General features: G+C 64.9%; 107 protein-coding genes, 1 tRNA gene, 1 other RNA gene, 4 pseudogenes and 1 riboswitch (2 of these 114 only partly in view). Of the genes and pseudogenes, 59 read left to right on the forward strand and 54 right to left on the reverse strand.

Annotated elements, in window-relative coordinates; translation table 11 throughout:
* From ABIB91_RS15435 to ABIB91_RS15445, 3 genes and pseudogenes are all read left to right on the forward strand, one after another.
* Positions 1–1,078 carry the 3' portion of a DNA recombination protein RmuC gene (locus ABIB91_RS15435; RefSeq protein ID WP_354162506.1) on the forward strand. It extends 122 nt beyond the left edge of the window, so the window shows 1,078 of its 1,200 coding nt (coding positions 123–1,200); its start codon lies beyond the left edge, outside the window; its stop codon occupies positions 1,076–1,078.
* Between the two features lie 88 nt (positions 1,079–1,166).
* A pseudogene (locus ABIB91_RS15440) lies at positions 1,167–1,463 on the forward strand (GIY-YIG nuclease family protein); the annotation flags it as partial.
* 118 nt (positions 1,464–1,581) lie between these two features.
* On the forward strand, positions 1,582–2,946 hold the full coding sequence (locus ABIB91_RS15445) for an AmpG family muropeptide MFS transporter (protein WP_354162503.1): 1,365 nt from the start codon (positions 1,582–1,584) through the stop codon (positions 2,944–2,946).
* A gap of 142 nt (positions 2,947–3,088) precedes the next feature.
* On the opposite strand, the gene ABIB91_RS15450 is transcribed toward ABIB91_RS15445, so the two are convergent.
* From ABIB91_RS15450 to ffs, 5 genes are all read right to left on the reverse strand, one after another.
* The gene (locus ABIB91_RS15450) at positions 3,089–3,526 is read right to left on the reverse strand and encodes a hypothetical protein (protein ID WP_354162500.1); all 438 of its coding nucleotides are present in this window, start codon (positions 3,524–3,526) and stop codon (positions 3,089–3,091) included.
* Between the two features lie 26 nt (positions 3,527–3,552).
* Positions 3,553–4,155: a recombination mediator RecR gene (gene recR, locus ABIB91_RS15455; RefSeq protein WP_007604678.1), complete on the reverse strand. Its 603-nt coding sequence runs from the start codon at positions 4,153–4,155 to the stop codon at positions 3,553–3,555.
* Position 4,156: 1 nt separating this feature from the next.
* Entirely contained in the window at positions 4,157–4,486 is a 330-nt protein-coding gene (locus tag ABIB91_RS15460; protein WP_007597704.1) for a YbaB/EbfC family nucleoid-associated protein, read from the reverse strand.
* Positions 4,487–4,510: 24 nt separating this feature from the next.
* Positions 4,511–6,328: a DNA polymerase III subunit gamma/tau gene (locus tag ABIB91_RS15465; RefSeq protein WP_354162495.1), complete on the reverse strand. Its 1,818-nt coding sequence runs from the start codon at positions 6,326–6,328 to the stop codon at positions 4,511–4,513.
* A gap of 94 nt (positions 6,329–6,422) precedes the next feature.
* Positions 6,423–6,519: signal recognition particle sRNA small type (gene ffs, locus ABIB91_RS15470), an RNA gene on the reverse strand.
* A 193-nt stretch (positions 6,520–6,712) separates the two neighbouring features.
* Here ffs and ABIB91_RS15475 point away from each other — a divergent pair.
* The 9 genes from ABIB91_RS15475 (at position 6,713) to ABIB91_RS15515 (ending at position 14,310) form a co-directional block, all read left to right on the forward strand.
* A complete protein-coding gene (locus ABIB91_RS15475) occupies positions 6,713–7,567 on the forward strand; it encodes a transporter substrate-binding domain-containing protein (RefSeq protein WP_354162492.1) in 855 nt (284 codons plus the stop codon).
* 223 nt (positions 7,568–7,790) lie between these two features.
* Entirely contained in the window at positions 7,791–8,453 is a 663-nt protein-coding gene (locus tag ABIB91_RS15480) for an amino acid ABC transporter permease (RefSeq protein WP_354126963.1), read from the forward strand.
* On the forward strand, positions 8,450–9,244 hold the full coding sequence (locus tag ABIB91_RS15485; protein ID WP_354162489.1) for an amino acid ABC transporter ATP-binding protein: 795 nt from the start codon (positions 8,450–8,452) through the stop codon (positions 9,242–9,244). Before ABIB91_RS15480 ends, ABIB91_RS15485 begins: the two co-directional genes overlap by 4 nt.
* Positions 9,244–9,999, forward strand: coding sequence for an SDR family NAD(P)-dependent oxidoreductase (locus ABIB91_RS15490; RefSeq protein WP_354162486.1), 756 nt, complete (start codon positions 9,244–9,246; stop codon positions 9,997–9,999). The genes ABIB91_RS15485 and ABIB91_RS15490 overlap by 1 nt, the downstream gene beginning before the upstream one ends.
* Positions 9,996–11,123, forward strand: a complete 1,128-nt coding sequence (locus ABIB91_RS15495) for a muconate cycloisomerase family protein (protein ID WP_354162483.1) — start codon at positions 9,996–9,998, stop codon at positions 11,121–11,123. Before ABIB91_RS15490 ends, ABIB91_RS15495 begins: the two co-directional genes overlap by 4 nt.
* Before the next feature lie 278 nt (positions 11,124–11,401).
* Positions 11,402–11,821, forward strand: a complete 420-nt coding sequence (locus tag ABIB91_RS15500; protein WP_007597711.1) for an HIT domain-containing protein — start codon at positions 11,402–11,404, stop codon at positions 11,819–11,821.
* Positions 11,822–11,832: 11 nt separating this feature from the next.
* Positions 11,833–12,771, forward strand: coding sequence for an NAD(+) diphosphatase (gene nudC, locus ABIB91_RS15505; RefSeq protein ID WP_354126966.1), 939 nt, complete (start codon positions 11,833–11,835; stop codon positions 12,769–12,771).
* Between the two features lie 8 nt (positions 12,772–12,779).
* Positions 12,780–13,733 (forward strand): sugar kinase, encoded by a 954-nt coding sequence (locus ABIB91_RS15510; RefSeq protein ID WP_354162479.1) that lies wholly within the window; start codon positions 12,780–12,782, stop codon positions 13,731–13,733.
* 67 nt (positions 13,734–13,800) lie between these two features.
* A complete protein-coding gene (locus tag ABIB91_RS15515; protein ID WP_007597714.1) occupies positions 13,801–14,310 on the forward strand; it encodes an Lrp/AsnC family transcriptional regulator in 510 nt (169 codons plus the stop codon).
* 145 nt (positions 14,311–14,455) lie between these two features.
* Here ABIB91_RS15515 and ABIB91_RS15520 read toward each other — a convergent pair whose 3' ends face one another.
* The 4 genes from ABIB91_RS15520 to ABIB91_RS15535 all read right to left on the reverse strand — a co-directional run bounded on the left by ABIB91_RS15520 (position 14,456) and on the right by ABIB91_RS15535 (position 20,849).
* Positions 14,456–15,955: a phosphomannomutase/phosphoglucomutase gene (locus tag ABIB91_RS15520; RefSeq protein ID WP_354162476.1), complete on the reverse strand. Its 1,500-nt coding sequence runs from the start codon at positions 15,953–15,955 to the stop codon at positions 14,456–14,458.
* 189 nt (positions 15,956–16,144) lie between these two features.
* On the reverse strand, positions 16,145–16,654 hold the full coding sequence (locus ABIB91_RS15525; RefSeq protein WP_354162473.1) for a TIGR02281 family clan AA aspartic protease: 510 nt from the start codon (positions 16,652–16,654) through the stop codon (positions 16,145–16,147).
* A 257-nt stretch (positions 16,655–16,911) separates the two neighbouring features.
* On the reverse strand, positions 16,912–19,389 hold the full coding sequence (gene hrpB, locus ABIB91_RS15530) for an ATP-dependent helicase HrpB (RefSeq protein WP_354162779.1): 2,478 nt from the start codon (positions 19,387–19,389) through the stop codon (positions 16,912–16,914).
* Between the two features lie 143 nt (positions 19,390–19,532).
* Positions 19,533–20,849 carry a UDP-glucose dehydrogenase family protein gene (locus tag ABIB91_RS15535; RefSeq protein WP_354162470.1) on the reverse strand — a complete coding sequence of 439 codons (1,317 nt, stop codon included), beginning with the start codon at positions 20,847–20,849 and terminating at the stop codon, positions 19,533–19,535.
* A gap of 193 nt (positions 20,850–21,042) precedes the next feature.
* Between ABIB91_RS15535 and ABIB91_RS15540 the strand changes: the two genes are divergently transcribed.
* From ABIB91_RS15540 to ABIB91_RS15555, 4 genes are all read left to right on the forward strand, one after another.
* Positions 21,043–22,110 carry an acyltransferase family protein gene (locus ABIB91_RS15540; RefSeq protein ID WP_354162467.1) on the forward strand — a complete coding sequence of 356 codons (1,068 nt, stop codon included), beginning with the start codon at positions 21,043–21,045 and terminating at the stop codon, positions 22,108–22,110.
* A gap of 209 nt (positions 22,111–22,319) precedes the next feature.
* On the forward strand, positions 22,320–25,400 hold the full coding sequence (polA, locus tag ABIB91_RS15545; protein WP_354162464.1) for a DNA polymerase I: 3,081 nt from the start codon (positions 22,320–22,322) through the stop codon (positions 25,398–25,400).
* A gap of 34 nt (positions 25,401–25,434) precedes the next feature.
* Positions 25,435–26,070, forward strand: a complete 636-nt coding sequence (locus ABIB91_RS15550; protein WP_007597727.1) for a LysE family translocator — start codon at positions 25,435–25,437, stop codon at positions 26,068–26,070.
* 80 nt (positions 26,071–26,150) lie between these two features.
* Positions 26,151–26,786 carry a LysE family translocator gene (locus ABIB91_RS15555; protein WP_007597728.1) on the forward strand — a complete coding sequence of 212 codons (636 nt, stop codon included), beginning with the start codon at positions 26,151–26,153 and terminating at the stop codon, positions 26,784–26,786.
* Positions 26,787–26,906: 120 nt separating this feature from the next.
* Here the strand turns inward: ABIB91_RS15555 and ABIB91_RS15560 are convergent, their stop codons facing one another.
* On the reverse strand, positions 26,907–27,533 hold the full coding sequence (locus ABIB91_RS15560; protein ID WP_354162776.1) for a glutathione S-transferase family protein: 627 nt from the start codon (positions 27,531–27,533) through the stop codon (positions 26,907–26,909).
* A gap of 198 nt (positions 27,534–27,731) precedes the next feature.
* Here ABIB91_RS15560 and pyrE point away from each other — a divergent pair, with 198 nt between their 5' ends.
* Together pyrE and ABIB91_RS15570 are read left to right on the forward strand one after the other, a co-directional pair.
* Positions 27,732–28,307, forward strand: a complete 576-nt coding sequence (gene pyrE, locus ABIB91_RS15565; protein WP_354162460.1) for an orotate phosphoribosyltransferase — start codon at positions 27,732–27,734, stop codon at positions 28,305–28,307.
* A 251-nt stretch (positions 28,308–28,558) separates the two neighbouring features.
* Entirely contained in the window at positions 28,559–29,335 is a 777-nt protein-coding gene (locus tag ABIB91_RS15570; protein ID WP_354162773.1) for a DUF2865 domain-containing protein, read from the forward strand.
* Positions 29,336–29,457: 122 nt separating this feature from the next.
* Here ABIB91_RS15570 and ABIB91_RS15575 read toward each other — a convergent pair whose 3' ends face one another.
* Complete coding sequence (locus ABIB91_RS15575) at positions 29,458–29,889, reverse strand: hypothetical protein (protein WP_007597734.1); 432 nt, start codon at positions 29,887–29,889, stop codon at positions 29,458–29,460.
* 188 nt (positions 29,890–30,077) lie between these two features.
* Between ABIB91_RS15575 and ABIB91_RS15580 the strand changes: the two are divergent.
* Positions 30,078–30,378, forward strand: a pseudogene (locus tag ABIB91_RS15580) (GIY-YIG nuclease family protein).
* A 50-nt stretch (positions 30,379–30,428) separates the two neighbouring features.
* Here the strand turns inward: ABIB91_RS15580 and ABIB91_RS15585 are convergent.
* Complete coding sequence (locus tag ABIB91_RS15585; protein ID WP_354162456.1) at positions 30,429–30,662, reverse strand: hypothetical protein; 234 nt, start codon at positions 30,660–30,662, stop codon at positions 30,429–30,431.
* Between the two features lie 230 nt (positions 30,663–30,892).
* Between ABIB91_RS15585 and ABIB91_RS15590 the strand changes: the two genes are divergently transcribed.
* A complete protein-coding gene (locus ABIB91_RS15590; RefSeq protein WP_007597739.1) occupies positions 30,893–33,409 on the forward strand; it encodes a glycogen/starch/alpha-glucan phosphorylase in 2,517 nt (838 codons plus the stop codon).
* A 94-nt stretch (positions 33,410–33,503) separates the two neighbouring features.
* On the forward strand, positions 33,504–34,319 hold the full coding sequence (locus ABIB91_RS15595; protein WP_354162453.1) for an acyl-CoA thioesterase: 816 nt from the start codon (positions 33,504–33,506) through the stop codon (positions 34,317–34,319).
* Between the two features lie 165 nt (positions 34,320–34,484).
* Here the strand turns inward: ABIB91_RS15595 and ABIB91_RS15600 are convergent, their stop codons facing one another.
* From ABIB91_RS15600 to ABIB91_RS15610, 3 genes are all read right to left on the reverse strand, one after another.
* Positions 34,485–36,101 carry a phosphoenolpyruvate carboxykinase gene (locus ABIB91_RS15600; RefSeq protein WP_007597743.1) on the reverse strand — a complete coding sequence of 539 codons (1,617 nt, stop codon included), beginning with the start codon at positions 36,099–36,101 and terminating at the stop codon, positions 34,485–34,487.
* A gap of 300 nt (positions 36,102–36,401) precedes the next feature.
* Complete coding sequence (locus ABIB91_RS15605; RefSeq protein WP_354162449.1) at positions 36,402–39,011, reverse strand: CHAT domain-containing protein; 2,610 nt, start codon at positions 39,009–39,011, stop codon at positions 36,402–36,404.
* Positions 39,012–39,074: 63 nt separating this feature from the next.
* Positions 39,075–39,824 (reverse strand): HugZ family pyridoxamine 5'-phosphate oxidase, encoded by a 750-nt coding sequence (locus ABIB91_RS15610; RefSeq protein WP_354162446.1) that lies wholly within the window; start codon positions 39,822–39,824, stop codon positions 39,075–39,077.
* A 242-nt stretch (positions 39,825–40,066) separates the two neighbouring features.
* Here ABIB91_RS15610 and ABIB91_RS15615 point away from each other — a divergent pair, with 242 nt between their 5' ends.
* The 5 genes from ABIB91_RS15615 (at position 40,067) to ABIB91_RS15635 (ending at position 44,060) form a co-directional block, all read left to right on the forward strand.
* Positions 40,067–40,768, forward strand: coding sequence for a response regulator transcription factor (locus ABIB91_RS15615; protein ID WP_007597749.1), 702 nt, complete (start codon positions 40,067–40,069; stop codon positions 40,766–40,768).
* 116 nt (positions 40,769–40,884) lie between these two features.
* On the forward strand, positions 40,885–42,690 hold the full coding sequence (locus ABIB91_RS15620; protein WP_219679159.1) for a sensor histidine kinase: 1,806 nt from the start codon (positions 40,885–40,887) through the stop codon (positions 42,688–42,690).
* Positions 42,687–43,211: an HPr kinase/phosphorylase gene (locus ABIB91_RS15625; RefSeq protein WP_354162441.1), complete on the forward strand. Its 525-nt coding sequence runs from the start codon at positions 42,687–42,689 to the stop codon at positions 43,209–43,211. Before ABIB91_RS15620 ends, ABIB91_RS15625 begins: the two co-directional genes overlap by 4 nt.
* A 133-nt stretch (positions 43,212–43,344) precedes the next feature.
* A complete protein-coding gene (locus tag ABIB91_RS15630) occupies positions 43,345–43,746 on the forward strand; it encodes a PTS sugar transporter subunit IIA (RefSeq protein ID WP_007597752.1) in 402 nt (133 codons plus the stop codon).
* Entirely contained in the window at positions 43,743–44,060 is a 318-nt protein-coding gene (locus ABIB91_RS15635; protein ID WP_007597753.1) for an HPr family phosphocarrier protein, read from the forward strand. Before ABIB91_RS15630 ends, ABIB91_RS15635 begins: the two co-directional genes overlap by 4 nt.
* Before the next feature lie 15 nt (positions 44,061–44,075).
* On the opposite strand, the gene ABIB91_RS15640 is transcribed toward ABIB91_RS15635, so the two are convergent.
* On the reverse strand, positions 44,076–45,701 hold the full coding sequence (locus ABIB91_RS15640) for a glycosyltransferase family 39 protein (RefSeq protein ID WP_354162770.1): 1,626 nt from the start codon (positions 45,699–45,701) through the stop codon (positions 44,076–44,078).
* Between the two features lie 126 nt (positions 45,702–45,827).
* Here ABIB91_RS15640 and lepA point away from each other — a divergent pair, with 126 nt between their 5' ends.
* Both lepA and ABIB91_RS15650 read left to right on the forward strand, forming a co-directional pair.
* Positions 45,828–47,639 (forward strand): translation elongation factor 4, encoded by a 1,812-nt coding sequence (gene lepA / locus ABIB91_RS15645; protein ID WP_354162435.1) that lies wholly within the window; start codon positions 45,828–45,830, stop codon positions 47,637–47,639.
* 217 nt (positions 47,640–47,856) lie between these two features.
* Positions 47,857–48,150 carry a hypothetical protein gene (locus tag ABIB91_RS15650; RefSeq protein WP_354253278.1) on the forward strand — a complete coding sequence of 98 codons (294 nt, stop codon included), beginning with the start codon at positions 47,857–47,859 and terminating at the stop codon, positions 48,148–48,150.
* Between the two features lie 209 nt (positions 48,151–48,359).
* Here the strand turns inward: ABIB91_RS15650 and ABIB91_RS15655 are convergent, their stop codons facing one another.
* Entirely contained in the window at positions 48,360–49,133 is a 774-nt protein-coding gene (locus tag ABIB91_RS15655; RefSeq protein ID WP_354162429.1) for an SDR family NAD(P)-dependent oxidoreductase, read from the reverse strand.
* Positions 49,134–49,298: 165 nt separating this feature from the next.
* Here ABIB91_RS15655 and ABIB91_RS15660 point away from each other — a divergent pair, with 165 nt between their 5' ends.
* Entirely contained in the window at positions 49,299–49,637 is a 339-nt protein-coding gene (locus tag ABIB91_RS15660; RefSeq protein ID WP_354162426.1) for a response regulator, read from the forward strand.
* Positions 49,638–49,657: 20 nt separating this feature from the next.
* On the opposite strand, the gene ABIB91_RS15665 is transcribed toward ABIB91_RS15660, so the two are convergent.
* Positions 49,658–49,867 carry a hypothetical protein gene (locus ABIB91_RS15665; protein WP_007597765.1) on the reverse strand — a complete coding sequence of 70 codons (210 nt, stop codon included), beginning with the start codon at positions 49,865–49,867 and terminating at the stop codon, positions 49,658–49,660.
* A 14-nt stretch (positions 49,868–49,881) separates the two neighbouring features.
* Positions 49,882–50,055 carry a hypothetical protein gene (locus ABIB91_RS15670; protein WP_007604975.1) on the reverse strand — a complete coding sequence of 58 codons (174 nt, stop codon included), beginning with the start codon at positions 50,053–50,055 and terminating at the stop codon, positions 49,882–49,884.
* Between the two features lie 194 nt (positions 50,056–50,249).
* On the opposite strand from ABIB91_RS15670, the gene ABIB91_RS15675 reads away from it, so the two are divergent.
* Entirely contained in the window at positions 50,250–50,516 is a 267-nt protein-coding gene (locus ABIB91_RS15675) for a hypothetical protein (RefSeq protein WP_354162422.1), read from the forward strand.
* 189 nt (positions 50,517–50,705) lie between these two features.
* Here the strand turns inward: ABIB91_RS15675 and ABIB91_RS15680 are convergent, their stop codons facing one another.
* Positions 50,706–52,106, reverse strand: a complete 1,401-nt coding sequence (locus ABIB91_RS15680) for a TAXI family TRAP transporter solute-binding subunit (protein ID WP_502916982.1) — start codon at positions 52,104–52,106, stop codon at positions 50,706–50,708.
* A gap of 257 nt (positions 52,107–52,363) precedes the next feature.
* On the opposite strand from ABIB91_RS15680, the gene ABIB91_RS15685 reads away from it, so the two are divergent.
* The 4 genes from ABIB91_RS15685 to ABIB91_RS15700 all read left to right on the forward strand — a co-directional run bounded on the left by ABIB91_RS15685 (position 52,364) and on the right by ABIB91_RS15700 (position 56,253).
* Positions 52,364–52,768: an amidase family protein gene (locus tag ABIB91_RS15685; RefSeq protein WP_354162419.1), complete on the forward strand. Its 405-nt coding sequence runs from the start codon at positions 52,364–52,366 to the stop codon at positions 52,766–52,768.
* Positions 52,765–53,988: an amidase family protein gene (locus ABIB91_RS15690; protein WP_354162416.1), complete on the forward strand. Its 1,224-nt coding sequence runs from the start codon at positions 52,765–52,767 to the stop codon at positions 53,986–53,988. The genes ABIB91_RS15685 and ABIB91_RS15690 overlap by 4 nt, the downstream gene beginning before the upstream one ends.
* A 159-nt stretch (positions 53,989–54,147) precedes the next feature.
* Complete coding sequence (locus tag ABIB91_RS15695; RefSeq protein WP_354162413.1) at positions 54,148–55,302, forward strand: acyl-CoA dehydrogenase family protein; 1,155 nt, start codon at positions 54,148–54,150, stop codon at positions 55,300–55,302.
* Positions 55,303–55,509: 207 nt separating this feature from the next.
* Complete coding sequence (locus ABIB91_RS15700; RefSeq protein WP_354162410.1) at positions 55,510–56,253, forward strand: hypothetical protein; 744 nt, start codon at positions 55,510–55,512, stop codon at positions 56,251–56,253.
* Positions 56,254–56,306: 53 nt separating this feature from the next.
* Here the strand turns inward: ABIB91_RS15700 and ABIB91_RS15705 are convergent, their stop codons facing one another.
* On the reverse strand, positions 56,307–58,469 hold the full coding sequence (locus tag ABIB91_RS15705) for a putative bifunctional diguanylate cyclase/phosphodiesterase (protein WP_354162407.1): 2,163 nt from the start codon (positions 58,467–58,469) through the stop codon (positions 56,307–56,309).
* A gap of 468 nt (positions 58,470–58,937) precedes the next feature.
* Here ABIB91_RS15705 and mepA point away from each other — a divergent pair, with 468 nt between their 5' ends.
* The 6 genes from mepA (at position 58,938) to modC (ending at position 63,113) form a co-directional block, all read left to right on the forward strand.
* On the forward strand, positions 58,938–59,882 hold the full coding sequence (gene mepA / locus ABIB91_RS15710) for a penicillin-insensitive murein endopeptidase (RefSeq protein WP_354162404.1): 945 nt from the start codon (positions 58,938–58,940) through the stop codon (positions 59,880–59,882).
* A gap of 178 nt (positions 59,883–60,060) precedes the next feature.
* On the forward strand, positions 60,061–60,270 hold the full coding sequence (locus tag ABIB91_RS15715) for a TOBE domain-containing protein (protein WP_007597777.1): 210 nt from the start codon (positions 60,061–60,063) through the stop codon (positions 60,268–60,270).
* 1 nt (position 60,271) lies between these two features.
* Entirely contained in the window at positions 60,272–60,775 is a 504-nt protein-coding gene (locus ABIB91_RS15720) for a hypothetical protein (protein ID WP_354162399.1), read from the forward strand.
* Between the two features lie 179 nt (positions 60,776–60,954).
* On the forward strand, positions 60,955–61,740 hold the full coding sequence (modA, locus tag ABIB91_RS15725; protein ID WP_354162396.1) for a molybdate ABC transporter substrate-binding protein: 786 nt from the start codon (positions 60,955–60,957) through the stop codon (positions 61,738–61,740).
* A 12-nt stretch (positions 61,741–61,752) separates the two neighbouring features.
* Positions 61,753–62,448: a molybdate ABC transporter permease subunit gene (modB, locus tag ABIB91_RS15730; protein WP_354162393.1), complete on the forward strand. Its 696-nt coding sequence runs from the start codon at positions 61,753–61,755 to the stop codon at positions 62,446–62,448.
* Positions 62,449–62,450: 2 nt separating this feature from the next.
* Positions 62,451–63,113 carry a molybdenum ABC transporter ATP-binding protein gene (gene modC / locus ABIB91_RS15735; protein ID WP_354162390.1) on the forward strand — a complete coding sequence of 221 codons (663 nt, stop codon included), beginning with the start codon at positions 62,451–62,453 and terminating at the stop codon, positions 63,111–63,113.
* A 92-nt stretch (positions 63,114–63,205) separates the two neighbouring features.
* Here the strand turns inward: modC and ABIB91_RS41710 are convergent, their stop codons facing one another.
* The 3 genes from ABIB91_RS41710 to ABIB91_RS15750 form a co-directional block, all read right to left on the reverse strand.
* Positions 63,206–63,490, reverse strand: a complete 285-nt coding sequence (locus ABIB91_RS41710; protein ID WP_502916979.1) for a hypothetical protein — start codon at positions 63,488–63,490, stop codon at positions 63,206–63,208.
* Complete coding sequence (locus ABIB91_RS15745; RefSeq protein ID WP_007597783.1) at positions 63,491–63,751, reverse strand: PepSY domain-containing protein; 261 nt, start codon at positions 63,749–63,751, stop codon at positions 63,491–63,493.
* A gap of 335 nt (positions 63,752–64,086) precedes the next feature.
* On the reverse strand, positions 64,087–65,880 hold the full coding sequence (locus ABIB91_RS15750) for a potassium/proton antiporter (protein WP_219679127.1): 1,794 nt from the start codon (positions 65,878–65,880) through the stop codon (positions 64,087–64,089).
* Between the two features lie 211 nt (positions 65,881–66,091).
* Here ABIB91_RS15750 and ABIB91_RS15755 point away from each other — a divergent pair, with 211 nt between their 5' ends.
* Positions 66,092–67,408, forward strand: coding sequence for a mechanosensitive ion channel family protein (locus ABIB91_RS15755; protein ID WP_219679179.1), 1,317 nt, complete (start codon positions 66,092–66,094; stop codon positions 67,406–67,408).
* A gap of 121 nt (positions 67,409–67,529) precedes the next feature.
* Positions 67,530–68,348 (forward strand): type I methionyl aminopeptidase, encoded by an 819-nt coding sequence (gene map / locus ABIB91_RS15760; RefSeq protein WP_354162385.1) that lies wholly within the window; start codon positions 67,530–67,532, stop codon positions 68,346–68,348.
* Between the two features lie 13 nt (positions 68,349–68,361).
* Here map and ABIB91_RS15765 read toward each other — a convergent pair whose 3' ends face one another.
* Positions 68,362–68,958: a bifunctional transcriptional activator/DNA repair enzyme AdaA gene (locus tag ABIB91_RS15765; RefSeq protein ID WP_354162382.1), complete on the reverse strand. Its 597-nt coding sequence runs from the start codon at positions 68,956–68,958 to the stop codon at positions 68,362–68,364.
* A gap of 132 nt (positions 68,959–69,090) precedes the next feature.
* Between ABIB91_RS15765 and ABIB91_RS15770 the strand changes: the two genes are divergently transcribed.
* Both ABIB91_RS15770 and radC read left to right on the forward strand, forming a co-directional pair.
* A complete protein-coding gene (locus ABIB91_RS15770; protein ID WP_354162379.1) occupies positions 69,091–70,032 on the forward strand; it encodes a DMT family transporter in 942 nt (313 codons plus the stop codon).
* 93 nt (positions 70,033–70,125) lie between these two features.
* On the forward strand, positions 70,126–70,842 hold the full coding sequence (gene radC, locus ABIB91_RS15775; RefSeq protein WP_354162376.1) for a RadC family protein: 717 nt from the start codon (positions 70,126–70,128) through the stop codon (positions 70,840–70,842).
* Here radC and ABIB91_RS15780 read toward each other — a convergent pair.
* The gene (locus ABIB91_RS15780) at positions 70,839–71,159 is read right to left on the reverse strand and encodes a YMGG-like glycine zipper-containing protein (RefSeq protein ID WP_007597793.1); all 321 of its coding nucleotides are present in this window, start codon (positions 71,157–71,159) and stop codon (positions 70,839–70,841) included. The two genes, radC and ABIB91_RS15780, sit on opposite strands and share 4 nt — an antisense overlap.
* Positions 71,160–71,321: 162 nt before the next feature.
* Positions 71,322–71,696, reverse strand: a complete 375-nt coding sequence (locus tag ABIB91_RS15785) for a hypothetical protein (protein ID WP_219679124.1) — start codon at positions 71,694–71,696, stop codon at positions 71,322–71,324.
* A gap of 251 nt (positions 71,697–71,947) precedes the next feature.
* Here ABIB91_RS15785 and ABIB91_RS15790 point away from each other — a divergent pair, with 251 nt between their 5' ends.
* Positions 71,948–73,336, forward strand: a complete 1,389-nt coding sequence (locus tag ABIB91_RS15790; RefSeq protein ID WP_007597795.1) for a peptidoglycan-binding protein — start codon at positions 71,948–71,950, stop codon at positions 73,334–73,336.
* Here ABIB91_RS15790 and ABIB91_RS15795 read toward each other — a convergent pair.
* From ABIB91_RS15795 to ABIB91_RS15825, 7 genes are all read right to left on the reverse strand, one after another.
* Positions 73,333–74,610, reverse strand: a complete 1,278-nt coding sequence (locus tag ABIB91_RS15795; protein ID WP_007597796.1) for an RNA polymerase sigma factor — start codon at positions 74,608–74,610, stop codon at positions 73,333–73,335. The genes ABIB91_RS15790 and ABIB91_RS15795 overlap by 4 nt on opposite strands.
* Before the next feature lie 31 nt (positions 74,611–74,641).
* Positions 74,642–75,049 carry a YciI family protein gene (locus tag ABIB91_RS15800; protein ID WP_007597797.1) on the reverse strand — a complete coding sequence of 136 codons (408 nt, stop codon included), beginning with the start codon at positions 75,047–75,049 and terminating at the stop codon, positions 74,642–74,644.
* 124 nt (positions 75,050–75,173) lie between these two features.
* A complete protein-coding gene (locus ABIB91_RS15805) occupies positions 75,174–75,866 on the reverse strand; it encodes an AprI/Inh family metalloprotease inhibitor (RefSeq protein ID WP_354162371.1) in 693 nt (230 codons plus the stop codon).
* The gene (locus ABIB91_RS15810) at positions 75,866–76,855 is read right to left on the reverse strand and encodes a 2-hydroxyacid dehydrogenase (protein ID WP_354162369.1); all 990 of its coding nucleotides are present in this window, start codon (positions 76,853–76,855) and stop codon (positions 75,866–75,868) included. The genes ABIB91_RS15805 and ABIB91_RS15810 overlap by 1 nt, the downstream gene beginning before the upstream one ends.
* A complete protein-coding gene (locus ABIB91_RS15815; RefSeq protein ID WP_354162366.1) occupies positions 76,855–77,673 on the reverse strand; it encodes an ABC transporter permease in 819 nt (272 codons plus the stop codon). The genes ABIB91_RS15810 and ABIB91_RS15815 overlap by 1 nt, the downstream gene beginning before the upstream one ends.
* On the reverse strand, positions 77,670–78,485 hold the full coding sequence (locus ABIB91_RS15820; protein ID WP_354162363.1) for an ABC transporter ATP-binding protein: 816 nt from the start codon (positions 78,483–78,485) through the stop codon (positions 77,670–77,672). Before ABIB91_RS15820 ends, ABIB91_RS15815 begins: the two co-directional genes overlap by 4 nt.
* A 10-nt stretch (positions 78,486–78,495) precedes the next feature.
* A complete protein-coding gene (locus tag ABIB91_RS15825; protein ID WP_027565862.1) occupies positions 78,496–79,518 on the reverse strand; it encodes an ABC transporter substrate-binding protein in 1,023 nt (340 codons plus the stop codon).
* A 138-nt stretch (positions 79,519–79,656) separates the two neighbouring features.
* On the opposite strand from ABIB91_RS15825, the gene ABIB91_RS15830 reads away from it, so the two are divergent.
* The 3 genes from ABIB91_RS15830 to ABIB91_RS15840 all read left to right on the forward strand — a co-directional run bounded on the left by ABIB91_RS15830 (position 79,657) and on the right by ABIB91_RS15840 (position 83,229).
* Positions 79,657–80,463, forward strand: a complete 807-nt coding sequence (locus tag ABIB91_RS15830) for a creatininase family protein (RefSeq protein ID WP_354162359.1) — start codon at positions 79,657–79,659, stop codon at positions 80,461–80,463.
* A gap of 139 nt (positions 80,464–80,602) precedes the next feature.
* Positions 80,603–80,866 carry a hypothetical protein gene (locus ABIB91_RS15835; RefSeq protein ID WP_354162356.1) on the forward strand — a complete coding sequence of 88 codons (264 nt, stop codon included), beginning with the start codon at positions 80,603–80,605 and terminating at the stop codon, positions 80,864–80,866.
* 398 nt (positions 80,867–81,264) lie between these two features.
* Positions 81,265–83,229, forward strand: coding sequence for a carbohydrate porin (locus ABIB91_RS15840; protein WP_354162762.1), 1,965 nt, complete (start codon positions 81,265–81,267; stop codon positions 83,227–83,229).
* Positions 83,230–83,236: 7 nt separating this feature from the next.
* Here ABIB91_RS15840 and ABIB91_RS15845 read toward each other — a convergent pair whose 3' ends face one another.
* Both ABIB91_RS15845 and ABIB91_RS15850 read right to left on the reverse strand, forming a co-directional pair.
* Entirely contained in the window at positions 83,237–83,968 is a 732-nt protein-coding gene (locus ABIB91_RS15845) for a sulfite exporter TauE/SafE family protein (protein WP_354162353.1), read from the reverse strand.
* Between the two features lie 117 nt (positions 83,969–84,085).
* Complete coding sequence (locus tag ABIB91_RS15850) at positions 84,086–86,161, reverse strand: methyl-accepting chemotaxis protein (RefSeq protein WP_354162350.1); 2,076 nt, start codon at positions 86,159–86,161, stop codon at positions 84,086–84,088.
* A 241-nt stretch (positions 86,162–86,402) separates the two neighbouring features.
* Here ABIB91_RS15850 and ABIB91_RS15855 point away from each other — a divergent pair, with 241 nt between their 5' ends.
* A complete protein-coding gene (locus ABIB91_RS15855) occupies positions 86,403–87,698 on the forward strand; it encodes a hemolysin family protein (protein ID WP_354162347.1) in 1,296 nt (431 codons plus the stop codon).
* Positions 87,699–87,772: 74 nt separating this feature from the next.
* Here ABIB91_RS15855 and ABIB91_RS15860 read toward each other — a convergent pair whose 3' ends face one another.
* From ABIB91_RS15860 to ABIB91_RS15870, 3 genes are all read right to left on the reverse strand, one after another.
* The gene (locus tag ABIB91_RS15860) at positions 87,773–88,015 is read right to left on the reverse strand and encodes a PilZ domain-containing protein (RefSeq protein WP_354162344.1); all 243 of its coding nucleotides are present in this window, start codon (positions 88,013–88,015) and stop codon (positions 87,773–87,775) included.
* Between the two features lie 99 nt (positions 88,016–88,114).
* Entirely contained in the window at positions 88,115–89,836 is a 1,722-nt protein-coding gene (locus ABIB91_RS15865; RefSeq protein WP_354162341.1) for an FMN-binding glutamate synthase family protein, read from the reverse strand.
* A 218-nt stretch (positions 89,837–90,054) separates the two neighbouring features.
* Complete coding sequence (locus ABIB91_RS15870) at positions 90,055–90,828, reverse strand: ferredoxin--NADP reductase (protein WP_007597827.1); 774 nt, start codon at positions 90,826–90,828, stop codon at positions 90,055–90,057.
* Between the two features lie 151 nt (positions 90,829–90,979).
* On the opposite strand from ABIB91_RS15870, the gene ABIB91_RS15875 reads away from it, so the two are divergent.
* Complete coding sequence (locus ABIB91_RS15875; RefSeq protein WP_354162338.1) at positions 90,980–91,222, forward strand: hypothetical protein; 243 nt, start codon at positions 90,980–90,982, stop codon at positions 91,220–91,222.
* Positions 91,223–91,227: 5 nt separating this feature from the next.
* A complete protein-coding gene (locus ABIB91_RS15880; protein WP_354162335.1) occupies positions 91,228–92,031 on the forward strand; it encodes an ATP-grasp domain-containing protein in 804 nt (267 codons plus the stop codon).
* 19 nt (positions 92,032–92,050) lie between these two features.
* Here the strand turns inward: ABIB91_RS15880 and ABIB91_RS15885 are convergent, their stop codons facing one another.
* The 8 genes and pseudogenes from ABIB91_RS15885 to ABIB91_RS15920 all read right to left on the reverse strand — a co-directional run bounded on the left by ABIB91_RS15885 (position 92,051) and on the right by ABIB91_RS15920 (position 100,156).
* Positions 92,051–92,899 (reverse strand): amidohydrolase family protein, encoded by an 849-nt coding sequence (locus tag ABIB91_RS15885; RefSeq protein ID WP_354162332.1) that lies wholly within the window; start codon positions 92,897–92,899, stop codon positions 92,051–92,053.
* Between the two features lie 99 nt (positions 92,900–92,998).
* A pseudogene (locus tag ABIB91_RS15890) lies at positions 92,999–93,253 on the reverse strand (aldo/keto reductase); the annotation flags it as partial.
* A gap of 103 nt (positions 93,254–93,356) precedes the next feature.
* The gene (locus ABIB91_RS15895; RefSeq protein WP_354162329.1) at positions 93,357–94,289 is read right to left on the reverse strand and encodes a sugar-binding protein; all 933 of its coding nucleotides are present in this window, start codon (positions 94,287–94,289) and stop codon (positions 93,357–93,359) included.
* Between the two features lie 94 nt (positions 94,290–94,383).
* Positions 94,384–95,466 carry an ABC transporter permease gene (locus ABIB91_RS15900; RefSeq protein WP_354162326.1) on the reverse strand — a complete coding sequence of 361 codons (1,083 nt, stop codon included), beginning with the start codon at positions 95,464–95,466 and terminating at the stop codon, positions 94,384–94,386.
* Positions 95,466–96,224: an ATP-binding cassette domain-containing protein gene (locus tag ABIB91_RS15905; protein ID WP_007597833.1), complete on the reverse strand. Its 759-nt coding sequence runs from the start codon at positions 96,222–96,224 to the stop codon at positions 95,466–95,468. The genes ABIB91_RS15900 and ABIB91_RS15905 overlap by 1 nt, the downstream gene beginning before the upstream one ends.
* 12 nt (positions 96,225–96,236) lie before the next feature.
* A complete protein-coding gene (gene xylA, locus ABIB91_RS15910) occupies positions 96,237–97,559 on the reverse strand; it encodes a xylose isomerase (protein ID WP_354162323.1) in 1,323 nt (440 codons plus the stop codon).
* Positions 97,560–99,014 carry a xylulokinase gene (gene xylB, locus ABIB91_RS15915; RefSeq protein WP_354162320.1) on the reverse strand — a complete coding sequence of 485 codons (1,455 nt, stop codon included), beginning with the start codon at positions 99,012–99,014 and terminating at the stop codon, positions 97,560–97,562.
* Positions 99,015–99,097: 83 nt separating this feature from the next.
* Positions 99,098–100,156: a LacI family DNA-binding transcriptional regulator gene (locus ABIB91_RS15920; protein ID WP_354162317.1), complete on the reverse strand. Its 1,059-nt coding sequence runs from the start codon at positions 100,154–100,156 to the stop codon at positions 99,098–99,100.
* Positions 100,157–100,268: 112 nt separating this feature from the next.
* On the opposite strand from ABIB91_RS15920, the gene ABIB91_RS15925 reads away from it, so the two are divergent.
* Positions 100,269–100,796, forward strand: coding sequence for a DUF1003 domain-containing protein (locus tag ABIB91_RS15925; RefSeq protein ID WP_354162314.1), 528 nt, complete (start codon positions 100,269–100,271; stop codon positions 100,794–100,796).
* A gap of 1 nt (position 100,797) precedes the next feature.
* Here the strand turns inward: ABIB91_RS15925 and ABIB91_RS15930 are convergent, their stop codons facing one another.
* A complete protein-coding gene (locus ABIB91_RS15930; protein ID WP_354162311.1) occupies positions 100,798–101,265 on the reverse strand; it encodes a GNAT family N-acetyltransferase in 468 nt (155 codons plus the stop codon).
* Between the two features lie 10 nt (positions 101,266–101,275).
* A complete protein-coding gene (locus tag ABIB91_RS15935; RefSeq protein ID WP_354162308.1) occupies positions 101,276–101,857 on the reverse strand; it encodes a helix-turn-helix domain-containing protein in 582 nt (193 codons plus the stop codon).
* 169 nt (positions 101,858–102,026) lie between these two features.
* Between ABIB91_RS15935 and ABIB91_RS15940 the strand changes: the two are divergent.
* Positions 102,027–103,018: pseudogene (locus tag ABIB91_RS15940) on the forward strand (alpha/beta fold hydrolase).
* Between the two features lie 4 nt (positions 103,019–103,022).
* Here the strand turns inward: ABIB91_RS15940 and ABIB91_RS15945 are convergent.
* A tRNA-Gly gene (locus tag ABIB91_RS15945) sits at positions 103,023–103,096 on the reverse strand.
* A 171-nt stretch (positions 103,097–103,267) separates the two neighbouring features.
* Between ABIB91_RS15945 and ABIB91_RS15950 the strand changes: the two genes are divergently transcribed.
* The 5 genes from ABIB91_RS15950 (at position 103,268) to ABIB91_RS15970 (ending at position 106,286) form a co-directional block, all read left to right on the forward strand.
* Complete coding sequence (locus ABIB91_RS15950; protein WP_354162305.1) at positions 103,268–103,846, forward strand: methylated-DNA--[protein]-cysteine S-methyltransferase; 579 nt, start codon at positions 103,268–103,270, stop codon at positions 103,844–103,846.
* 9 nt (positions 103,847–103,855) lie between these two features.
* Positions 103,856–104,695, forward strand: a complete 840-nt coding sequence (locus ABIB91_RS15955; protein ID WP_219679077.1) for a helix-turn-helix transcriptional regulator — start codon at positions 103,856–103,858, stop codon at positions 104,693–104,695.
* Positions 104,696–104,751: 56 nt separating this feature from the next.
* Positions 104,752–105,111: a VOC family protein gene (locus ABIB91_RS15960; protein ID WP_007597847.1), complete on the forward strand. Its 360-nt coding sequence runs from the start codon at positions 104,752–104,754 to the stop codon at positions 105,109–105,111.
* A gap of 190 nt (positions 105,112–105,301) precedes the next feature.
* Complete coding sequence (locus tag ABIB91_RS15965; RefSeq protein WP_354162301.1) at positions 105,302–105,703, forward strand: SRPBCC family protein; 402 nt, start codon at positions 105,302–105,304, stop codon at positions 105,701–105,703.
* Between the two features lie 100 nt (positions 105,704–105,803).
* Positions 105,804–106,286 carry a hypothetical protein gene (locus ABIB91_RS15970; RefSeq protein ID WP_354162298.1) on the forward strand — a complete coding sequence of 161 codons (483 nt, stop codon included), beginning with the start codon at positions 105,804–105,806 and terminating at the stop codon, positions 106,284–106,286.
* Here the strand turns inward: ABIB91_RS15970 and ABIB91_RS15975 are convergent.
* The 4 genes from ABIB91_RS15975 to ABIB91_RS15990 form a co-directional block, all read right to left on the reverse strand.
* Entirely contained in the window at positions 106,283–107,728 is a 1,446-nt protein-coding gene (locus ABIB91_RS15975) for an MATE family efflux transporter (protein ID WP_354162296.1), read from the reverse strand. The genes ABIB91_RS15970 and ABIB91_RS15975 overlap by 4 nt on opposite strands.
* Before the next feature lie 321 nt (positions 107,729–108,049).
* The gene (locus tag ABIB91_RS15980; RefSeq protein WP_354162294.1) at positions 108,050–109,102 is read right to left on the reverse strand and encodes a hypothetical protein; all 1,053 of its coding nucleotides are present in this window, start codon (positions 109,100–109,102) and stop codon (positions 108,050–108,052) included.
* Between the two features lie 118 nt (positions 109,103–109,220).
* Entirely contained in the window at positions 109,221–109,631 is a 411-nt protein-coding gene (locus ABIB91_RS15985) for a PAS domain-containing protein (RefSeq protein WP_354127010.1), read from the reverse strand.
* 177 nt (positions 109,632–109,808) lie between these two features.
* On the reverse strand, positions 109,809–110,945 hold the full coding sequence (locus tag ABIB91_RS15990; protein WP_155809444.1) for a 2'-deoxycytidine 5'-triphosphate deaminase: 1,137 nt from the start codon (positions 110,943–110,945) through the stop codon (positions 109,809–109,811).
* 80 nt (positions 110,946–111,025) lie between these two features.
* Positions 111,026–111,105, forward strand: a riboswitch (SAM riboswitch).
* A gap of 70 nt (positions 111,106–111,175) precedes the next feature.
* On the opposite strand from ABIB91_RS15990, the gene ABIB91_RS15995 reads away from it, so the two are divergent.
* On the forward strand, positions 111,176–111,645 hold the 5' portion of the coding sequence (locus tag ABIB91_RS15995; RefSeq protein ID WP_354162290.1) for an O-succinylhomoserine sulfhydrylase. The gene runs 727 nt beyond the window's last position; only the first 470 of its 1,197 coding nucleotides appear in the window; the start codon lies at positions 111,176–111,178; the stop codon falls past the right edge of the window.

The raw sequence follows: 111,645 nt of genomic DNA on the forward strand, positions 1-111,645 counted from the left end.
GCGGCGCGGGGCGGAACTTGCGATGGCCAACGCGATCCGCGCCGACGAACTCGAGGAGCGCATCAGCCAGATGCTGCATGCCCAGAGCGAGGCTTCGGGGCGGGTCGATGCCATGACCCAGACGCTGGCCGGTCGCCAGGCAGACATGGCACGCGCGGTCAACGAGCGGCTGGATTCGGTGACCCACCGCGTCGGCCAGTCCATGGAGAACACCACCCGCAACACCATGGAGAGCCTGCGCGCGCTGCACGAGCGGCTCGGCATCATCGACAGCGCGCACAAGAACCTCACCGACCTCACCACACAGGTGACGACCCTGCGCGACGTGCTCGCCAACAAGCAGTCGCGCGGCGCCTTCGGTCAGGCGCGGATGGAAGCGATCGTCCAGGACGGTCTGCCGAAGGGCGCCTACGAGTTCCAGTTCACGCTCTCGACCGGCAAGCGTCCGGACTGCGTCGTGTTCCTGCCCGACCAGCGGCCGCTCTGCATCGACGCGAAATTTCCGCTGGAAGCGATGACCGCGCTGCATGATGCGCGCACCGATGAGGAAAAGCGGATCGCCACGCAGCGGCTGCGCGGCGACGTGATGAAGCACGTCAGCGACATCGCCGAAAAATATCTCGTCGCCGGCGAGACCCAGGACATGGCGCTGATGTTCGTGCCGTCGGAATCGGTCTACGCCGAAATCCACGACGGTTTCGACGACGTAATCCAGAAGGCGTATCGCGCCCGCGTCGTGCTGGTGTCGCCTTCGTTGCTGATGCTGGCGATCCAGGTGATGCAGCAGATCATGAAGGACGCGCGCATGCGCGATGCCGCCGACCAGATCCAGACCGAGGTGATCAAGCTCGGCGACGATCTCGGCCGCCTGCGCGAGCGCGTGCTGAAATTGCAGAAACACTTTGCCGACGCCAACGAAGACGTCCGCCAGATCCTGATCTCCGCCGACAAGATCGAGAAGCGCGCGGGGCGGATCGAAGAGCTCGATTTCAGCAAGACCGATGCGCCCGAAGCCCCGCATCTCGTAGCGACCGGCGCTGCCGAACTGTTCCCGAGGAAGCTCCAGGCTGGGGAGTGATTCTACGCTGAGATGCGGTAACCTGCCGCCTCAATCTCGCTGTCGTCGCCCGGCTTGACCGGGCGATCCAGTATCCCAGAGGCGGCAGATGGGCGCTCGCTGCTACTACGTCTACATTCTCGCCAGCAAGATGGGTGGCACGCTTTATATTGGCGTAACGAACGATCTCATCCGCCGGGTGGCAGAGCACAAGTTGAAACTGATCGAGAGCTTCACGAAAGACTACGATGTCGTGAAGCTCGTTTACTTCGAGCAGTTCGACGACCCCGAGAATGCGATCGAACGGGAGAAGCGGCTGAAGAAGTGGAAGCGCGATTGGAAGATCGCGTTGATCGAGAAAGACAATCCGGATTGGAACGATCTCTATTCGGGGATTGCTGGCCCCCATAATGCCGGCCTCTGGAATACTGGGTCGCCCGGTCAAGCCGGGCGACGACACCTCCTCTTTGGCCGGCAGGAGCGACACCTCACTTGTGGCGGCCAGAATCTGCTAACACCCACCCATGACCGCACCCGACGCGACCTCCCCTGCCGGCCCCGACACGACCCCCACCTCCTGGCGTGATAGCCTTGCCGTTTACCTGCAACGGCGGGTGCTGATCGTGCTGTTCCTCGGCTTCTCGTCCGGGCTGCCGCTGGCGCTGTCGGGCTCGACGCTGCTGGTGTGGATGCGGGAATCCGGCGTCGATCTCAAGACCATCGGGCTGTTTGCGCTGGTCGGCACGCCCTACACGCTGAAATTCCTGTGGGCGCCGCTGGTCGATGCGATGCATGTGCCGCTGTTCACGCGCGCGTTCGGGCGGCGCCGCGGCTGGCTGCTGTTCTCGCAATTGCTGCTGATCGTCGCGATCCTGCTGCTGGCGCTGACCGATCCCGCGCGCTCGCCGTTCTATGTCGCGCTCGGCGCATTGCTGGTGGCGACGGCCTCGTCGACGCAGGACATCGTGGTCGATGCCTTCCGCGTCGAGAGCCTGCCGGAAAGCGAGCAGGCCGCCGGCATGGCGTCCTATGTCGCGGCCTATCGCATCGGCATGCTGGTCTCGACCGCCGGCGCGCTGTTCATTGTGTCGGGCTTCGAGAGCACCGGCATCACCCGCACGTCCGCCTGGATGTGGGGTTATGTGGTGATGGCGGCGATGGTGCTGATCGGGACGATCACGGCGCTGGTCGCGACCGAGCCCGAGCAATCGGTGCGGGCGGAAGCCGCGACGCAGACGCAGACCGCGTTCGCGCGCGTGCTGCACGCGGCGATCGGCGCCTTCTCGGAATTCCTGACGCGCAAGGACGCGCTTGCGGCACTCGCCTTCGTCGTGCTGTTCAAGTTCACCGACGCCTTCTCCGGCACGATGACCGCGCCGTTCGTGATCGACCTCGGCTTCTCCCGCAACGACTATGCGGCGATCGTGAAGGGTGTGGGCCTCGCTGCGACGCTGATCGGCGGCTTTGCCGGCGGCTTCGTCGCCCGGCGCTATTCGCTCGCGAGCAGCCTCTGGATCGGCGGCGTGGTGCAGGCGCTCGCGAACCTCTCCTTTTCCTGGCTGGCCTTCGTCGGCACCAGCCAATGGGCGCTCGCCTTCGCCATCACTTGTGAGAACTTCACCAGCGCCATCGGCACGGTGATCTTCGTCGCCTATCTTTCGGCGCTCTGCCAGAACCCGCTGCACACGGCGACGCAATATGCGCTGCTCACCGCGCTTGCCGCGGTGGGGCGGACCTATCTCTCGTCAGGCGCCGGCTTCGTGGCTGATACCACCGGCTGGCCGCTGTTCTTCGTGATCTGCATGCTGGTGGCGATCCCGAGCCTGGTGCTGCTGGCCTGGCTGCAGAAGCGCGGGCATTTTGATGCACTGGGGCCGGTGAGGGTTTAGCGCAACGACCGCTGTCATGCCCCGCGAAGGCGGGGCATCCAGTACGCCGAGATGGTTGTGATTGACCGAGAAGCTGCGGCGTACTGGATCGCCCGCCTACGCGGGCGATGACACCGGAATCCTGGAGAGAGGGAACCTCCCCCTACTGCTTCTTGATCAAACTCCACTTCGTGATCACGGCCTCGCTCATCTGGCCGGGATCGCTGGCGCAGGCGATCTCGTCGACCTTGACCGAGATCTCCTTGCCGGCGAACGTCTTCAGCTGCGCGGCCTGGGCGTCGCCGCTGGGAACGAGCTGGAAGGTTTCGGGTCCGGTCTCGAGATTGCACAGCCCGCTCGGCGGCGGCAGGCGGCGCGGCTCGGAGGTGATCTGGTAGGTCGCAACCCGCTTGCCGACGTTCTTGACGTCGCGCACTTTCATCGTGTTCAGCTCGCCCGAGAGCACCTCGCCGGCATTGATCGGCTTGCCGGGCTTCGACGGCGGCGGAGCCCCGTCATCCTGCTGCGCGGAGATGGCCGGCGTCGCCAGCATCGCGATCGTCGCGACCAAAGCCCATCGTTTGGCGAAAAGTTTCGTCATGTCGTCCGTTCCGTAAGTCTGGATGGCTAGAACAGGGTACGCTGCCGCATCGCGGCCGATAGCGTGCCTTCATCGAGATAATCAAGCTCGCCGCCGACCGGCACACCATGGGCAAGCCGGGTTACTTTTACGTTGGCGTCCTGAAGCAGGTCGGTGATGTAGTGCGCCGTGGTCTGGCCGTCGACCGTGGCATTCAGCGCCAGGATGACCTCATGCACCTGCGCCTCATGCGCGCGCGCGACCAGCGCCTCGATGGTGAGGTCCTGCGGACCGACGCCGTCGAGCGGCGACAATGTCGCGCCCAGCACGTGATAGCGCCCTTGAGTGGCATTGGCCCGCTCCAGCGCCCAGAGATCGGCAACGTCGGCGACGACGACGATGATCGAGGGATCGCGCCTCGGATCGGTGCAGACCGTGCAGGGACTTTGCGTGTCGATGTTGCCGCAGGTCTTGCAGACCTGGACCTTCTCGAGCGCGACCTGCATGGCCGAGGACAGCGGCATCATCAGCGCTTCGCGCTTCTTGATCAGATGCAGCGCGGCACGCCGCGCCGAGCGCGGGCCGAGGCCCGGCAGCCGCGCGAGAAGCTGGACCAGCCGCTCGATTTCAGGACCCGCAACAGCGCCCATCCTACTGGCCGAACAGCCCCGACAGCCCCGGCGGCAGGCCGAGCCCGCCGGTGAGCGACTGCATCTTCTCCTGCATAGCGGCTTCCGCCTTGCGGCGGGCCTCGCCGAACGCGGTGACGAGCAGATCCTCGAGCACTTCGCGCTCTTCCGCCTTCATCAGCGAAGGATCGATCTTGACGCCCTTGACGTCCATCTTCGCGGTCATGCGCACGGCGACGAGACCGCCGCCGGAGATGCCCTCGACCTCGACGTTGGCGAGCTGATCCTGCATCTCCTGCATCTTGGATTGCAGCTGCTGCGCCTGCTTCATCATGCCGAAAATATCGACCATCGGTGCTGTCCTTGAAAATCGGCTCTAGAGATCGTCGCCGTCGGAACCGTCGGGCGGATCGTCACTGCCATAGTCGGCGTTAATATCGGATTCCGGCGCCTCGGGGGCAAGCCTGCGTACCTCGACGACCTTCGCACCCGGAAAACGCGACAGCACCTCGCGCACGCGCGGATCGGCCTCGGCGGTGCGCGCATGTTCCTGCTTGGCCGCCTGGTTCACCGAGCGCAGCGTCGGCTGGCCCTGCTCGTTGGAGACGATCACGGTCCAGCGCCGCCCGGTCCAGAGCTCGAATTTGCGCGCGAGATCGGAAATCATGGTCTTGGAGGCGTTGGGCTCGAGCGCGACTTCCAGCCGGCCTTCCTCGAAACGGACGAGGCGCATGTCGCCTTCGAGCGCGCCCTTGGTCAGGAGGTCGCGCTTCTGCCCGGCCAGCGCAACGAGCTGGGTGAAGCTCGTGACGCGCAACACGGGCGCGGCAGCTTGCGGATCCGGCGCGGGCGTTGCCATCTGCGGACGGGCACCACCGCCGCCGAAGGAGGACGGCGACGATGTCGGAATGCGAACTGGAGCCGCGGACGCCACCGGCCCCGCCGGCGCGCTGCGCGTGGCACCGCCGCCGCTCACGACTGGCGAACCGCCGCCGTTCTGCTCCAGCATCTTGATCGCTTCGTCCGGCGTCGGCAGGTCGGCGACATAGGCGATGCGCACCAGCACCATCTCGGCGGCAGCCGCGGGCCGCGTCGCGGCCTGCACCTCGGTGATGCCCTTGAGCAGCATCTGCCACATCCGCGACAGCACGCGCATCGAGATCTTCGAGGCGAAATCCCGTGCGCGCACACGCTCGGTCTCGCCATAGGCGACGTTGTCGGCGGTCGCCGGCACGATCTTCACCCTGGTGACGAAATTGACGAATTCGGCGAGATCCGAGAGCACGACGATCGGATCGGCGCCGACGTCGTATTGGTCGCGGAACTCCCTGAACGCGGATGCGATGTCGCCACGCGCCAGAGAATCGAAAAGATCGATGACACGGGTGCGGTCGGCGAGCCCCAGCATCTGCCTGACGGCATCGGCCTTCACGGCGCCTGCCGCATGCGCGATCGCCTGATCGAGCAGCGAGAGCGAATCGCGCACCGAGCCTTCGGCAGCGCGCGCAATGATGCCGAGCGCTTCGGGCTCGATCTCGACATTTTCCTTGGCCGCGATGTTGGCGAGATGCTTCATCAGCACGTCGGCCTCGACGCGGCGCAGGTCAAAGCGCTGGCAGCGCGACAGCACGGTCACCGGAACCTTGCGGATCTCCGTCGTGGCGAACACGAATTTGGCGTGCTCCGGCGGTTCCTCCAGCGTCTTCAGGAAGGCGTTGAACGCCGCTGTCGACAGCATGTGGACTTCGTCGATGATGTAGACCTTGTAGCGGGCGCTGGCCGGCGCGTAGCGGACGCTGTCATTGATCTGACGAACGTCGTCGACGCCGGTATGCGAGGCCGCGTCCATCTCCAGCACGTCCATGTGCCGGCTTTCCATGATCGCCTGACAATGCACGCCGAGCGTCGGCATCTGGACCGTCGGGCCCTTCACCGAGCCATCCGGCATCTCGTAGTTGAGCGCACGGGCAAGGATGCGCGCGGTGGTGGTCTTGCCGACCCCGCGGACGCCGGTGAGAATCCAGGCCTGCGGAATGCGGCCGGTCTCGAACGCGTTGGAGACGGTGCGGACCACGGCCTCCTGGCCGATCAGATCGTCGAAGCTTGAAGGACGGTATTTCCGCGCCAGCACCCGGTAGGGCGTGCTGGCCTGGCCGGCGCTGTGAGGGTTGGGAGGGGCGCCAGCGTCGGTCATCGGTCGATCCGCAATGAAGTGTCTTTCGGCCGGCTTTGCGGAAAGGAGCGCGCTGGCGGCCCGAGCCGCCGGCGCAATTCGCTCGGAAAAACAGGTAGGAGACTGACGAGCGACCCGATCCGGACCTCGTTAGGGCTGCTTCCTTCCGGACCTGACCCGGTTGGCGAGTGGCTCGTCCACCGCCAATCTCCCGGTCCCTATTTGGGGCCAAAAGGACCGGAAAGCAAGCGGGTATCGGCTTGAACAGGCTGGGCTTCATGGTGGCTTGCCCAGCATCCGGGCAATTCCCGGTCTGCCTAGCCGATAGGCTGTGCTTTCACTGCCGGAGGCGCCTTGGTAAGAACGCTGCCGGAACTCCTCCCAACAGAAAAGCGATTGATCCCAATGGTTACACGTCGTGATGTTGCATCGATTGTCGGACTTGGCGCGATGGCTGCGGCGACCGCGGGCGCGCTGGCCACTCCGGCCCTCGCCCAGACGGCCGATACCAACGAATCGACCTTCGCCCGCATCCGCCGCACCAAGAAGATGCGGATCGGCGCGGTCGGCGGCGGCGCGCCGTATTACATGAAGGATCTTTCGACCGGCCAGTGGAAGGGATTTTACGTCGACATCGCCAAGGCGCTTGCCGAGGACATGGAGGCTGAGCTCGAGATCACCGAGACCACTTGGGGCAATTCGGTGCTCGACCTGCAGTCCAACAAGATCGACGTTTTCTTCGGCCTCAACCCGACCCCGAAGCGCGCGCTGGTGGTCGACTTCTCGGTGCCGGTCTTCAACAACGCCTTCGGCATCCTCTGCAAGAAGGACTTCAAGCCGAAGAGCTGGGCCGAGCTGAACTCGCCCGACGTCAAGATCGCGGTCGACCAGGGCTCCTCGCACGACCAGGTCGTCAGCCGCCTGACGCCGAAGGCGCAGATCTCGCGGCTGAAGACCGCCGACGACGCCACCGCCGCGCTTCAGACAGGCCGCGTCGACGCGCAATGCCTGATCACGATGCTGTCGCTGACGGTGCTGAAGAAGAACCCCTCGCTCGGCCAGTTCGTGCTGCCGACGCCGATCTTCGCCACCACGTCGAACGCCGGCTTCCGCCGCGAGACCGACAAGACCTGGCGCGACTACGTCAACACCTGGATCGACTTCAACAAGGGCCTCGGCTTCATCCGCAACGCGATCATCACCAATATGGAGCTGGTGGGCGTGACCGAGGCGGACATCCCGCCGGGCGTGTCGTTGTAAGGTATGCTGAATTTGGATCGGGCTGGATCCCCGAGCGCCTGTGCTCCCCCTCTCCCGCTTGCGGGAGAGGGTTGGGGAGAGGGTGTCTCCTCTAGGGAGACTCCCCAAGAGGATAGAGCCCTCACCCGTCGCTTCGCGCCGACCTCTCCCGCAAGCGGGAGAGGTGCACCGAGCATGCGGCTCGACTGTCTTCAATTCGCGCGCGACTGAGGTCCAAGATAATATGTATCAGTGGGATTTCGGCATCCTCTGGAGCTATCGCTGGCTCTTTCTCAACGGGCTCGGCGTCACCGTTGGCTTCACGTTGGTCATCGTTGTGCTCGGCCTCGTCTTCGGCCTGTTCGGCGCGTTCGGGACCCTGTCGCGCTTTCGCGCGGTGCGCCTTCTCGCGCTCACCTTCATCGAGGCGTTCCGCTGCACGCCGATCCTGGTGCAGCTGATCTGGTTCTATTACGCGCTGCCGATCCTGGCCGGCGTCGAGATGACGCCGATCACGGCCTCGGCGCTGGCGCTGTCGCTCTACGGCGGCTCGTTCTATTCGGAGATCATCCGCGGCGGCATCATCTCGATCGATCGCGGCCAGTCCGAAGCCGGCGCCGCGCTCGGCATGACGCCGGGCCAGAGCATGCGGCGCATCGTGCTGCCGCAGGCGATCAAGCGCATGATCCCGGCGCTGATGAACCAGTCGATCATCCAGTTCAAGAACACCTCGCTGGTCTCGGTGCTGGCGGTGCCGGACCTCGTCTATCAAAGTCAGGTCGCCGCACATGACAGCTATCGTCCGCTGGAAACCTACACCGCCGTCGCGGTCGCTTATGCGGCAATCCTGATTCCGCTGACCATCATGGTCCGGCGCGGCGAGAAGCGACTGGCGGTCGGCGAATGAGCGACACGCAAAAAATCGAGATCCGGGCCTTGCGCAAAAGCTTTGGCAGCAACGAGGTCCTGAAGAGCATCAGCCTCGACGTCACCAAGGGCGGCGTCGTCGGACTGATCGGGCCGTCAGGCTCGGGCAAATCGACGCTGCTCCGCTGCATCAATCTTCTGGTGACGCCCGACGGCGGCAGCGTCCGCGTTGGCGACACGCGCTTTTCGTTCGGCGAGGGCACGAAGCTCCCCGATGTGAAGACGCTGGCAAAATTCCGCGCCACCACCGGCATGGTGTTCCAGCATTTCAACCTGTTCCCGCACATGACGACGCTCCAGAACGTGATGGAGGGACCGGTCACGGTGCGGCGCATGGCAAAGGCGGACGCCGAGAAACTCGCACGCGCGCAACTCGTCAAGGTGGGTCTTGCCGAGAAGGCCGACCAATATCCGGCGACGCTGTCAGGCGGACAGAAGCAGCGTGTCGCGATCGCGCGCGCGCTGGCGATGGAGCCTGATGTGATGCTGTTCGACGAGGCGACCTCCGCGCTCGATCCCGAGCTTGTCGGCGAGGTCCTCGCCGTCATCCAGCAGCTGGCGTCCGAGGGCATGACCATGGTGATCGTGACGCACGAGATCGCGTTCGCCCGCGAGGTCGCCGACCGCCTCATCTTCATGCGCGACGGCGTCGTGGTCGAGGAAGGCCCGGCGCGGCAGGTGATCGACAATCCAAGAGAAGCTGCGACCCGCGCCTTCCTTAGCCATTTCCACCGCACCGGCGCATTGCCGCCGGCCACAACGGCATCGTGATGTCCGATATCAACCGCGTCTATCTCGTCACCGGCGCCGCCAGCGGCATCGGCCGCGCCACCGCAAGACTGCTCGCAACGCCCGGCACGGCGCTGCTGCTCCAAACGCGCTCGAACGCAGAGGGTCTCGACGTCACGGCCGCGGAAGCCGAAGCGCAAGGTGCGATCGTCGCAAAATGCCTCGGCGATCTCGCCGAGGAGGCCGCGGTCACCGACGCCCTCGCCGCTACGCAAAGCGCCTTCGGCCGGCTCGACGGATTGATCCTGGTCGGCGGCCATGCCCGCCGCGGCAGCGCCATCGGTACGCCGGCGGATCAGTTCCGCAAGGCGATGGATGAATCGGCGCTGGCGTTCACGCGGTTGGTGGACGCCGCGCTCCCGCTGCTGCGTGCGGGACGAGATGCGCGGATCGTGGCAGTGTCGTCGTTCGTGGCGCACGCGATCCGGCCGGAGTTCGCACCCTTTGCAGCGACGGCCGCGAGCCGCTCCGCGCTCGAAGCGCTGGTGCGCCTCACCGCAGTCGAGCTCGCCGGGGAGGGCATCACCGTCAACGCCGTCGCGCCGGGCCTGATCATCAAGGACAAGCCCAGCGAAAGCCGGCTGTCACCCGAGCAGATCGCGGCGACCGAAGCACTGATCCCGATGAATCGCCGCGGGCGGCCGGAGGAAGTGGCCGAGATCATCGCCTTTCTGGCCTCCCCAAAAGCATCCTACGTCACCGGCCAGGTCTGGCACGTCAATGGAGGCCTGACATGACCGAAGCGACCGTCGCACGTCTCAGGCTGTTCCTGATCGAGAGCCCGATCAAGATGGCGCGCCTCCAGGGCGTCGGCAACGTCAAGGGCACGGTGAAACGCGTGCTGCTCGAACTGACGTCGAGCGACGGCGTGATCGGCTGGGGCGAGGCGGCACCGTGGGAAGTGTTCACGGGAACGCCGGAAGCGGCCTTCGCCGCGCTCGACATCTATTTGCGGCCGATCGTGATGGGCAAGTCGGTGCGTCGCATCCGCGCGCTGATGGCCGAGCTCGATCGTGCCTTGGTCGGACATGCCGAAGCCAAGGTCGCGATCGAAATGGCGCTGCTCGACATCGTCGGCAAGTCCTCGGGACTTTCGGTCGCCGACCTGCTCGGCGGCCGCGTGCGGGATACGATCCCGCTGTCGTTCTCCATCGCCGATCCGGATTTCGCCGCCGATCTCGAACGCATGCGGAAGATGGTTCCGGACGGCAATTTCATCTACAAGGTCAAGACCGGCGTGAAGTCGCATCGCGAGGATCTCGATCATCTCGCGGCGATCCGGAAAGAATTCGGCGACAAGGTCGATCTTCGCGTCGATTACAACCAGGCCTTAGCGCCATTCGGCGCGATCAAGATCCTGCGCGACGTCGAGCAGTTTGCGCCGACCTTCATCGAGCAGCCGGTGCCGCGCAAATATCTCGACGTGATGGAGCAGCTGACCGCGGCGCTGGAGACGCCCGTGCTCGCCGACGAAAGCTGTTTCGACCGCCGCGACATGATGGAGGTGGTGCGCCGCGAGGCGGCTGATGCCGTCTCGATCAAGCTGATGAAGGCCGGCGGCCTGTTCGAGGCGCAGGCGATCATGGCGATCGCCGACATCGCCGGCCTGCCCGGCTATGGCGGCACACTGTGGGAGGGCGGCATCGGGCTCGCCGCGGGCACGCAGCTGATCGCGGCGACGCCGGGAATCTCGCTCGGTTGCGAATTCTACATGCCGCACCATGTACTGACCGAGGACGTGCTGGAAGAGCGCGTCGCCAATCGCGGCGGCCACGTCGTGGTGCCCGACGGCCCGGGCCTCGGCATCCGCGTCAGCGAAGCCTCGGTCCGCGCCAATGCGCGGGTGCTGGCGGAGGCGTAAAAGCACGCCCCCACCGTCGTCCTGGCGAAAGCCAGGACCCATTACCCCAAGGAGAAGTTTGTGGCACGAAGTCGGTAAACCCCGAATCTTCGCCAAGCCCAATCCTGTGGTAATGGGTCCTGGATCTGCGCTGCGCTTGTCCAGGACGACGATCGCGTATGCGGCCCCTGCGGAGCGCCATCCTTCCCCTATCGGAATCGCTGTCGTATGGTCGGAGCAAATATTCAGGGGTTCCGCCCCGCCATGCCCGATTCCTGTCGGGCCATCCGGAAATCTTCATGCCCGAACCCGCCTGGTCGCTGCACTCCCGCCTGAAAGAGGACACCATCGACATCGGCGATTTGCCGCTGTCCAAGGTATTGGTCATCAAGGACGCGCATTATCCCTGGCTGCTGCTGGTGCCGCGGCGCGCGGATACGGTCGAGATCATCGACCTCGACGAGGTGCAGCAGGCGCAATTGATGACCGAGATCTCCCGCGTCTCGCGCGCGCTGAAGGAGATCACCCAATGCGACAAGCTCAACATCGCGGCACTGGGCAACCTCGTGCCCCAGCTTCACGTCCACATCATCGCGCGCCGCACCAGTGACGCCGCCTGGCCGCGGCCGGTCTGGGGCGTGATGCAGCCCTTGGCGCACGACGCCACCGAGGTGCAGAGTTTCATCAGCGCGCTTCGCCGCAAGATCTGGTTGGGTTGAAAGAACAATAGATGTCAGCATTCGACTCGTTTCCGCTGGGGCAGCCGGCCTTCGTCACCAACATTCTCGACCGCGCCGCGCATCTGCGCCGCGACGACGAAAAGCTGTTCGCGATGGAGCAGAAGCCGACCTCGCGCGCCTATGTGGTCTACCGCGACTCGCTGCTGGTGAAGCGCGAAGGCGACAAGGTGCGCGCACTGCTCGGAATCGACGAGGCGCTGAAATGCGGCGCCAATCCCGGCACGATCTTCTTAGGCTTACGCGACGGCGCCGCGATGTTCGGCATGGGCCTCTCGCAGGCCGCGTCCGAGAAGCTGATCGGGCGCGAGGACTACGCGCTGAGCGAGCTGCGCGGCATGGCGATGCAGGGCGCGGTGCCGCCGCAGGAGCTGTCGGCGATCGCGATGGCGAAGTCGATGGTGAGCTGGCATCAGCGCCATGGTTATTGCGCCAATTGCGGCACGCGCAGCGCGATGAAGGAAGGCGGCTGGAAGCGGGAGTGCCCGAGCTGCAAGGCCGAGCATTTCCCGCGCACCGATCCCGTCGTGATCATGCACGTCGCCTCCGGCGAAAGGTGCCTGCTCGGCCGCCAGAAGCAGTTTCCGCCCGGCATGTATTCGTGCCTCGCCGGCTTCGTCGAGGCCGCCGAAACCATCGAGGACGCGGTACGCCGCGAGATCCTCGAAGAATCCGGAATCCGCTGCACCGACGTGCAGTATTACATGACCCAGCCCTGGCCCTATCCGTCGTCGCTCATGATCGGCTGCAGCGCGCGGGCCGTGAGCGAGGACATCGTCGTCGATCATTCCGAGCTGGAGGATGCGCGCTGGTTCACGCGCGAGGAGGCCGCCCTGATGCTGACGCGGACCCATCCCGACGGGCTCGCCGGTCCGCACCCGTTCGCCATCGCCCATCACTTGCTCGGCCGCTGGGTGCACGACAAGAGCTGAGACCGCCGATGGCGCACTCTGTGATCGCGCCGCGCATCCTCTGCATCGGCATTCCCGTGCGCGACCTGACCTTTCGTGTCGAGGCAGTGCCCGCGCGCGGCAGCAAGGCCAACGCCACGCACCTTGCGGAGATCTGCGGCGGCAATGCGCTCAATGCCGCGATCGCTATCGCGCGGCTTGGTGGCCGCGTCTCCTTCGCCGGCCCCATGGGCGATGCCGGGGAGACCTCGAGCCGCTTCATCCTCGACCGGATGGAAGCTGAAGGTATCGAGACCACACACATCGTCCGCATGCCGGGACTCGCGACGCCGGTGTCGGCGATCATGATAGAGCCCTCGGGCGAACGCACCCTCACCATCTACCGCGATCCTGCGTTGTCGACCGTGCAGCTGCCGGACGCGGACGCGCTGCTCGCCTATTGCCGGGCGGTTCTCGTCGAAAGCCGCTGCGCCGCGTTCGCGACTTCGCTCTGCACTGAGGCACGCCGGCGCGGCATTGCCGTCGTCGTCGGCGTCGACCGCGCGATGTCGTTGCTGGACGGCCTGCTCACGACCGCCTCGCATCTGCTGTTCGCCAGCGAACAGGTGCAGGAGACCGCCGGCATCTCCGATGACGGCGATGCGTTGAAGCGCCTGGCCGCGCTCACGCCCGCCTTCCTCGCCGCCACCCGCGGCCCGCGCGGCACGATCTGGCTGAACGAGAGCGGCGAACTAGAGCAGACGCCGGCGGTCCCGGTTCAGGCGGTCGATACGCTCGGCGCCGGCGACGTCTTCCATGGCGCTTTCACGCTTCGCCTCGCCGAAGGCGGCGGCGTGCGGGAGGCGCTGCAATTCGCCGCGGCTGCCGCGGCGCTGAAATGCACCCGCCACGGCGGCGGCCTGGCCGCTCCGCAACGTGTTGAAGTCGAAGAGTTTTTGAACATGCCGCGGGCGACGACGCTCGGACCGGCACCGAAATTATAGACTTGATATAGAAAGATTTTCTCTATATCAGGGAAATCGACCATTGAAATGAAACAAAGTTCTTCAAATGACCGATCTCGCTGTTCCGCTCCCCGAGACCAGCCGCCGCCTCGACGCCATTGACCGCAAGATTCTGATGGTGCTGCAGGACGATGCCTCCCTCTCCGTCGCCGAGATCGGCGACCGCGTCGGCCTGTCCTCGACCCCCTGCTGGAAGCGCATCCAGCGCCTGGAGGCCGACGGCGTGATCACCAAGCGGGTGGCGCTGGTCGACCAGAACAAGATCGGGCTCGGCATCTCCGTGTTCGTGTCGGTCGAGAGCTCCGACCATTCCGACGCCTGGCTCAAGAAGTTCGCCGACGCGGTCAGCGCCATGCCCGAGGTGATGGAGTTCTATCGCATGGCCGGCGACGTCGACTACATGCTGCGCGTGGTCGTCGCGGACATGCAGGCCTATGACGTGTTCTACAAGAAACTGATCAGCGCCGTGCCGCTGAAGAACGTCACCTCGCGCTTCGCGATGGAGAAGATCAAGTCGGTCACCGCGCTGCCGATCCCGGCTGTGGTGGCGGGTTAAGGCTCACCATGGAGAAGCTGTCATCGCACGGCTTGACCGGGCGATCCAGTATTCCAGAGACGACGATGGGGTACGGATAAGCCGCGGCGTACTGGATGCCCCGGTCAAGTCGGGGCATGACAGCAAGTGAGGCTAGCCTCGCACCTCAAATCTTCTGATTGTACTCGCCGACTTCGGGATGGGTGCGCAGCACGCTGTTCACCATCTCGAACATGTCGTGCATGCGCTGTTCGGAGACCGGGCTCTCGACCACGACGACGAGTTCGGGCTTGTTGGAGGAGGCACGCACCAGGCCCCAGCTGCCGTCCTCGACCGTGACGCGAACGCCGTTGACGGTGACGAGATCGCGGATCGACTGGCCGCCGATCTTGGCGCCCTTCGTCTGCAAGCCCTCGAAGTGCTTCACCACCTTGTCGATGACGCCGTACTTCACCTCGTCGCCGCAATGCGGCGACATCGTCGGCGACGACCAGGTCTTCGGCAGCGCGTTCTTGAGATCGGCCATCGACTTGCCGGGGGCACGATCGAGCATGTCGCAGATCGCGAGCGCCGAGACGAGACCGTCGTCATAGCCGCGTCCATAGGGCTTGTTGAAGAAGAAGTGGCCGGACTTCTCGAAGCCGGCGAGCGCACCCGTCTCATGGGTGCGGCGCTTCATGTAGGAATGGCCGGTCTTCCAATAGGTGGTTTTTGCACCCTGCTTCTGCAACACCGGATCGGTGATGAACAGGCCGGTCGACTTCACGTCGACGATGAACTGCGCGTCCTTGTGGATCGCGGACATGTCGCGCGCCAGCATCACGCCGACCTTGTCGGCAAAGATCTCCTCGCCGGTGTTGTCGACCACGCCGCAGCGATCGCCGTCGCCGTCGAAGCCGAGGCCCACATCGGCCTTGTGCTGCAGCACCGCGTCGCGGATCGCATGCAGCATCTCCATGTCTTCGGGGTTCGGATTGTATTTCGGGAAGGTGTGGTCGAGCTCGGTGTCGAGCGGGATCACCTCACAGCCGATCGCCTCCAGCACCTGCGGCGCGAACGCGCCGGCGGTGCCATTGCCGCAGGCCGCGACGACCTTGAGCTTGCGCTTGAGCTTCGGACGGCTGGTGAGATCGGCGATGTAGCGCGCCGGATAATTCTCATGGAATTGATAGGAGCCGCCAGCCTTGTTCTTGAACTCGGCACCGAGCACGATTTCCTTCAGCCGCGTCATCTCGTCGGGGCCGAAGGTCAGCGGGCGGTTGGCGCCCATCTTCACGCCGGTCCAGCCATTGTCGTTGTGCGAGGCCGTGACCATGGCGCAGCAGGGCACGTCGAGGTCGAACTGCGCGAAATAGGCCATCGGCGTCACCGCGAGCCCGATGTCGTGCACCTTGCAGCCTGCCGCCATCAGGCCGGAGATCAGCGCATATTTGATCGAGGCCGAATAGCCGCGGAAATCATGACCCGTGACGATCTCCTGGCTGACGCCGAGCTCCGCGATCAGCGCGCCCAGCCCCATGCCGAGCGCCTGGATTCCCATCAGGTTGATTTCCTTCTGGAACAGCCAGCGCGCGTCGTATTCGCGAAAGCCCGTGGCCTTCACCATCGGCTCGGATTCGAAGGCATAGGTGTTGGGCAGCAACACGGATTTCGGCTTGGGGAACATGGAGACGGTCTCGTGAAAAAGAGCCAGATTTGATGCAGCCTTAGCGAATGCCGGGCTGCAGCGGAAGGCGGGAATGGCAGCTTATGGATGATAATTGCGGCAGTTTGGTAACGGGAAAATCTAACCGCGAGAGCGGTCGGAATAGAGATTTTCTTGAAATATGCGGTCGCTGGAGCCTTTGGGAGACCCTTACTGCTCCAGCACCATCTGACCGTTGGCGTACTCAAAACGTTTGAGGCGGGAGAGGAAGGAGAGGCCGAGCAGGTTCTCGGACAGCGCCTCGTCGGGCAGCACCATGGCATCGACGTCGCGCACGATTAGGCCGCCGACATCGAGTATGGCGATGCGGGTGCGCGCGGCCTTGATGGTGCCGTTGGCGGTGGAGACGGTGGCGTTGTAATCGCCGCGCGAGGGACGCAGGCCGAAACGGGCGGCAGAGGTCTCGTTCAGCGCAACCACGGAGGCGCCGGTGTCCACCATGAAGCCGATGCGCTGGCCTTCGATCCGGCCTTCGGTCTGGAAGTGGCCGCGGCCGTCGCGGGGAATGTTGAGGCTGCGGCCGCCGGCCGGCGCGATGGACGCGACTGCTACCGTGCGCGGCACCGACGTCGCCGAGGCGGAGCTCATCCTGTCCGCCATCTGCGCCATGAAGGTGCCGAGGCCGATCATGATCGCCGCGAAGATCATTATGTTACGCATCACACCAGTTCCGAGCCGGAAGGCTCGATTTCACCACGCGGCAGGCCTGTCCGCGAGCGACGCTGCGGCCAGAGCTGTGCTATTTTGACGAAAAGGATGAGCGGACGGTTAATGCGCCGGTGTCGCAGATACGGCATATCCTCATCCTGAGGAGCCCGCGAAGCGGGCGTCTCGAAGGATGGCCGCGGGTGAAAGGCGGGCCTACATGGTTTGAGACGCGCGTTCCGCGCTCCTCATCATGAGGGTCTTCTTGCGCCTCACGTGCCGCGCGGCTTGACCCGCCGGGTCGGCAGCGCATTCGCCGGATCTTCCGGCCAGGGATGGCGCGGGTAGCGGCCGCGCAAATCGGAGCGCACGGCGCTGTAGCTGCCGCGCCAAAAACCAGGGAGATCGCGCGTCACCTGCACCGGGCGCTGCGCCGGCGACAGCAGCTCCAGCACCAGCGGCACCTTGCCGGCGGCGATCGAGGGATGGGTGTTGAGGCCGAACAATTCCTGCAGCCGCACCGCGATGGTCGGCCCCTGCTCGGCTTCATAGTCGATCGCGAGCACGCTGCCGGTCGGCGCCTCGAAATGCGTCGGCGCCTCGCGGTCGAGCCGCGCGCGCATCTCCCACGGCAACAATGTCATCAGCGCGTCGGAGAGTTCGCCGGCGGACATATCCTTCAGCGCGATCTTGTCGTAGAGCGCCGGCACCAGCCAATCGTCGCGCCGCGCGATCAATCCGTCGTCCGAGAGATCAGGCCAGCTGTCGCCCTCGGCCTTGCGCAAAAACATCACGCGATCGCGCCATTGTTTGGCTGCCTTCGACCAGGGCAGCCGGTCGAGGCCGGCGGCGATCAGCCCGTCCGCGAAGATGCGCGCAGTGTCCTCCGAGGGCGAGACGGCAAGCGTCGCCTCGGAGAGCGTGATCGCGTGCAGCGCGCGCTTGCGCCGCGCCCGCAACGCCATCGCACCGCGATCGAACGATATCTCCTCGGCGGATTCGATGTGCTCGGCGAAATGCCGTTCGATCTCGTCCTGCGAGATTTGCGCGGCGAGCAGAATGCGCCCGCTCGCCGCCGTGCCGGTCATCTCGCCGATCGCGATATAGGGTGCACGGGCGAGCGAGGAGGTTTGATCCACGGCAGCACCCCGGCCGTTGGCGAGCACGAAGCTGCCATTGCCGCGGTTGCGCGCAACGCGATCCGGGAAGGCGTAGGCGAGCATCAGGCCGGTCGAGAGGCCGTCTTCGCCGGTCGCCGCCTTCTCCGACGCCGCCACCTGCGAGGCCCAGCGCCGCGCGAGGTCGCGCGCGCTTGCAGCACGCGGGGAACGGTCGCGGCGGAACTGGTCGCGCCGGTGCTCGAGATCGACGCTGTCGCCGCCGAGCCCGCGTTCGGTGATGATGGCGGCGATCTCGGCGGCGGCCTCGCCCTCGCCGGCACGATGCGAATCCACGATCATGCGGGCGAGCCGCGGCGGCAGCGCCAGCGCCCGCAGGCTCTTGCCCTCCGCGGTGATGCGGCCATCGGCATCGAGCGCGTTGAGCTCGCAGAGCAGGCTTTTTGCTTCCTTCCAGGCCGGCTGCGGCGGCGGGTCGAGAAAAGATAACGCGGCGGGATCGGACACGCCCCATTGCGCGAGATCGAGTACCAGCGAGGACAGATCGGCGCTGAGTATCTCGGGCTGGGTGTAGGGCGCGAGCGAGGCCGTCTGAGGTTCGTCCCAGAGCCGGTAGCAGACACCGGGCTCGGTCCGGCCGGCGCGGCCGCGGCGCTGGTCAGCCGCCGCGCGCGAGACGCGCACGGTCTCGAGCCGGGTCAGGCCGATGTCGGGCTCGTAGCGCGGCACGCGGGCGAGACCGGAATCGACCACGATGCGCACGCCCTCGATGGTGAGCGAGGTCTCCGCGATCGAGGTCGCCAGCACCACCTTGCGCGTGCCCTTGGGCGCCGGCGAGATGGCACGATCCTGCACGGCGGCGTCGAGCGCACCGAACAGCGGCACGATCTCGATCGAAGCGTCCTGCACGCGCTCGGCGAGGAAATTCTGGGTGCGGCGGATTTCAGCGGCGCCCGGCAGGAACGCCAGCACCGAGCCGGCATCGGCGCGCAGCGCCGAGGCGATCGCATCCGCCATCTGCCGCTCCACCGGCACATCCGCCTTGCGGCCGAGATAGCGCGTCTCGACCGGAAAGGCGCGGCCCTCGCTTTCCACGACGGGCGCTTCGCCGAGCAATTTTGCGACGCGGGCGCCATCGAGCGTTGCCGACATCACGAGGATGCGAAAATCCTCGCGCAGGCCGGTTTGCGCATCGCGCGCCAGCGCGAGGCCCATGTCGGCATCGAGCGAACGCTCGTGGAATTCGTCGAACAGGACGGCGGCGATGCCCGACAGCTCGGGATCGTCGAGGATCTGGCGGGTAAAGATCCCCTCCGTCACCACCTCGATGCGGGTCGCGCGCGAGATCTTCGAGCCGAAGCGGACGCGATAGCCGACAGTCTCCCCAGCGCGCTCGCCGAGCGATTTGGCCATGCGGTCGGCGCTGGCGCGCGCCGCGATGCGCCGCGGCTCCAGCACGATGATCTTCTTGCCTTTGGCCCAGGGGGCATCGAGCAGCGCCAGGGGCACGCGCGTTGTCTTGCCGGCGCCCGGGGGCGCCACCAGCACGGCGGCATTATGCGCCTCCAGCGTGCGCGAGAGGTCGTCGAGCACGGCATCGATCGGGAGGGGCGTGTCGAAACTGCGGGGCAAATATCTCGCTTCCGTCATCACCCGCCTTGTGCGCACTTGCGCACTGGTGCGGGTGATCCAGTAAACTCGGATCCCGGCTATTACGAAGATCGCGGATTACTGGATACCCCGCCTTCGCGGGGTATGACAATCATATGTGGCTATCAGCCCTGCACCGGCGGTCGTCCAATGCTCTCATAGACGAAACCGGCCGCAGCCATCTCCTCGGGGCGGTAGATGTTGCGCAGATCGACGATGACGGGCTGGGCCATGGTCGCCTTCAGCCGGTCGAGGTCGAGCGCCCGGAACTGCACCCATTCGGTGACGATCACGATCGCATCGGCGCCTTCCGCGCAGGAATAGGCGTCCTCGCAATAGGTGATGCTGGGCAGCTCGCTCTTCGCCTGCTCCATGCCGACGGGATCGAAGGCCTTCACCTTCGCGCCCATGTCGATCAGGCCGGTCACCAGCGGGATCGACGGCGCATCGCGCATGTCGTCGGTGTCGGGCTTGAAGGTGAGGCCGAGCACGGCGATGGTCTTGCCGCGCAGCGAGCCGCCGAGCGCCTGGCTCACTTTTCGCGCCATCGCGCGCTTACGGTTCTCGTTGACCGCCAGCACGGACTCGACGATGCGAAGGCTCACGTCGTAGTCCTGCGCGATCTTGATCAGCGCCTTGGTGTCCTTCGGAAAGCACGAGCCGCCGAAGCCCGGACCGGCATGCAGGAATTTGGTGCCAATGCGGTTGTCCAGGCCAATGCCGCGCGCGACCTCCTGCACGTTGGCGCCGGCCTTTTCGGAGAGGTCGGCGATCTCGTTGATGAAGGTGATCTTGGTCGCGAGGAACGCGTTGGCGGCGTATTTGATCATCTCGGCGGTGCGGCGTTCCGTGAACATCAGCGGCGCCTGATTCAGCGACAGCGGACGGTAGATGTCGCTCATCACCTTGCGGCCGCGCTCGTCGGAGGTGCCGACGACGATGCGGTCGGGGAATTTGAAGTCGCGGATCGCCGCGCCCTCGCGCAGGAATTCGGGATTCGAGGCGACGACCACGTCGGCCTTGGGATTGGTCTCGCGGATGATGCGCTCGACCTCGTCGCCGGTGCCGACCGGGACGGTCGATTTGGTCACGACGACGGTGAAGCCGGACAGCGACTGCGCGATCTCTTTCGCGGCGGCATAAACGTAGGACAGATCGGCGTGGCCGTCACCGCGGCGCGACGGCGTGCCGACCGCGATGAAGACAGCATCGGCATCCGCGACCGGCTTGGACAAATCGGTGGTGAACTCCAGCCGCTTGGCCTTCACATTCGTCGCGACCAGTTCGTCAAGCCCGGGCTCGTAGATCGGGATCTCGCCGCGATGAAGGGCCGCGATCTTCTTCTCGTCCTTGTCGACGCAGATGACGTCGTGACCGAAATCCGCAAAGCAGGCCCCGGACACCAGTCCCACATAGCCCGTGCCGATCATAGCAATGCGCATGAAAAACCCTGTTTGGCTTGGTTAACAAAACCCCTATTCCAAGGCGGTTTAGCATTTTCCCGGGGTGAGGGAACAGCCCGCGTACAAAAAACGGCACAGCACTTGTACCGGTAAAGAAATCGTAAGCCGCAAGGCGGCAAACTGCCCCGCGTTCACGCAGATCCTGGCGGAACACGCCTCAAAAAGAGACACCATGGCACCATCAGGCACAATCGCCGCGAGCGGGGGACTCAAGGCCCCGGCTGCTGCGCGTGTCGATTGGGTCGATTACGCCAAAGGCATCTGCATCGTCATGGTCGTGATGATGCATTCGGTGCTCGGGGTCGAGCTTGCTGCCGGTGAGACCGGTTTCATGCATGTTTTGGTCGCCTTCGCAAAGCCGTTCCGGATGCCGGATTTCTTCCTGATTTCGGGCCTGTTCCTGCCACTGGTGATCGACCGGGACCGGCGAACCTATCTCGACCGCAAGGTGGTGCATTTCGCCTATTTCTATGTCGTCTGGGTGACAATCCAGTTCGGCTTCAAGGCCCCCGCATTCGCGGCGGAAACGAGCTGGCGCGACGCCGGCTTGCTGTATCTGGAATCCTTCGTCGAGCCGTTCGGCACGCTATGGTTCATCTACCTCCTGCCGATCTTCTTCGTCGTCACAAAACTGACACGGCGAGTCCCGTCGCCCGCGATCTGGCTCATCGCGGCCGCACTGGAGACGGCACGTGTCGCAACCGGCTGGACCGCGATCGACGAGTTCTGCGCGCGTTTCGTCTATTTCTATTCGGGCTATCTGTTCGCGCCCTTCGTGTTCGCGCTGTCGGACCGCGCGCGCAATTATCCCGCATGGGCGCTGGCAGCGCTCGCGACATGGGCGCTGGTCAATGCCGGCCTAGTTGCGCTCGGGGCCAGCGAATGGAAAATCGTATCGCTCGTGCTCGGCTTCGCCGGGGCCTGCGCCATCATCACGATGGGCACGCTGCTCGCGCGCGCGCAATGGCTGAATGTCTTCCGCTTCTGCGGCGAGCATTCGATCGTGATCTATCTCGCCTTCTTCCTGCCGATGGCGGCGACACGGATGCTGCTCTTGCGCACGGGCATCATTCCCGACATCGGTGCGGTGTCGCTGATCGTGACCATCGCCGGCGTGATCGGCTCGCTCGCAATCTGGCAGATCGCTCTGCGGCTTGGCGGCAATTTCCTGTTCGAGCGGCCCGATGCGTTCTGCATCGCGCCGAAGAAGACAGAGGCGCGATTGCAGGCGGCGGAGTGATGCTCTGTTGTCATCCCCGCGAAGGCGGGGATCCAGTATTCCAGAGGCAGCAGTCGTATACGGATAAGCCGCAGCGTACTCGATTCCCCGCCTTCGCGGGGAATGACAGCGGGGGATGCGGGAAATGACAGTGGGGATAGCGGCATCCGCAAGCCAAAAATCCACCTCCCGAGGCTGTCAAATCCCGCAAAAATTCATACATTGCGGCCATGCCCAAGAGCTCCCCAAAGACCACCGCCCAAGCTGACACCAAGGCTGCCGCGCCCAAGGCCGCCGAAACCAAGCCCACTGCAGCGACAGCTGCTGCCAAGCCCGTCGCCGCCAAGGCCGCCGGCAAGGGCGACCATGTTTTCCTGGTCGACGGTTCCGGCTACATCTTCCGCGCCTATCACGCGCTGCCGCCGATGAACCGCAAGTCCGACGGCTTGCAGGTCAATGCCGTGCTCGGCTTCTGCAACATGCTGTGGAAGCTGTTGCGCGAGATGCCCGAGGACAACCGGCCGACGCATCTGGCGATCATCTTCGACAAGTCGGAAATCACCTTCCGCAACAAGATCTATCCTGAGTACAAGGCGCACCGGGCGCCGGCGCCGGACGATCTGATCCCGCAATTTTCGCTGATCCGCGAAGCGGTACGCGCCTTCGACCTGCCTTGCCTTGAACAGGTCGGCTTCGAGGCCGACGATCTGATTGCGACCTATGTGCGGCAGGCCTGCGAGCGCGGTGCGAGCGCGACGATCGTGTCCTCCGACAAGGACCTGATGCAGCTCGTCACCGATTGCGTCACCATGTACGACACCATGAAGGACCGTCGCATCGGCATCCCCGAGGTGATCGAGAAGTTCGGCGTGCCGCCGGAGAAGGTGGTGGAAGTCCAGGCCCTGGCCGGCGATTCCACCGACAACGTTCCTGGCGTGCCAGGCATCGGCATCAAGACCGCGGCGCAGCTGATCGTCGAATATGGCGATCTCGAGCAGCTGCTGTTCCGCGCCACCGAAATCAAACAGCCGAAGCGGCGCGAGGCGCTGATCGCGAACGCCGAGAAGGCGCGCATCTCGCGGCAGCTCGTATTGCTCGACGACAAGGTCGACCTCGAAGTCCCGCTGGACGATCTCGCCGTCCACGAGCCCGATGCGCGCAAGCTGATCGCATTCCTGAAGGCGATGGAATTTTCCACGCTGACGCGCCGCGTCGCCGAGTTCTCGCAGATCGATCCGGCCAACGTCGATGCCGATCCAGGCTATTCCAGCGGCGCCAGCGTGTTCTCGCCGCTGCCGCCTTCGGACGTGGTGCCGACTCCGGGAACCGGCGCGCCGCCGCAAGCGCCAGTGGGCCAGCGCAACGCATCGGCGAGCAAGGAGGACAAGGCCGCGAGTCCGAAGGGCGCGCCGATTTCTCTCGCCGCCGCGCGCGAAGAGGCTTTGCGCAAGCTCCCGGTTGACCGCAGCAAGTACCCGGCGATCAAGAGCCTCGCGGAACTGAACGCCTTCATCGCGCGCATCCATGATGCCGGCCATGTCGCGGTCGAGATCCGGGCAAACTCGATCGACCCGATGCAGGCCGATCTCTGCGGCATCGCGCTGGCGCTGGCGCCGAACGAGGCCTGCTACGTGCCGCTGGCGCACAAGCAGTCCGGTGGCGGTGCCGGCCTGTTCGACGCGGGCCTTGCGCCCGATCAAGTCAAACACGCCGACGCCATCGAGGCGCTGCGGCCGGTGCTGGAATCGCCAGGCATTCTCAAGATCGGCTTCGACGTCAAATTCACCGCGGTGATGCTGGCGCAGCACGGCATCACGCTGCGCAACGCCGACGATGCGCAGCTGATCTCCTACGTGCTGGATGCCGGCCGCGGCTCGCACGCGCTGGAGCAGCTGTCCGAGCGCTGGTTCGGGCACGCCATGCTGAAGGAGAACGAGCTGCTCGGCAGCGGCAAGGGCAAGATCACGTTCGACCAGGTGCCGATCGACAAGGCCGCGGTGCTGTCGGCGGAAGGCGCCGACGTCACCTTGCGCGTCTGGCGCGTGCTGAAGCCGCGCCTCGTCGCCGAGCACATGACCACGGTCTACGAGACGCTGGAACGCCCGCTGGTCGCAGTGCTCGCACGCATGGAGCGGCGCGGCATCTCGATCGACCGCCAGGTGCTGTCGCGTCTCTCCGGCGACTTCGCCCAGACCGCGGCGCGCGTCGAGGCCGAGATCCAGCAGATCGCGGGCGAGCCCGTCAATGTCGGCAGCCCGAAGCAGATCGGCGACATCCTGTTCGGCAAGATGGGACTGTCCGGCGGCACCAAGACCAAGACCGGCGCATGGTCCACCACCGCGCAGGTGCTCGACGAGCTCGCCGAGCAGGGCCACGACCTCCCGAAGAAGATTCTGGAGTGGCGCCAGGTCTCGAAGCTGAAATCGACCTACACCGACGCGCTGCCGACCTACGTCAATCCCCAGACCCACCGCGTCCACACGACCTACGCGCTGGCTGCGACCACGACGGGCCGGCTGTCGTCGAACGAGCCGAACTTGCAGAACATTCCGGTACGTACTGAGGACGGCAGAAAAATCCGCCGCGCCTTCATCGCAACGCCAGGGCACAAGCTGGTCTCCGCCGACTATTCGCAGATCGAGCTGCGGCTGCTCGCCGAGATCGCCGACATTCCCGTGCTGCAGCAGGCGTTCCGCGACGGTCTCGACATTCACGCCATGACGGCATCGGAAATGTTCGGCGTGCCGATCCAGGGCATGCCGAGCGAAATCCGGCGCCGCGCCAAGGCGATCAATTTCGGCATCATCTACGGCATTTCGGCGTTCGGCCTCGCCAACCAGCTCGGCATCGCACGCGAAGAGGCCTCCGCCTACATCAAGAAATATTTCGAGCGCTTCCCCGGCATCCGCGCCTACATGGACGAGACGCGCGACTTCTGCCGGAGCCATGGCTACGTCACCACGCTGTTCGGACGAAAGATGTACTATCCCGACATCAAGGCTTCGAACGCCTCGGTGCGAGCCTTCAACGAGCGCGCCGCGATCAACGCCCGGCTCCAGGGCACCGCCGCCGACATCATCCGCCGTGCCATGACGCGGATGGAGGCTGCGCTGGCCGAGAAGAAGCTGTCGGCGCAGATGCTGCTCCAGGTGCATGACGAATTGATCTTCGAGGTGCCCGACGCGGAGGTCGAGGCCACGCTCCCCGTCGTGCAGCACGTGATGCAGGACGCGCCGTTCCCGGCCGTGCTGCTCTCGGTGCCGCTGCACGTCGATGCACGCGCGGCGAACAATTGGGACGAGGCGCACTGATCCGTCACCGTGATCGAGTCCAGAGGCGAACTGCGTGAGTGATCTCAGCCCGCTGCTCGCCTTCGCGCTGACGGCGCTCGTCATCGAGATCACGCCCGGTCCCAACATGACCTATCTCGCCGCGCTGTCGCTCTCGCGCGGCATGCGCACGGGCTTTGCCGCGGTGGCCGGCATCGCGCTCGGGCTGATGACTTATGGCGTGATCGCGGCCTTCGGCCTCGCCGCGGCGATCGACCATTCGCCGTGGCTTTATGGCCTGCTGCGATGGGGTGGCGTCGCCTATCTGCTGTGGCTTGCCTGGGACGCGTGGTCGGGCAAGGAGGACGCTTCGCCGGGCAGGACGGTCGGTGCCGACGCGCGGCCGTGGCCGGCGTTCCGGCGCGGCCTGATCACCAACCTGCTCAACCCGAAAGCCGCGATGTTCTACGTGGCGGTGTTGCCGGAGTTCGTGCGCGCCGATGCCGGCTCCGTGGTCCGGCAGACGCTGATGCTCAGCGTCATCTACGTGACAATCGCCACGCTGATCCATGCGGCGATCGTCGCGCTGGCGGGCTCGCTGCAATCGACCATCGACGTCGCGAACAACCGCAACGTGGTGCGGCGCTTGTTCGCCCTGGCACTGGTCGCGATAGCGGTCTGGTTCGCGTTCACCACCGGCCGGTCGGGTTGAATTGTCCTCCGTGCAATTGCGCGATGGCCCGACCGCGCCACCCATATTAGAACCGTGCCGTCTCCCGCACCGGTTCAGCCATGCCCCACACCTCCGCCCTGCTCGGCTTCGCCCTCGTCTGCCTCGGCCTCGTGCTCACGCCGGGGCCGAACATGATCTACCTGATCTCGCGTTCGATCACGCAAGGGCCGGCAGCGGGCATCGTTTCGCTCGGCGGCGTGGCGCTCGGCTTCGTGTTCTACATGCTGTGCGCGGCGTTCGGCATCACGGCGCTGCTGCTCGCCGTTCCCTTCGCCTACGACGCGCTGCGCTTTGCCGGCGCCGGTTATCTGTTGTGGCTGGCCTGGCAGGCGGTGAAGCCGGGCGGTCGCTCGCCGTTCCAGGTGAAGCAGCTTGCGATCGACAGCCCGCGCAAATTGTTCGCAATGGGGTTCGTCACCAATCTGCTCAACCCGAAGATCGCGATGCTTTATCTCGCGCTGCTGCCGCAGTTCATCGATCCCACCGCCGGCAGCGTGCTGGCGCAGTCGGTGGTGCTCGGCGCGATCCAGATCGCGATCAGTGTCAGCGTGAATGCGATGATCGCGCTCGCGGCCGGATCGATCGCGCTGTTTCTCGCAAGCCGGCCAAGCTGGATGCTGGTCCAGCGCTGGCTGATGGGCACGGTGCTGGCCGGGCTTGCGGTGCGGATGGCGGTGGAAGCGCGGAAGGTGTGAGGCGCAACGCTGTCATGCCCCGCGAAGGCGGGGCATCCAGTACGCCGCGGCCTCTCGGTAAATCACCACCGCCTCTGGAATACTGGATCGCCCGCCTTCGCGGGCGATGACACCGTCAGTTCAATCCAGCTTCGCCTCCATGCCCCGCTTCACCGCCGGGCGTGCCATCAGGGCCTCGTACCAGCGCTTCACGTGGGGGAAGTCGGCCAGGTCAACCTTGTGGCGAGGGTGACGCCAGGCCCAGCCCAGGATGGCAAAATCGGCAACCGAGAGCTCGCCGGCGACGAAATCGCGGGCCTCCAACCGGCGGTCGAGGACGCCGTAGAGCCGTCGCGTCTCCGCCATGTAGCGCTTGAGGCCGTAGGCGCGGTCCTGCTCGTTCTCGAGCGCGATGAAATGGTGCACCTGGCCCGGCATCGGCCCGAAACCGCCCATCTGCCACATCAGCCATTCATAGACGGGGATGCGGCCTGAAAGCGATTTCGGCAGGAATTTGCCGGTCTTCTCGCCGAGATAAAGCAGGATCGCGCCCGACTCGAAGATGCTGACGGGCTTGCCGTCCGGGCCATCAGGATCGAGGATCGCGGGGATCTTGTTGTTGGGCGAGAGCTTCAGGAACTCCGGCGCCATCTGTTCGCCCTTGCTGATATTCACCGGGATCACCCTGTAGGGCAGCCCCATCTCCTCCAGCGCGACCGAGATCTTGCGGCCATTCGGCGTATTCCAGGTGTGCAGCTCGATGGTCATTTTCGCGTGTCCTTGCCCAGCCTTCTTGCCGGTTTTCTTGCCCAAGATATCCGGCATCCACCTACTCCAGAAGGTTGCACCCCCACAACCGGCGGGCCGGGATGGCCGATCCCTGTTGACGGGGGAAGCCCCCTCTGGAATGTCGGGGCCGTCGCGGATAAATTCCGCCACTTCCAAAAATGCTCCCGAGGGCCCGCCGTGTCTAAATCAGCCTCCCGCGCCCGCCTGTTCGAGATCATCCGCCGGCGCTCCTTCGGCCGCGGCGAGGTGACGCTCGCGTCGGGCCGCAAGAGCGACTTCTACTTCAACCTCAAGCCGACCATGTTGGACCCGGAGGGCGCGACCCTGCTGGCCGAGCTGACCTATGAGGCGCTGAAGGACGACAATCTCGATTTCATCGGCGGGCTCGAGATGGGCGCGGTGCCGCTGGCTGGCGCGCTGGCGCAGATTTCCTGGATCAAGGGCCATCCGATCGCGGCGTTCTTCGTGCGCAAGAAGCCGAAGGAGCACGGCGCCAAGCTCGCGATCGAGGGGCTGCCCAGGGGCGAGACGCTGGAAGGCAAGCGCGTCGTGATAGTCGAGGATGTCACCACCACCGGCGGCTCGGCGATGAAGGCAGTGGAAGCGGTGCGCGAGACCGGCGCCGAGGTGGTGCTGGTGCTGACCATGGTCGACCGCGAGGAAGGCGCCGACGACACTTTTGGCGCGGCCGGGCTGCCATTCCGCTCGCTGTACAAGGCGTCGGAGTTCTTGATTGAAGGCTTGAGCGGCTAGACTTTCTCCGCCGTCGTACCCGGGCATCCACGTCTTTGCCGCACCAGAGATCGTGGATGGCCGGGACAAGCCCGGCCATGACGAGGTCCACCCCGTCCGGCGACACCGCTCCCCCCTCAACCGCTCATTTACCATCCCGCTCTATGGTGAATCATGTGCTGAGACCTGATGGTCCCGGCCGGTTGGGTAGCGTCGGGTGGAGTAAGCGCTTGCGTACAGTTATGTCCCATGCGCGCCGGCGGCGTCGCGCGATGCTCGCAGCCGCGACACTGGCAGCACCGCTGCTCGCGGCTCCGGCGCCGGTTTCGGCCGAAGGCCTGTTCGACTTCTTCTTCGGCGGAATGCAGCAGCAGCAGCGGCCGCAACGCGAGGTGCCGCAGCAGGCGAGCTCCTACGCCGACCCCTTCACCGGCCAGCAGAATGCCGCAGCCCCGCAATACGTGCCGCCGACACGTTCGGCCGCAGCCGGCGGCTCGGGACCGGCGTTCTGCGTGCGCAGCTGCGACGGCAAATATTTTCCGCTGATGCGCGGTCTCACGTCGCCCGCGCAGATGTGTCAGGCCTTCTGTCCTGCGAGCGCGACAAAGATCTATTTCGGCTCCTCGATCGACGGCGCCGCGTCGCAGACCGGCGAGCGCTACGCCGATAGCGAGAACGCGTTCGCCTATCGCAAGGCGCTGCGCGCCGACTGCACCTGCAACGGCCGCGAGCCGGTCGGACTTGCTCCGGTCGATCTGGCGCTGGATTCGTCGCTAAAACCCGGCGACGTGATCGCCACCAGCGACGGCCTCGTCGCCTATACCGGCATTCGCGTCGGCAACGACCAGGCCGCGGACTTCACGCCGGTCGCCTCCTATCCCGGTCTCACCGCGCAGGTCCGCGCACGGCTCGGCGAGATGAAGGTGGCGCCGGTGCGCGCCGACACGGTGGCGGCGGATGGCCCCGCCACGGAGATCGTGCGCGAGACGCTGCCCGACGTGACGGTGCCGAAAACGCAAAAGCCAGCGAAGCGGGCGGGGCTGGACTGAAATCCTCATGTTGAGGAGCGCGGAACGCGCGTCTCGAACCATGAAGGCCCGGCTGCTACGGCTCGGCCTTCATCCTTCGAGACGCTTGCTGCGCAAGCTCCTCAGGATGAGGGTTGAGACCGTCAACGTCCGATGATCACGCCGATCACGTTCGGCGCCGCCAGATATTTCTCCTCGATCGCCGCGCGCGCGGCGGCGCGGTTGTCTGCCGTGAGCAGGCCGCGCTTCTCGGCCAGGATCATCCAGCAAAACCCCCACCAGTCGGTGAGCATGCCCTGATCGTCGACGAGGTCATAACCCTGCTCGGCGGCGAAGATGCGCGCTTGCGCTTCGTCCAGCGTGTCGAGGAACAGATGGTCCTCGGCAGAAAACAGATCGTCGCTGACGTCGTCGATGGTGTAGCCCCAGATCGACTGGCACACCGCATTGAACTCGCGGTCGAACTGGTCGTCATCGACCGCGTAGCGCCGCGCCGCCTGATGCAGCCGCGACAGCGAGCGCGCGAAATCGGCGATCCTGGTGAGGGCAAACTGGTCGAAGGCAATGGTGGACATGTAGTCCTCGCGAAGTCTGGCGGACGCTAGATATTGTGTCGGCAACGCGCCGAATCACAATGATATATCAAAGACTTGCTAAAGTGTTCTTAATTTGTTCTGACGCTAGGCGCGATTGTTGGAGAGCGTCGTCCTGGCGAAAGCCAGGACCCATTACCCGGTCAGCGTTGCCCTTGCGAGCTGAGGCCATGAGCGCAAGCAGCTACTACGTCTACATCTTGGCGAGCCGCCACCACGGCACGATCTACCGGCGTGACCAATGACATCCGCGCGCGGCTTGAGCTACATCGTTCGGGTCGCGGCTCGAAGTTCGTGCACAAATACAAGATATTCGGCCTCGTTCATGTCGAAGCCTTCGCAACTCCGCAGGAGGCGATCGCGCGCGAGAAGCAGCTCAAATTCTGGAAGCGGGATTGGAAGATCAAACTGATCGAAGAAGAAAATCCCGATTGGAATGACCGGTCGGGCCTCATCTCACAGTCGGGGTAATGGGTCCTGGCTTTCGCCAGGACGACGCCAATTTTGTCGCGAGGCCCTCCTCAATTCGCCGCCGACATCAGCTTATCCCCACACGCGCTCGCATAAAACTTGCCGCCGCATTGGCGCTTGATGGCGGCGCAGCGGGCGGCGGGGGATGCGTTTTGCGGAAGCGTGACGGCGCAGCTCAGGCCGTCGGCGCTGCGGCCCATCTTGCCGGCGGCCAAGGCGGCGCTGGAGGCGGTGATGCAGACGACGAGGAAGGTGGCCGCGGCGATTTCGATCAGCCGTCTCATCACAGGTTTCATCAGAGAGTTCATGGGGCGTCTCCTCCACACTGATGGCTGAATTGGCCGCCATTCTAGCACCAAATCCACGTTTCCCCGTATGCGTCCGGGTTCCCAAATCGGCCCGTTCCTTGCATAATTTTACGCCAGCGCAGTGCACGGTCGCACCAGCAATGGTTCCGGTACAGAGGCAAGATGCGTAGGGTCAGTAGTGTTCTCGCGACCAGGAAGTGACGACTTTGCAAGATTCATCGTTCCAGCCCAATTTTCCCGCCGCCAACCAGCCCATCGACGAGCTCGCGCTGGCTGAGATCAAGGGCGCGATTCTGGCGAAGCTGCGCCTTGCCATCGGCAAGGATGCGGGCATGGCGACCAAGCACGACTGGTACCAGGCCGCCGCGCTGGCGCTGCGCGACCGCATCGTGCATCGCTGGCTCACGGCCGAGAAGCACAGCTACGATGCGGGACGCAAGCGCGTCTACTATCTCTCGCTCGAATTCCTGATCGGCCGCCTCTTCAGCGACGCGCTGAACAATATGGGGCTGCTGAAGATCTTCGAGGTCGCGCTCGGCGATCTCGGCGTCTCCTTGCCTGAGCTGCGCAAATGCGAGCCGGACGCGGCGCTCGGCAACGGCGGCCTGGGCCGTCTCGCCGCCTGCTTCATGGAAAGCATGGCGACGCTGTCGATCCCCGCGATCGGCTACGGCATCCGTTATGATTACGGCCTGTTCCGCCAGATCATCAATCAGGGCTGGCAGCAGGAATACCCGGACGAATGGCTCGGCTTCGGCAACCCCTGGGAATTGCAGCGGCCCGAAGTGATCTATGACATTCGCTTCGGCGGCGGTGTCGAGCACGTCGAAGACAAGGGCCGGGATCGCGCGATCTGGCATCCGTCCGAGACCGTGCAGGCGATGGCCTATGACACGCCGATCGTCGGCTGGCGCGGCCAGCACGTCAACGCGCTGCGGCTGTGGTCGGCACGTTCGCCCGATCCGTTGAAGCTCGACGCCTTCAACACCGGCGACTATGTCAGCGCCAGCGCCGAGCAGTCGCGCGCGGAAGCCATTTGTAAATTCCTCTATCCGAACGACGAGAGCCCGGCGGGCCGCGAGCTGCGCCTGCGCCAGGAATATTTCTTCGTCTCGGCTTCGCTGCAGGACCTGATCAAGCGGCATCTTGCGTCGGACGGCCAACTCCGCAGCCTGTCGAGCAAGGTCGCGGTGCAGCTCAACGACACCCATCCGAGCCTCGCCGTCACCGAGCTGATGCGGATCCTGATCGACGACCACAATTTCCGTTGGGACGAGGCCTGGAAGATCACGGTCGCCACGCTGTCCTACACCAACCACACGCTGCTGCCCGAAGCGCTGGAGACCTGGCCGGTCGAGCTGTTCGAACGGCTGTTGCCGCGGCATCTCGAGATCATCTACCGCATCAACGTGCAGCATCTCGCGCTCGCAGAGGCGCGCGCCCCCGGCGACATCGACTTCCGCGCCTCGGTCTCGCTGATCGACGAGAGGAGCGGGCGGCGCGTGCGCATGGGCCAGCTCGCCTTCGTCGGCTCGCACCGCATCAACGGCGTCTCGGCGATGCATTCGGACCTGATGCGAGAGACCGTGTTCCACGATCTCAACCATCTCTATCCCGGCCGCATCACCAACAAGACCAACGGCATCACCTTCCGCCGCTGGCTGATGTTGGCGAACCCGAAGCTGACCGATCTGTTGCGCGAGACCTGCGGCGATGCCGTGCTCGACGATCCGACGCAGCTCAGCCTGATCGAGGCCCGCGCCAGCGACGTCGAATTCCAGAAGAAGTTCCGCGCCGTCAAACATCACAACAAGACCGCGCTGGCGCGCCTGATCGGCGAGCGGCTCGGCATCAAGGTCGATCCGACCGCGCTGTTCGACGTGCAGATCAAGCGCATCCACGAATACAAGCGCCAGCTTCTCAACGTCATCGAGACCGTCGCGCTGTACCAGGCGATCAAGGACGATCCCAACGGCAATTGGGTGCCGCGGGTGAAGATCTTTGCGGGCAAGGCTGCGGCGAGCTACCGTTACGCCAAGCTGATCATCAAGCTGATCAACGACGTTGCGGAAGCCGTCAACAACGATCCCGCGATCGGCGGCAAGCTCAAGGTCGTCTTCCTGCCCGACTACAATGTCAGCCTTGCCGAGGTGATCATTCCCGCCGCCGACCTGTCCGAGCAGATCTCGACGGCCGGCATGGAAGCCTCCGGCACCGGCAACATGAAGCTGTCGCTGAACGGCGCCCTCACCATCGGCACGCTCGACGGCGCCAACATCGAGATCCGCGACCATGTCGGCGCGGAGAACATCGCGATCTTCGGCATGGAAGCCGGCGACGTCATGATCCGGCGCAAGCAGGGGCTGGACGCTTCCGACGTGATCCGCAATTCGCCAAAGCTCCAGCGCGCCATCAACGCGATCGGCGCCGGCGAGTTCTCGCCCGGCGATCCCGGCCGCTTCGAATCGATCGCGCACGCGCTGCGTTATCTCGACCATTACATGGTCAGCGCGGACTTCGATTCCTATTACGAGGCGCAGCGCAGCGTCGATGCGCGTTGGCAGGTGGCGCCGGCCTGGACCCGCGCCTCGATCCTCAACGTCGCGCGCATGGCATGGTTCTCCTCCGACCGCACCATCCGCGAATACGCCGAGGAGATCTGGAACGTGCCGGTGAATCCGACCACACCGCTGCTGCCGACCCTGCGCGACGTCGCGGGCTGATTTTCCGCTGCGTGAAATCGGTTACCCGCGAGATAATTGCACAAGCCGGCGGCGGGCGTGATATGACGTCCGTCATTGAACGCCGGATCAAACGATGCACGCCAAGCTCCCGCACCCTTTCGACGACGCCACCCGCGTCACCGCCGGTGACTCGAGCTGGCAGGGGCACACCAGCGACGACTATTGGGCCTTTGTCGGCCCGTTCGGCGGCATCACGGCTGCGACCATCCTGCGCGCGCTGATCGAGCATCCGGAACGTGCCGGCGATCCGCTGGCGCTCACCGTGAATTACTGTGCGCCGATCGCGAAGGGGCCGTTCGATCTGGACGTCCGGCTGGTGAAGGCCAACCGCTCCAGCCAGCACTGGAGCATCGAACTGTCGCAAGGCGGCGGCGAGGTCGCAACGCTCGCCACCGCGGTGTTCGCCGAGCGCCGGCCGTCGTGGGAGCACAGGGTGGCCGAATATCCGGATGCAAAGCCGTTCGAAGAGACGATGCCGTTCCCGAAGATCGCGGCGTCCTGGGCCAACCAGTATGAATTCCGCTTCGTCGAGGGCGAGATGCGGATCGGCCCGCCGCGGGCCGAGCTCGCCAGCACTTACTCAAAGCTCTGGATCAGTGATCGCGAGCCGCGCAAGCTCGACGTGCCGTCGCTGATGTCGATGTCGGACGCCTTCTTCGGCCGCATCTTCCACGCGCGGCGCGAGCTGGTGCCGTTCGGCACGGTGTCGCTGACGACGTATTTCCACACCGACAGCGAAGAGCTCGCGGCCGAGGACATCACGCGCGTGCTGGCGACCGCAGATTCAAAAATCATGCACAAGAGCTACGCCGACCAGAACGCCGAGCTGTGGTCGCCGAACGGAAGGCTGCTCGCGACGAGCACGCAGATCGCGTATTTCAAAGCGTAGCTGCTCCCGCGGGTTCGTCATTGCGAGCGCAGCGAAGCAATCCAGACTATTTCCGCGGAGGGATTCTGGATTGCTTCGCTGCGCTCGCAATGACGGTGGAGAGACATCTCGAAAAGCAAAAGGGCGGCCTCGCGGCCGCCCTTTCGAATTTAAAACGACGCAAGTTTACTCCGCCGCGAGCTTCACGTCCGGCGCTGCGGCGCGGACTTCGGCGTCGACCTGGGCTTCGAACTTCGCAAAGTTCTTCTGGAACATCCCGACCAGCGCGCGGGCGGTCTTGTCGAACTCGTCCTTGTCCTTCCAGGTGTTGACCGGATTGAGGATCTCGCTCGGCACGCCCGGCAGCGCGGTCGGGACCGCGAAGCCGAAATATTTGTCGGTGCGGAATTGGACGTTGCGAAGCGAGCCGTCGAGCGCAGCGGTGAGCAGCGCGCGCGTCACCTTGATCGGCATGCGCGAGCCGGTGCCGTATTTGCCGCCGGTCCACCCCGTGTTGACCAGCCAGCAGTCGACATTGTGCTGGGCGATCAGGTCGCGCAGCATGTTGCCGTAGACGCTGGGGTCGAGCGGCAGGAAGGGCGAACCGAAGCAGGTCGAGAATTCCGGCTGCGGCTCATTGCCGAGACCGCGCTCGGTGCCCGCGACCTTCGCCGTGTAGCCCGACAGGAAGTGATACATCGCCTGCGCCGGCGAGAGCTTGGCGATCGGCGGCAGCACGCCAAAGGCGTCGGCGGCGAGCATCACCACGTTCTTCGGCTGCGGCGCGCGACCGGTGCGCGAGGCGTTCGGGATGAATTCGAGCGGATAGGCCGAGCGCGTGTTCTCGGTCTTTGAGCCGTCGTCGAAATCGACCACGCGGGTGTCTTCGTCGAGCACGCAGTTCTCGAGCACTGCGCCGAAGCGGGTCGAGGCGGCGTAGATCTCGGGCTCGGCTTCCTGCGACAGCTTGATGCACTTGGCATAGCAGCCGCCTTCGAAGTTAAAGACGCCGTTCGGGCCCCAGCCGTGCTCGTCGTCGCCGATCAGCGTGCGGTTCGGATCGGCTGACAGCGTGGTCTTGCCGGTACCGGACAGGCCGAAGAAGATCGCAGCATCACCCTTGGCGCCGACATTGGCCGAGCAATGCATCGGCATCACGCCGCGCTCGGGCAGATAGTAGTTCAGTGTGGTGAAGACCGATTTCTTCATCTCGCCGGCATAATAAGACCCGCCGATCAGCACGATCTTGCGGGCGAAATCGATCGCGACGACGTTCTCCGACTTGCAGCCATGGCGCTTCGGATCGGCGCGGAAGCTCGGCATGTCGATGATGGTGAGCTCTGGCGTGAAGCTCGACAACTCGACCGCCTCGGGACGGATCAGCAGCGTGCGAATGAACAGCGAGTGCCAGGCGAGCTCGGTGAAGACGCGGGTCTTGATGCGATATGCCGGATCGGCGCCGCCGTAGAGGTCCTGCGCGAACAGCGACTTGCCTTCGGCGTGCTTGAGGAAGTCCTGGTACAGCGTCTCGAACTGCTCTGCGGTGATCGACTGGTTGCCGGCCCACCACATCTTCTTGTCGGTGGTGGCATCACGCACCGTGAATTTGTCCTTGGGGCTGCGGCCGGTGAACTCGCCTGTGTCGGCGCAGAGCGCGCCATCGGCCGACAGCACCGCCTCGCCCGCGGAGAGCGAGTATTGATAGAGTTGCGGCGCACCGAGGTTCCAGTGAACCTGCTTGAGATTCTTTAAGCCGAATTTGTCGGCGCCGAAGGCACCGTTGCGCACGCCCGTCTCTTGCACGAAAAATCCTCCTAGAACCCACTCAGCGCGATCATGCTTGGCGCCGCCGCGGTCACCGTGATTACAGGCCGTCGGCCTCGGTTGGAACGACCTAATACTGATGAACGCTGGCGTTGCCAAGCTGATCCCTTAGGATTTGGTTTATTCAAGGACCGCGCCAAACGTCGCGCATGTCAGCTCTGAGCAGGCGCATCAAAAAATCAATAATGATCGCGCAACCAAATAGGCGTTTCGGCGTTTCCCAAGGTTATTGCGACGCACAATGCCGAAGACGGTCTCGATGAAAATTCCAAGTCCACCCTATCGTACCTCGCCTTCGCCGATGAGCGCGAAGGGCCCCCACATCGCAGGATAGGCGTTACGCGGTGACGAGGTGTCGTCAACATAGGTTAACATTGCGCGGCGCAAGGCTTCGGCACGCCCCATTTTTGGTTCGTTTTTGAGCAGCTCGAAAGTCATCGTGGTCAGGCGGGTGGCAGCTTCCGAATCCACGGCCCAATGCGAGACCAGGAGTGCGCGCGCACCGGCGTAGAAGAACGAGCGCGCCAGTCCCGACAGAGCCTCGGCGCCCGGCTTGTCGCCTGCAATGGTATTGCAGGCCGACAGCACAACCCAATCCGCATTGAGCTTGAGCTGAGCGACTTCACTTGCAGTGAGGAGACCGTCGTCGAGCTCTGTCGGCTGATCGGGAATGGAGAGCGCGAGCGAGGGCTCACCCACTCCCTTGATGTCGCCGGCAACGAGGCCGTGGGTGGCAAAGTAGATGATGCCGTATTGAGCAAGCGCTGCACGCTTGAGCGTCGTCTCGCTGGCGTCGCGGCCGAGATGAATATCGGCCTCGGCAGCGCCGACATCCCTGGCCACCGCGTTCAACTCGTCGGCGGTGTCGGGCAGTTGCGGCAACGCCTGCGCAAGCCGCGCGCGATCGACGCCGGCACCGCGCCAGAAATCGCTATAGGCAATGGTCGCGATGCTGCGCGCGGCGACCTTGCCGTTCGCGGCGCGCCGCTCGGCGGGCGCTTCCAGTGCAGGATTGAACACGGGATCGCCGAAGCCGATCATCGGCTTCACGCTTTGGTCCCGACGCGCAAAGGCCCGCAACGATTTCAGACTGACCACCGACGGCAGCACCGAGACGGCCTGACGCCGCAGCAGCCAGGCAGCGCTGCGATAGCCTTCGAGCGTGTCGGGGATCGCAGCCTGCGGCTTCTCGGTGACGAGCAGATGAAACGGTAATGCGGTCAGCGCAGCCGACGGCACCACCAGCAGGCTGCGCTTGTCCTTTGTCAACGCCTCGACCGGACCGAGCAGCGCGACATGGAGTTCGTTGGCGAGCGCGAGATCGAACAATCCGGATTTGCCGGAGGCATCGCGCGCCTTGCCGACGTCGAGTCCCTTGCGGAATGCCGTCACCTTCTGCGTCAGCGCATCCGCGCCGAGTGGGATGGCCATCCAGTCGACGCCCTCGCGCGTGATCGCGATGACATAGCTCTGCTTGTCGACGACGGAGTAGAGCACCATCGCTTCGTCGGCTGATAGCAGCAGCTGGATGTCCTTTGCCGTCAACGGCTGGGGATTGGAGAGCGACGCGTAGTCGGGAAACTCGACCGCGAGCGTCTTCTGCAAGCCCGCACGCTCGTTGGCAATCGTTGCAATCCGCGCGCGGCTGCGCTGCTCGGTTGCGAGATCGCGCTGCGCGGATTGCTTCGACACTGCGGTGACGATCGCCTTGTCGAGTGCCTCGGATTCAGCCGCAAGATCCTGGTCCCGGCGAACCAGCTCGGCGAGCCGGTCGCTGCCGGCGGCAAGCCGAACCGCGAGCTTGTTCACGGCGGATGCGGCGGAGGATTGTGTGCCGCGCTGGATCGCGGCGAGGGCCTCGTCCAGCGCCTTGTCGCCGGGCAGCAGATCTTGTTGGCGTGCGGCAAACAGGACCGGCAACACGACGCGCAACTGGGCGCGATCGCCCCGAAGCGTCCTTTCCGCGAACGGCAATGCGTCCGCGGTGCGCCCGGCCACGTACAGGAAATAAGCGAGATTGCTGGTCGAGGTCATGACCTCGGGATGATCAGGCCCAAGCGCGCGTTCGCGGATGAGCAGCGCGCGGCGATAGAGCGGCTCGGCGTCGCCGTAGCGCTGCTGGTGCTCGTAGAGGCCTGCGAGATTGTTCAGCGAGCGGGCGACGTCGGGATGATCCGGTCCCAGCACCTTCTCGCGGATCGCGAGCGAGCGCTTGATCGGCGCTTCCGCGTCGGCATCGCGGTTGAGATCGCGATAGACCTGGCCGAGATTGTTCAGGACCGTCGCCACCGCCGGATGCTCGGGGCCGCCGGCCTTCTGATAGATCGCGAGCGCCCGGTGAAACAACGGTTCGGCGTCTGCATAGTGCTGCTGCTTCACATAGAGCGTGGCGAGATTATTGAGCGACTGCCCGACATCGGGATGCTCGCGCGACAGCCCCTTCTCGCGAACGGCGAGCGCTCGCCTGAACAGCGGCTCGGCCTCGGCGTAGCGGCTCTGCCGCTGGTAAAGCGCGGCGAGATTGCTCAGTTCGGCTCCAATCAACGGGGTTTCGAGACCGAGCGACTTTTCCATCAGCATGATGGCGCGCTTGTAGAGCGGCTCCGCCAGATCGTCGTGGCCCTGACCGGCATGAACCTGGCCGAGGTTGTTCAGCGCGGCGGCGAGGTCGCGACCGGTGTCGCTCTTCTCCAGGCTCGCGACCATGCCTTGCGCCAACGGCAGTGCTTCCGAATATCTGCCGGCGCTCATGAGTGCGTTGATCCGCTCGCCCTCCGCGGCGAGACCTTTCTGAGCAAGGCTTGTCTGGGCAAGGCTGGGCGTGACAAACGATGCGGTGATCGCGAGCGTCAAACCCGCAACCAGCGTCAGTCTATTCCATTCTGCCATGACGCTCTCGCCGCCGCCTTCTGACCAATTATGGTCTTGGGTCGCGGCGATGGGCAGCAGCGTTCAATCTTTTGCGCTCTGGTCCATCCTGGTGCGCGCTTCGCCGGCGAGGCGAACCAGCATCTTGCGCAGCAAGGTGCCATCAGTAACCCGCTCCGGGAAGTCCAGCCGCAAGGCGGTCTGGCCGTCCTGCATGTCGAGGCCCTCCGGATCGCAGCCAGTGCAGCGCCAGTCGCCCGCGGCAGCGCCCAGCAGTTTTGTTGCATAGAGGCCCATGGCCTCGCGGTGGTCGGCATTCATGTGCTCGACCGCGCCCTGCTCCGCCGCCAGCAAGTCCTCGGCCCCCGTGAGGTCCGTCAGGAATTGCTCCGGCTTGACATCGACGATCCGGCCGAAGCCGGCGACCAGATGGGTTCCCGTAGGTCGGATCCGAAAGAAAGAAAAATCCTTAAACGAAACAAAGGCTTCCGCTGAGGGATGAGCATTGAGATACCGTCGCCGGAGCAGATCCTTGTCCGCATCGGCCGGCTCGGCATGGCCGGACAGCATGATTCGGGCACCTTCCAGCGGATCGCCCGCCGCCCGCTCGTCCAGCATCAGGGACACCCGGCTGTCGGCCAGGATGTTCCTGGTGTGCACGGCCAATCCCGAGATCAGCAGGATCGGAGAGCCATCCGGGTGGCTCGCCAGATTGACCAGGGAACAATAGGGATCGCCGCTGCCGGCCATCAATGTCGCCAGGGCTCCCTGCCGTGACCGCCGCAGCAGCGATTTGGCGAGCTTTCCGGGGTCGAAATCGGAGGTCGGTTGCATCGGCTTTCTCGGGTCAGGTGGTTGCATGGAGGGCCTTTTTTCGGGTAAACCGGGGCCCGGATATGGGTCGAGATGCGGCGAATCTGCCGTGTTTCGTGGAACTTGGTCACACTTCAGCCTAGCTTGCATTGCTCGGTGACAAGGTTCGAATGCCAACATCGGCACCCATGTATGCGGCGCATCAGTGGATTGCTCGCCGTTTTCAAGCCACGACCCAAACGGAAAGCAGAAAGCAGAGGCTCATGCCCACAATCGCTTTGGTCGACGACGACCGCAACATTCTCACATCCGTCTCGATCGCGCTGGAGGCCGAAGGCTACCGCATCATGACCTATACCGACGGCGCCTCCGCGCTCGACGGTTTCCGCACCACCCAGCCCGATCTTGCCATCCTCGACATCAAGATGCCGCGCATGGACGGCATGGAGACGTTGCGCCGGCTGCGGCAGAAATCCGATCTGCCGGTGATCTTCCTGACCTCCAAGGACGAAGAGATCGACGAGCTGTTCGGCCTCAAGATGGGCGCCGACGACTTCATCCGCAAACCGTTCTCGCAGCGCCTGCTGGTCGAGCGCGTCAAGGCGGTGCTGCGCCGCTCGGCGCCGAAGGATCCGACCGTCACGCCGAAGGAGAACGACGCCAAGGCGCTCGACCGCGGCCTGCTGCGCATGGATCCTGAACGGCACACCTGCACCTGGAAAAATGAGCCGGTGACGCTGACCGTCACCGAATTCCTGATCCTGCAGGCGCTCGCGACCCGGCCCGGCGTGGTGAAGAGCCGCAACGCGCTGATGGACGCCGCCTATGACGACCAGGTCTATGTCGACGACCGCACCATCGACAGCCACATCAAGCGGCTGCGCAAGAAGTTCAAGGTCGTCGACAACGAGTTCGAGATGATCGAGACGCTCTACGGCGTCGGCTACCGCTTCAAGGAAGCCTGAGGCGCGCGCGCCTCCACGAAAGACCGAGAGCATCGCCGGTTCTGATTCCATCGGGACCGGGATGGCTCTAGGATGCGGGGACCTTCGCACGAGCTGTCCTAACGCGGGCGTGAGCATTGCTTGACCGAACGCAGCCTGACGAGAACCAGAACGCCGAGGACGTCACCGCCCGCGGCGCTCCGGATCAATTGGCCGATGACAAGCCGGCCGTGCGGGGCTGGCGTCCGCTGAACTGGCTGAAACGCGCCGGGCAGTTCTTCTTCGCGCTGTCCTTCTCGAGCCTGACCCGCCGCATCGTTTCGCTCAACCTCGCCGGCCTCGTCGCGCTGGTGGCGAGCATCCTCTATCTGTCGCAATTCCGCGCCGGCCTGATCGACGCGCGCGCGCAGAGCCTGCTGGTGCAGGCGGAGATCATCGCCGGCGCGATCGCGGCCTCCGCGACGGTGCAGACCAACGCCATCACCATCGACCCCGACCGGTTGCTCGACCTCAAGCCGGGCGAGACCTATGGCGGGTCGGACGAGTATTCCCCGCTGGATTTTCCGATCAATCCGGAGCGCGTGGCGCCGGTGCTGCGCACGCTGATCTCGCCGACCAAGACGCGCGCCCGCATCTACGACCCGAACGGCAGCCTGTTGGTCGACAGCCGCAGCCTCGATACCGTGGTGCGCTTCCCCCTGCCGTCAGTCTCCGCCGAGAAGCCGGGCATGGTCGAACGCGGCATGGTCGCGGTTCGTACTTGGCTCAATCGCGGCGACCTGCCGCTCTATCGCGAGCTCGGCCCCGAGAACGGCAATGGCTATGCGGAGGTGGGCGACGCGCTTCAGGGCCAGAAGCGCTCGATGGTGCGGGTCAATGCGCGCGGCGAGGTGATCGTCTCGGTCGCGGTCCCCGTGCTGCGCTCGCGCGCCATCCACGGCGCGCTGATGCTGTCGACACAGGGCGACGACATCGACCAGATGGTCACCGCCGAGCGCCTCGCCATCCTCAAAGTGGGCGGTGTCGCCGCCGCGGTCATGATCATGCTGTCGCTGCTGCTCGCCAGCACGATCGCAGGTCCGGTCCGCCGGCTCGCCGACAGCGCCGAGCTGATCCGCCGCCGCATCAGGACCCGGGTCGAAATTCCCGACTTCACACGTCGTCGCGACGAGATCGGCCATCTCTCCGGTGCGCTGCGCGACATGACCAGTGCACTCTACAGCCGCATCGAAGCGATCGAGATGTTCGCCGCCGACGTCGCCCACGAATTGAAGAACCCGTTGACCTCGTTGCGCTCCGCGGTCGAGACGTTGCCGCTGGCGCGCAACGAGAACAGCCGCGCGCGGCTGCTCGAGGTGATCGAGCATGACGTCAAGCGGCTCGACCGGCTGATCTCGGACATCTCCGACGCCAGCCGTCTCGATGCCGAACTGCAGCGCCAGGATGCGATCCCGGTCGACCTGCGCCGCCTGCTGACGACGCTCGTCTCCGTCGCCAATGAAACCAAGCTCGGCCATGACGTCGCGGTCGAAATGCGTTTCGAGGGCCGCAGCCCGACCGACAATTTCGCCGTGACCGGCCACGATTCGCGGCTCGGACAGGTGGTCTCCAACCTGCTCTCGAACGCACAGTCCTTCTCCGAGCCCGGCAACAAGGTGCGCCTCACCTGCCGCCGCGTGCGCGGAGAGATCGAGATCGTGGTCGACGACGACGGCCCCGGAATCCGCGACGACGCGCTGGAGCGCATCTTCGAGCGCTTCTACACCGACCGACCTCATCAGGGCTTTGGCCAGAACTCCGGCCTCGGCCTGTCGATCTCCAAGCAGATCGTCGACGCGCATGGCGGACGCATCTGGGCCGAGAACCGCCCCGGCCCGGCGGACGAGGACGGAGCGCCGAGTGTTGTCGGCGCGCGCTTCGTGGTGAGGCTGCCGGCGCTATGAGCGACGGCGGTCCCAGCATTCACGCCTCGGCGGTCAAGGTTGGAGATCTGGCGGTGCTGATCCGCGGGCCCTCGGGCTCCGGCAAGTCGCGCCTTGCCTTCGATTTGATCATGGCGGGACGTAGCGGCGTGCTCGAAAGGGCCGTTCTGATCGGTGATGACCGTGTCCATCTGGCGACACTCGGCCGCGAAATTGAGGTCCGCCCCGCTCAGCTCCTGGCCGGCCTGATCGAGATCCGGGGGCTGGGAATCCGCCGCTGCGACTTTGTGGAGCATGCGACCGTCGGCCTCGTGGTCGATCTGGACGCCGCGGATGCGGAGCGACTGCCGCCGGCAGAATCCTTGAAAACAGTCATTTTCGGTGTCGAAATACCGCGAATACCTGTGGGCCGCGACTATTTGCCCCTCCCTCTGGTTGTCGCGGCCTTGACCACTACCAAGAGTTCATCTTCCGTTAACCCTTCAGCCGATTGTTTGAAGGGAAATGGTAACCATATGAACCCCACACTCGCGACCGAATAGACCGGCGCAGCTCCCCTTATCCATCCGTCTAGATTCAGGGAGATACGCAACATCCCCTCTTGCGCGGGGGCTCTGGATGGTCAAAGTGGCGCGTTCGTGCGGTGCACCAAAAGCGCCCGCGAGGAGTTTTCCGATGATTGGTCTAGTACTTGTGACCCACGGGCGCCTTGCCGACGAATTCAAGGCAGCGCTTGAACATGTCATGGGCCCACAAAAGCAAATCGAAGCGATCACGATCGGCGCCGAAGATGATTCCGATCTCTGTCGAAGCGACATTATCGAGGCGGTTAACCGCGTCGATTCCGGCGACGGCGTCGCGATCCTCACCGACATGTTCGGCGGCACGCCGTCCAATTTGGCAATATCCTGCATGAGCCGGCCGAAGGTCGAAGTGCTCGCGGGCATCAACCTTCCCATGCTGGTGAAGCTCGCCAAGGTGCGCGAGGAGCGTCCGCTCCCCGATGCGATCGCGATGGCCCAGGAAGCCGGCCGCAAATACGTCACCATCGCCAGCCGCGTCCTCGCAGGCAAATGAGCGACGAGGCGCCGCAAGCCGGGACGGGCGTGCCCGCGGGCGCGATCTCCAAGGACCTCCTGATCATCAACAAGCGCGGCCTGCACGCGCGGGCCTCCGCCAAGTTCGTCCAGGCCGTCGAGCGCTTCAACGCGCAGGTCTGGGTGACGCGCGGCGGCGAAACCGTCGGCGGCACCTCGATCATGGGCCTGATGATGCTCGCCGCCGGTCCCGGCACCACCATCACGGTCGCCGCGTCCGGCGATGATGCCGAAGCCGCGCTCGCGGCGATCACCGAACTCGTTGAAAGCAAATTCAACGAGGAAGGGATTTAGGCGGCTTCGCCTCGATCATTTCCCCGGCGGCGCGATGTAGATGTTCCAGCTCATCGACGGACCGGCCTTGCCGTGGGTGAAACGGCGCGTCGTCATCACGATGCGCTCGGCGTTTGGCGCAACTTCGGACACCCATTTCTCGAACGCCGGCAGGCGACCGTCGGCCGGGTCGAACACGCCGATGAAGCCGTATCTCTTGACGTCGTCGGGCGAAATCAACCCGGACCCCCAGGCTTCGAGCGGCGTGAACGCGGCCGGATGATCCGGGCTGTAGAACACCATCGGCTGGATCGACTCCATGGTGCCGGCGACGACCGCCCAGCGCGAGGCGAAGCGCGCGTGCCAGGCCTGCGTCAGCTCGCGTGCGAGATCCGAGCGCGCGCCGTAAGTCGCCGTGTTGCTGGCATTGGCCGCCATCTCGCGCGCGGCGATCCAGGGCGAGGCAATGAGCGTGGCAACGCTGAGCACGAGCCAGATCGCGACAATGTTGAACAGCGCCGCACTCTGCACCCGCAACGCCGGGATCGCGACCAGCGAGAGCGGCACCAGAAAGAACAGCGAGATGCCCCAATCGGTCTTCATGTAGATGCTGAAGGCCAGCGCGCCGAGCGCCGGGCCGACCGCGACGATGATCTGTATGATCCAGACGTTGCGCGCCTGCGAAAGGTTCACGCTCGCATTCGCGCCGCGCGCCCAGGCGCGCGTGACGATGCGCAAGGGCGCACGCAGGAGCAGCCTGAACCAAGGTGGCACCAGCGCCATCGCCAGCGCCGCCAGCGCCACCGGCAATGCCAGCAGCGCGACATTGTGCAGGGCATAGCCGGCCACGAGCTGATGCACCTGGCCGCTGTCCTCGAGGCTGTAGGTGTCGCCCGCATAGGTCAGCGGCACGAAATGCGCGTCCGCCAGCCAGACGATGTGCGGGATCATCGCCACCACCATCGTCGCGATCGCAACCCATGGCGCCGGCGACGACAGGAATCTCATCCGCTCCGGATGGATCAGCGCGGCAAGCCCGACGGCGCCGATCATGGTCAGCACCCAGTATTTGGTCATCAGCGCCAGTGCGCCGGCAAGGCCGAGCAAGACTCCGGATTGCCAGCCCCGCTTCTCGAACGCATTGAGATAAGCGAGCACGAGGAGCGGCAAGGTGACGAGCTGGAGCAGATCGGGATTGTACTTGAAACCCTTGAAATTGAAGATCGGGTAGAGCGCGACCATCACCACGACCAGGAACGCGCGCCGCGCATCCACGACGCGTAGCGCGATGAGCCAGCAGATCACCATACCGGTGCCGACGGTCGCCATCGCCAGCGCATAGGTCGCCCAGTCCGTCGGCGGGAACACCGTGAACCAGAGGCCGGCGACCCAGCCCGACAACGGCGGGTGCTTGCCATAGCCCCAGAGGAATTTCTGTCCCCAGCCCCAGGCTTCCGCGACGTCCATGTGAACGTCCTGCGCTGCCTTGAGATTGATCAGGATGAAGGTCCAGAGCACCGCATGCAGGATGGCGAGCTGGATCACCAGCCAGAGGCGCGCCTCGGGGCGGGTCGCGCTGGCAACCAGCCAGGCCCGAAAGCGGGCATAGCTCACCCGGGTCTTTGCGCGCGCTCGGGCAGACGGGATCGAGGTCGTCGACATGGGCCTGGACATCAGGCGTTGCGTAGCGCGTTTCGGCCTCTCGTGGAATCAGCTTGGCGTGAACAAAGGCCCTGAAAATACAGCAATATGGTTGCCGCACGGGGATGTGAGTGGTATCCCGCGCCCATGACGACCGTCCCCATTTCCAACATCCGCAATTTCTCCATCGTCGCCCATATCGACCATGGCAAATCGACGCTGGCCGACCGCCTGATCCAGATGACCGGCGGCCTCACCGACCGGGAAATGGCGGGCAAGGAGCAGGTGCTCGATTCCATGGACATCGAGCGCGAGCGCGGCATCACCATCAAGGCGCAGACGGTGCGCCTCGCCTACCGCGCCAAGGACGGCAAGGATTACATCTTCAACCTGATGGACACGCCCGGCCATGTCGACTTCGCCTACGAAGTCTCGCGGTCGCTGGCGGCCTGCGAGGGTTCCCTGCTGGTGGTCGACGCCAGCCAGGGCGTCGAGGCGCAGACGCTCGCCAACGTCTACCACGCGCTCGATGCGGGGCATGAGATCGTTCCGGTCCTGAACAAGGTCGACCTCCCCGCCGCAGAGCCCGGGAAGGTCAAGCAACAGATCGAGGACGTCATCGGCATCGACGCCTCCGAATCCGTGATGATCTCGGCCAAGACCGGCCTCGGCGTGCCCGATGTGCTGGAAGCGATCGTCACCCGCCTGCCGCCGCCGAAGGGCGACCGCGAAGCGACGCTGAAGGCGCTGCTGGTCGACAGCTGGTACGACGTCTATCTCGGCGTCGTGGTGCTGATCCGCGTCGTCGACGGCGTCATGAAGAAGGGCAGCCGCGTCCGCATGATGGGCACGGGCGCGGCCTATGACATCGAGCGCGTCGGCTTCTTCACCCCGAAGATGACGCAGGTCGACGAGCTCGGCCCCGGCGAGATCGGCTTCATCACCGCCGCGATCAAGGAAGTGGCCGACACCCGCGTCGGCGACACCATCACCGACGACAAGAAGCCTGTCACCGAGATGCTGGCGGGCTTCAAGCCGGCCATTCCCGTGGTGTTCTGCGGTCTGTTCCCCGCCGACGCCGACGACTTCGAGACCTTGCGCGCGGCGATGGGCAAGCTGCGCCTCAACGATGCCAGCTTCTCCTACGAGATGGAGACCTCGGCCGCACTCGGCTTCGGCTTCCGCTGCGGCTTCCTCGGGCTGTTGCACCTGGAGATCATCCAGGAGCGTCTGTCGCGCGAATTCGATCTCAACCTGATCGCGACCGCGCCGAGCGTGATCTACAAGATGAGCCTGACCGACGGGCAGGAAATCTCGATCCACAATCCTGTCGACATGCCTGATGTGGTCAAGATCGCGGAGATCCAGGAGCCCTGGATCGAGGCCACGATTCTCACGCCCGACGAATATCTCGGCAGCGTGCTCAAGCTGTGCCAGGACCGCCGCGGCGTGCAGAAGGAGCTGACCTACGTCGGCTCCCGCGCCATGGTGAAATACGATCTGCCGCTCAACGAGGTCGTGTTCGACTTCTACGACCGCCTGAAGTCGGTCTCCAAAGGCTACGCCTCGTTCGACTATCATCTCACCGACTACAAGCCGGCCGATCTGGTGAAGATGCAGATCCTCGTCAACAACGAGCCGGTCGACGCGCTCTCGATGCTGGTCCACCGCACCCGCGCGGAGGGGCGCGGCCGCGCCATGGTCGAGAAGATGAAGGATTTGATCCCGCCGCACATGTTCCAGATCCCGATCCAGGCGGCGATCGGCGGCAAGGTGATCGCCCGCGAGACGGTGCGTGCGCTGCGCAAGGACGTCACCGCAAAGTGCTACGGCGGCGACATCACGCGTAAGCGCAAACTTCTGGAGAAGCAGAAGGAAGGCAAGAAGAAGATGCGGCAGTTCGGCAAGGTCGACATCCCGCAGGAAGCCTTCATCGCCGCGCTGAAGGTGGATAGCTGAGGCGAAGGCCTAGCCCGGCTCGAGCGAAACAACACAGGTCCGGTAGGGATGTTTGGGGCCGGATAACAAAAAACGCGAAAACAACCCCATGCACAGTAGCCGGCCCCTTGTCGGCATTGGGTTTTTTCAAGCTTCCGATTTTACGAAACCCGTTTGACTCGTCGGGCAAAACAGGAGCATGATGGCATCATGGCAGCGGTGCGGTCGGCAGGCGGCGATGTCCCATCAAAGCAAACCAGTCACGCTCGTGCTCGTGGCCCGAATACCGGCAGAGGGTATCGCGGACTTTCGAGCCTACGAGGGCGTGGTTCTGCCGCTATTGCCCGAGTTCAACGGACGTCTGGACCGTCGGCTTCGAACTCCGGATGGCACCATCGAGATGCACATCGTCAGCTTCGCATCCGATGCGGACCTTCAAAACTATCGGCATGACCCTCGACGGACAGGTCAAGCCTCGTTGCTGGAAAAATCGCTAGCCGAGCTGGAAGTGTTTCCGATGGCGGACGTGTGACGGACCTCACGCGAGGTCTTCGGTGCGATTGGAGGAAACACCGGCTCGACAAGGCATCGGTGCACATTCCGGTCATTTGGACCAACGCACGATCAGCTCGTAGGATGGGTTGAGCTCTTGCGAAACCCATCGGCCGACGAGCGCTGTCTGGAAGTTTGATGGGTTTCGCTTGCGCTCTACCCATCCTACGAGCATCAGGCGAATTGCTTCTACGCCGGAGGCAACGTCACCCCTGTCAACTCGCCCAGCTTGTCGAGAAGCCGCTCCTGAAAATCGGGATCGGTCGCTTCGTGGGCCGGCTCTTGTTGGCGGAGGTCATGCCAGTAACGACCGCTGACCAGGGCGGCGGGATCGTCGCTCACAGCCAGCCAGGTCTGCGTCCGTTGTCCGGTGGCCACGCCGACCGGCGCTCCGGCACCGCCCATCTTGGTGCGGACCCAGCCGGGATCGACCGCGTTGCTCAGCACCTGCGGCCAACGCCGCGCCAAGGCAAAGGCCAGGGCAACCATGTGCAGCTTGCTTTCCGCATACGCCTTGGCCGGATCCCAGGTTCGCCTCGTCCAGTCGAGATCGCCTAGCGATCCCTCTCCGCCGCGATGTAGTCCGCTGCTGAGATACACCAGCCGATCGGGGCGCTTCATAAGGGCGGTGAGCAAATAGGGCGCGAGCGTGTTGACCGCCAGGGTAGTGGCGTGGCCTTCGGGCGTCGGGCCGCGGCTGCGCTCGGTATAGACGCCGGCGTTGTGGATGACCGCGTCCATTCGTCCGATCGCGTTGACCTGATCTGCCACATGCCTCGTCTGGGCGGCGCTCTTGAGGTCGCCGATCACGACCCGTGCGGAACGCGATTCAAGCTCGGAGATTGCCGCCGCACGTTCCGCCGATCGCGCGTGCAGGACGACCTGATGGCCCTGTTCGAGGAGAGACTGGGCAGCTGCGCGGCCCAGACCGTCCGTGCTGCCCGTGATGAAGACGATTGCCATTGCCACTCCTGTTCGATCCCTGCTTCGGCGCCTCCGTCGAAACCTCAAGGAGAATGCAACATGTTCGACTGATCCTGCCGTGCGCAGGTCGCTGCGAACGAAGACATCACAACCGAACAATCTTCCAGGATGCGCATTAACATCCGATAAGTTGGGAATGACCGCATGTCGAATTTCGTCATGCTGCTGGTCGAGGATGACTCGCTCCAGCGCGAAGTTCTATCCGACCTCCTCAAGGACGAAGGGTTCGAAGTCGTCGAATGTGCCACCGCGGAAGCGGCGGAGCTTATCGTGGCGTCGACGGGCACGGAGCTACGGGCGCTCATCACCGATCACAACCTCGCAGGGAGAATGACCGGGCTCGAGCTCGCGGAGTATGCTCGCAATGCTCATCCGGGGCTCAACATCGTACTGATGTCCGGGACAATGATGGCGCCGCTGCCGCCCAATACGATTTTTTTGCGCAAGCCGTTTGCGCCAGCTCATTTGCTGGCGGCCGTGTAGAACGGGGATTTCCTCGAAGGTCATCCGCCCGAATTTTCCGCGCCGACGGCGTTCTCGCTCTCCGGCACCGTCAGTCGGACGGAGTGACCCTGCCGCATGGCGAGCGATGCCGCCGCAACAGCCGCCTCGAAGGCGGCTTCCTTGGTCTGGTAAGTGTTCCGGATTCCGCCATCGTGGTCGACGTGCCAGGCACCGTCCCTGCCAACAACATCATAGGCTGCGAGGCCCATAGTCTATCCCTCCTTCATGCGTCCGGTGTTGCCTTGGACGCCTGGGTGCTGCTCACCGGGTCCGACGCCGGGAAACTGTCCTTCAAGCCCTTGTCCAGCTCGTCGTCCCTGGCCTTGTCGCGTCGGATGCCGCGCTTGAGATCTTCCGCGTTCTTGTCCGGCGGTGCCGGATCGAATTTCTCGGTCATGCAAGTGTCCTTTCATGACCTCAAACGCCTGGAGCTCTTGACCGTTCCTCCGAAGGAACCGACTCAGTCGGGTTTGCTGTTGAATGGCAAAACCAGAAAGCGCGCGCAGCACAGTGCTCCTTCATCTCGGTTGCACCTTCTGCTACAACACATCCTGGGATAGCATGACGCGTCCCTCCGATCAGGAGAAGGCAATGAAAGCTTCGGTTTTAGCGTTAGGAGGCTTGATCATTTTTTCGATCACATCAGCGAACGCAGCTCCCAAAGCCACGGCCGCCCCGACCACGGCGGCCAGCCCGGTCGCATGCTCCACCTCGGGCGGCGGCTTTGGGAGCTACCCGTCAGGCTGCCGAAACGGAGCAAACTTCAAGACCTACAACGAATGCAAGGAATCAGGCGTCAAGCGCGGCTGGAGACACGAAGACATGTCGTGGTACTGCAGCGGTCTGGGACTGCAATAGCGAGCGGTCATTGTGCTATTCACGGCCGCGAACTCGGCACGACGACTGGAGTAGGATGGGTTGAGCTCTTGCGAAACCCATCGCGCGACGAGCGCAGTCTAGAAGTTTGATGGGTTTCGCTTCCGCTCAACCCATCCTACGAGCTGGGCTGTTCTCTGGGATTCAGCGGGCAGCGGGCTTATTGTATCGCTACCGCCGCGCAGCGAGCACGTTCGAAGGAGGGGTTTGCAACGCTGCGCGCCTCTCACTGAGGGCATGGTCGAACAGTTCGAGCACAAGGCCGAAGGCTGCCAGCTCCTCCTCCTCGATGGCGCCGTCATCGTAGCAGCCAAGCGTTTCCTCGATGATGCTGTCAACCTCCTGCTGCATGGCCAGCAGTTCGTGGTCGAACTCCGCGGTGCGCACCTTGGAAACCAGGGCCAGGATCCTGTTGCGATGGCTGGTGTTCTCGTCCCTTTCATCCCGATTCAGATATTGACGCAGCCAGGCGCCGGCCGAGCCGATGCCGGAGAGAAGCAGGAGCGCAAACCAGAAGTAGTCGCCGTACCTGTCGAGGAAGGTGCGCTCGGTCCCGTCGATCACGGCCGCCGCTCCCCGGTGAACCGGCAGCTCGGCTTCCTTCTCTGTGTCCGGCTTGGTGATTTGCGCAGCGCCAGGCACCTGCCTGGCGATCGCCTGGCGGAGGGCGAATTGCTGGCGGTAGAACGCTGACACTGTCGTTTCGGACAAGGCTTTCCGTGCGACGATCAAATGGCTGACACTGACGGTCTCCACCTTGTCATCCGGCCGGGCTGGATTCGCATTGAAAATGCTTGGCGGAATTTCCTCCGATTCATAACGAGGATGCTTCAGGGCGATGGCTTCCGATGCGTCGATCGCGAGAAATTTCGGCTCGCCCCGCATCCGGGCGGTCGCGGCAATCGCGTCGGCGGTTATCTTGCTGTCGAGCGGACCGACCGCCATGAAGGCGTCGAGGCTCGGGTCGCGCGCCAGCTCCTCGAGTTGGCCCGTGCCGAATTGAGTGACCGTGACCTTGTCCGGCTCCACACCGGCGGCGCTCAGGATGACTCTCAGCAACGCGGCGTTCGCCGGGGTCGCGCCGATCACCCCCACCCTGCGCCCCGCGAGATCGGCGACCTCCTTGATTTTCGGCGCCGGCTTTCGCTTGGAGCCCTTGCCCGTCGGTCCCGAAGAAGACCACAGCACGACGAAGTTCTTGCGCAAGATGACGACTGTTTGCGCGTCGGCCGGCATTTCCAGATCGCCGCGACCCACCGCAAGGTCGGCCTTGCCGGCACCGAGCAGAGCGAGAGCTTCGGCCGCTCCGGCGGTCGTGATCGGAGACAGCCTCACGGTCCTGCTTTCGTTGGCAAAGGCCTCGGTCATTGCCTCGATCACTTTGTGATCGTTGCTTCCCGGCGGTCCGACGGCAATCCGAAGAGTTATCGGCCGCAGCGCGTAATACAATGTACCTGCAGCGGCACCGAAAACGAGAAATCCGATGGCTAAAATCAGCAGTAGGGTCTTCGTCTGTCTCCGCCCTCGGCGGGCTGCGTCACTGCGTTTCATCGGAGCATCAGACGAGGACATTTGCCGCTGCCGGTTGGAGGTCAAAATCGCTGCCTGTTTCGGAACAGTATCATGCTCTTCTGGACAACGATAATGTCCGAGCAGCACCAATAGTTTCTTGGGGCCGGCGTGAGCTCTTCGAGCTTGCGCCATCATCTCCGATTCCGCACTTCACGTAACGATTGCCGGATCGACGCCACACCACCTTGATCGTCTTCGCCAAATAGATCACCATCGCGCGATTGACCGCTCACGGCAGAATGGGCGAGGAAACGCGAATGTCAGAGCTTCCTGGATCCGGCCTGACTGAACGGACGCCGTCGGCGCCGACCATGCAGATGCTCGCGCACGCGCCGATGAGCGACATCATCGATGCCTTGGCCGGCGGGCGGATCACCGCGAGGGCGCTGGCCGAATTCTATCTTGCCCGCATCGCGGTCTATGACCGCGACGGGCCCAAACTCAACTCGGTCCGCGCACTCAATCCCGATGCGCTCGCGGGCACGCTTGACGGCGCGAGGCCGTCGGCCCAACGGCCGCTGGCGGGCGTGCCGATCCTGCTGAAGGACAATATCGCGACCGGCGACGAACAGCCGACCACGGCGGGCTCGCTGGCGCTGGAGGGCGCGCGCGCCAGGGATGATGCCACCATCGTCAAGCTGCTGCGGGGCGCCGGCCGGTGATCCTGGGCAAGGCGAACCTGATGGAGTTCGCCAACATGCTCGCGATCGACATGCCCGCGGGCTATTCATCGCTGGGCGGCCAGGTGAAGAACCCCTATGCGCCGGCGCTGATGGACGATCGCGGGATTCCGGTGGTGTCTCCGGGGGGATCGAGCTCGGGTTCGGCAGTCGCCGTGGCAGCCGGCCTCTGCGCGGCCTCAATTGGCACCGAGACCTCGGGCTCGCTGCTGCACCCCGCCAGCCTGAACGGCCTCGTCACCGTGAAACCGACCGTCGGGCTGATCAGCCGCGCCGGCATCCTGCCGATTGCGCACAGCCAGGACACCGCCGGTCCGATGACGCGCACGGTGCGCGACGCCGCGATGCTGCTGAACGTGCTGGCTGCCAAGGACCCGCTCGACCCAGCGACGCAAGAGCAGCGGCGGCCGGCCGACTACACCGCCGGCCTCGTGACCGACGCGATGAAGGGCGCGCGCATCGGCGTGCCGAGCGACCCCGCTGACCCGCTGAACGATTGCTATTACGGCAAGCTGCTGCCGAAGTCGACCAAGCTGATGACCGAGGCGATCAAGGTGCTGGAGGATCTCGGCGCCGTCATCGTGCACGCCAGCATGCCGACACTTGGCTGGATCGGTGGACCGGGCACGACCATGGCCGTGCTCAACCGCAATCCGCTGAGCGCCCACAAAGGCACGGTCGCAAGACCGCCGGTCGTCTTTCTGTACGAGATGAAGCACGGTCTCAATCTCTATCTGCGGGAATGGGCGACCAACACAGACATCAAGACCATGGCCGACATCGTGGCCTTCAACGCAGCGAACGCCGACAAAGCGCTCCGTTTCGGACAGGACTACTTTCTCGCCGCTGACTTGACCAGGGGCGATTTGAGCGAGCCCGAATACAAGTCTGCACGTGTCATGGACCTGCTCTCCGCCAGGACGCGCGGCATGGAGGCCTATATGAACCAGCACGAGCTCGACGCGGTGCTGTTCCCCGGCGCCTACGGCGCCGTAGTCACCGCCAAGGCGGGTTATCCCAGCGTCATGGTGCCCGGCGGCTTCGTCTCGGGGACAGACGACGGCAAAGACACGCCCGACTATCCGCTCGGCGTCACTTTCGCAGGGCGCGCTTGGAGCGAGCACAAGCTGCTGCGTCTGGCGTATGCCTTCGAGCAAGCAACCGACGCACGCAAGCCGCCGCCGGGTTTGTCCGAGCTGTGATGTCGGCCGCGTCAGCGCGAGCTTGCGAGATCGAACCGTCATCCCGGGGCGCGCCAATTGGCGCGTGCGGAATGACGCTGGGACCAGCTTGATCCTCCCCGCCAGATAGACCACCATTGCCTCTTACCGCTCACAGCAAGAATGGGCGAGGAAACGCGCATGAACGCAACTCCCGGATTTGGCCTCGTCGAACGCGCCCGCGCCATCGCACCTCTCATCGCGGGCGAGGCTGACGATATCGAGCGGTCGCGGCGGCTGAGGCCGGCTGTCGTCGGCGCGCTGATCGAGAACGGGCTCTATCGCGCGCTGCTGCCGCAGAGTCTTGGCGGCGTCGAAGCGCCGCCGGAAGCCTTCATGCAGATGCTGGAGGAGATCGCGAAAGCGGATGCCTCCACCGCCTGGTGTCTCGGCCAATGCAGCGTCTGTGCGATGATCGCGGCCTCGCTCGACCACGACACCGCGCAGGAGATCTTCAACACGGCGCCGGGCATCCTCGCCTGGGGCGCAATCGCGCATGAGGCGCGGGCGGTCGAGGGCGGCTATCGCGTCACGGCGCGCTGGGATTTTGCCTCGGGCTCGCGGCAGGCGAGCTGGCTCGGGGCGCATGTCCGCATCGTCGGCGCCGACGGCACGCCGCGGAAAAATGCCGACGGCTCGGCGGAGGTGCGCACCATCCTGTTTCCGGTCGCCAGCGCCGTGCTGCACGACGTCTGGCAGGCGATCGGGCTCGCCGGCACCGGCACCGATTCCTACGAGGTCGCCGACCTGTTCGTCCCCGAGCGCTTCACCGCGTTTCGTGACGTGCCGTCCGCGCTACGCGAGCAGGGTCCACTTTACAGGATCGGCACCGGCTCGACCTTCAGCCTCGGCTTTGCCGCGGTGTCGCTCGGCGTGGCGCGCGCCACGCTGGATGCCGCGATCGCGCTGGCGCGCGGCAAGCATCAGTCGCTGGCGGCCAGCGCCATGCACGACAACCCGGCGGTCCAGGGCCTGATCGGCCGCACCGAGGGCGACCTGCGGGCCGCGCGCGCCTATCTCTATGCGACCGCAAGCGCGATGTGGCGCGATCTCTGCGCGACCGGCGCGTTCGGCGCGGCGCATCGGAGCTCGGTTCGCCTCGCCGCGACCTGGACCATTCACCAATCGGCCAAGGTGGTCGACACCGCCTATCACATGGCCGGCGCGACCGCCGTATTCCGCAGCAATCCGTTCGAGCGCCGCTTTCGCGACATGCACGCCATCGCCCAGCAGATCCAAGCGCGCGACACGCATTACGAGGATGTCGGTAAAATGATCCTTTCAGGGGACCGCTGACGTCGACCAGTTGCGAAAGTGCACGCACGCTGACCTATATTGAGTTCGCCATCCGGCGTCTTCGTCGCTGAACCTTGGTGAGTTTTCCCCGACTAATTTCCATAGCTACAGGAACGACAGCTTTTCCGCTGTGACCGCGCCGACCATGTGGAAGTGATAATTCCGAATTGTTTTTAGCGCGCTGCATTTGCGCAAGAGAGGTCCGTTGTGGGCCGAACAGCTGGCAGGAAAGTCAGTTGCCATTCCATTCGGGGGCGTTCGCCGGGATGGCACCATGGTGGCATGCTCATTGTTGCCACTCTCTGCACTCTCCTGTTTGCGAGCGAAGCCGTGGCGCAATGCTCGGCGCGAGACGTCCTGCGGAATCAGCTGAAGCTCAAGCAGGCGCCGTCTGATCGGCCGCAAGTCCCAATCAAATCCGCCGTCGATCTCCCCGCGTGGAAGACGATCAGGATCGGGACGTTTGCAAACTTCTTCGCCCTCAGTAACGCGTTGGATGCGGCAGGTTGTGGCATCGGAAACTCGGCTGGCGAAATTCTCGCGCGGCCAACGTTTACCGTTAGCGCCACGAAAACGAGTGTAGAGCTTTTCACGGTGTCGGCAGCCGAACTGGGCTTTCGGACCGACACGGCGTTGCTGGCGGAGATCTATGCGCGCGCCAAACAATTGGGTTTCGGCCTGGCGGCTGCAGAAGTCGGACCACAACTGAGGCTTCAATATTTCGACCAGCCGATCGGCGAGTTTCTCATCATCGGAATGGAGCCAATCAGGACCTGGCAGGGCGCGCCCGTCATCTTGAATGTAGCCAATGGCGGCGCGGGACTCATCCTCATCGGCCAGGATGGCAGTGCCGAGGCACAGATCCCCGCGGCATCCCGCTTCGTATTCGTGCGGTCCCATGAAACCGCTCCTGCCGAGGAGCAAGAGGCCGTAACACTTGTCGGTCGGTGAGCTTCCAGGTTTGGGCATCTGGAGACGCGAGACAACAGGTCAGCATCCTAACTCTAGGCCACCAGCGCGGCGTCTTCCTCGGCACCGTCGATGCCGCGCTGCGCGGCGAGCAGGCTGATGATCTCGGCATTCGGCCGCGCCTTGCTGAACAGAAAACCCTGGCCTTCGTCGCAGCCTTCGGCGCGCAGGCAGCTCAGCTCGGCTTCGGTCTCGACGCCTTCGGCGGTGATGGTGACGCCGAGGCCTTTGCCGAGGCTGACGATGGAGCGGATGATCGCCTGGGCCTCGCGATTGGCGCCGAGATCGCGCACGAAGGACTGGTCGATCTTGATCTTGTCGAAGGGGAAGCTGCGCAGATAGCTCAGGCTGGAATAGCCGGTGCCGAAATCGTCCATCGAGATGCGCACGCCGAGCGCGCGCAGCGCATGCAGCGTCGCCAGCACCTGGGCGCTCTTTTCCAGCAGCAGCGTTTCCGTGATCTCGAGCTCGAGCCGCCGCGGCGGCAGGCCGGAATGCTTCAGCGCATCCGTCACCACCGAAAGCAGATTGCCGCTGCGGAACTGAAGCGGCGACAGGTTGACGGCGACGCGGACGTCGTCCGGCCAGGTCGCTGCGTCGTGACAGGCCCGGCGCAGCATCAGGCCGCCGAGCGGGTTGATCAGCCCGGTTTCTTCCGCGACCGGAATGAACTCGGCCGGCGAAACCATGCCGCGCTCGGCATGCGGCCAGCGCACCAGCGCCTCGAAGCCGGTGATGCGGCCGCTCTGGAGGTCGATCAGCGGCTGGTAATACGGCCGCAGCACGTCGTTCTGGATGGCGTCGCGCAGCTCGACCTCGATCTTGCGGCGGGTCTGCGCTTTCGCATCGAGCGCCGCCTCGAAGAACGCGAACGAGCCGCGCGCATCCAGCTTCGCGCGCGACAGCGCCATGTCGGCGCTCTTGAGCAGCTTTTCGGAATCGTCGCCGTCGCCCGGCGCCATCGCGATGCCGATGGAGGCGCTTATCACCACGGAATGGCCGTCGAGCAGATAGGGATCGGCGATGGCTTCGAGCAGGCGCTTGGCCAGCAGCACCGCATCCTCGGGACGCGTCAGGCCGCTCTGCACGATTGCGAACTCGTCCGAGTTCAGCCGCGCCAGCGCGTCGTCCTCGCGCAAGGTCGAACGCAGCCGCTTGGCGACGCCGCGCAGCAGCTTGTCGCCGACCGCGTGCCCCAGCGTGTCGTTGACCGCCTTGAAATTGTCGAGCCCCAGCATCAGCAGGGCGACCTTGTCGGTGCTGCGCCTCGTATGCAGCAGCATCTCGTCGACCTGCTGGCGCAGCAAATTGCGGTTTGGCAGACCGGTCAGCCCGTCATGCTGGGCCATGAAGGCGAGCCGCGCCTCGGCGCGCTTGCGCTCGGTGATGTCCATCAGCGCGAGCAGCACCGCGGGCCGCTCGGCATAGGTCAGTTCGCGGGAATAGATCGCAAGGTCGATCAGGGCGCCATCGGCCTTGACGTGCTTCCAGGTGCGTCCGGCCTGCTCCTCACCGGCCGAAGCGGCGGTCCAGGGCGGCTCACTGTCGAAAGCCTGAAGGGAACGGATCGTCAGCCGCTCGAACTCGGCGCGGCTATAGCCGTAATGGGCAACCGCGGCATCGTTGACGCCGAGGATGCGCTCGTCGTCCAGCGCGCAGACGATCATGGGGACCGGATTGCCGTCGAACAGCAGCCGGAACGAGGCCTCGCGCTGCTTCAACTCGGTGATGTCGACGCGCAGGCCGACGACGCCGCCGTCCTCGGTCAGCCGCTCGTCGATCAGGATGACGCGGCCGTCCGCCAGCTTCTGCTCGTGGCGCGAGCCGGGCTGATAGAGCTTTTGCAGCCGCTCCGCGATCCATTCTTCCTCATGGCCGGCAGCTTCGGGATAGTCGCCGCGGGCGACGCCGATGCGGAGCGTGTCCTCCAGGCGGGCGCCCTCCTCGAACAGATCGGCGGTCTTGCTGTAGATCTCCGCGTATTGCTTGTTCCAGAGGACATAGCGGCCCTCGGCATCGAGAAACACGATGCCCTGCGGCAGGATGTCGATGGCCTGGCGCAGGCGCTCATGGGATTTGCGCGCTTCCGCGATCGCAGCCTCGGCACGGCTGCGCAAAACTTCGTCGCGTTCGGATGGAGGATGATGGGCGCGCGCAAAGCGCGGCTTGCGCGGGTGCAGGCCGGACCTGCCAAGCACGCTTCCCTTTCGCTTTTTTGGCTTTCGAAACCCCAAACTCAACTTCACTCGCCCCAGTCGCGCCCAGCCACCGCAACTCTTGGGGCAAGTGTCTGAAAAAAAGGTAATCTTGGGTGGCATGGCGGTGGGACGCACGGTCTGGCAGTCTCGAAAAAACAGCCCTCATTGCCCGTTTGCAAGGCGCGGCAGTGCCGATGGGCGCTCCAGGCGCATCGCATTGTCGTCATCGGAGAACGAGATGGCGCAAAATTGCGCGCTGCCTTGAATCATTTCCGCGATCGGGCGCGATTGCATGCAGAAGGGAGTAAGCACGCGTCCCGCGCACGAATTTTGGTCAATGCATGAGAGGGTTATCGCCTCGTTAAGGATCGGCCATCCGACGCTGCGGAACTGCGACTTTTGAACGAGATTTCATCTGCTGGACTGTTCCTTAACCCTGACGCGGTGTTGGGCTATAAGAATGTCAACATGAGTCCCCGCCGCCTCGCCCCTCTCCTGCTCGTCATGACGCTCCTGGCCGCCGGCGACGCGCTGGCCCAGGACAAGGGCAGCGTCAACCCAAAGCCGCTGCCGCCGCTCGCCAATCCGAACGATCCGAGTATTGGCGCCAAGGAGCTGTTCGCGCGAAAGCTGCTGCCGTCGAAGGGACCGGCGCACGTCATCGGCTCCTATGTGAAGGGCTGCATCGGCGGCGCCGAGCAGATGCCGCTCAACGGCGACAATTGGCAGGTGATGCGGTTGTCGCGCAATCGCAGCTATGGTCACCCCGCGATGATCGCGCTGATCAAGCGGCTTGCGGCGAGGGCGCACAAGGATGCGGGATGGCCGGGCATCCTGGTCGGCGACATCGCCCAGCCGCGCGGCGGACCGGCGCTGTCCGGCCATGCCAGCCACCAGATCGGCCTCGATGCCGACATCTGGCTGACGCCGATGCCCGACCATCGGCTCTCGCGCGAAGAGCGCGAGGACATGTCGGCGGTGATGATGGTGCGGCCGGACCGGCTCGACATCGATCCAAAGGTGTTCACGCCGGGCCATGTGCTGGTGCTGCGCGATGCGGCGCAGGAGCCGGCGGTGCAGCGCATCTTCGTCAATGCCGCGATCAAGAAGGCGCTGTGCCGCGAGGCCAAGGGCGACCGTTCCTGGCTGTCGAAGATCCGGCCGTGGTGGGGCCACGACTACCACTTCCACATCCGCATGCACTGCCCGGCGGGCGCGAGCGACTGCGAGGGCCAGCCGTCGCAATCCGAGGACGAAGGCTGCAAGCCGTCCGATCTCTCCTACTGGTTCAGCGACGGCGTGCTGCACCCCAAACCCCCGCCGGAGCCACCGAAGCCGAAACCGCCGATGACGCTGGCGCAGATGCCGGCGGCGTGCAAGGCCGTGCTGCACGCGGGCAATGCGAAGCCGTAGCCGGTCAGGCTGTAACAACTTCGTCAGCGGCTAGTCCTCGGATCTCCAAATGCGTTAGAGTGCGGCGCTGCCCTGCCGTAAGCGGGTCGGCCCTGCCGGGATGCAATCCCGCCCTCATCAACCAAATCCCTCCTCACGCGTGCGGCTTCGTCGCGCGCGCCAGCCATTGTGAGAGCCCATGCGCATCAGTGCACGCAACCAGATCAAGGGAACGGTCATCGAAGTCACGAAGGGCGCCACGACGTCCCACGTCCGTGTCGACATCGGCAACGGTACGATCGTGACCTCCTCGATCACCAACGAGGCGGTCGACGACCTCGGCATCAAGGCGAAGGGGCAGGTCACGGTGGTGATCAAAGCCTCCGATGTGATGATCGCGGTGGACTGAGATGCGCATCCCTCTGCTGCTTGGATTGCTGTTGCTCGGTATCGCGCCCGCCTTTGCGACGGAAGAACCCAGCGGCTGCGACAAATTCAAATGGTCGATCGAGCGCGAGCGCGCCGCGCTGACCGCGCCCGACGGTGTCAAGATGGCATCGGGAAGCGAGCAGGCCGCGTTGCCGTCGTCGGCCATCACGCTGGGGCTGGTCGCGTCCGCGGAGGCAAAACTGCCGACGCCTCCGGAGTGCGCGCCAAAGGACGGCACATTTGCCGGCTTCACTGGCATCAAGGCCCCGAAGGCCGGGCTCTACACGGTCAGCCTGTCCTCGGGCGCGTGGGTCGATTTGGTCCAGGACGGGCATGCCCTCAAGCCCGTGGCGTTCAGTGGCGCGACCGATTGCGACGGCATCCGCAAGACCATGAAATACGAGCTCTCGGGCCAGCCCGTCGTGCTCCAGGTCAGCGGCGCGAAAGACAATTCGCTGTCGATCGCCATCCTGCCGGCGCAATGAGCCAAACAGTCGCCTTTGACCTGAGGCCCTGGCCTGCTATCTTCGAGAGTAGCGATATCCCTGCCGGCCGTAAGCCGCCGCCGGGACCCGTGGAACAGCGCTTCCGCCCGTCGCCCAGACCCACCAACGCCGGATCTGCGCGTGCTTCTTGCGCGCGCGATCTCGCACGGAGCGCATCCATGATTCGTATTGCCGGACTCTTCACCGCTTTCGTGATCCTCGCGGGCGCGGGCCTTTCGCCTGCCGCCGCCGAGGACAAGACCATCACCGTGTTCGCGGCAGCCTCGATGAAGAACGCGCTCGACGAGGTCGACGCGGCCTACACCGCGAGGACCGGCGTCAAGTTCAGCGTCAGCTATGCCGCAAGCTCCGTGCTCGCCAGGCAGATCGAGCAGGGCGCGCCGGCCGATGTGTTCGTCTCCGCCGACACCGACTGGATGGACTACGCGATCTCCAAGAAGACCATCAACGAGCCGACCCGGGTCAATCTGCTCGGCAACAGCATCGTGCTGATTGCGCCGAAGGATTCCAGACTCGACAACGTCGCCATCGCGCAGGGCTTCGACCTCGCAAAACTCGCCGGCGATGGCAGGATCGCGACCGGCGACGTCAAGTCGGTGCCGGTCGGGAAATATGCCAAGGCGGCGCTGGAAAAGCTCGGCGCCTGGCAGGCGGCGGAGCCGAAATTCGCGATGGCCGAAAGCGTGCGTGCCGCGCTGACGCTGGTCGCGCGCGGCGAGGCCAACCTCGGCATCGTCTATTCCACCGATGCCAAGGTCGAGCCCGGCGTGAAGATCGTCGGCACCTTCCCGGCGGATTCGCATCCCGCGATCATCTATCCCGTCGCTGCGACCGCGACGGCAAAGGGCGAGACCAGCGACTATCTCGCCTTCCTGCGCTCGACCGCCGCCAAGACCATTCTGGAAAAATACGGTTTCAAGTTCCTGATCAGCCCCTCCACTTAATTTTGCGATTTGATGCTCGACATCTCTCCCGCCGAATGGACGGCGATCCTGCTCTCGCTCAGGGTCGCCGTGATCGCAACGCTGGTGGCAACGCCGTTCGGCATTGCGCTGGCGTGGCTGCTCGCGCGGCGTGAGTTCTGGGGCAAGTCGGTGCTCGATGCGCTGGTGCATCTGCCGCTGGTGCTGCCGCCCGTCGTCACCGGATATCTGCTGCTGCTGACCTTCGGCCGCCGCGGACTCGTCGGCGGCTTCCTGGCGGACCATCTCGGCATCGTCTTCGCCTTCCGCTGGACCGGTGCCGCGCTTGCCTGCGGCCTGATGGCGTTTCCGCTGCTGGTGCGCCCGATGCGGTTGTCGATCGAGGCGATCGACCGCCGGCTCGAACAGGCGGCGGAGACGCTCGGCGCTGCGCCGTGGAAAGTGTTCTTCACGGTGACGCTGCCCTTGGCGCTGCCTGGCGTGCTCGCCGGCATGGTGCTTGGCTTTGCCAAGGCGATCGGCGAATTCGGCGCCACCATCACCTTCGTCTCCAACATTCCCGGCGAGACCCAAACGATTTCGTCCGCGATCTATTCGCTGATCCAGACCCCGGACGGCGACGCCGCCGCGGGACGGCTCGTGATCGTCTCGATCGTGCTGGCGCTCGGTGCGCTGATTGCCGCCGAATGGTTCGCCCGCCGCGCCACCGCGCGCCTGCACGGGAATTGACCATGCTGCGTGTCGACATCGAAAAGCAGCTCGGCGAATTCTCGCTGTCCGCCGCCTTCGCAAGCGAAGGCCGCGTCATCGGCCTGTTCGGAGCGTCGGGCGCCGGCAAGACCTCGCTGGTCAACATGATCGCGGGGCTGCTGCGGCCCGACCGCGGCACCATCGTGATCGACGGCGAGACTGTCGACGACAGCGTGGCCGGCATTCATGTCCCGGCCTGGCGCCGTCGCATCGGCTATGTGTTCCAGGATGCGCGGCTGTTTCCGCATCTCAACGTGGCGCAAAATCTCGACTATGGCAGGCGGATGAACCGCCTCGCGCCCGATCCGGCGCAGCACAAGCGCGTCATCGAGCTGCTCGACATCGGCGCGCTGCAGGGTCGCCGCCCCGGAAAACTTTCCGGCGGCGAGCGCCAGCGCGTCGCGCTCGGCCGCGCGCTGCTGTCGCGGCCGCGCCTGCTACTGCTCGACGAGCCGCTCGGCGCGCTCGACGAGGGCCGCAAGCTGGAGATCCTGCCCTATCTGGTGCGGCTGCGCGACGAGGCCAACGTCCCCATGGTCTATGTCAGCCACGACGCCGCCGAGCTGCGCCAGCTCGCGACGCAGATCGTGATGCTGAAGCACGGCCGCGTGACGTCGTTCGGCGGGGTGAAGGTGCTGACGTGAGGGGCGGTTGAGCAGGCAAGGGATGAGGCAAGCCGCCGGCCCACCCTCCGCCGTCGTCCTGGCGAAAGCCAGGACCCATACCGCGTGATCTATCAGCGGCAGGTGGTATGCGTACCAGCGAAGAAAACGTAACTGCCCGTGTTCGCAAAACCACTCCCCGGGGTAATGGGTCCTGGCTTTCGCCAGGACGACGTTGGGGCGGGCTCGTAGACCGAGACCATCACCGAGGACCGGCTGAGCAGATCGGCGAGGAAGTGCGACAGCTCCGCATTGCCGAGCGCTTCCACCAGATGAACGTGGAGCGCGCTCGACAGCCGCACCGAGGCGACGCGGTCGCCGCGCGTTGCGGCGGCGCGCTCTGCTACCGGGAACCGCAACTACCAGCCGCGATCGACGTTGCGCACCTCGCCCGTTCGGGCGTCCACGTCGACCTCCATCCAGCGGCCGGCGCGATCACGGCCTTCGATCTGCCATTCATCGCCTAGGAACTCGGTGTGCGAGACGGTCATGACGCCGATATCGGTGGCGACATCGAGCGCGACCTGCATCGAGATCTGATCGCCGGTGTCATAGGCCATCGCGGGCGCGGCCGATCCGATGCCGATCGCAACGATCGCCGGCAAGATGAGCTTTCGCATGGATTACTCCTGTCAGCTGCGTTTACGCCGCTAAGAACGAGCGGCATCGCGGAGCGTTCCGGGAGCGGCGGTCACGAAGACGCGCAAATCTTCGGCGGTTGCGGCGATTTGGTGGCGGTTCCCGCGCTGTCGCCACGGACCCCGCCGTCGTCCTGGCGAAAGGCAGGACCCATTACCCTAGGGAGAAGCGGGTGGGGCAGATCGTCACCACCAGCCTTCGCAAAACAGCTGGCGGTGGTTATCGGTCCTGGCCCCCGTGCGCAATTGCGCACTAGGCCAGGACGACGAAGAAGCAGACGTGCGCTTCATCAATGACCGCCGACGCGGATGTAGCGTTAAACCCCCGCCACCGAGCTCCACAAATCCGCGAGCTTGCGCCGCAGGACCTGCATGCGCGTCAGCGGGGCGGGGGTTTCCTCATCTTCCGGCAGGCGCAGGCCGACGACATTGACTCGGCCACCGGAGATCGAGCGCGCCACAAGCACGATCGGATCCAGCACGAGCTCCGCCCCCTCTTTCGGCGCGCGGTCGAGATGGACGTCGAAATAATCAGCGAGCGTGTGCCCGCTCTCGTCCTCGCCGACCTTCACGCCGTAGATCTCCGCGAGCTCGGCGAGCGTGTGCTCGCCGGAGACCATGAAGTCGCCCAGCAGATGCGGGTCCGGCGCCGAGCTCGGCTGCATGTCGACGAAGAAGCGGTCGAGCGATTCGGCCTTTTCCGGGGGCGCCAGCAGATAGATGTAATCGCCGGGCGCGATCGGCTCGGCTTCAATCGGCGTCAAGATGTTCTCGTTGCGGATCACCAGCGTCGGCTTCGACCAGGACGGGATCAGGCCGCGGCGAAAATACAGGCTCTTGGACCGCACCGGATAGCCGACGAGCTGCTGCTCGAGCTGGCCGGGCAGATCCAATTCGACACGGCGCGGGCCACGCTCGGCGCGCGGCAGCGCCACGTGCAGCTTGCGCGCGGCCGGCGCCAGCGTCCAGCCTTGCAGCAGGAGCGAGATGATGACGACGACGAAGGCGACGTCGAAATAGAGATAGGCCTTCGACAGCCCGACCAGCATCGGGATCGAGGCCAGGAAGATCGCGACCGCGCCGCGCAGACCCGTCCAGGCGATGAAGATCTTTTCGCGCCAGTTGAAGCGGAACGGCGCCAGGCACACGAACACCGCGATCGGCCGCGCCACCAGCATCAGGACGAATGCGATCCCGACCGCCGGCAGCACGCTGCCGCCAAGCCGGCTCGGCGAGACCAGCAGGCCGAGCAGCACGAACATCACGATCTGCGCGAGCCAGGTTGCGGCGTCCAGGAAGGCCACCACCGAATTATGCGCACGCGTCGGCCGGTTGCCGATGATAATACCGGCGAGATAGACCGCGAGGAAGCCCGAGGCGTGCATGATCTGCGAGCCGCCGAAGATGACGAGCGCGGCGGTGGTGACAAACGGCGCATGGAGGCCCTGCGGCAGCGCGACCTTGTTGAGCGCGATGACCACCAGACGCCCGCCGATCACCCCGACGACGGCGCCCAGCACGGCCTCCTGGGCGAACTCCATCAGCACATGCGCGGCCGTGCCCGTTCCGAGCGAGATGTATTCGACCAGCATCAGGGTCAGGAAGATCGCGAAGGGATCATTGGTGCCGGATTCCACCTCCAGCGTCGCCCCGACGCGCGGGCGCAGGCGCAGGCCCTGGGTATGCACCAGCAGGAACACTGCGGCCGCGTCAGTCGAGGCCACCACCGCGCCGACCAGCAGCGACTCCGTCCAGTTGAGGTCGAGCGCGTATTTAGCGAACGGCGCCGTGATCAGTGCGGTCAGCAGCACGCCGACGGTCGCGAGCACCATGGAAGGCGCGAGCACGGTGCGAATGCTGGCAAATCGGGTCCGCAAGCCACCATCGAACAGGATCAGTGCGAGCGCGACCGAGCCGACCAGATAGGTGGTTCGGACGTCGTCGAACTGCAGCTGTCCGGGACCGGAATCGCCCGCGAGCATGCCGATCGCGAGGAAGACGAGCAGAAGGGGCGCGCCGAAGCGCAGCGCAAGCAGGCTTGACAGGATCCCGGCCAACACCAGGACGGCGCCGAGCAATATGGCGAGGCTGACAGTGTCGAGGGAAGCCATCCACCTTCCGGGTACGAAATCGCTGGAATTGCATCCTTATCGTCGGCGGACTCCCACGCCAACCCATTTTCTCCCGCTCGCGGCAATCTGCCCGCATTTTGCGGCCTTAACGCGCTTTACTTAGCGGTGTATCGGTGGCCCGGCCGGCCCCTTTGTGGGATTCTCCGGCGCGCTCGAATCAATGCCTCCCGCCCGCTCCCCGACGAGACCGATAGACATGGACCTCAAAGACTTCATGGAGTTCGTGCAGACCACCGCGCGCAGCGTCGGGGCCGAAATCTCCTCGCCCTGGTTCTACCTGCAGTTCGGGCTCATTCTGGCCGCGGCCGGCATCGCCTATGCCGCCGAAGCCGCCGTTCGCAGCCGGGTCGACATCACCTCGCTGGCGATGCGCTGGCCGCTGCCGCTCCGGCACTTCGCCCGGGTGATGGTCTCCAGCGCCTCGACGGCGGTGTTCACCCTGCTCGTGATCATCTCGCGCGTGGTCATGTACCACGCCACCTGGCCGAGCCGCTCCTATCTGCTGATGGTCGCCGCCAAGCTCGGCCTGGCCTGGCTCGCGGTCCGGCTGGTGACCTCGGTGCTGCGCAACGCCTTCATCGTCAAGCTGGTGTCGATCACGGCCTGGTTCGTCGCGGCGCTCTCGATCCTCGGCCAGCTCGATGCGACGGTCGACCTGCTCGATTCCTTCGCCATCGTGCTCGGCGGGCTGCGGCTGACACCGCTGCTGGTGATCAAGGCCGGCGCGCTGCTGCTCATCGCGCTCTGGCTCACCAACATCGCCAGCAATTTCGCCGAGAGCCGGATCAACTCGACCACCGATCTGACCCCGTCGGTACAGGTGCTGCTGGTCAAGATCATCCGCATCGGCCTGCTTGCGGTCGCGATCGTGATCGCGCTCGGCACGGTCGGCATCGATCTCTCGGCGCTCGCGGTGTTCTCCGGCGCGGTCGGCGTCGGCATCGGCATCGGCCTGCAGAAGATCGTCGCCAATTTCATCTCGGGGATCATCCTGCTCGCTGACAAATCGGTGAAGCCCGGCGATCTCGTCACCATCGGCGACAACACCGGGCGAATCAGCGCGATGAAGACGCGCTATATTTCCGTCGCCGCGGGCGATGGCCGCGAATTCCTGGTGCCGAACGAAGATCTGGTGACGCAGAAGGTCGTCAACTGGACCTACACCGACAAGAACACGCTGGTGAAGATCGCCTTCGGCACCAATTACGACGCGGACCCGCGGCTGGTCTGCAAGCTCGCCGCCGAGACCGCGGCCGCGCATCCGCGCGCCCAGAAGGGCAAGCCGCCGAATTGCATCCTGACCGAGTTCGCTGAAGCCGGGATGAAGTTCTCGCTGACCTTCTGGATCGCCGACCCCGACGGCATGGACAACGTCAAGAGCGACGTGATGCTGGCGCTGTGGGACGCCTTCAAGCGCGAGGGCATCCGGGTTCCCTACCCGGTCCGCGAAATCCGCGTCCGCGGCGGTGCCCTGCCGGTGGAAACCATCATGGAAGTCCCGAATTAGGCCAGCTTAGGGGCGCAAGGCAGGCAGGCCTGACTTGCATGAAGGCGCGCAATCATTAAATTGGGGCGCGAAATCAAGCCTTTCCGCCGATATCGAGCCCACCTCAGAAGATTGCGCCCGCATGAGCTACGTCGAAGCCTCCGATACCTCCCTGCGCAAGACCGGACAGATCAAGCTGCATGGGCCAAGCGCCTTTGCCGGCATGCGCAAGGCGGGCGCGCTGGTGGCGAAGTGTCTCGACGATCTCACCGACATCGTCGGGCCCGGCGTTCCGACCGAGCGCATCGACCAGTTCGTCCGCGACTTCGCCTTCAGCAACAATGCCTATCCGGCGACGCTGATGTATCGCGGCTACCGCTATTCGACCTGCACCTCGCTCAACCACGTGGTCTGCCACGGCATGCCCGGCGACCGTCCGCTGAAAGAGGGCGACATCGTCAACATCGACGTCACCTTCATCGTCGACGGCTGGTACGGCGATTCCAGCCGGATGTATGCGGTCGGCCCGATCGCGCGCAAGGCGGAGCGGCTGATCGAGGTGACTTATGAGGCGATGATGCGCGGCATCGCGGCGGTGAAGCCCGGCGCCACCACAGGCGACATCGGCCACGCCATCCAGAGTTTCGTCGAGCCGCAGGCCATGAGCGTGGTGCGCGATTTCTGCGGCCATGGCCTCGGGCGCATGTTCCACGACGAGCCGAACATCATCCATATCGGCCGGCCCGGCGAAGGCGTGCAGCTCAAGCCCGGCATGTTCTTCACCATCGAGCCGATGATCAATCTCGGCAAGCCGCATGTGAAGATCCTCTCCGACGGCTGGACCGCCGTGACCCGTGACCGCTCGCTGTCGGCGCAGTTCGAGCATTCGGTGGGCGTTACCGCCACCGGCGTCGAGATTTTCACGCTGTCGGAGCGGCACGGCGAGAAGCAGATCGGGTGATCCCACCGCGCGCTTATCGCGGCCGTCGGAACGACGACGGTCGCCGCTTGTAGGTCGCGGCAAAGGCATCGTTGAATCTGCGAACGCTGCCGAAGCCTGCGGCGAAGGCGATCTCCGCCAATGTCATGCTGGTGTGGTCGATCAGGCGCTTGGCTTCCTGCACGCGCCGCGTCGCCGCGATCTCGCTCGGGCTCGCCCCGGCATGGCGCATGAACAGGCGGAGCAGATGGCGCGGCCCGACGCCAAGGGCTTCTGCAAGCTCCGCCATGGATGCACGATCCAGGAAACCTTCATTGATCAGGCGCATCCCGCGCGCAACGGTGCTCGCCGTTCCCATCCAGGCCGGCGACCCCGGCGCGGTTTCCGGCCGGCAGCGCAGACACGGGCGAAAGCCGGCACGTTCGGCGGCGGCGGCGGTCGGATAGAAGGTGACGTTCTCCGAGCGCGCGGGGCGAACCGGGCAGACCGGCCGGCAGTAGATCCGCGTCGAGCGAACACCCGAAAAGAACAGGCCATCGAATGCGCGCGCACGCGCGAGGCGCGCGCGATCGCAAGTGTCCCAGTCGAGATGCGGTGGCAGCGTCTGCCGATGTTCCGAACCTGTCGCCATTGCGCGACAATAATGCCCGCGCTGCACGCCGAGTAGCCGAAATCGGACTCGGTCGGGCGATGAGGTCCGAATCCAGCCAGCCTGCGCCGCCGCGCCGGATCATGGTGCCGGTCTATCCCGGAGCAGATTCGCATGAGCCCGCAGGCGCAACACACGGCAGAACAAACCACTCTCGCGCTCGATATCGGGCTTCTGCTGCTGCTCTCGCTGATCTGGGGCAGTTCGTTCACGCTGATCAAGATCGCGGTCCCGACGATCCCGCCCTTCACGATGGTTGCCGCGCGTGTGACGATCGCGGCCATTCTCCTGATTGCGGTCGCTCGCGCGCAGGGACACGCCCTTCCCGGCCGTGGATCGGTATGGGCGGCTTTCTTCGTGCAAGGGCTGCTGCAAAGCGCCTTGCCGTTCACGCTGATCAGTTGGGGCGAGATGCATATCGCAAGCGGTCTCGCCGGTGTGCTCAATGCGACCCCGCCGATGTTCGTGCTCGCGATCGCGTTGATGACCGGGCCGGGGCGGCAAGCCATGAGTAGCCGGAAGATCATCGGCATCGCGCTCGGGCTTGCGGGCGTTGCCCTAACCATGGGCGCCGACGCGCTCTCGGGGATCGGCACGACGGCACCGCTGGCGCAGGCGGCCGTGCTGTGCGCGAGCCTCTGCTACGCGCTCGCACCGATATGGGGACAACGCTTCTCGGGCCTGCCCGCAATCGTCACCGCGGCCGGCGCCATGAGTTGCGCCGCAGCGCTGATGCTGCCCGCGGCCACCGCCATCGAACGGCCCTGGACCCTCCCGCCACCGCCCGCGAGCGCGATCGCAGCGGTCATCACGCTCGCGATTGTCTGTACGGCCCTTGCGATGGTGATCTACTTCCGCTTGATCCGCATGCTCGGCCCGCTTGGCACGACCAGTGGGAGCTACCTGCGTGCGGGCTTTGCCGTGGCGCTCGGCACCGTATGGCTCGGCGAGCACTTCACCTGGTCCAGCCTTGCCGGCATGGCGCTCATTCTTGTCGGCGTCGTGGCGATTACGGTGTCCCCGCCGGCGCACAGCGCCAAGAAGCCGATAGGCTGAGCCACCATCTTCTGGGTCAGCTGTCGGGACCAGCGCGCCGCAGGCGCAATTGACGGTTGCAAAAACGATTACCCGCAGCAATGCTGGCGGCCGATGCCCGCCAAGACCGACCATGACAAGAGCAAGCCGGAGCACGCGCCGCCGCACTATCTCGGCCATCGCGAACGGCTGCGCGAGCGCTTCTACAGCGCGGGTGCGGACGCGCTCAGCGACTACGAGCTGCTGGAGATGGCGCTGTTTCCGGCACTGCCGCGGCGTGACACCAAGCCGCTGGCGAAGTCGCTGATCAAGACCTTTGGCTCGTTTGCCGAGGTCGTGCACGCGCCGGTGGCGCGCCTGCGCGAGGTGGACGGCGTCGGCGAATCCGCGATCCACCAGCTCAAGCTGCTCGCGGCGGCGGCGCACCGCGTCGCCAAGGGCGGGGTCAACAGCCGCAACGCGCTGTCGTCCTGGAACGAGGTGATCGACTATTGCCGCACCAGCATGGCGTTTGCCGAGAAGGAGCAGTTTCGCCTGCTGTTCCTCGACAAGCGCAACCAGCTCATCGCCGACGAGGTGCAGCAGACCGGCACCGTCGATCACACCCCGGTCTATCCGCGCGAGGTGATCAAGCGCGCGCTGGAATTATCCGCGACCGCGCTGATCCTGGTGCACAACCACCCCTCAGGCGATCCCTCGCCCTCGCAGGCCGACATCCAGATGACCAAGGCGATCATCGACATCGCCAAGCCGCTCGGCATCGCCGTCCACGACCACATCATCGTGGGCAAGAGCGGGCATGCGAGTTTGCGCGGGATGCGGTTGATCTAGTAACAATATCGCGGATCGACCGGGACATAGGAGCCGTCCCGGCGCTGCATGTAGCAGCCGCGCTGATAGGCGTAATAGCCGGAGCGGCGGCGTTCGCCCTCGGAGGCGATCGCGGCGCCCGTGCCGGCACCGACGACAGCGCCGATGGCGGCTCCGCGGCCTCCGCCGATGGCGCCACCCACGATCGCTCCACCGACGCCGCCGAGGATGGCACCGCCAATTGCGTCCTGCGCCGCCGCCTCATGAGCCGGCATCGCGATTACGACCGCCAGACATGCCGCGATAGCGAAACTTCCAATGCGAAGACCTCGAAGCATGCTCGCCCTCCCCTGTGGTCAGACGAGTCATAGCGCCGCAACCGGATTCGGACCAGAAAAATCACCATGCCGGGACCCGGCACGTCTCGCGATGGCGTCGGAGGCTCGGCTCGAAGGCGGCTCAGGCCATGCCGCGTGCGCCGCGCGGCCGGATGCTTCATCTCATGCATCGACCCAGCGCTGCACGGCCTCGGCGGTGTCGGCCGGCGTGGTGTTGAAGCAGATCGCCGCATCCGGCGCCAGGCGGTGGACGAGGTTGAGCACCTTCTCGAACAGCAGCAGGCGCTCCTTCGGCTCGCGCAGCCCCGCGCCGATCACGATGCAGTCGAAATTCTCCTCGCGCAACGCCGCCGTGACGGCGGCTTCCGCCGCGGCATCGAGATCGATCAGGCAACTCGTGACCTCGTAACCGAGATCGCGCAGGCGCAGCAGCTGCGCATCGATATAGTTGCGCACGAGCTCCGGCGTGAGCTGCGGGAATGCGCTGTAGTCCGCATTGCCGGGTTCGATGCCGATCGCGAGGACGCGCGTGGTCATGCAGGGCTCCTTGCCGGACTGTCTCGCGTCGCTAACGGGGCAGCGGCCCTGCCGGTTCCCTCGCGGGCGGCCGCCCTGATCCCGGTCCTGCCGCTCATTTCCCGGCGAGGTTGTAACCCACTTCACACGCGGCGCCGCGGCGGCCTGCCAGACTTGCGGGAGATCACGCTGGCCTCACGCCCTGATCACGGCACCTGGTTCACTTCGTCTGACGCGGAGTTGCGATAGTTCATTCATTGTGGGAGCGGAAAATGATTTCATTCGAGAGTTTGAAAAGCGAATACGAGCGCAATTGGTCCAATCTCGAGATCCGGCCTTCGCGCCTGTCCGACGCGAATGCGGTCGCGCGCAAGGCCATCAACGGCAAGGCGACCTATCAGCAGATCGAACGGTTGACCGGCGTCCCCTGGCATTTCGCTGCCCTCTGCCATTACCGCGAGTCCAATTTCGATTTCGACACCTATCTCGGCAACGGCGAAACGCTTCATCGCGTGACGGCGCTCGTTCCGAAGGGGCGCGGTCCGTTTGCCACGTTCGTGGACGGCGCCGTAGACGCCTTCAGGATCGAGAATTTCGTCGGCGCTCACGACTGGGGGATCGCGCGGATTCTGTTCCGGCTCGAAGCGTTCAACGGCTTCGGCTATCACGCCAAGGGCTGCAATTCGCCCTATCTCTATGGCGGTTCGACGCTGTATGGCCCGCCCGAGGCAAGGGCCGGCAAATTCGTTCGCGATCACGTGTTCGATTCGAACCACGTCGATTCCCAGCTCGGCACCGCGGTAATCCTGCATGCCATGATGTCGCTGGATTCCTCGATCACCCTCGACGACAGCCCGCAATTCGCGAGCCGCGCGGAGCCGGAAGACGACGCGGCGTCGACGATCGTTCTCATGCAGCAGGCGCTCAACAAGCTCGGCGCCAATCCGCCGCTCGCCGAGGACGGCATCAGCGGACCGAAGACCAGAACCGCGGTCTCGCAATTTCAGCAGCAGAACGGCCTGAGAGATACCGGACTTCTCGACGGCGCCACGGTCGCCGCCCTCACGCGCGCGACGCAGTCGGCCCCCACCGGACCGACCGGCGATGTGTCCCGGATCATGAAGCGGCTCGAGGACCTCGCGCAATTGCTGCGGCCGCCGGTCGGCGGTGTGACGCCGGCAACGACTACATCGGGCAATACACTGCCCGCCACCAATGATCCGATCAGCCTGTTCGAACGGCTCTTCTCCCTCGTCAACAAGACAGCCCCCATGCCAGGCCCCCTCACCCCGACCAGCACCGCTCCCGTCGACCAGTTGAAGCAGGTCGTCGACCTGCTCGGCACCTTGCTCAACCGGGACGGCAAGCCCGTCCTCGGCCAGGTCAATGGCGCGCTCGGCGATACCATCGGCAAGATGCTCGACGGCAAGAAGACTGCGCTCGGCATCGGCGGCTCGCTGATCACGGCGCTGCTCTCGTCGGTGACGGCGAGCCCCAACGCGGGAGGCATTGCCGGGTTGCTCGGGACGCTCGTGTCGGCGGTGCCGGGCCTCGGCCAGTTCGCGATGCCGATCTCGCTGGCGCTCACGGCCTGGGGCATACTCGGCAAGATGGAGAAGTGGGCCCAAGGCACCGCGCCGCCGCCCAGGCCGACGACCTAGAGACACTGGTCGCGCAGCGCCGCGGCGCGACGCTGCATCAGCGAGCGCTCACGCCCATTGGTCGCAAGATTCGCGGCAGCCTCGAACGCCAGCAGCGCCTCTGCGAGATGCCCGAGCTTTTGCAGGAAGTCGCCACGAACCGCCGGTAGATGATGATAGGCCGTCAGCGCCGGCTCGACGGCGATTGCGTCCAGCACGTCGAGCCCGGCTTGCGGTCCCTCCGCCATGCCGACCGCGACCGCGCGATTGAGCTCGATGACCGGCGAGCGCACCAGAAGCGCCAACGCGGCATAGAGCTGCGCGATGCGCCGCCAGTCCGTGCCTGCAGCAGAATCCGCCGCCGTGGCATGACACGCCGCGATGGCGGCCTGAAGCGCGTAAAATCCTCCGGCGCCGCCGAGCTCGCAGGCACGTTCGAGCGACCGCAGGCCGTGACGGATCTGCAATTGATCCCAGAGCGTGCGATCCTGGTCCATCAGCAGAATGGGATCACCATTCGCATCGGTGCGCGCACGCGCACGCGAAGCATTCAGGTCCATCAGGGCGATGAGGCCGTGAACTTCCGGCTCGTCCGGCGCCAGACCGACGAGCACCCGGCCCATGCGCAACGCCTCGTCACAGAGCTGCGGCCGCAACCATTCCTCTCCCCGCGCCGCGAGATAGCCCTCGTTGAAGATCAGATAGACAACCTCCAGCACCGAGGCGAGACGCTCCGACAGAGCTTCGCCGCTCGGGGTCTCGTAGGCGAGGCCGGATTCCGACAGCGTTCGCTTGGCGCGGACGATGCGCTGCGAGATCGTTGCTTCCGGCACGAGGTAGGCGCGCGCAATCTCCGATGTGGTCAAGCCGCAGATCATGCGTAGCGCCAGCGCCGCGCGGGCCTCGCGCGACAGGATCGGATGACAGGCCGTGAAGATCAGCCGCAACAATTCGTCGCCGATGTCGTCGTCGAGCGCGGCATCGAAATCCGGCACGGTCGCCTGCTCCTGCAACATGTCCCGCGCCAGCATGTCGTGCTTCTCCGCGAGCATCTTGCCGCGGCGCAAATGATCAAGCGCGCGGCGCCTGGCAGCGGTCATGAGCCAGGCGCCGGGATTTTCGGGCACGCCGACGATGGGCCAGGATTCCAGAGCCGCAACCAGCGCGTCCTGGGTCAGCTCTTCCGCCAGCGGCACGTCGCGCAGCATCCGCGACAGCGTGGCTATCAGCCGCGGCTGCACGACGCGCCAAGTGGCGCGGATGACACGATCGATGTCGGTGTCGGCGGCCGTCATCGCCGCCGAAGGAGACGAGCGGAGTTGTCCATCAGGCGTGGGCGGCGACCCCTGCACGCGCGTTGACCTCACAGGCCACGTCCACACCCGGCGTGGCGAATGCCCGCAATTCGCAGGTGCCTTCCCAGCCCGGCATGTGGTCGAGGTGCAACTGCATGAATTCCTTGGCCATCGCCAGGGCCTCGTCCTTGTCGCGCAATTCGAAAATGGCATAGCCGCCGATCACCTCCTTGGCCTCCACGAACGGGCCGTCGATGACGCTGAGCTCGCCGTCTGCGACATACACCCGCGCGCCGGTCGCAAGCGGCATCAGGCCGCCATTATCGAGCATCCGGCCGGCCTTGATCTCCCGTTCGGAAATCCTTTGCATCGCCTCCGCCAGCGCCGGGGACGGCCCTGCCAGGGGCTTCGGGGAAGTAACGATGTACATGAAACGCATGCAAAACTCCTGTTGAGGCGAGACGCGGCCAGTTCGGCCGCGAAATCAGCTCGCTATTGGGATGACGATCCAGCCGGCGCCGGATCGACATCAGCAACGGGAAAATTGCGAGGCCGGGCGAACGCTACTGGCGCAGCATGATCAGGGGATCGGCGGTATCGGGGACGCGCCGCCATTGCGCGTTGTCGTCGGCCTCGAACTGCCAGGCCTCGCCGGCTTTCGACAGCAGGATGATCTGGCCGCGCTCCAGCCGCCATTGCGTCGGGTTGAACTGCGCGATGGCCGCATCGCATTTGGGCTTGAGGAAGACCTGGAAATTGTCCGGCCCGGCTTCCGTGTTGGTCAGCGTCAGCCCGCAGACAGGCTGGCCGTTGCCCCGCACGATCGACCAGTCGCCGATCATCTGGTCCATCGACTTCGCCATCGAGCGGGCGGCGGCGAGGTCTTGCAGGATGTAGACGCCCTCGCCCTGCCGCAGGCCTTCGAAGATGCCGGCCTCGACCTCGGTGAAGTCGATCACGGCTTCACCGCTCGAATCCTGCAGGCGGACGATGTCGAGGCCCCTGACGCTCCAGGCGACGATGTCCTTGGTGAAAGGCAGCGCGGCCTTGCAGGCTGGCTCCAGCTCGAGCTTGAAGCCTTGAGCGGCGGCGTCCGCCTTGAGCGTGACGACGCAGGTCTTGCTGCGCTCGGTGGTCGAGAGCTCCCACTGCCCGGGCATCTCCTTCTTCAGGGTCGTCGTATCCTGCGCCTGCGCGATGCCGATCGCGGCAACGCATGCCGCGATCACAGATGCTAGGACCCGAAGACCTCCCATCAGCGTGCCCTAAACGGCGTTTCCGCAACCGGCGTCAATGGCGCCTTGCCTGAGAACCAGGACTTGAGATTGTCGACCACGAGCTGATCCATCGCGTTGCGCGTCACCACCGAGGCCGAGCCGATATGCGGCAGCAGCACCACGTTCTGCATGGTCTTGAGCTCGTCCGGCACGTTCGGCTCGGCCGCGAACACATCGAGACCGGCGGCAAGGATGGTGCCGGACTTGAGCGCCTGGACCAGCGCCGGTTCGTCGATCACCGAGCCGCGCGCGACGTTGACCAGCACACCGCGCGGGCCGAGCGCCTTCAGCACCTCGGCATTGATCATCTTGTTCGTGCTGGCGCCACCGGGCACGATCACCATCAGCGTGTCCACGGCCTTCGCCATCTCGATCAGGTCCGGGTAGTGCTTGTAGGAGACGTCCTTGGACGGATTGCGGGTGTGATAGACCACCGGCACCAGCGAGGCATCGAGCCGGCGTGCGATCGCCTGTCCGATCCGGCCCATGCCCACGATGCCGACCTTGCGATCGCGCAGCGAGCCGACGCTGAGTGGATAGTTCTGGGTCTGCCAGAGACCCGAGCGCACATAACGGTCGGCCTTGATGAACTCACGCACGGTGGAGATCAGAAGTCCCATCGCGACGTCGGCGACCTCCTCGGTCAGCACGTCGGGCGTATTGGTGACGATGATGTTGTGCTCGGCGGCGTATTTGGCATCGACGTGGTCGTAGCCGACGCCGAAGCTCGCCACCATCTCGATCTTGGGCAATTGCGACAGCGAATTCTTGTCGGCGCGCACGGTGTGATAGGTCACCGCCACGCCGCGGATCTTTTCGCGGATTGCCGGCGTCAGCCGCTCGAGATCGCCCCGCGTCTCCGCCTTGTGCACGACGAAATGATCGGAAAACCCGTTCTCGAGGATCGGCCGGACCGGCCCATAAATCAGAAGGTCGATCTTTTCGGACGAAATCGAACCGGTGGTCATCAGTTGTCCTTTCCAAGCGCGCTCTCGTGCCAGCGCCGTAAAACGAGGTGGGAAACTAGCGCCAGCACCCCATAGATGACAATCCCGGCCAGCGACAACAGCAGCAGCGCTGCGAACATGCGGGGTATGTTCAAGCGGTAGCCTGATTCTGCGATCCTGTAGGCGAGCCCGGAGCCGGCGCCGGCCGTTCCCGCCGCGATCTCGGCCACGACCGCGCCGATCAGCGACAGGCCGCCGGCAATGCGCAGGCCGCCGAGAATATAAGGCAGCGCCGCCGGCAGCTTGAGAAAGCGCAGGGTCTGCTGCGGCGAGGCGCCATAGAGCTGGAACAGGCCGGCGAGGTTGCGATCGACCGAATTGAGCCCGAGCGTGGTGTTCGACAGCACCGGGAAAAAGGCGACGATGAAGGCGCAGACCACGACCGCGGTCTGCTGCTCCAGATAGATCAGCAGCAGCGGCGCGATCGCGATGACAGGCGTGACCTGAAGCACCACGGCATAGGGGAACAGCGATGCTTCCACCCATTTGGACTGGTTGAACAGCAGCGCCAGCGCGATGCCGCCGACGCTAGCCGCGACAAAACCTTCAAGCGTGGTCAGCAGCGTCGCGGCGAGCGATTGCGACAGCACCGCCCAGTCCTTGATCAGTGTCACGAATATGACGGAGGGCGCCGGCAGCACGTAAGGCGGGATGTCCTTGATGCGGACCACGAGTTCCCAGGCGAGAAGTCCCGCCGCGAACACGATGACCGGCAGCACGAAGCGCACCGCGCGTTTTGCGCCGGACGGCTTCGCAGTGACGGAAGCTTGCGCGTTCATAGCGTCGACTGCCCTGCATAGGACGGCGCCAGCGCCGCCGACACTTTCCGGCAACAATCGGAATAGGCGACTGAAGTGCGAAACTCCTCGCCACGCGGCTCGACCGTCTCGATGCGGAAGTCGGCCTGGATGCGGCCCGGCCGCGCCGTCATGACCACCACGCGCTGCGACAGATAGACGGATTCGAACACCGAATGCGTGACGAAGATGACTGTCTTGCCGAGCCTGCGCCACAGCGCGAGCAGATCGTCGTTGAGGCGGAAGCGCGTGATTTCGTCGAGCGCCGCGAACGGCTCGTCCATCAGGAGGATATCTGGGTCGGTGACGAGCGCGCGCGCCAGCGACACCCGCATCTTCATGCCGCCGGAGAGCTCGCGCGGAAAGGCGTCGGCGAAATCGGCAAGCCCGACGCTTGCCAGCGCCTCGTTGGCACGCGCGCGCGCTTCCGCCTTCGGAACGCCTGCGAGCTTCAGCGGCAATCGCACGTTCTCGCGTACGCTGGTCCAGGGCATCAGGGTCGGTTCCTGAAACACGAAGCCGATGCCATGACCTGGCTGCGCCTTATCCTCCCGACGCGCCAGCCTCACGATTCCGGACGACGGCGCGCTGAGCTCGGCAATCAACCGCAGCGCGGTGGATTTGCCGCAGCCTGAGGGGCCCAGCAGCGAGATGAACTCGCCCTTGCGCACCGCAAGATCGAGCGGGCCGAGCGCCAGCACGCCGTTGTCATAGGTCTTCGTCACGCCGCGCAGGCTGACAGCCAGGGCCGTCAGGCCGGCCTCGACCCCCGCCGACGTTTGGACTGATGACATCGGCCTTGCGCTACGGCTTGCTCGGGCGCAGCTCAGCGCCGACGCCCTTGTTGACGAAGCGCAGCGTATAGGATTTGCGGAAATCGAGGTCCGCCTTCACCACGCCCGCCTTCACCATCTTGTTGAAGAAGGAGGTGTAGCGCTCGTCGCTCATCGCGCCGATACCGTTCTTCAGCGAATCGCCGGAATCGACGATGCCATATTCCTTCATCTTGGCGACGGAATAGGCGAGCAGCTCGTCGGTCATCTCCGGATTGAGCTTCTTGATCATGGCGTTGCCCGCGGAATTGTCGCGGTAGATGTAATTGTACCAGCCGACCATGGAGGCATCGACAAAGCGCTGCACCAGGTCGGGCTTCTTCTCGACCACGTCGCGGCGGCTCTCGATCAGGGTCGAATAGGTGTTGAAGCCGTAATCGGCGAGCAGCAGCACGTTGGGCTTGAAGCCGGCGGCCTTCTCGACCGCGAAGGGCTCGGAGGTGACGTAGCCCTGCATCGCGCTCTTGGGATTGGCGATGAAGGGCTGCGGATTGAAATTGTAGGGGCGAACGTTCTTCTCGCTGAAACCGTATTCGGATTTCAGCCACTGGAAATAGCTGGTCATTCCCTCCTTGGAGACGAACAGCGTCAGCGGCTTGAGGTCCTCGATCTTGGCGACCTTGGCATCGGGCTGCGTCAGCATCACCTGCGGATCCTTCTGGAACACCGCGGCGATCGTGACGACCGGGACGTTGTTGGCGACCGCGTCGAACGACATCAGCGTGTTCGCGGCCATGAAGAAATCGATCTTGCCGGCGATCAGCAGCATCCGGTTGTTCTCGTTGGGCCCGCCGGGGACGATGGTGACGTCGAGGCCGTATTTCTTGTAGGTGCCGTCGGCGACCGCCTGGAAGAAGCCGCCATGCTCGGCCTCGGCGACCCAATTGGTGCCGAACATGACCTTGTCCAGGGTTTCGGCGCGCGCCGGAACGACCGAGACCAAAGCGGCCATCAAGCCCGCCGTTAAGGCTCGCCGCAGATGAGAAGGGCTCATGATGGGACTCCGTCGATCGCTTCTAGCCGATGTCCAAGCAACGCGATAAAACCGCAAGACATTCAGGGACGCGAGCCGGCCTGGCCCGCGTCCCCTGATAACCCAAATTACGTGACAAATTCGGGCAAAGAAACCTTGATGACGCCTTCCCGCGACTGGACCGAGATCCGCTGGGCCGATGCCGGCCCCGCCGAGGTGTCGCGCTGGATCGCAGTGCTGCCGCTGGCGGCGACCGAGCAGCACGGCCCGCATCTGCCGCTCGAGACTGACGTGCTGATCGCCGAGGCCTATCTGGCGCGGGTGCGCGAGCTCCTGCCCGAGAGCGCTCCGGCCAGTTTCCTGCCCGTTGAACCGATCGGGATTTCCACCGAGCATATCGACTATCCGGGCACGCAGACGCTGCCGACCGACATCGCGTTGAAAAAATGGACCGCGATCGGCGAAGACATCGCGCGCCGCGGATTGAAGAAGCTCGTCATCATCACCAGCCATGGCGGCAACAGCGCGGCCATGATGCTGATCGCGCAGGATCTTCGCGCGCATCAGAAGCTGTTCGTGGTGACGACGTCGTGGTCACGGCTGTCGGGCGCGGACAGCCTGTTCCCGGCCGACGAAGTGCGTCACGGCATTCACGGCGGCGCGGTCGAGACCTCGATCATGCTGGCGCGCTATCCCGATCGGGTGCGCCTTGAAGCGATCGCGGATTTTCCGGCGAACAGCATCGCGATGGAGCAGCAATATCGCTGGCTATCGACGCAGCGACCCGCACCATTCGCCTGGCAGGCGCAGGATCTCAACCCAAGCGGCGCTATCGGCAATGCGACGCTGGCCGTTGCCGCGAAGGGCGAGCAGCTGATCGACCACGGCGCCCGCGCCTTTTGCGAGCTGCTTGCCGAGGTTGATAACTTCGACGTGAACAGGCTCGCCAAAGGCCCGCTCGGCTAGCGCTCATCCTCCTGGAATCATTCGGGAAAGATCCAGACTCGAGCTCCGCTTTTGCCGGATTCGAACCGGACGCGCGGAGCCTCCGTCCAACTCGGTACGCGGGCCACAACGGACCGCCTCAACCCGGATGGAGTTTCACATGTCGCTCAAGACCAGAATTTTCGCAGTTGCCCTCACCGCGCTCACCTTGACCGGCAGCGTCGTGGCCACCACCTCGCAGGCGCAAGCCAAGCCGCTCGGCTGGGGCGTCGGCGTCGGCCTGGGCATCGCCACCGCCGCCGTCGTCGGCTCCGCGATCGCCGCCAGCAACGACCCCTATTACAACGGCTATCACCGCTGCGGCTGGGCAGCCCAGTACAACGCCTACGGCCAGTACGTTGGCCGCGTTCGTACCTGCTTCTGATTTTGCGTCCCTGAGGCCGATCTCACGTGGATCCTGCGTCCGACACGGGCGCCTCATCCACCCCGTGTCGTGCCCCCGACCCCGCCCGGATGTCCCCCCGGGCGGGGTCAACTGTTTTGGGGCCTCAGGAATTTGTTGCAGTCCCGTCACATCGCGGTGCGATCCATCCCCTGCGGCAATCCGCACCAGTTGCTATTGCGAATTAATCGCAATAAGGTTCGCAACAGGTTCAGGGGCTTGGGAAGAAGTCGCGCCGAATCGAGATCATCTGGTCCGATCGCGGAGCACCTAATCCTGATGACAGGGTCGCCGCGAATCGGCAGGGATAGTGCGGCGGGTGGGACACATTCGCGTTGGGGGCGTGCGTTTTGACGTTGAAGGGTCACCGTTACAGGTATTTGCGGACGGCCGGGGCGATTGCCTCGGGCGTATTGGCTTTTCCCGCCGCCAGCCGCGCGGCCGATCTGCCGCTGAAGGCACCTGCGCTGAAAGCGATCTACGACTGGACCGGCCTATATATCGGTGCACATACCGGTTTCACCCGCGGCACGTCCTCGGCCACGCTGACCGATCCCACGGTCGCGACCGACAATCACGTCTTCACCGGCGCGACCGGCGGCGTGCAGGCCGGCTACAATTGGCGGCTCAATTCGGGCTTCCTGCTCGGCGTCGAAGGCGACATCTCCTTTCCCAACTATCTGCCTTCCAACCATGTGGTGTCGTCGGCTGCGACCGCGCTGTCGAGCGCGGAGGAACGTTGGGACTATGTCGCGAGCCTGCGCGCGCGGCTCGGTTACACCACCGGCGCCTTTCTGGTCTACGCGACCGGCGGCGCCGCTTTTGCCGGCGAGCGCTTCCTCTCGACACCTGCAGGCGGCACTGAGGAGAAGGTGTTGAACACGCGGTTCGGCTGGACCGCCGGCGGCGGCGTCGAATATGCCTTCGCGCCGCACTGGAGCGCTCGGCTGGAATATCTCTACAGCAAGTTCGAGAACGCCCACGTCACCTTCCCCTCGGGCGCGCAATATTCGTCCTCGATGGATTTCCAGAGCCTGCGGATCGGCCTCAATCGCAAGATCGACTGGCCGGGCCTGCCGACCTACAACCCGAAGTCGGATGTGACGGACACCGAGTCCAGCCGCTGGGAGATTCACGGCCAGTCGACCGTGCTCGGGCAGGGCTACCCCGCGTTCCACGCGCCCTATACCGGACCGAACAGCCTGCTCCCGTCGCCGGATTTCCAGCAGACCTGGAGCAACTCGCTCTACCTGAATGCGCGGCTGTGGGATGGCGGCGAGGTCTACTTCAATCCCGAGCTGCTGCAGGGCTTTGGTTTCAACAACACGACGGGCGCTGCCGGCTTTCCCAACGGCGAAGCGCAGAAGTCCGGCTTTCCCTATCCGCACTTCAACGCCTCGCGACTGTTCGTGCGCCACACCTTCGGCTTCGGCGGCGAGCAGGAGGAGCTTGCCAGCGGCCAGTTTCAGCTTGCCGGCAAGGCCGACGTGTCGCGTCTGACTTTGCAGGTCGGAAAGCTCTCGGTGGTCGACGTCTTCGACGGCAATTCCTATGCCCACGACCCGCGCAAGGATTTCATGAACTGGTCGATCTGGGCATCCGGCGCCTTCGACTACGCCGCCGACAAGCTCGGCCTCGGCTATGGCGCAACGGCCGAATTGAATCAGAAGCAATGGGCGCTACGCGCCGGCTACTTCTTGATGGATGCCCAGTCCAACTCGAACAATTTCGACACGAATATCGGCCGCCGCGGCGAATACGTCACGGAGCTCGAGACGCGCTATTCGCTGTTCGGCCAGCCCGGCAAGCTGCGCATACTCGGCTTCGTCAACAGCGCTTTCTCCGGCAGCTATCGCGAGACGCTGGACAATCCCCTGCTCAACCTCGACATCAGCCAGACCCGTCGCGGCCGTCTCAAATACGGCTACGCGCTCAACCTCGAACAGGCGATCACAGACGACATCGGCGTGTTCGGCCGCTGGAGCTGGAACGACGGCCGCAACGAGATCATGGCCTTCACCGACATCGACCGCAGCCTGTCCGGCGGCGTCTCGGTGAAGGGAGCGAAATGGGGCCGGCCCGACGACGTCGTCGCCATTGCCGGCGCGATCAACGGCCTCTCGCAGGACCATCGAGACTTCATCGCCGCCGGCGGTCTCGGTCCGCTGATCGGCGACGGCCAGCTCAACTACCGCCGCGAACGCGTGCTGGAAACCTATTACGCCTACGCCCTGAACAAGGCGCTGACCTTCACTGCCGACTACCAGCTGATCGTCAATCCCGCCTACAACGCCGATCGCGGCCCGGTGTCGGTGTTCTCAGGGCGGCTGCACGGGGAGTTCTGAGCGCGGCTCAGAACAACAGCGCGACGCCCGAGACGAACAGCAGCGCGAGCACGATCTTGCGGAACGCGGCCTCGTCGATGCGGCCGAACAGTTTCAGTCCGAGCCACGTTCCTGCAAAGAGAAATGGCAGGCCGAGCGCGAACAGCTTTGCGGTCTCGAGCGTGAGCGAACCTTTGGCGCCCAGCAGGAGCGCCGCAATGGCGAACACCACGACCGCGACGGGCTGAAACGTGGCGCGCTGAACATCCTTGGGCAGGCCGCGCAGATTGCACCAGATGGTAACGATGATGCCGGCGAGGCCGGTCAGGCCACCAAGCACACCGTTGACGAAGCCGATCGTCATGTCTGCGGCCGGCGGCACGATTGTCGCGACCTTGAGCTGCGGCTTGAAGAACGCATAGAGGCTGTAGACGATCAGGATCGCCCCAACCGCGATGCGGACGCTCTTGGGATCGGCCGAGGTCAGGAGTGACACGCCGACCGGCACGCCCACGACGGCACCGATCATAAAGGGCCACAGCCGCCGCCAGTCGAGCGCCGCGCGCAACTTCCAGACCGAGTAGCCCTGAACCAGAAGGCCAAAGCCGACGATCAGGCTGGCGCTCTGAAGCGGCGTCAGCACGTAAAGCCACAGCGATGCCGCGACGAGGCCGAAGGCAAAGCCGGAAAGGCCGGCGACGAATGCGCCGGCAAAGGTGGCCAACAGGAAAAGCGGTAGTTCGATTGCGATCCCGTCCATTGCTCGCTCCAAACATCAGCGAGCAGCGCTTGCGTGGGATCACCACTTCACGGGGAGGCTGCGACATCCCCGGTGGTGCGAGCCTAGGTGAAGCCGCTTTCCTCCACAATGACCTTGTTACGCAGCCCGGATCGCGTCCAGGAACTTCCCGACCTCGATCTTGAGGCGGCTGCTCTCGCCGGACAGCGACTTCGCTGACGCGAGCACGGTGGAGGAGGCCGATCCGGTCTGGCTCGCGCCGCGCTGCACGTCGACGATGCTGGCGGAGACCTGCTGGGTGCCGCGCGCCGCCTGCTGCACGTTGCGGGAAATCTCCCGCGTTGCCGCGCCCTGCTCCTCGACCGCAGAGGCGATCGCCGATGCGATCTCGGACATGCGGGTGATGGTATCGCTGATCGACTTGATGGCGCCGACCGAATCCTCCGTCGCGCTCTGGATTCCCGTGATCTGCTGGCTGATCTCGCCGGTGGCCTTGGCGGTCTGCTCGGCCAGCGCCTTGACCTCGGAGGCGACCACGGCGAAGCCGCGCCCGGCCTCGCCGGCGCGCGCCGCCTCGATCGTTGCATTGAGCGCCAGAAGATTGGTCTGGCCCGCGATCTGGCTGATGAGCTCGACCACGTCGCCGATCCGGCCGGCAGCCTTGGCGAGCTCGCCGACATAGTCGTTGGTCCGCGCGGCCTGCTGCACCGCTTCGCTGGCCACCCGCGCGGAATCCTGGACCTGACGGCCGATCTCGTCGACCGAGGACGCCATTTCCTCCGCGGCCGCGGCAACGGTCTGCACGTTGGTGGAGGCCTGTTCGGAGGCGGCCGCGACCGTCGCGGTGACCTTTTCCGATTGATCGGCGGTACTCGTCAGCGTTCCCGCCGACACTTCCAGCTCCGACGATGCCGACGACACAGTGTTGATGACGTCGCCGATCAACGCTTCGAAATCGCGCGCGATCTGGTCCATGCGCTGGCTGCGCCGGAGTTTTGCCTCGGCTTCGACCGCGGCGGCCTCGTCGGCCGCCTTCTTGGCGGAGAGCGAGTCCTTGAAGTGCTGGAGCGATCCCGCCACCTGGCTGATCTCGTCATTGCGGCCCGTCACGGGAATCTCGACCTCGTGCTGCCCAGCGGCAAGCGTTGCGATCACGTCCGCGAGCCGGCCCAGCGGCGTCACCACGCGCCGGCGCAGCATCATGGTCACGCCAGCGAGTGTCCCCAGCAACGCCAGCACCGCCACGCCCGCGAGCGCGAGCATCGCAAGCGCGCCGTCGCGCGCGGCCGAGGCGCGCTCGGCAGCTTCGACCAAGGCGGCATCGCGCACGCCGTAGAACATCTGGATGGCGGGTACGATGACGTTGGCAAGCTCTTCGGCGTTGATGCCGTACTTGCCGTCGCCACGTGCCGCAGGCATTTCCTTGTCCACGACGAGCGCTGCCTTCCCGAAGTAAGAATCCGTCGCCGCCTTCAGCGCGGTGGCGATGCGGGGCGGGCTTCCGAGTTGGTCGATACCGGCCTCGATGCGCTCGCGGTCGGCCTCGACACGTCCCTGCATCCGATCCATCAGCGAAAATTCAGCCGCCGTGAGCGGTCGGCGTGCGCTCAGCGCCGGCGACAGCGAGGCGGCGCGACTGCCGGCCGAGACGCGCAGATCCTGCGCCGTTCGCGCCAGGCCCAACAGCGCCGCAAGCGAGGAATCGGCATTGATGACCTTCGCTTCGAGCCGGTTCATGATCGGCTCGATATTGCCGATGACCTCGGCAACGCCCGGAAGGAAGCCCTTGATCGCAGCGCTGTCGCGCGTCGCCAGCGGAACGCTCATCGCGCGATCTGCCGCGGTGGTGATATCCTTGAGCCGCCGCGCGGTACGGTCCAGGTTTTCGATCATTGGCCCGGAATCATCCAGCACCATGATGGCGCGCCTTGCCCCCTCGAACGCGACATCGACCGCTTTCGCCGCTTTCGCGGCGCCTTCGATCTGGACCTGGGTCGCAGCGTTCTCCTGGAAAATCGGCGAAATGTAGGGGGCACGAAGGCTGGCAATGTGCTGACTGACCGTCAGGGTCGCACCAAAGGCGTCGACCGTCTTGATCGCGTCGGAGCGGTTCGCGAAGATGCGCGCCTGGGGTATCAGCACCTCGGCGCCAAGGATGACTGCAAAAACCGTCACCGTCAGCATCGACAGCGCAAAGAGCTTCCCGATCCGCATCTGATCCCCCGAATACATTCCTGCAAATGCCGAAAACTTAGCCGGTTGCCGCTAAGAGCCCGTTAAGCAACGGCATGCCCGTAGTTCCGCGGAGTATTGGGCTTCGAGTGCCTTCCGGACGGTGTCGCCGAAGTTCCTTCGTGATGCCGGATACGACAGAATCGTCGGCATTTCTCCCCCGAATACCTATATCAAGGCCTGTGTCGCCATCCGCGCCACACTCCATTACCTCGGAACATCAATGCTCTCCGCCGAACTCGCCATCGTCGTCGTCCTGATCGTCATCAACGGCTTGCTGTCCATGTCCGAGCTGGCCGTGGTCTCGTCACGTCCGGCCCGGCTGTCGATGCTCGCCGCCAAGGGCGTCCGCGGCGCCGAGCGGGCGCTGACGCTCGCGGCCGATCCCGGCAAATTCCTCTCGACGGTGCAGATCGGGATCACACTGGTCGGCGTCCTCTCCGGCGCGTTCTCGGGCGCGACGCTCGGACAGCGGCTGACGCAATGGCTGCTCGAGCTCGGCCTGTCCGCAGGAATTGCCGACATCGTCGGCGTGGGCCTGGTTGTCACGCTCATCACCTACGCCACCCTGATCGTCGGCGAGCTGGTGCCGAAGCAGGTGGCGCTGCGTGACCCCGAGAGCATCGCGGTCAGGGTTGCACCCGCGATGCACGTGCTTGCGAAGGTCTCGCTGCCGCTGGTCTTCCTGCTCGATCTCTCCGGCAAGCTGATCCTCACGCTGCTCGGCCATGGCGGCAAGTCCGAAGAGAAGGTCTCGGAAGACGAGATCCATCATCTCGTCAGCGAAGCCGAAAGCGCGGGCGTGCTCGAGTCAGGTGAAAAGGAGATGATTGCGGGCGTGATGCGGCTCGGCGATCGGCCGGTCGGCGCGATCATGACGCCGCGCACGGAGGTCAACGAGATCGACCTGAACGATACGCCGGAGAGCATTCGAGCGACCATCGCCAAGAGCCCGCATTCACGCTTTCCCGTCTCCGACGGCGACCGCGACAAGCCGATTGGCGTGCTCCAGGCCAAGGACCTGCTGGTCGCCTTCATGAACGAGCGCACGCCGGATTTGCGCGTGCTGGTTCGCGAGGCGCCGGGCATTCCCGCCTCGGCCGATGCCCGCGACGTGCTGGCGATCCTCAAGGCTGCGCCGGTGCATGTGGGCCTCGTCTACGACGAATACGGCGCCTTCGAAGGCATCGTGACGACGGCTGACATTCTGGAATCGATCGTCGGCGCCTTCCATTCAGAGGAAGGCCCGCCGGAACCGGCCTACGTCAGGCGCGCGGACGATTCGCTGCTGGTCTCAGGCTGGATGCCGGTCGACGAATTCGGCGAGCTGCTCGGCATCGAACTGCCGCCGCACCGCTACAACACCGTCGCCGGCCTCGTGCTGCAACAGTTCAACGTGCTGCCTGATGTCGGCGACGCCTTCGACTTCGGCGACTGGCACATCGAGGTGGTCGATCTCGACGGACGGAGGATCGACAAGATTCTCGCGAGCCGGCGGAGCGAAGTAGAAACGGGGTGAGCGAGCGGCGACGTGTTGAAATGCAGATCGCCGCACTAAGCTTCACGTCGTCCCGGCCTAGTGCGCTGGAGCCCTCACCCGAACCTCACCCCGATCCGCTTTTCCTTGCGCCAGATCACGGTGCAGGCGAGATGTATTCCGTCGGCCTGGACGAACAGGCTGAAATGGTCGGGGATGCCGACGGGACTGCTGACGTCGAGCGCGGCGCCGGTATCGGACAGGTTGCGGATGGTGCAGTCGATCGCGCCGCCGCCGCCGAACTCGATCGTTCCGGCCTTCAGCACGCGATGCCTTGCCTTGTCGCGCCGCTCATCCATGGCGACAATCTACACCCAAAGTTGAACCAAACGTTAAACGCAGCCCTCGTTGCGATGCTTTTGCGCGCGGGGCCTGCGGCCTTGCAAGTGGACCGGCGCCTACAGCGCCGGCTGGAACGTCTCTGTCCGCGCCATCCGCCAGGCGTCGCGGAAGCGCGGGTCTTCGGTGCCTTCGAGCAGTTCGCCCGGACGCAGCGACGGATAAAGCTGCGCGAACGATTTCACGTCCGTCGTCGAGGTGCGCTGCGAGAAATGGATCGGGCGCAGCTGCTGCGGATGTTCGAGACCGGCCGCGGCGATCAGCTCGGTCAGCGAGTGCAGCGTCGCAAGGTGATAATTGTGCACGCGGTCGATCTTGAGCGGCACATAGAGCGCGCGCGCCCGCGTCGGGTCCTGGGTCGCGACACCGGTCGGGCAACGGTCGGTGTGGCAGCTCAGCGACTGGATGCAGCCGAGCGAGAACATGAAGCCGCGCGCCGAATTGCAGTAGTCCGCGCCGATCGACATGGCACGTGCCATGTCGAACGCGGTGGCGATCTTGCCAGAGGCGCCGATCTTGATGCGGTCGCGCGCGTTGATGCCTATCAGAGCGTTGTGGACGAAATTGACGCCCTCCCGCATCGGCATGCCCAAATGGTCCATGAACTCGAGCGGCGCGGCGCCGGTGCCGCCCTCGTTGCCGTCGACCACGATGAAGTCAGGATAGATGCCGGTCTCGATCATTGCCTTGCAGATCGCCAAAAATTCCCAGGGATGGCCGATGCACAGCTTGAAGCCGGTCGGCTTGCCGCCGGCGAGCTTTCGCATCTCGCCGATGAACTGCATCATGCCGACAGGTGTCGAGAAGGCGCGATGCGAGGCCGGCGAGATACAATCCTCACCCATCGCGACGCCGCGGATCTTGGAAATCTCCTCCGAGACTTTCGCCGCCGGCAGCACGCCGCCATGACCGGGCTTGGCGCCCTGGCTGATCTTGAGCTCGACCATCTTGATCTGGTCCTGGCTCGCGACGCGCGCGAAAGCTTCCGGATCGAAGGCGCCGTCGAGATGACGGCAGCCGAAATAGCCCGAACCGATCTCCCAGATGATGTCGCCGCCCATCTCCGCGTGATAGGGGCTGAAGCCGCCCTCGCCGGTGTCGTGCGCGAAGCCGCCCTTCTTGGCGCCGGCATTCAGCGCGCGCACGGCGTTCGGGCTGAGCGCGCCAAAACTCATCGCGGAGATGTTGAACACCGAAGCCGAATACGGCTTGGCGCAATCCGGGCCGCCGATGGTGACGCGGAATTTCTCCTCGGCATGCGCCTTCGGCGACACCGAATGATGCATCCACTCATAACCCTCGCGGTAGACGTCCTCCTGGGTGCCGAACGGACGCTTGTCGAGCTGCATCTTCGCGCGCTGGTAGACCACCGCACGGATGTCGCGCGAGAACGGCATGCCGTCCTTCTCGCTCTCGAAGAAGTACTGCCGCATCTCCGGGCGAATTTCTTCGAGCAGGAAGCGGATATGCGCCGAGATCGGGTAGTTGCGCAGGACGGCGTGGCCCTTCTGCATGAGGTCGCGGACGCCCAGCAGCGTCAACGCGCCGAAGATCAGGATCGGGATCAGCAGGATGTCGAAGATCTTGCGGTCGGCGATGCCGATGCCGATTAGCAGCGCGGTGACCACCGCGCAGATCGTCAGGACGATGAAGCGCGGGGAGAATGGCAGCAGCAGGGTTTCCATGATCCCCTCTTCCGCCAGCGGCAGCCGTTTGGCGGATACGTTGGGCGATAAGTGAGGCGATTCCTGCGTCTTATTCTCGTCGGCCACGATTCCCATCCTCTCGCCAGCATGAGGCGGTACGATACGCCCGCGCCTGTCATACGGATATGACGCGGCGGTTGTTTCAGGCTAGCGAATTCGGCGGGGACAAATCAATCAGCCCGATGGGCGGGCTGCTGCGGTGCAGCAGAGCCCGGAATGGATGGCCATTAACCGGTCAAGGTGCTTTACCCAGGCAAGCGTCCTGGCTTTCGCCAGGACGACGCCGAGAGGGCCTACCGCTCGACGAAGGCCTTTTCGATCACGAAATGGCCGGGCTTGTTGCCGGAGCCCTCGACGAAGTCGCGGCCCTCGAACATCAGTTTCAGCTCTTCGAGCATCGCCGGGCTGCCGCACATCATGATGCGGTCGGTCGCAATGTCGAGCGGACCCTGGCCGATGTCGTTGAAGATCTGCTCGGAGCTGATGAGATCGGTGATGCGGCCGCGGTTCTTGAACGGCTCGCGGGTCACGGTCGGGTAGTAGATGAGCTTGTCCGCAAGCAACTCCCCGAACAGTTCGTCCTCGCGAAGACCGGCGACGAGCTTCTCGCCATAGGCGAGCTCGGAGACCTGACGGCAGCCATGCACCAGCACGATGCTGTCGAATTGGTCGTAAACCTCGGGGTCCTTGATCAGGCTGGCGAAGGGCGCCAAGCCCGTGCCGGTCGAGAGCAGCATCAGCCGCTTGCCGGGGATGAGGTTGTCGGTGATCAGCGTGCCGGTCGCCTTGCGGCCGACCAGGATGGTGTCGCCTTCCTTGATCTTCTGGAGACGCGACGTCAGCGGGCCGTCCTGAACCTTGATCGAGAAGAACTCGAGCTCTTCCTCGTGGTTGGCGCTCGCCATGCTGTAGGCGCGGAGCAGCGGGCGGCCCTCAACCTCGAGGCCGATCATCGCGAACTGGCCGTTCTGGAAGCGGAAGCCGGAATCCCGGGTTGCGCGAAAGCTGAACAGGGTGTCGGTCCAGTGCTGGACGGAAAGAACCTTCTCTCGGTAAAACGCGCTCATGATTTTCGATATTCCGAATAACTGCGGTTTTAGGGCAAAAGCGTTGCCCGACCCCTGAAAGCGGAGCGGACACCATTGCCATGGCGGAGGATTTCGCGAGTGTGATCTACGCCATTGAGACCAATAATCAACCTCGTTCCGGATGCAATTGATGCCGGTCAAACCGGCATTTGCGGCGGAAATGGTCACACCATTAATGATCTGCTGTCCGGCGCATGCGGAGGGCAATTTCTTTTCCCTCCGGGGCTCGAATACAGCACTTAATTTCCGTAGTGCTCGCGAGAATTTCATTAAGAATAGCTCTGATTTCACCCCCGTTTGGCGCCGTTTCCCGGATTTTTGCGGCTTTTGGCGCCAAGATCGACTGGAACTGACGACTGGGACTGGCGACTGAGACACATGGCGAGTGGCGAGCGGACCTTCGTGCAGGCGATCAAGCGCTATTGCGCAACCCATGGCATCGCGCTCGAAGTCCGCGCCGATGGCTGGCTGCTCGCGATGCGCCGGGGCGAGCAGCGCCGCTTCGCGTTCGGCTACGACATCGGCCTCAACAGCGCCATCGCGCACCGCCTGGCCAACGACAAATCGGCCGCCGCCGAGGTGCTGGCGCTCGAGGGCGTGCCCTGCATTCCCCATCGCCTCTTCCTCAATCCGAAGTTGGGCGAGAAGGTTGTCGGCGTCGCCTGGCGAGAGACCATGCTGGCGTTGCTTCACGACAATCCGCAAGGCGTGGTGGTGAAGCCGAACGACGGGACGTCGGGACGATCCGTCTTCAGGGTAACGACGGAAACAGAGCTCGATCATGCGGTTTGCGAAGCCTTTTCGATGAGCGCCGGACTCGTGATCTCACCCTATGTCGTGATCGAGGATGAAGTTCGCGTGGTACTGCTCGACGATGTGCCACTCGTCGTCTACAGCAAGCAGCTTGGCCCGGATTGGCGGCACAATCTCGATGCGGGTGCAACGCCCGTGCTGATGCGGGACGACGATCTACGCACAGCCTGCGCAAAGCTCGCCATCGATGCCGCCAATGCCATCGGCATCACCTTCGCATCGATCGACCTCGTGCACGTCGACGGCGTCTGGCGTGTGCTCGAGATCAACTCAGGCGTGATGATGGAGACGCTGGCGAAGCTGCATCCGGAGCTGGTGCAGACGACGTACGATGCGGCGCTGGATCGGGTGTTCGGGGACGAACACTGAGCGACACGCGCTGGCGACTTCAGCTCACCGCCAGCCGATACGCAGCCTTGGCATTCACGCCGAACGCCTTCTCCCGCACCTGCGGCCCGAGCTCCATCAGGCACGCCTCCAGCGCGCCCTTGATCTCGCCATAGCTTCCCGCGAGCAAACATACCGGCCAGTCCGAGCCGAAGATCAGGCGATTCTCGCCAAAGCATGTCGCGGCGTGCGCGACGAACGGAAACAGCCGCTCCGCATTCCAGTCGCTCCACACCGCTTCCGTCGCCAGTCCCGAGACCTTGCACCAGACATTGCCGCAGGCCGCGAGTGCCGCGATGCCATTGGACCATTCAGTGCTTCCGCCATCGGCGATCGGCGGCTTGGCTGCGTGGTCGAGCACGAAGCGCGCCTGCGGGAACGCTTGTGCGGTTGCGATCGCGGCCGGCAGCTCGCGGGTGCGGACCAGGAAATCGTAGGCGAGATCGTGCGCGAACACGGCCGTGAGGCCGCGCTGGACGTCCTCGCGCAACAGCCAATCCGGGTCGGCCTCGTCATGGACCTGGTGGCGGATGCCGACCAGCTTGTCGCCGCCGGGCGAAGCACGCAACTGCTCCAGCGTCTCGCCAAGTTCAGCGTCGGTCAGATCGGCCCAGCCGACGATGCCAATCACTGAGGGCGTCGCATGCGCGATCCGCAAAAATTCCTCGGTCTCCGCCAGTGCGGAGCGGCACTGCACCAGAATGCTCGCGTCGATGCCGTTGGCTTTCAAGAGCGGCGCGAGATCAGCCGGACCGAAGGCACGCCGGATCGGCGTGAGCTCGGGCGCGTCCATCCAGGGATAGTCGGCGCGCGCGGGATCCCAGAAATGCTGGTGAGCGTCGACGATCATGCCTTACGCTCCGCCCGGCAATGGCGCGCGGGCATCGACGAGTTTTCGCCCACGCAGCTCCCAGCTCATCTGCGTGCCGTGCTTGCGGCAGAGCTCGTCGAGCAGGCGATCGACCTTGGTCGAGATGGCGCAGGAGTCACGGGGTTGTTGCCGCAGGAATGCGCCAAGGCGTCGCTCCGCGAGGCCAAAGCCGTAGAGCGGCGCGGTGTCGAAGAAGCGGATTCCGAGCGACCAGGCGCGGGCGATGGTCGCTTCCGCATCGGCATCGCTGACGGGGGTGAACAATCCGCCGAGCGGGGCGGAACCGAGGCCGAGTGAGGTGACATCGAGAGAGCCGAGCCGCGACCTTTTCATTCCCATTGCCTCAACAGTCTTCCTCGACAGCCAAAATCATCTCTCCCGCTTGCGAAAATCGCAAGCGGGAGAGGCACGCAGGAGCGCGGGGCTGGCGACGCTCCTACTTCAACATCTGCGCAACGTTGTCCTTGGTCACGAGATCGAGGCCGGTATAGACGATCTCCGGCACCTTCTCGCCCTTCTTGATCGCGAGCAGCGTGTCCATCGCCTTCTCGCCCATCTCGAACGGTCGCTGGCCAACCAGCGCATTGGCATAGCCATCGCGCAACAGCTCGAGCTGCATCTTCAGCGTATCGGCCACGACAAGCGTGAACTTGCCGGAATCGATATCCTTCTTGTACCTGGACGCGAAGGCCTTGAAGCCTTCGGGGGCGAACATCGGCCAGCCGCCGATGGGAACGATCGCGGCGAGGTCGGGCGTCGCGGTGCGCATGTCAGTCATCTGCTGAACCGCCAGCGCGGGATCGTCGTTGCAGAACGTCGGCGAGCCCGCGACCTCGGTCCATTTCGAGCCCTTCAACGCCTCGCGGACGCCGTCGACGCGTTCGGCGAGGTTCTTGGCGCCGGGACCACCCGAGACCATGGCGTATTTGCCACCGTCGGGCCGCAACTTCAGGAGCTGCTTGCCGAGGGCGACGCCGAACTCCTTGTTGTTGGTTCCGATATAGGCGATGCGCTTGGCGCCGGGCGCATCGGCGTCGAAGGTGATGACGGGGATGCCGGCCGCCGTCGCCGCGTCGATCGACTTGGTCATCGCCGCGACGTCGGCAACCGAAATGGCGAGGCCGTCGACCTTCTGGGTGACGAAGTCCTGGATGATCTGGGCCTGCGTCGCCGGCTCGTGTTCGACCGGCCCCTTGTAGATGCACTCGATATTGCCGAGCTCCTTGGCACGCTTCAGGCACCCGTCGCGCGCGAAGTCGAAGAACGGATTGTTCATCGCCTTGGGCACGATCACGAACCGGTAGTTTGCGGCAAACGCCGGCGTAGCCATCATCGCGACCGCGATTCCGGCAAAAACAAATTTCCTCATCGTCTCCTCCACCCTTCTTTGGCGCCTGTCCTCTCAAGATCGTCCGGGAAGCGGACAGGCGGCATTTTCGTTGCCGTCCCGGAGCGACGTCGTTTCAGATCATCCGCGAGCGGATGCGGTCGACCAATACGGCCAGGATGATGATCACGCCCACCAGCGTCTGCTGCCAGTAGGAGCTGACCTGGGCGAGCACGAGGCCGTTGCGGATCACCTCGAGCAGCACGCAGCCGACGATGGCGCCGAGCGGACCGCCGATGCCGCCGGCGAGATTGGCACCGCCGATGACGGCCGCAGCGATCACATTGAGCTCGTAGGACGTCGCCATGTTGGCCGGCGCCGACCCGAGCCAGCCGGAGATGATGATGCCCTGGAGGCCTGCGGCGAGCGCGCAGATCACATAAACCTCGATCTTCACCCGCACGACCGGGATGCCGGTGAGTTCGGCCGCCTTCTCGTTGCCGCCGAGCGCGAACACGTGACGGCCGAACGCGCTGTGGTGCAGCAGCACGGCCATCGCCAGCGCGAGGACGATCAGATAAATGAATGGCACCGGCACGCCGAGCACGTCGCCCGAGGTGAGCGCGTAGAAATAATCGGCATCCGGCCCACCTGGAAAGCTGCCGCGTCCGTTCGAAACGACATAGCCGAGCCCGCGCACGATCGAGAGCATGCCGAGCGTGGTGACGAACGGCGACAGGCCGAGCACCGCGATACAGAAGCCGTTGACGAGGCCGGCGAGCAGCGCGACGCCGAGGCCGGCGAGAAGCGAGACCACCAGGATCAGGCCGGGGACATTGGCGAGCACGGTCTTGCCGTCGGCCGCCAGGTGCACGAACAGGGAGCCCGCGGGCGAGCCTGGCGCCGACAGCTCGGTCATCACCATCGAGGTGATCATGGCGGAGAAGCACATCATGGAGCCGACCGACAGATCGATGCCGCCGGTGATGATCACGAATGTGACGCCGAGGGTGGCAATGGCGATGAAGGAGAAATTCTTCGCCACGTTCTGCATGTTGCCTTCGGTGAAAAAGTACGGGCTGGCGAAATGCATGATTACCAGCAGCACGGCGAGTGCGAGCAGGACATAGCCGGTCTGGGACGCGAAGATGCCGCGCTGCCACCATCTGATCTTGCCGATGTTCGAGAAGGTGATCGGGGATTCCAAGGGCATGGCCATCACGCCGCCTCCTTCGCGCCGGTGATCAGGGCGGTGACCTCCTCGGGGGAGGTCTGGTGGATGGGCTTGTCGGCCCGCTTTTCGCCGCGGCGCATGACGATGACGCGGTCGCACACCGCGAACACGTCGGGCATGCGGTGCGAGATCAGCATCACGGCAACGCCCTGCTCCTTCAGCCGGTGGATCAGGCCGAGCACCTGCTCGACCTGGCGGACCGAGATCGCGGCCGTGGGCTCGTCCATCATGACCAGCTTCGCGTTGGAGAGCCGCGTCCGCGCGATCGCAACCGCCTGGCGCTGGCCGCCCGACATCTGCTTGACGAGATCGTCGGGACGCGTTTCCGAACGCAGCTCGCCGAACAGCTCCAGCGCACGCGCCGCCATCGCCTTGTGGTCGAGCAACGCGAACGGCCCGATCCTGCGCTTCAGCTCGCGGCCGAGAAAGACGTTGGCCGCTGCGGTGAGATTGTCGGCGAGCGCAAGGTCCTGATAGACCACCTCGATGCCGACGCCGCGGGCATCGACGGGCCGGTTGAAATGAACCGCACTGCCGGCGAAGCGGATTTCGCCGTGGCTGGGGCGGAAATTGCCGGCGATGATCTTGACCAGCGTCGACTTGCCCGCGCCGTTGTCGCCCATCAGGCCGACGACCTCGCCGGGGAGGACCTGCATGTCGACATCATGCAGCGCGCGGATGGCGCCGAACTCCTTGCCGATGCCGGTCAGCTCGAGGACCGGTGTCGCTTGTGCATTTGTCATCAGCGGCCTTCCTCAGACGTAGCGGTTGACGAGGGATTCAAGATATTCCTGCCGACCCGAGCGCGGCTGCGGGTCAAAGCCCTGGCCGTGCGCACGGTCGGCAAGTTCGGCGAGCGAGCGCTGGCCGCCGAGAATGGCGCGGCCCTCGGGCCCGGCCCATCCCTCATAGCGTTTCGCGAGCGGCGCAGTGAGCACGCCCGCGTCGAGCATGTCCGCGGCAGCGAGCAACGCACGCGCGCAGGCATCCATCGAGCCGACATGGGCATGGATCAGATCGTCGGGATCGATCGACTGGCGCCGGATCTTGGCGTCGAAATTCAGCCCGCCCGAGCTGAAGCCGCCGCGGCTCAGGAGCTCGTGGAACACCAGGGCAAGCTCGGGCACGTTCATCGCGAACTGGTCGGTGTCCCAGCCGAGCAGATCGTCGCCGCGGTTGATGTCGAGCGAGCCGAACACACCCAGCGCCTCCGCGAGCGCGACCTCGTGATGGAAGGAGTGGCCGGCGAGGATGGCGTGGTTCTGCTCGATGTTGAGCTTGACGTCCTTCAGCAGGTCGTAACGCGCGAGGAAGCCGTAGCAGGTCGCGACGTCGAAATCATATTGGTGCTTGGTCGGCTCCTTCGGCTTCGGCTCGATCAGGATCGGCCCCTTGAAGCCGATCTTGTGCTTGTGCTCGACGACCAGCGAGACGAAGCGGCCGAGCTGGTCGAGCTCGCGCTTGAGATCGGTGTTGAGCAGCGTCTCGTAGCCCTCGCGCCCGCCCCACAGCACGTAGTTCTGACCGCCGAGCCGGTGCGTCACCTCCAGCGCGGCGCGGACCTGGCCGGCGGCATAGGTGAAGATCTCGGGGTCGGGATTGGTGGCCGCGCCCGCCATGTAGCGGCGATGCGTGAACAAATTGGCGGTGCCCCAGAGCAGGCGCACTTTGCTCGAGGCCATCTTCGCTTCGAACAGATCGGCGATGGCATTGAGGTTGGCGACGGATTCGCCAAGCGAGTTACCTTCCGGCGCCGCATCGACGTCGTGGAAGGTGAAGAAGGGCACGTCGAGCAGACGAAACAGTTCGAAGGCGACGTCAGCCTTGGCGCGCGCCTGCGCCATCGCATCGGCGCCGTGATGCCAGGGTCGCAGGAACGTCTCGCCGCCAAAGGGATCGCCGCCGGGCCAACACAACGAATGCCAATAGCAGACCGCAAAGCGCAGATGGTCCTCCATCCTGCGGCCATGGACGAGGCGGTCCTTATCGTACCAGCGGAAGGCAGGCGCGTTTCCCGCATCCCCGCCGGCGAAGGCGACAGGTACGCTTGTATCGAAGAATTTCGCTGACGCAGTCACTTAGGCACACTCCTTCAACGCGGGATAAAGTTCGCGCCAGCGGCGATAGGCCTCATCATAGGCCGCAGCCACGGATGCGCGAGGCGTAAAGCTCGCGAGCCGGCGCGGACGGGTGCAAACCGCAGCCGCGTCTTCGCCGGTGGCGGCGAGCCGTCCGAGCCTGGCGGCGCCGAGCGCCGCCCCGACCTCGCCCTCCTCGACGCGGTGGACGGGAATGCCGAGCACATCTGCGCAGATCTGCGCCCACAGCGGCGAGCGCGAGCCGCCGCCGACGAGATCGGCCTCGGGAAGCGGTCCGCCGGCCGCGCTCAGCGCCGCCAGATTGTCGCGCGCGGCGAAGGCGACGCCTTCGAGCACGGCCTGAACGATCTGGGAGCGCCCGGTCGCACCGCGCAGGCCGACAAAGGCACCGCTGGCGGCGGCATCGTTGTGCGGCGTGCGCTCGCCGTCGAGATAGGGCAGGAATTTGACCGGACTCGGTCCATCGACGCGCTCGCCGAGCGGCGCCAGCAGCGCTGCGGCCGGAACCTCCATCACGCCGGCGAGCCAGGCCAGCGAAGCCGCAGCCGACAGCATCACGCCCATCTGATGCCAGCGGCTGGGCAGCGCGTGACAGAACGCATGGACCGCCGAGGCCGGCGCCGGCGCGAACCGATCAGTGACGCGGAACACCACGCCGGATGTGCCAAGCGACAGGAAGGCATCGCCCGGCGCGATGGCGCCGAGCCCGATCGCGCTCGCGGCATTGTCGCCGGCGCCGCCGGCGACCACGACATTCTTTGCCATGCCCCAGCGTTGCGCGTAATCCGGCGCGAGCGTCGCGCTAACCTCGCTGCCCTCGACAAGGCGCGGCATGTGATGGAGATCGAGCCCCGTGGCATGCAGCAGCAGGGCCGACCAGCGGCGCAGACCGACGTCGAGCCATAGCGTGCCGGCCGCGTCCGACATGTCCTCGATCATCTCGCCGGTCAGGCGATAGCGCACATAGGCCTTGGGCAGCAGCACCTTTGCGACGCGCGCGAAGATTTTTGGCTCATGCCTGGCGACCCAGAGCAGCTTCGGCGCGGTGAAGCCGGGCATGGCCAGATTACCGGCGATGGTGTGCAACGAGGGGCAGCGCCGCTCCAGCGCGACGCATTCGGCGTGCGAGCGGCCGTCGTTCCAGAGGATCGCGGGACGCAGCGGCCGTCCGTCCTCGTCCAGCAGCGTCGCGCCATGCATCTGGCCGGATAGCCCGATGCCGCGCATCCGCGCGACCTCGCGCGGATGGCGCGCGGCAAGATCGTCGACCGCGCCGACCGCCGCATCGACCCAGCCATCGGGATCCTGCTCGGACCACAGCGGCGCCGGATGCGACAGCGCAAGCTCGCGCACCGCCGTCGCGAGAACCGCGCCGGCTTCGCTGACGAGCACCGCTTTCACACCCGATGTGCCGATGTCGATTCCGAGATACACGCCATCCTCCCTTTCGCCTGTTGCGGTGCGCGAACTCAAGGTCGCCTTATCCGCAACGGGGTCGTTTTGAATTCCACCTGCCGTTAAGGCAGATTGTCTCGCATCACGATGTCGATCCTGATCTTCTCCTGTTCGCGCAAGATCGGCTCGCCACGGGCGAGCGCGAGCAGCACGCGCACGGCGGCGCGCGCTTCGTGTCCGGGGTTCTGCGAGATCGCGGCATGCATCACGCCCTGCAGCAGCAGCCGGCGCGTCAGCGCGGTGAGGTCGTGTCCGACGAACACCACCTGCCTGTCGCGGCCCGCATCGCTCAAGGCCTTCTCATTCAACGCGTTGGCGACGCCTTGCGTGCCGGCGCCGACATTATAAAGACCCACAATATCGGTATGCCTGCCCAGCAGCCGCGCCAACAATTGTTCCGAACGCGCGTCCTCGTCGCGTCCTTCGAGCACCGGCAGCACGCTGAGGCCGGGGAATTCCGACGCCATCACCTGGTTGAAGCCAAAAATGCGCTCGGCATGGTCGCGCAGGCCCTGCGAGCCCGCGACGATCGCAACCTTGCCGGACTTTTGTCCGACCAGCCGCCCGACCAGCGCGCCGGCGGTGCGCCCCGCGGCAATGTTGTCGATACCGACATAATGGTGCCGGCGCGACGACGGCACGTCCGAGACCAGCGTCACGACCTTGGCGCCGGCATCGACGAGATCGTCGATGGCGGCGCGGACGCTGGGATGGTCCAGCGCCACCACGGCGATGCCGTCGTAATCATCCGAGAGCCCTTCAAGGGAAGCGGCGAGCACGGACGGATCGAACACGTCGGTCGCGACCGTCTCGACGCCGAGGCGGCGGGACGACAGCCAGCCCGACATCTCGCCGAGATAGTCCTGGATCTGCTGCATGAACGGGTTCGGCCCCGACGGCATCACGAAGGCGAAACGGCGGGCGCGGCCGCGGGCGAGCTCGGCGGCGGCCACGTGCGGCTGGAACGAATTGCGCTCGATCGCCTCCTTGACGCGCCGGACCGTATCCGGCCGCACGCCCGGACGATTGTGCAGGACGCGGTCCACCGTCGCGAGGCTGACGCCGGCCTGGCGGGCGATGTCCTTCAGCGTCAGCGCGGTCGTGGTGAGCGTCTCGGCCATGGCTGAAGGCTAGCAGAGGTGTTTTGAGGTACGCAACTCATTTTGAGGGGCGGCGAGCATTTTCCCTCGGCTGAGCCCAGGAACAGCTTTTCCCGTCCGCCGTTGCTGCCCCGTGCATAACGATATCACCCATGATCCCGGTGAGGGATTGAGCCCGACGCTCGAGCGCAACATCCAGGCCCTGGTCGAGCGCCGCCGCCGCGAGCAGCGCGGTGCCAGGGGTCAGGAAAAACTTGCCGATGCGATCACGGCGTTCACCGGCAGCATGGCGTTCGTCTATTTCCATGTCGCGGTGTTCGGCTTCTGGATCATCGCCAATCTGCACTGGCTGCCGGGAATCCCGGCCTGGGACGAGAGCTTCGTGGTGCTGGCGATGATTGCTTCGGTCGAGGCGATCTTCCTGTCGACATTCGTGCTGATCTCGCAGAACCGCATGAGCGCAGCAGCGGACAAGCGCGCCGATCTCGATCTCCAGATCAGCCTTCTCGCCGAGCACGAATTGACCAAGGTTGCCCGCCTGCTCACGCAGATCGCCGAGCGGCTCGACGTCCAGCCCGATTCGAAGCGCGATCTGGAGGAGGCAAGCCGGGACATCGCCCCCGAGCGCGTGCTCGACAGGATCGAGGAGACGCGCTCCTGAGCTATCGGCTCGCCGACAGATCCAGGGTCAGGAACAGGCTGTTGGGATCCTCGACATAGCCCTGGAACGGGCCGCAGAGGACAAAGCCATGCGCCCGGTAGAGCGCGTGCGCCGGCTTGAAATAGTCCCAGGAGCCGGTTTCGAGGCTGAGCCGCGCCATGCCGCGCGCGCGGGCTTCCGTGATGATGTGGCGGAGCATCTCACCGCCAAAGCCGCGCCGCCGCGTGGTCTGGAGCGTGTGCATCGACTTCACCTCGCCATGCGCTCCCGACAGCGACTTCAGCGCACCGGTGGCGACCAGCGTGTCGCCGTCCCAGCCGGTCCAGAACGCGACTTCCGGGGCACGAAGCCCAGCGAGATCAAGCGCATGCGCACTGCCCGGCGCGGTCTGTGCTCGCGCCGCCGCAACGTGATGGTCGAGCAGCGCGATGACGCGCGGATCAAAGGTGTCGCCGGTGCGGATCTGCATCGTCAGGGCCTCACATCTTGCCGTAGGACGCGCCGCGGCGCGTGATGATGACGTAGCGCGCGTCCTGTCTGGTCTCGTTCTCGAAGATCACCGCGCGCATCACGTCGAAGTCGAGACAGTCGCCTTCGCGCAGGCGAACCGCCTTGGCGTCGATGTGCACGGCGATCGCGCCCTCCAGCATCAGCAGCTGCTGGGTGAAGGCGTTGCGCCCCCAGGGGCTGTACGGCACCCGCGCGCCGGCCGGCAAATCGACGACGATAACCTCGATGCCGCTCGCCGCGTCCGCCGGCGAGGCGTGGCGGCGGCGATAGCCGCTGTCGGGATCGCGCCAGTGCGGTTGGTCGGCGAGCCGCACCAGCCGCTCCGGCGGCTTCTCGGCGAGCGCGACGACGTCGCTCAAGGACACATCGAGCGCCGCGCAGAGCTTGTTGAGCAGCGACGCCGTCGCACTGCTCTGCGCCCGCTCCACCCGCCCGATCATGGCCCGGCTGACGCCGGAGCGCGTGGCAAGCTCATTCAGCGTCATTCCGGCCTGCGTCCGCACCGTCTTCAATCGGCGACCGATCGCGCGGTCGAGCTTTTGCTGGTCCATGATCTCTGATCCAAACGTTGCCCGTCGCAGGGACCGCATCCGCCGGACGAGAAGATTAGGCCGGAGCAGCGGCGTATGCCGGGATCGAGGGGCTAATATATTGGAATCTTTGCGCGCCGGGCAGCAACGTCTAGGATGGGCGCAATCACGATGCAGCGGGAGGTGTGGCATGAACGGACCGACGCAACGGATCATCAAGGCAAACGGCATCAGCCTCAACGTCGCCGAACAGGGCGAAGGGCCGCTGGTGCTACTCTGCCACGGCTTTCCGGAAAGCTGGTATTCCTGGCGTCACCAACTCGCGGCGCTGGCCGCGGCCGGCTACCACGCTGTCGCGCCCGACATGCGCGGCTACGGCAAGAGCGACCGGCCTGAAGCGATCGACCAGTACACGATCCTCCACATGGTCGGCGACCTCGTCGGCGTGCTCGACGCTTTCGAAGCGAAGGACGCTGTCATCGTCGGGCACGACTGGGGCGCGACGATCGCCTGGCACACCGCGCGCCTGCGGCCCGATCGCTTCCGCGCCGCCGCCATTCTCAGCGTGCCCTATCGACCGCGCGGTCCGGTGCCGCCGACGAGTGTAATGCCACAGACGTCTGACGCGCAGTTCTATCAACTGTATTTCCAGGAGCCGGGTGTCGCCGAAGCAGAATTCGAAAGAGATCCGCGTGCAACGCTCGGCGCGATGCTCTATGGCGGTTCCGGCGAGGGCGCGGCGGTGATCCGCGCCAATGCCGAGCGTCAAGGGCGGACCGCCGGTGTCGGCATGGTCTCTCGCAAAGACGGCCTGCTGCCGAAGGTGCAGGTGCCGCTGCCGTCATGGCTAAGTAGCGCGGACCTCGACTATTACGGTGCCGAATTTGCCCACAGTGGGTTTCGCGGACCGCTCAATTACTATCGCAACATCGATCGCAACTGGGAGCTGATGGGCGCCTTCGAGGGCGTCAAGGGGTCGTGCCCTCGCTCTTCATCGCCGGCGACCACGACATGGTCATGGCCTTCCCCGGCGCCGCCGAGCACGTTGCCAACATGAAGCAATGGGTGCCGCAACTGCGCGGGATCAAGATGCTACCTGGGTGCGGACACTGGACGCAGCAGGAACGGCCGGCGGAGGTGAACGCGGCGATCGTGGAATTTCTGCGGAGCCTGCCGAACTAAAGGATGGAGCGGGCGAAGGGAATCGAACCCTCGTATGCAGCTTGGGAAGCTGCCGTTCTACCATTGAACTACGCCCGCGGATGCGCAGCCTGCGCCCGCTCTGATTAGCCGAGACGGCGCATCTCGCCAAGCGCTTTGGCGCAGGCCGCCTGACCCTTCTTAAGTTTCCGGTAAGATTTTGGGTGCGCCGGATTGTGGCGGTGTTATGATCGCCTGTCTGGGGAGACGTGCACTGAGTGGGGCGTGTGCATGGTGGGGCGTGGCTACGCGATATTCGACACGACCATAGGGCGCTGCGGCATCATCTGGAGCAGCACCGGTATCGTCGCCGTGCAATTGCCGGAGGCGCGGGAGATCGACACCCGCCGCCGGATTTTCCAGGTCCATCCCGAGGCGCGCGAGCAGCGGCCTTCCGCGAACGCCGCGTTCGCAATCGATGGCATCGTGGGCTTGCTGCAAGGCAGCGATGCTGATTTTTCCGAGGTCAGCCTGGACGCGAGCGGGGTGCCCGGCTTCAACCGGCGGGTCTATGAAGCCGCCTGCGCCATTCCGCGCGGGGAGACGCGCACCTACCACGAGATCGCTAAGGCGCTGGGCGCCTCCGGCGCCGCGCATTCGGTGGCCCAGGCGATCGCGAAAAATCCCTATATGCTGATCGTGCCCTGCCACCGGGTGCTGGAGGCCGGCAATTACACCGACCGGCTTTCGCCCTATGGCGGGGTGATCTCCAAGCGGCGGCTGCTGTCGCTGGAGGGCGCCCATCCGATCGCCAGCAAGACGCTGTTCGACGTGCTGCTGCCCGTTGCCCCGCCGAGGCCCTCCACCTAGATAGGCGGGATGGATGCAACCACGCTGCTGACGACCCCCTCGATGACCGTCTCCGAGTTTCGCTGCGACGCGGGACCGGACGACAGCCCGTTTGCGGAGTGTCGCACCGGCCATTCCATTGCCTATGTCCGCGCCGGAAGCTTTGGCTGTCATTGCCGCGCCGGCTTCTTCGATCTGGTCGCGGGCTCGATGCTGGTCGGTGCGCCGGGCGAGGAATACACCTGCACGCATGAGCATGTCGCCGGCGACGTCTGCCTGTCCTTTTTCCTCGGCGAGGATCTGGTCGACGCGCTCGGCGGCCGGCGAGACGTCTGGCAGGTCGGCGCAACGCCGCCGCTGCCCGAGCTGATGGTGCTGGGCGAGCTCGCCCAGACGGCGGCAGATGGCAACAGCGACCTCGGTCTCGACGAGGTCGGCCAGATCCTCGCCGGCCGTTTCGTCGATGTCGTCTCGGGCAAGGCGCGCAAGCCGACGACGCCGACCGCGCGCGACCGCCGCCGTGCCGTGGAAGCCGCGCTGTGGATCGACGCCAATTCGCATGCCGAAGTCGACCTCGAACAGGCGGCGCGGCAGGCAGGGCTCAGCCCGTTCCATTTCCTGCGGCTGTTCTCGGCCGTGCTCGGCGTCACCCCGCATCAATATCTAGTGCGCTCGCGCCTGCGGCATGCGGCGCGGCTGCTGACCGACGACGACATCGCAGTCACTGACATCGCCTATGACGTCGGCTTCGGCGATCTCTCCAACTTCGTCCGCACCTTCCACCGCGCCGCCGGCGTCTCGCCGACCAAGTTCCGTCAGGCCTCGAAGGGAGAGCGCAAGATTCTCCAAGAGCAGCTCGCCCTCAACTGACTAGGTTCGTCTCCGGCGCGCGCCGATTGCGGCGCGCTTTGGCAATGGAGACGACCATGTACGACCATATCGGATTGCGCGTTGCCGACCTCGACGCCGCAACGCGCTTCTACACCGCAGTGCTGGCGCCGCTCGGTTATGTCCTGTGCTCAAGCGGCGACGGTTATGCCGGCTTCGGACCGCAGGGCGCGCCGGCGCTGTGGCTGCACCTGAACAAGGGGCGGAAAGCCGATGGCGCGCATATCGCGTTTCGCGCTGGGGATCATGATTCGGTCAAGGCATTCCATAGCGAGGGCCTGAAGAGCGGCGGTCGCGACAATGGCGGCGCCGGCCCGCGCAAGGATTACAGCCCGACTTACTACGCGGCGTTTTTGATCGATCCCGATGGCAACAATGTCGAGGCGGTTTGCACGTGAGTACGGCAGGCCTCACCACACACATTGTCATGCCCCGGCTTGACCGGGGCATCCAGTACGCCGCAGCTTCTCGATTCATCACAGCGGCCTCTGGAATACTGGATCGCCCGATCAAGTCGAGCGATGACAGCTGAGATGACGGCGCTATCGCTCGCTTCTCTACATCACAGGACTCAACCAGGATTCAACAATGGCCTCCATCCACAACGACATTCCCCTCAACGCCCCGGCGCGCGACGTCTGGGATGCGGTGCGTGATTTCGGCGCGCTGCATCGGCGGCTGGCGCCGGGCTTCGTCACGGCCTGCGCGCTCGACGGCGACGCGCGCGTCGTCACCTTCGCCAATGGATCGGTGGCGCGCGAGGTGCTGGTCGATTGCGACGATGCGCGGCAGCGGCTGGTCTACGCGATCAACAACGAGCGGCTGAAGCATTACAGCGCCTCGGTGCAGGTGATCGCCGAGGGCGAGGCGAGAAGCCGCCTGGTCTGGATCATCGACATGCTGCCGAATGAGCTCGCGCCCTATGTGCAGGGACAGACCAAGGACGCTGTCGCCGCCATACACCGAGCGTTCCCGGTCGCGGCTGCGTGATCTTTCTCACAGAGCCCAGCCCTTGTCCGCAATAACCATGGCGGCGTGCGCCCGGTTGGCTCCGCTCTCCCGGCGGCGCCACGCACGCGAGGAGCAGGCCATGAGAGGTGCGGACAAGGTGATCTGCCAGGCGGCCGCCGTGCTGCTGATGTTTTCGATTTCGAGCGCGCCGGCAAAGGCGCAATTCCTCGGCAGCGGCGGTGCCGGCGGCGAGGACATGATGACCCAGATGGCGCCGATGCTGGAGATGATGAAGGCCAAGATGGGCAAGCGCCGCTTCGGCATGATGATGCAGACCATGGGCCCAATGATGAGCCGCATGATGGAGAATGGCGGCGGCGGAATTGGCGGCCTCGGGGGCGGCAATCTCGGCGGCGGTTTCGGGGCGCCCAATTACGGCGGCTACGCACCGATGGGCGGAGGCGGATATATGCCGACTGGAATGAGCGGCATGGGCGGCGGCGATATCATGGGCATGCTCGGCGGCGCCGGTGGCGGCGACATGATGGCGATGATTCCGCAACTGATGCGGCTCGCCAATGTCGGCGGCGGTGGCGGCCATCGCCGCCACAGGCACCGCTAGTCCGCAGCGGCCGACAGAGCCGGCCTGATCGCAGGTTTGGTTTGGCGGGGTCCCCAGCGCGTCAGCACCACGCTGGAGGACGAGAGCAGGCCGAGCACGACCATCGAGCTCGCCGCCAGCCAGAAGAAGCTTTGCGCGGTGGCATCGTGCGTCGACAGCCACCAGCCGACCGCCGAGATGTAGATCAGCCGCGCGGTCTGCGCCAGCACCGGGCCGATTACCTTGGCAGCGCCCTGCGACGAGAAATACATCGTCGAGGCAAGGCCGATGAAGGCGTAGAACGGCGCCACCGTCGACAAATATTGATGGCTGGTGGCGCGCACGGTCGCGCTGTCGGTGAAGATGTTGACCCAGAGATCGGGGAAGATCGCAACCAGGCACGCCGGTGCACCGACGGCAACGAAGGCACTCGCCGCCGCGATCCAGGCGATGCGCCGCGCGCGGGGGATGCGACCGGCGCCGACCGCCATGCCGATCATCGGCACCGAGGCGATGCCGAACGAGAACGCGATCGAGGTCAGCAGGAATTCCAGCCGCGCACCGATGCCGTAGCCGGCGAGGATCGCGGTGCCGAATTTCGCAAGCATGTGGGTGAAGATCGAGATCGTCAGCACCGATTGCAGCGGCGAGAAGCAGGCGATGGCGCCGACCTTGAGGATGTCGAAAAACATCGCCCATTGGATCCGAAGTCCGCGCAGTTTCGGCGTCACGCGGGCGCGGCCGGAGAACAGGTACCAGCCCATCACGCCGATGTTCATGCAATAGGCAATCAGCGCGCCGGCGGCGACGCCGCGCATACCGAATTGCGGCACCGGACCGAGCCCGAGGCCGAGCGTGCCGCCAAGCACGATCTGCCAGGCCGCAGAATTGAGGATCAACAGCGACGGCAGCTTCATGTTGCCGGTGCCGCGGAGGATTCCGGCCATGGTGTTGAGTAGCCAGGGCAGCACGGCGCCGCCGAAAAACACCTGGGTGTAGGCGATCGCATGCGTCAGCACGTCGCCGCGGCCACCGAGCATTTCCAGAACGCGCGGTCCGAAGATCAGCATGCCCAGCATGAAGACGAGGCCGAAGCTGATTCCGATCAGCAGCGCGTGCGCGGCGAGCGTCCCGGCACGCTCGCGATCGCCGGCGCCGAGCGCGCGCGCGATGGCGGAGGCCACCGCGCCGCCCATCGCACCGCCCGACATGGTCATGGTCAGGATCACTGTCGGAAACACCAGCGCCATCGCGGCCAGCGCTTCCACACCAAGACGTCCGATATAGGAGGTCTCCGCAATCACCGTGCAAGTGCCGGCTGAGAGCGCGACGACGTTGGGCCAGGCCAGTCCGAGCAGCGTGCGCAGGATCGGCCCGTCCATCAGCGCGCTCCTCACAGGGCGCGGGGGCGGCGGCAGCGGACGCTCTTGTTCATCGACCGGGATTTCGGCGATGTCTGACATGTCCTCTCCGGGCGAAAGCGCCATTTGCGGCGCGGCAATGCTTGGGTGTACCAATGAATTGGTTCGCGCGCAGGGCGCAACGACAGGCTTGTTAGCACGATGCGCAGCGATTCCTCCTGCGCTAGGTGCAGGCGTGCCCTGCGGCAGCGCATTTCAGCCCGTGGAATTGCGGCTCTCAGTCTCCGTGGGGCCATCCTGCGAGACGCCAGCTTCGCGGGCTCCTCAGGATGAGGTCTTGTTTCGCGGTGACATGTCGGACCCTCATGGTGAGGAGCCCGCGAAGCTGGCGTCTCGAACTACGAGGCCAACGCCCGCGCGGCATTACCCAATCGTCCAGAGCAATGGCGGACGGCCGCGCGATGTCGGGGACAGGTGCACTCCGATGTGCCGCCCGCATCCGGCCGCGAGCCCTTCGAACAACCCCGCCAGCACCTTGGTGCAGGCAGGGTGGTCATCGGCGACGCCGTCCATCAACTTCCAGCTCTGCTGACGGATTTCGAACATGCCTTCGGATTGCGTCGTCTCAGCCACATCGTCCTGCGCGACCAACAGCGCGTTGAGGAACGTCGCGAATTCGCTCGCACCGCCGCGGCCCATCGACAGCGCCGCAGCGACCTCATCGAAATATTGCATCCCGATCAGCTTGCCCGTGAGGTGCAGGAGATAGCCGGCATCCTCTGGACCGAACAGCTGCACCATCACGGGCGCGGCTGTGCGCACATATTCCATCGCATAGTTGCGATAGGCTTTTTCCAGTCGCGGTCTTGGCCAGCTTGCGACTGGCAACGCCGGAGCCGCGGCGGCATCGAACAGCGGCGCTTCGAGATGCCGCGCGAACACGAGGCGCTGGTCGAGCTCGAGCGGCTGGTCATATTGGTGATAGTAGCCTTCGAGCCCGTCCTGGCCGTCGACGCTCTGCTTGGTGCAGACGAACCCTAATCTGGTATCGCCAAGCGCCACACCGTTGTTGGCGTGCCAGCCGCGCAGCATCGCGCGCGAGACTTCGCCCGGCACGCCGCAGATGGCAGTGCCCTTCCAGATCCAGCGCGGCGGCGGATAACGGATCCAGGCTTTGCGATCGCTCTCATGCATGTATTCGACGTGCACGCCGCCGATCCAGTTGGAGAGGTAGTGATATTGCGCGGCCGCCACGGCGGGCGGCAGATGGGTCAACCCGAGCTTCTCCAGCCCCGGCAGAAAGCGCTCCTGCTGCTGGCGGCGGAACACGCGAAAGACGAACTCCGCAGCATCCACCGTGCCGCGACGCGTGACCACGGTGAGGATCAGGCCGGTGAAATAGGCGTGATAGAGATCGGCAACCGCGCGCCAGCGTTTCCATTGAGCTTCCTGCGCGGGGTCTGATGCGGCGGTCATGTTCGCTCCCGATCGTTGTTTTGATCGAGTGTGTCACTGCATCCGGTGACGGACAAGCTAAGCCGCACGCAGGGCGCCCTGCACGCCGCCAATTCCGCATCGCGAATTTTGCGCAGGCTTAATTTTGCGCAGCTTTGGCGGCACGCTCGCGCTCGACGCGCTCGGTCACGTCGCGCGCCATCGCCACCGATCCCTGCACCACGCCAGCGGCGTCCCGCACCAGCGCGAAGGTCATCTCGATGTAGAGCTTGCGTCCGTCCTTGTGCAGCGCGCGGGTCAGTGTCGGTTTGCCCGCAAGCTTCATCGCGCCGCTGGCAAGCGCGGCCTCGAAGCCTTTCCAGTGCGCGGCACGCAGATGTTCGGGAATGATGAGGTCGAGATTCTGACCCAGCGCTTCGTCCGCGGAGAATCCGAACAGTGCGGACGATGCGCGATTCCACCGCATGATCGTGCCGGAGCGATCCGAATAGATCAGCGCGTCTGCGACGTCGTCGAGGATTTTTGCGTCGAGTTCGGATTGATCTGTCATTTCGCCACCTCGGACGTAGCCCGGATTCGCTTCTTATCCTGACACAGATTCGGTGTCATCGCCCGACTTGATCGGGCGATCCAGTATTCCAGAGGCGGATGTGATCGAACCGATAGGCTGCGGCGTACTGGATGCCCCGGTCAAGCCGGGGCATGACAGCGGAAGGTGAGCCTATCCCTACACCCGGAAATGCTTGCTCAGCTTCAGCCCCTGGGCCTGGTAATTTGAGCCGATGCGCTGGCCGTACATGGCGTCGGGGCGCGCCAGCATCTTTTCATAGACGAGGCGGCCGACGATCTGGCCGTGCTCGAGGATGAACGGCACCTCGCGCGAGCGCACTTCGAGCACGGCGCGCGACCCCAACCCGCCGGCGCCGGCATAGCCGAAGCCGGGATCGAAGAATCCGGCATAATGCACGCGGAACTCGCCGACCAGCGGATCGAACGGCACCATCTCCGCGGCGTAATCGGGCGGCACCTGCACCGCCTCTTTCGACGCCAGGATATAGAACTCGCCGGGATCGAGGATCAGGCTGCCGTCGGGACGGGCCGAGATCGGCTCCCAGAACTCCTCGACGGAATAGCCGGCGCGGCGATCGACGTCGATCACGCCGGTGTGGCGCTTGGCGCGGTAGCCGACGAAGCCGCCGCTCTTCTCGCCGGAGAGATCTACGGAGACGGCGACGCCGCCGGTGAGATCGGCATCGTCGATATCGACGAGACGTTCGGTCGCGTGCAGCGCCTCGAGGTCGTCGATGTTGAGGATGGCATCGCCGGTGCGGAAGCGTACCTGGCTCAGGCGCGAGCCCTCGCTGACCAGCACCGGGAACGTCTTGGGGCTGATCTCGGCATAGAGCGGGCCGTGATAGCCGGCACCGATCATGTCGAAGCGGCGGGTGCCGTCGGCGATCACGCGGGTGAAGACGTCGAGCCGGCCGGTCGAGCTTTTCGGGTTGGCGGCCGCGACGATCTCCGGCGGCAGCGCGAGGCTTTCGAGCAGCGGCACGATGTAGACGCAGTTGGTCTCCAGCACCGCGCCGTCGGCGAGGCTGAACTCGTGCAGCTTCAATTCGTCGATGCGCTCGGCAACGGTGGCGCCGGGACCAGGCAGGAAGCTGGCGCGAACGCGATAGGCGATATCGCCGAGACGCAAATCGAGGCTCGCCGGCTGGATCTGGCTTTCGACGAAGTCGTAAGCGGGCAGGATGAGACCGCCCTCCGCCATCGCCGCGATCATGCGGTCGGGCAGGATACCATTGGCGTCGGCGGCGACCGTGAACGTCAACCCGGGGTCCTCATCAGGGATCAAACACATCCCGACATGCGGGAAATATGAGCGTTTTACGGCTATCCGATGGACGTCTTGACGGAAAGGGCATTGCGGAATATGAGCATGACTTATCCCGTGGTGATTTGAGCCGGCCGGCTTGCAGCCACGTTAAATAAGTCGCTAAACAGGCCGGGGACCTCTGTGATCCCGGCCCGTGGAAATATTCCAGGCCGGTTTTTTTGTGGCCATTTTCGATGGTCACTTCAGGAGGTCCTATGTCGAAGTCCCCGGGGCCAACCGCGCAATACCGTCCCGAAACTCGCCTGGTTCATTCCGGCACCCTGCGCTCGCAATATGGCGAGACCTCGGAGTCGCTGTTCCTGACCCAGGGCTACGTCTACAACAGCGCCGAGGAGTGCGAGGCGCGGTTCAAGGGCGAGGACCCCGGCTTCATCTATTCACGCTACTCCAATCCGACCATCGCGATGCTCGAGCGCCGCATGATCGAGCTCGAAGGCGCCGAAGCGGCACGTTCCGCCGCGACCGGCATGGCCGCGGTGACGACGGCGATCCTGGCGCCGCTGAAGGCCGGCGATCACGTCGTGGCCTCGCGCGCGCTGTTCGGCTCGTGTCTCTACGTCGTGCAGGATTTGCTGCCGCGCTACGGCATCGAGACCACGCTGGTCGACGGCCTCGATCTTGACCAGTGGCAGCGCGCCATGAAGCCGAACACCAAGACGTTTTT

Source organism: Bradyrhizobium sp. JR4.3, assembly GCF_040547695.1.
Taxonomy (GTDB): Bacteria; Pseudomonadota; Alphaproteobacteria; order Rhizobiales; family Xanthobacteraceae; genus Bradyrhizobium; species Bradyrhizobium canariense.

What these genes read in the sequence shown, in the direction of transcription:
- ABIB91_RS15745 (WP_007597783.1), bottom strand. Translation starts at nt 63,751, where the DNA reads ATGCGAAAGCTCATCTTGCCGGCGATCGTTGCGATCGGCATCGGATCG.
- ABIB91_RS15520 (WP_354162476.1), bottom strand. Translation starts at nt 15,955, where the DNA reads ATGTTCCCCAAGCCGAAATCCGTGTTGCTGCCCAACACCTATGCCTTC.
- ABIB91_RS15675 (WP_354162422.1), top strand. Translation starts at nt 50,250, where the DNA reads ATGAAAGCTTCGGTTTTAGCGTTAGGAGGCTTGATCATTTTTTCGATC.
- ABIB91_RS15790 (WP_007597795.1), top strand. Translation starts at nt 71,948, where the DNA reads ATGATTTCATTCGAGAGTTTGAAAAGCGAATACGAGCGCAATTGGTCC.
- ABIB91_RS15585 (WP_354162456.1), bottom strand. Translation starts at nt 30,662, where the DNA reads ATGAGACGGCTGATCGAAATCGCCGCGGCCACCTTCCTCGTCGTCTGC.
- ABIB91_RS15905 (WP_007597833.1), bottom strand. Translation starts at nt 96,224, where the DNA reads ATGACAAATGCACAAGCGACACCGGTCCTCGAGCTGACCGGCATCGGC.
- ABIB91_RS15460 (WP_007597704.1), bottom strand. Translation starts at nt 4,486, where the DNA reads ATGGTCGATATTTTCGGCATGATGAAGCAGGCGCAGCAGCTGCAATCC.
- ABIB91_RS15500 (WP_007597711.1), top strand. Translation starts at nt 11,402, where the DNA reads ATGCCCGAACCCGCCTGGTCGCTGCACTCCCGCCTGAAAGAGGACACC.
- nudC (WP_354126966.1), top strand. Translation starts at nt 11,833, where the DNA reads ATGTCAGCATTCGACTCGTTTCCGCTGGGGCAGCCGGCCTTCGTCACC.
- ABIB91_RS15655 (WP_354162429.1), bottom strand. Translation starts at nt 49,133, where the DNA reads ATGGCAATCGTCTTCATCACGGGCAGCACGGACGGTCTGGGCCGCGCA.
- ABIB91_RS15850 (WP_354162350.1), bottom strand. Translation starts at nt 86,161, where the DNA reads ATGCGGATCGGGAAGCTCTTTGCGCTGTCGATGCTGACGGTGACGGTT.
- ABIB91_RS15720 (WP_354162399.1), top strand. Translation starts at nt 60,272, where the DNA reads ATGCGCATCCCTCTGCTGCTTGGATTGCTGTTGCTCGGTATCGCGCCC.
- ABIB91_RS15965 (WP_354162301.1), top strand. Translation starts at nt 105,302, where the DNA reads ATGGCCTCCATCCACAACGACATTCCCCTCAACGCCCCGGCGCGCGAC.
- ABIB91_RS15880 (WP_354162335.1), top strand. Translation starts at nt 91,228, where the DNA reads ATGGCGAGTGGCGAGCGGACCTTCGTGCAGGCGATCAAGCGCTATTGC.
- ABIB91_RS15770 (WP_354162379.1), top strand. Translation starts at nt 69,091, where the DNA reads ATGAGCCCGCAGGCGCAACACACGGCAGAACAAACCACTCTCGCGCTC.
- ABIB91_RS15665 (WP_007597765.1), bottom strand. Translation starts at nt 49,867, where the DNA reads ATGGGCCTCGCAGCCTATGATGTTGTTGGCAGGGACGGTGCCTGGCAC.
- ABIB91_RS15860 (WP_354162344.1), bottom strand. Translation starts at nt 88,015, where the DNA reads ATGGATGAGCGGCGCGACAAGGCAAGGCATCGCGTGCTGAAGGCCGGA.
- ABIB91_RS15475 (WP_354162492.1), top strand. Translation starts at nt 6,713, where the DNA reads ATGGTTACACGTCGTGATGTTGCATCGATTGTCGGACTTGGCGCGATG.
- ABIB91_RS15785 (WP_219679124.1), bottom strand. Translation starts at nt 71,696, where the DNA reads ATGACCACGCGCGTCCTCGCGATCGGCATCGAACCCGGCAATGCGGAC.
- ABIB91_RS15960 (WP_007597847.1), top strand. Translation starts at nt 104,752, where the DNA reads ATGTACGACCATATCGGATTGCGCGTTGCCGACCTCGACGCCGCAACG.
- ABIB91_RS15525 (WP_354162473.1), bottom strand. Translation starts at nt 16,654, where the DNA reads ATGCGTAACATAATGATCTTCGCGGCGATCATGATCGGCCTCGGCACC.
- ABIB91_RS15575 (WP_007597734.1), bottom strand. Translation starts at nt 29,889, where the DNA reads ATGTCCACCATTGCCTTCGACCAGTTTGCCCTCACCAGGATCGCCGAT.
- ABIB91_RS15865 (WP_354162341.1), bottom strand. Translation starts at nt 89,836, where the DNA reads ATGGGAATCGTGGCCGACGAGAATAAGACGCAGGAATCGCCTCACTTA.
- ABIB91_RS15800 (WP_007597797.1), bottom strand. Translation starts at nt 75,049, where the DNA reads ATGCGTTTCATGTACATCGTTACTTCCCCGAAGCCCCTGGCAGGGCCG.
- ABIB91_RS15445 (WP_354162503.1), top strand. Translation starts at nt 1,582, where the DNA reads ATGACCGCACCCGACGCGACCTCCCCTGCCGGCCCCGACACGACCCCC.
- modB (WP_354162393.1), top strand. Translation starts at nt 61,753, where the DNA reads ATGCTCGACATCTCTCCCGCCGAATGGACGGCGATCCTGCTCTCGCTC.
- ABIB91_RS15715 (WP_007597777.1), top strand. Translation starts at nt 60,061, where the DNA reads ATGCGCATCAGTGCACGCAACCAGATCAAGGGAACGGTCATCGAAGTC.
- ABIB91_RS15975 (WP_354162296.1), bottom strand. Translation starts at nt 107,728, where the DNA reads ATGTCAGACATCGCCGAAATCCCGGTCGATGAACAAGAGCGTCCGCTG.
- ABIB91_RS15885 (WP_354162332.1), bottom strand. Translation starts at nt 92,899, where the DNA reads ATGATCGTCGACGCTCACCAGCATTTCTGGGATCCCGCGCGCGCCGAC.
- ABIB91_RS15670 (WP_007604975.1), bottom strand. Translation starts at nt 50,055, where the DNA reads ATGACCGAGAAATTCGATCCGGCACCGCCGGACAAGAACGCGGAAGAT.
- ABIB91_RS15510 (WP_354162479.1), top strand. Translation starts at nt 12,780, where the DNA reads ATGGCGCACTCTGTGATCGCGCCGCGCATCCTCTGCATCGGCATTCCC.
- ABIB91_RS15630 (WP_007597752.1), top strand. Translation starts at nt 43,345, where the DNA reads ATGATTGGTCTAGTACTTGTGACCCACGGGCGCCTTGCCGACGAATTC.
- ABIB91_RS15855 (WP_354162347.1), top strand. Translation starts at nt 86,403, where the DNA reads ATGCTCTCCGCCGAACTCGCCATCGTCGTCGTCCTGATCGTCATCAAC.
- ABIB91_RS15490 (WP_354162486.1), top strand. Translation starts at nt 9,244, where the DNA reads ATGTCCGATATCAACCGCGTCTATCTCGTCACCGGCGCCGCCAGCGGC.
- ABIB91_RS15765 (WP_354162382.1), bottom strand. Translation starts at nt 68,958, where the DNA reads ATGGCGACAGGTTCGGAACATCGGCAGACGCTGCCACCGCATCTCGAC.
- ABIB91_RS15845 (WP_354162353.1), bottom strand. Translation starts at nt 83,968, where the DNA reads ATGGACGGGATCGCAATCGAACTACCGCTTTTCCTGTTGGCCACCTTT.
- ABIB91_RS15560 (WP_354162776.1), bottom strand. Translation starts at nt 27,533, where the DNA reads ATGACCATCGAGCTGCACACCTGGAATACGCCGAATGGCCGCAAGATC.
- modC (WP_354162390.1), top strand. Translation starts at nt 62,451, where the DNA reads ATGCTGCGTGTCGACATCGAAAAGCAGCTCGGCGAATTCTCGCTGTCC.
- ABIB91_RS15750 (WP_219679127.1), bottom strand. Translation starts at nt 65,880, where the DNA reads ATGGCTTCCCTCGACACTGTCAGCCTCGCCATATTGCTCGGCGCCGTC.
- ABIB91_RS15640 (WP_354162770.1), bottom strand. Translation starts at nt 45,701, where the DNA reads ATGTCGACGACCTCGATCCCGTCTGCCCGAGCGCGCGCAAAGACCCGG.
- ABIB91_RS15685 (WP_354162419.1), top strand. Translation starts at nt 52,364, where the DNA reads ATGTCAGAGCTTCCTGGATCCGGCCTGACTGAACGGACGCCGTCGGCG.
- ABIB91_RS15570 (WP_354162773.1), top strand. Translation starts at nt 28,559, where the DNA reads ATGCTCGCAGCCGCGACACTGGCAGCACCGCTGCTCGCGGCTCCGGCG.
- ABIB91_RS15830 (WP_354162359.1), top strand. Translation starts at nt 79,657, where the DNA reads ATGACGCCTTCCCGCGACTGGACCGAGATCCGCTGGGCCGATGCCGGC.
- ABIB91_RS15895 (WP_354162329.1), bottom strand. Translation starts at nt 94,289, where the DNA reads ATGAGGAAATTTGTTTTTGCCGGAATCGCGGTCGCGATGATGGCTACG.
- ABIB91_RS15680 (WP_502916982.1), bottom strand. Translation starts at nt 52,106, where the DNA reads ATGTCCTCGTCTGATGCTCCGATGAAACGCAGTGACGCAGCCCGCCGA.
- ABIB91_RS15805 (WP_354162371.1), bottom strand. Translation starts at nt 75,866, where the DNA reads ATGGGAGGTCTTCGGGTCCTAGCATCTGTGATCGCGGCATGCGTTGCC.
- ABIB91_RS15780 (WP_007597793.1), bottom strand. Translation starts at nt 71,159, where the DNA reads ATGCTTCGAGGTCTTCGCATTGGAAGTTTCGCTATCGCGGCATGTCTG.
- ABIB91_RS15920 (WP_354162317.1), bottom strand. Translation starts at nt 100,156, where the DNA reads ATGGCCGAGACGCTCACCACGACCGCGCTGACGCTGAAGGACATCGCC.
- lepA (WP_354162435.1), top strand. Translation starts at nt 45,828, where the DNA reads ATGACGACCGTCCCCATTTCCAACATCCGCAATTTCTCCATCGTCGCC.
- ABIB91_RS15610 (WP_354162446.1), bottom strand. Translation starts at nt 39,824, where the DNA reads ATGCAACCGACCTCCGATTTCGACCCCGGAAAGCTCGCCAAATCGCTG.
- ABIB91_RS15495 (WP_354162483.1), top strand. Translation starts at nt 9,996, where the DNA reads ATGACCGAAGCGACCGTCGCACGTCTCAGGCTGTTCCTGATCGAGAGC.
- ABIB91_RS15450 (WP_354162500.1), bottom strand. Translation starts at nt 3,526, where the DNA reads ATGACGAAACTTTTCGCCAAACGATGGGCTTTGGTCGCGACGATCGCG.
- ABIB91_RS15955 (WP_219679077.1), top strand. Translation starts at nt 103,856, where the DNA reads ATGGATGCAACCACGCTGCTGACGACCCCCTCGATGACCGTCTCCGAG.
- ABIB91_RS15825 (WP_027565862.1), bottom strand. Translation starts at nt 79,518, where the DNA reads ATGAGCCCTTCTCATCTGCGGCGAGCCTTAACGGCGGGCTTGATGGCC.
- map (WP_354162385.1), top strand. Translation starts at nt 67,530, where the DNA reads ATGAGCTACGTCGAAGCCTCCGATACCTCCCTGCGCAAGACCGGACAG.
- ABIB91_RS15515 (WP_007597714.1), top strand. Translation starts at nt 13,801, where the DNA reads ATGACCGATCTCGCTGTTCCGCTCCCCGAGACCAGCCGCCGCCTCGAC.
- ABIB91_RS15660 (WP_354162426.1), top strand. Translation starts at nt 49,299, where the DNA reads ATGTCGAATTTCGTCATGCTGCTGGTCGAGGATGACTCGCTCCAGCGC.
- ABIB91_RS15625 (WP_354162441.1), top strand. Translation starts at nt 42,687, where the DNA reads ATGAGCGACGGCGGTCCCAGCATTCACGCCTCGGCGGTCAAGGTTGGA.
- ABIB91_RS15615 (WP_007597749.1), top strand. Translation starts at nt 40,067, where the DNA reads ATGCCCACAATCGCTTTGGTCGACGACGACCGCAACATTCTCACATCC.
- modA (WP_354162396.1), top strand. Translation starts at nt 60,955, where the DNA reads ATGATTCGTATTGCCGGACTCTTCACCGCTTTCGTGATCCTCGCGGGC.
- ABIB91_RS15870 (WP_007597827.1), bottom strand. Translation starts at nt 90,828, where the DNA reads ATGAGCGCGTTTTACCGAGAGAAGGTTCTTTCCGTCCAGCACTGGACC.
- ABIB91_RS15985 (WP_354127010.1), bottom strand. Translation starts at nt 109,631, where the DNA reads ATGACAGATCAATCCGAACTCGACGCAAAAATCCTCGACGACGTCGCA.
- ABIB91_RS15485 (WP_354162489.1), top strand. Translation starts at nt 8,450, where the DNA reads ATGAGCGACACGCAAAAAATCGAGATCCGGGCCTTGCGCAAAAGCTTT.
- ABIB91_RS15555 (WP_007597728.1), top strand. Translation starts at nt 26,151, where the DNA reads ATGCCCCACACCTCCGCCCTGCTCGGCTTCGCCCTCGTCTGCCTCGGC.
- ABIB91_RS15810 (WP_354162369.1), bottom strand. Translation starts at nt 76,855, where the DNA reads ATGACCACCGGTTCGATTTCGTCCGAAAAGATCGACCTTCTGATTTAT.
- mepA (WP_354162404.1), top strand. Translation starts at nt 58,938, where the DNA reads ATGAGTCCCCGCCGCCTCGCCCCTCTCCTGCTCGTCATGACGCTCCTG.
- ABIB91_RS15795 (WP_007597796.1), bottom strand. Translation starts at nt 74,610, where the DNA reads ATGACGGCCGCCGACACCGACATCGATCGTGTCATCCGCGCCACTTGG.
- ABIB91_RS15465 (WP_354162495.1), bottom strand. Translation starts at nt 6,328, where the DNA reads ATGACCGACGCTGGCGCCCCTCCCAACCCTCACAGCGCCGGCCAGGCC.
- ABIB91_RS15695 (WP_354162413.1), top strand. Translation starts at nt 54,148, where the DNA reads ATGAACGCAACTCCCGGATTTGGCCTCGTCGAACGCGCCCGCGCCATC.
- ABIB91_RS15835 (WP_354162356.1), top strand. Translation starts at nt 80,603, where the DNA reads ATGTCGCTCAAGACCAGAATTTTCGCAGTTGCCCTCACCGCGCTCACC.
- ABIB91_RS15990 (WP_155809444.1), bottom strand. Translation starts at nt 110,945, where the DNA reads ATGTGTTTGATCCCTGATGAGGACCCCGGGTTGACGTTCACGGTCGCC.
- ABIB91_RS15540 (WP_354162467.1), top strand. Translation starts at nt 21,043, where the DNA reads ATGGCACCATCAGGCACAATCGCCGCGAGCGGGGGACTCAAGGCCCCG.
- ABIB91_RS15605 (WP_354162449.1), bottom strand. Translation starts at nt 39,011, where the DNA reads ATGGCAGAATGGAATAGACTGACGCTGGTTGCGGGTTTGACGCTCGCG.
- recR (WP_007604678.1), bottom strand. Translation starts at nt 4,155, where the DNA reads ATGGGCGCTGTTGCGGGTCCTGAAATCGAGCGGCTGGTCCAGCTTCTC.
- ABIB91_RS15635 (WP_007597753.1), top strand. Translation starts at nt 43,743, where the DNA reads ATGAGCGACGAGGCGCCGCAAGCCGGGACGGGCGTGCCCGCGGGCGCG.
- ABIB91_RS15930 (WP_354162311.1), bottom strand. Translation starts at nt 101,265, where the DNA reads ATGCAGATCCGCACCGGCGACACCTTTGATCCGCGCGTCATCGCGCTG.
- polA (WP_354162464.1), top strand. Translation starts at nt 22,320, where the DNA reads ATGCCCAAGAGCTCCCCAAAGACCACCGCCCAAGCTGACACCAAGGCT.
- ABIB91_RS15875 (WP_354162338.1), top strand. Translation starts at nt 90,980, where the DNA reads ATGCCGGTCAAACCGGCATTTGCGGCGGAAATGGTCACACCATTAATG.
- ABIB91_RS15970 (WP_354162298.1), top strand. Translation starts at nt 105,804, where the DNA reads ATGAGAGGTGCGGACAAGGTGATCTGCCAGGCGGCCGCCGTGCTGCTG.
- ABIB91_RS15595 (WP_354162453.1), top strand. Translation starts at nt 33,504, where the DNA reads ATGCACGCCAAGCTCCCGCACCCTTTCGACGACGCCACCCGCGTCACC.
- ABIB91_RS15950 (WP_354162305.1), top strand. Translation starts at nt 103,268, where the DNA reads ATGGTGGGGCGTGGCTACGCGATATTCGACACGACCATAGGGCGCTGC.
- radC (WP_354162376.1), top strand. Translation starts at nt 70,126, where the DNA reads ATGCCCGCCAAGACCGACCATGACAAGAGCAAGCCGGAGCACGCGCCG.
- ABIB91_RS15900 (WP_354162326.1), bottom strand. Translation starts at nt 95,466, where the DNA reads ATGGCCATGCCCTTGGAATCCCCGATCACCTTCTCGAACATCGGCAAG.
- ABIB91_RS15650 (WP_354253278.1), top strand. Translation starts at nt 47,857, where the DNA reads ATGTCCCATCAAAGCAAACCAGTCACGCTCGTGCTCGTGGCCCGAATA.
- ABIB91_RS15480 (WP_354126963.1), top strand. Translation starts at nt 7,791, where the DNA reads ATGTATCAGTGGGATTTCGGCATCCTCTGGAGCTATCGCTGGCTCTTT.
- ABIB91_RS15815 (WP_354162366.1), bottom strand. Translation starts at nt 77,673, where the DNA reads ATGAACGCGCAAGCTTCCGTCACTGCGAAGCCGTCCGGCGCAAAACGC.
- ABIB91_RS15935 (WP_354162308.1), bottom strand. Translation starts at nt 101,857, where the DNA reads ATGGACCAGCAAAAGCTCGACCGCGCGATCGGTCGCCGATTGAAGACG.
- ABIB91_RS15535 (WP_354162470.1), bottom strand. Translation starts at nt 20,849, where the DNA reads ATGCGCATTGCTATGATCGGCACGGGCTATGTGGGACTGGTGTCCGGG.
- ABIB91_RS15980 (WP_354162294.1), bottom strand. Translation starts at nt 109,102, where the DNA reads ATGACCGCCGCATCAGACCCCGCGCAGGAAGCTCAATGGAAACGCTGG.
- ABIB91_RS15820 (WP_354162363.1), bottom strand. Translation starts at nt 78,485, where the DNA reads ATGTCATCAGTCCAAACGTCGGCGGGGGTCGAGGCCGGCCTGACGGCC.